The organism is Aminobacter niigataensis (genome assembly GCF_014200015.1).
GTDB lineage: Bacteria > Pseudomonadota > Alphaproteobacteria > Rhizobiales > Rhizobiaceae > Aminobacter > Aminobacter niigataensis.
Window position 1 is genome coordinate 1439719 of sequence record NZ_JACHOT010000001.1, and the last position, 110937, is coordinate 1550655.

At 63.0% G+C, this 110937-nt stretch carries 110 protein-coding genes, 3 tRNA genes and 1 pseudogene (1 of these 114 only partly in view); 58 read left to right on the forward strand and 56 right to left on the reverse strand.

The window, feature by feature from the left end; all coding sequences use genetic code 11:
• The 4 genes from GGQ99_RS07335 to GGQ99_RS07350 form a co-directional block, all read right to left on the reverse strand.
• Nucleotides 1-838 carry the 5' portion of an alpha/beta fold hydrolase gene (locus GGQ99_RS07335; RefSeq protein ID WP_183261687.1) on the reverse strand. The gene continues 95 nt to the left of window position 1, outside the view, so 838 of the gene's 933 nt are visible here — the first part of the coding sequence; the start codon lies at nucleotides 836-838; its stop codon lies off the left edge, out of view.
• Nucleotides 839-1138: 300 nt separating this feature from the next.
• On the reverse strand, nucleotides 1139-1609 hold the full coding sequence (locus tag GGQ99_RS07340; protein WP_183261690.1) for an SRPBCC family protein: 471 nt from the start codon (nucleotides 1607-1609) through the stop codon (nucleotides 1139-1141).
• An 86-nt stretch (nucleotides 1610-1695) separates the two neighbouring features.
• The gene (locus tag GGQ99_RS07345) at nucleotides 1696-1944 is read right to left on the reverse strand and encodes a ParB N-terminal domain-containing protein (RefSeq protein WP_108608392.1); all 249 of its coding nucleotides are present in this window, start codon (nucleotides 1942-1944) and stop codon (nucleotides 1696-1698) included.
• A gap of 101 nt (nucleotides 1945-2045) precedes the next feature.
• The gene (locus GGQ99_RS07350) at nucleotides 2046-2519 is read right to left on the reverse strand and encodes a hypothetical protein (protein WP_108608393.1); all 474 of its coding nucleotides are present in this window, start codon (nucleotides 2517-2519) and stop codon (nucleotides 2046-2048) included.
• A gap of 330 nt (nucleotides 2520-2849) precedes the next feature.
• Here GGQ99_RS07350 and GGQ99_RS07355 point away from each other — a divergent pair, with 330 nt between their 5' ends.
• Complete coding sequence (locus GGQ99_RS07355; RefSeq protein WP_183261692.1) at nucleotides 2850-3020, forward strand: hypothetical protein; 171 nt, start codon at nucleotides 2850-2852, stop codon at nucleotides 3018-3020.
• 66 nt (nucleotides 3021-3086) lie between these two features.
• Nucleotides 3087-4127, forward strand: a complete 1041-nt coding sequence (locus GGQ99_RS07360; protein WP_183261694.1) for a DUF1176 domain-containing protein — start codon at nucleotides 3087-3089, stop codon at nucleotides 4125-4127.
• A gap of 3 nt (nucleotides 4128-4130) precedes the next feature.
• On the opposite strand, the gene GGQ99_RS07365 is transcribed toward GGQ99_RS07360, so the two are convergent.
• From GGQ99_RS07365 to GGQ99_RS07395, 7 genes are read right to left on the reverse strand one after another with little or no spacing between them, the layout of a single operon-like run.
• On the reverse strand, nucleotides 4131-5156 hold the full coding sequence (locus GGQ99_RS07365) for an alpha/beta hydrolase family protein (RefSeq protein WP_425486779.1): 1026 nt from the start codon (nucleotides 5154-5156) through the stop codon (nucleotides 4131-4133).
• On the reverse strand, nucleotides 5153-6763 hold the full coding sequence (locus tag GGQ99_RS07370) for an NTP transferase domain-containing protein (RefSeq protein WP_183261697.1): 1611 nt from the start codon (nucleotides 6761-6763) through the stop codon (nucleotides 5153-5155). The genes GGQ99_RS07365 and GGQ99_RS07370 overlap by 4 nt, the downstream gene beginning before the upstream one ends.
• Entirely contained in the window at nucleotides 6760-7470 is a 711-nt protein-coding gene (locus tag GGQ99_RS07375) for an XdhC family protein (RefSeq protein ID WP_183261699.1), read from the reverse strand. Before GGQ99_RS07375 ends, GGQ99_RS07370 begins: the two co-directional genes overlap by 4 nt.
• 5 nt (nucleotides 7471-7475) lie before the next feature.
• Nucleotides 7476-7811, reverse strand: coding sequence for an XdhC family protein (locus GGQ99_RS07380; RefSeq protein WP_108608398.1), 336 nt, complete (start codon nucleotides 7809-7811; stop codon nucleotides 7476-7478).
• Nucleotides 7812-7829: 18 nt separating this feature from the next.
• Nucleotides 7830-9074 (reverse strand): vWA domain-containing protein, encoded by a 1245-nt coding sequence (locus tag GGQ99_RS07385; RefSeq protein WP_108608399.1) that lies wholly within the window; start codon nucleotides 9072-9074, stop codon nucleotides 7830-7832.
• 9 nt (nucleotides 9075-9083) lie between these two features.
• Nucleotides 9084-10013 (reverse strand): AAA family ATPase, encoded by a 930-nt coding sequence (locus GGQ99_RS07390; protein WP_183261702.1) that lies wholly within the window; start codon nucleotides 10011-10013, stop codon nucleotides 9084-9086.
• A gap of 20 nt (nucleotides 10014-10033) precedes the next feature.
• Nucleotides 10034-10528: a flavin reductase family protein gene (locus tag GGQ99_RS07395; RefSeq protein ID WP_108608401.1), complete on the reverse strand. Its 495-nt coding sequence runs from the start codon at nucleotides 10526-10528 to the stop codon at nucleotides 10034-10036.
• A gap of 153 nt (nucleotides 10529-10681) precedes the next feature.
• Here GGQ99_RS07395 and GGQ99_RS07400 point away from each other — a divergent pair, with 153 nt between their 5' ends.
• The 5 genes from GGQ99_RS07400 to purB all read left to right on the forward strand — a co-directional run bounded on the left by GGQ99_RS07400 (nucleotide 10682) and on the right by purB (nucleotide 15475).
• Nucleotides 10682-11755, forward strand: a complete 1074-nt coding sequence (locus GGQ99_RS07400) for a branched-chain amino acid ABC transporter substrate-binding protein (RefSeq protein ID WP_183261703.1) — start codon at nucleotides 10682-10684, stop codon at nucleotides 11753-11755.
• Nucleotides 11755-12765 (forward strand): P1 family peptidase, encoded by a 1011-nt coding sequence (locus GGQ99_RS07405; protein ID WP_183262382.1) that lies wholly within the window; start codon nucleotides 11755-11757, stop codon nucleotides 12763-12765. The genes GGQ99_RS07400 and GGQ99_RS07405 overlap by 1 nt, the downstream gene beginning before the upstream one ends.
• Nucleotides 12766-12846: 81 nt before the next feature.
• Nucleotides 12847-13563 (forward strand): DUF2259 domain-containing protein, encoded by a 717-nt coding sequence (locus tag GGQ99_RS07410; RefSeq protein WP_343061693.1) that lies wholly within the window; start codon nucleotides 12847-12849, stop codon nucleotides 13561-13563.
• Nucleotides 13564-13577: 14 nt separating this feature from the next.
• A complete protein-coding gene (locus GGQ99_RS07415; protein WP_183262383.1) occupies nucleotides 13578-14108 on the forward strand; it encodes a hypothetical protein in 531 nt (176 codons plus the stop codon).
• Nucleotides 14109-14167: 59 nt separating this feature from the next.
• Nucleotides 14168-15475 (forward strand): adenylosuccinate lyase, encoded by a 1308-nt coding sequence (gene purB / locus GGQ99_RS07420; protein ID WP_183261707.1) that lies wholly within the window; start codon nucleotides 14168-14170, stop codon nucleotides 15473-15475.
• Between the two features lie 209 nt (nucleotides 15476-15684).
• On the opposite strand, the gene rpsD is transcribed toward purB, so the two are convergent.
• From rpsD to GGQ99_RS07435, 3 genes are all read right to left on the reverse strand, one after another.
• Nucleotides 15685-16302: a 30S ribosomal protein S4 gene (rpsD, locus tag GGQ99_RS07425; RefSeq protein WP_055971213.1), complete on the reverse strand. Its 618-nt coding sequence runs from the start codon at nucleotides 16300-16302 to the stop codon at nucleotides 15685-15687.
• Nucleotides 16303-16524: 222 nt separating this feature from the next.
• Nucleotides 16525-17232: a 2OG-Fe(II) oxygenase gene (locus GGQ99_RS07430; protein ID WP_183261710.1), complete on the reverse strand. Its 708-nt coding sequence runs from the start codon at nucleotides 17230-17232 to the stop codon at nucleotides 16525-16527.
• Between the two features lie 75 nt (nucleotides 17233-17307).
• Nucleotides 17308-17718, reverse strand: a complete 411-nt coding sequence (locus tag GGQ99_RS07435; RefSeq protein WP_183261712.1) for a winged helix-turn-helix transcriptional regulator — start codon at nucleotides 17716-17718, stop codon at nucleotides 17308-17310.
• 149 nt (nucleotides 17719-17867) lie between these two features.
• Here GGQ99_RS07435 and GGQ99_RS07440 point away from each other — a divergent pair, with 149 nt between their 5' ends.
• Nucleotides 17868-18503, forward strand: a complete 636-nt coding sequence (locus GGQ99_RS07440; protein WP_183261714.1) for an NAD(P)-dependent oxidoreductase — start codon at nucleotides 17868-17870, stop codon at nucleotides 18501-18503.
• Nucleotides 18504-18523: 20 nt separating this feature from the next.
• Here the strand turns inward: GGQ99_RS07440 and GGQ99_RS07445 are convergent, their stop codons facing one another.
• The 3 genes from GGQ99_RS07445 to GGQ99_RS07455 are packed head-to-tail and all read right to left on the reverse strand — an operon-like array spanning nucleotide 18524 to nucleotide 20429.
• Entirely contained in the window at nucleotides 18524-18712 is a 189-nt protein-coding gene (locus GGQ99_RS07445; RefSeq protein WP_183261716.1) for a DUF3008 family protein, read from the reverse strand.
• 57 nt (nucleotides 18713-18769) lie between these two features.
• Nucleotides 18770-19555, reverse strand: coding sequence for a glutamate racemase (murI, locus tag GGQ99_RS07450; protein WP_183261719.1), 786 nt, complete (start codon nucleotides 19553-19555; stop codon nucleotides 18770-18772).
• Complete coding sequence (locus GGQ99_RS07455) at nucleotides 19548-20429, reverse strand: RNA methyltransferase (RefSeq protein WP_183261722.1); 882 nt, start codon at nucleotides 20427-20429, stop codon at nucleotides 19548-19550. Before GGQ99_RS07455 ends, murI begins: the two co-directional genes overlap by 8 nt.
• A gap of 328 nt (nucleotides 20430-20757) precedes the next feature.
• Between GGQ99_RS07455 and GGQ99_RS07460 the strand changes: the two genes are divergently transcribed.
• Nucleotides 20758-21969 carry an NADP-dependent isocitrate dehydrogenase gene (locus tag GGQ99_RS07460; protein WP_108608411.1) on the forward strand — a complete coding sequence of 404 codons (1212 nt, stop codon included), beginning with the start codon at nucleotides 20758-20760 and terminating at the stop codon, nucleotides 21967-21969.
• Between the two features lie 177 nt (nucleotides 21970-22146).
• Here the strand turns inward: GGQ99_RS07460 and GGQ99_RS07465 are convergent, their stop codons facing one another.
• The 3 genes from GGQ99_RS07465 to recA form a co-directional block, all read right to left on the reverse strand.
• Nucleotides 22147-22998, reverse strand: coding sequence for an AraC family transcriptional regulator (locus GGQ99_RS07465; protein WP_183261726.1), 852 nt, complete (start codon nucleotides 22996-22998; stop codon nucleotides 22147-22149).
• A gap of 137 nt (nucleotides 22999-23135) precedes the next feature.
• Entirely contained in the window at nucleotides 23136-25802 is a 2667-nt protein-coding gene (gene alaS, locus GGQ99_RS07470) for an alanine--tRNA ligase (RefSeq protein WP_183261730.1), read from the reverse strand.
• Nucleotides 25803-26039: 237 nt separating this feature from the next.
• Nucleotides 26040-27131, reverse strand: a complete 1092-nt coding sequence (gene recA, locus GGQ99_RS07475) for a recombinase RecA (protein ID WP_108608414.1) — start codon at nucleotides 27129-27131, stop codon at nucleotides 26040-26042.
• 281 nt (nucleotides 27132-27412) lie between these two features.
• Here recA and GGQ99_RS07480 point away from each other — a divergent pair, with 281 nt between their 5' ends.
• From GGQ99_RS07480 to GGQ99_RS07490, 3 genes are all read left to right on the forward strand, one after another.
• A complete protein-coding gene (locus tag GGQ99_RS07480; RefSeq protein WP_183261732.1) occupies nucleotides 27413-28354 on the forward strand; it encodes a carbohydrate kinase family protein in 942 nt (313 codons plus the stop codon).
• 20 nt (nucleotides 28355-28374) lie between these two features.
• Entirely contained in the window at nucleotides 28375-29298 is a 924-nt protein-coding gene (locus tag GGQ99_RS07485) for a pseudouridine-5'-phosphate glycosidase (protein ID WP_183262384.1), read from the forward strand.
• Between the two features lie 181 nt (nucleotides 29299-29479).
• Nucleotides 29480-29803: a hypothetical protein gene (locus tag GGQ99_RS07490; RefSeq protein ID WP_108608416.1), complete on the forward strand. Its 324-nt coding sequence runs from the start codon at nucleotides 29480-29482 to the stop codon at nucleotides 29801-29803.
• A gap of 2 nt (nucleotides 29804-29805) precedes the next feature.
• Here GGQ99_RS07490 and GGQ99_RS07495 read toward each other — a convergent pair whose 3' ends face one another.
• From GGQ99_RS07495 to GGQ99_RS07535, 9 genes are all read right to left on the reverse strand, one after another.
• Nucleotides 29806-30120 (reverse strand): TfoX/Sxy family protein, encoded by a 315-nt coding sequence (locus tag GGQ99_RS07495; protein ID WP_183262385.1) that lies wholly within the window; start codon nucleotides 30118-30120, stop codon nucleotides 29806-29808.
• Between the two features lie 15 nt (nucleotides 30121-30135).
• Nucleotides 30136-30516: a Fe-S cluster assembly scaffold SufA gene (sufA, locus tag GGQ99_RS07500; RefSeq protein ID WP_108608418.1), complete on the reverse strand. Its 381-nt coding sequence runs from the start codon at nucleotides 30514-30516 to the stop codon at nucleotides 30136-30138.
• 103 nt (nucleotides 30517-30619) lie between these two features.
• A complete protein-coding gene (locus GGQ99_RS07505; protein ID WP_108608419.1) occupies nucleotides 30620-31018 on the reverse strand; it encodes an SUF system Fe-S cluster assembly protein in 399 nt (132 codons plus the stop codon).
• Nucleotides 31019-31023: 5 nt separating this feature from the next.
• Entirely contained in the window at nucleotides 31024-32265 is a 1242-nt protein-coding gene (locus GGQ99_RS07510; RefSeq protein ID WP_183261735.1) for a cysteine desulfurase, read from the reverse strand.
• A gap of 190 nt (nucleotides 32266-32455) precedes the next feature.
• The gene (sufD, locus tag GGQ99_RS07515) at nucleotides 32456-33721 is read right to left on the reverse strand and encodes a Fe-S cluster assembly protein SufD (RefSeq protein ID WP_183261737.1); all 1266 of its coding nucleotides are present in this window, start codon (nucleotides 33719-33721) and stop codon (nucleotides 32456-32458) included.
• 10 nt (nucleotides 33722-33731) lie between these two features.
• Nucleotides 33732-34487 carry a Fe-S cluster assembly ATPase SufC gene (sufC, locus tag GGQ99_RS07520; protein ID WP_108608421.1) on the reverse strand — a complete coding sequence of 252 codons (756 nt, stop codon included), beginning with the start codon at nucleotides 34485-34487 and terminating at the stop codon, nucleotides 33732-33734.
• Nucleotides 34488-34569: 82 nt separating this feature from the next.
• The gene (locus tag GGQ99_RS07525; protein WP_159091663.1) at nucleotides 34570-34731 is read right to left on the reverse strand and encodes a hypothetical protein; all 162 of its coding nucleotides are present in this window, start codon (nucleotides 34729-34731) and stop codon (nucleotides 34570-34572) included.
• The gene (sufB, locus tag GGQ99_RS07530; RefSeq protein ID WP_108608422.1) at nucleotides 34731-36248 is read right to left on the reverse strand and encodes a Fe-S cluster assembly protein SufB; all 1518 of its coding nucleotides are present in this window, start codon (nucleotides 36246-36248) and stop codon (nucleotides 34731-34733) included. The genes GGQ99_RS07525 and sufB overlap by 1 nt, the downstream gene beginning before the upstream one ends.
• 169 nt (nucleotides 36249-36417) lie before the next feature.
• The gene (locus GGQ99_RS07535) at nucleotides 36418-37581 is read right to left on the reverse strand and encodes a cysteine desulfurase family protein (RefSeq protein WP_183261739.1); all 1164 of its coding nucleotides are present in this window, start codon (nucleotides 37579-37581) and stop codon (nucleotides 36418-36420) included.
• Nucleotides 37582-37799: 218 nt separating this feature from the next.
• Here GGQ99_RS07535 and GGQ99_RS07540 point away from each other — a divergent pair, with 218 nt between their 5' ends.
• Entirely contained in the window at nucleotides 37800-38474 is a 675-nt protein-coding gene (locus GGQ99_RS07540; RefSeq protein WP_108608424.1) for an alpha/beta hydrolase, read from the forward strand.
• A 14-nt stretch (nucleotides 38475-38488) separates the two neighbouring features.
• Nucleotides 38489-39139 carry an FMN-binding negative transcriptional regulator gene (locus GGQ99_RS07545; protein ID WP_183261741.1) on the forward strand — a complete coding sequence of 217 codons (651 nt, stop codon included), beginning with the start codon at nucleotides 38489-38491 and terminating at the stop codon, nucleotides 39137-39139.
• Nucleotides 39140-39178: 39 nt separating this feature from the next.
• On the opposite strand, the gene GGQ99_RS07550 is transcribed toward GGQ99_RS07545, so the two are convergent.
• The 3 genes from GGQ99_RS07550 to GGQ99_RS07560 form a co-directional block, all read right to left on the reverse strand.
• On the reverse strand, nucleotides 39179-40093 hold the full coding sequence (locus tag GGQ99_RS07550) for an HPP family protein (RefSeq protein ID WP_210307746.1): 915 nt from the start codon (nucleotides 40091-40093) through the stop codon (nucleotides 39179-39181).
• Between the two features lie 222 nt (nucleotides 40094-40315).
• On the reverse strand, nucleotides 40316-41674 hold the full coding sequence (locus GGQ99_RS07555) for an esterase-like activity of phytase family protein (RefSeq protein WP_183261745.1): 1359 nt from the start codon (nucleotides 41672-41674) through the stop codon (nucleotides 40316-40318).
• 95 nt (nucleotides 41675-41769) lie between these two features.
• Nucleotides 41770-42894 (reverse strand): anhydro-N-acetylmuramic acid kinase, encoded by a 1125-nt coding sequence (locus GGQ99_RS07560; protein ID WP_183261747.1) that lies wholly within the window; start codon nucleotides 42892-42894, stop codon nucleotides 41770-41772.
• A gap of 105 nt (nucleotides 42895-42999) precedes the next feature.
• Here GGQ99_RS07560 and tyrS point away from each other — a divergent pair, with 105 nt between their 5' ends.
• Complete coding sequence (gene tyrS, locus GGQ99_RS07565; protein ID WP_183261749.1) at nucleotides 43000-44253, forward strand: tyrosine--tRNA ligase; 1254 nt, start codon at nucleotides 43000-43002, stop codon at nucleotides 44251-44253.
• Between the two features lie 76 nt (nucleotides 44254-44329).
• Here tyrS and GGQ99_RS07570 read toward each other — a convergent pair whose 3' ends face one another.
• Complete coding sequence (locus GGQ99_RS07570; RefSeq protein WP_183262386.1) at nucleotides 44330-47734, reverse strand: YhdP family protein; 3405 nt, start codon at nucleotides 47732-47734, stop codon at nucleotides 44330-44332.
• A gap of 102 nt (nucleotides 47735-47836) precedes the next feature.
• Here GGQ99_RS07570 and bcp point away from each other — a divergent pair, with 102 nt between their 5' ends.
• Both bcp and GGQ99_RS26295 read left to right on the forward strand, forming a co-directional pair.
• Nucleotides 47837-48304 carry a thioredoxin-dependent thiol peroxidase gene (gene bcp, locus GGQ99_RS07575; RefSeq protein ID WP_108608431.1) on the forward strand — a complete coding sequence of 156 codons (468 nt, stop codon included), beginning with the start codon at nucleotides 47837-47839 and terminating at the stop codon, nucleotides 48302-48304.
• A 388-nt stretch (nucleotides 48305-48692) separates the two neighbouring features.
• Complete coding sequence (locus GGQ99_RS26295) at nucleotides 48693-49961, forward strand: peptidoglycan DD-metalloendopeptidase family protein (RefSeq protein ID WP_183261751.1); 1269 nt, start codon at nucleotides 48693-48695, stop codon at nucleotides 49959-49961.
• 297 nt (nucleotides 49962-50258) lie between these two features.
• On the opposite strand, the gene GGQ99_RS07585 is transcribed toward GGQ99_RS26295, so the two are convergent.
• A tRNA-Asp gene (locus GGQ99_RS07585) sits at nucleotides 50259-50335 on the reverse strand.
• 213 nt (nucleotides 50336-50548) lie between these two features.
• On the opposite strand from GGQ99_RS07585, the gene GGQ99_RS07590 reads away from it, so the two are divergent.
• Nucleotides 50549-50624: transfer RNA gene (locus tag GGQ99_RS07590), tRNA-Val, on the forward strand.
• A 325-nt stretch (nucleotides 50625-50949) separates the two neighbouring features.
• Here the strand turns inward: GGQ99_RS07590 and GGQ99_RS07595 are convergent.
• A complete protein-coding gene (locus GGQ99_RS07595) occupies nucleotides 50950-51309 on the reverse strand; it encodes a 6-pyruvoyl trahydropterin synthase family protein (protein WP_108608433.1) in 360 nt (119 codons plus the stop codon).
• Between the two features lie 198 nt (nucleotides 51310-51507).
• On the opposite strand from GGQ99_RS07595, the gene GGQ99_RS07600 reads away from it, so the two are divergent.
• From GGQ99_RS07600 to GGQ99_RS26350, 14 genes are all read left to right on the forward strand, one after another.
• Nucleotides 51508-52038: a putative pterin-binding protein gene (locus GGQ99_RS07600; RefSeq protein WP_108608434.1), complete on the forward strand. Its 531-nt coding sequence runs from the start codon at nucleotides 51508-51510 to the stop codon at nucleotides 52036-52038.
• A gap of 12 nt (nucleotides 52039-52050) precedes the next feature.
• Entirely contained in the window at nucleotides 52051-54468 is a 2418-nt protein-coding gene (locus GGQ99_RS07605) for a putative bifunctional diguanylate cyclase/phosphodiesterase (protein ID WP_183261753.1), read from the forward strand.
• A 194-nt stretch (nucleotides 54469-54662) separates the two neighbouring features.
• Nucleotides 54663-55472: a GGDEF domain-containing protein gene (locus GGQ99_RS07610; protein ID WP_183261755.1), complete on the forward strand. Its 810-nt coding sequence runs from the start codon at nucleotides 54663-54665 to the stop codon at nucleotides 55470-55472.
• A gap of 274 nt (nucleotides 55473-55746) precedes the next feature.
• The gene (locus tag GGQ99_RS07615) at nucleotides 55747-56691 is read left to right on the forward strand and encodes an NUDIX hydrolase (RefSeq protein ID WP_183261757.1); all 945 of its coding nucleotides are present in this window, start codon (nucleotides 55747-55749) and stop codon (nucleotides 56689-56691) included.
• 82 nt (nucleotides 56692-56773) lie between these two features.
• On the forward strand, nucleotides 56774-57748 hold the full coding sequence (gene nadA / locus GGQ99_RS07620) for a quinolinate synthase NadA (protein WP_183261759.1): 975 nt from the start codon (nucleotides 56774-56776) through the stop codon (nucleotides 57746-57748).
• Complete coding sequence (locus tag GGQ99_RS07625; protein ID WP_183261761.1) at nucleotides 57745-59289, forward strand: L-aspartate oxidase; 1545 nt, start codon at nucleotides 57745-57747, stop codon at nucleotides 59287-59289. Before nadA ends, GGQ99_RS07625 begins: the two co-directional genes overlap by 4 nt.
• Before the next feature lie 3 nt (nucleotides 59290-59292).
• Nucleotides 59293-60144: a carboxylating nicotinate-nucleotide diphosphorylase gene (gene nadC, locus GGQ99_RS07630; RefSeq protein ID WP_108608438.1), complete on the forward strand. Its 852-nt coding sequence runs from the start codon at nucleotides 59293-59295 to the stop codon at nucleotides 60142-60144.
• 62 nt (nucleotides 60145-60206) lie between these two features.
• Entirely contained in the window at nucleotides 60207-61205 is a 999-nt protein-coding gene (gene bioB, locus GGQ99_RS07635; protein WP_183261762.1) for a biotin synthase BioB, read from the forward strand.
• Entirely contained in the window at nucleotides 61202-62338 is a 1137-nt protein-coding gene (locus GGQ99_RS07640) for an aminotransferase class I/II-fold pyridoxal phosphate-dependent enzyme (protein WP_183261764.1), read from the forward strand. The genes bioB and GGQ99_RS07640 overlap by 4 nt, the downstream gene beginning before the upstream one ends.
• Nucleotides 62335-62973, forward strand: coding sequence for a dethiobiotin synthase (bioD, locus tag GGQ99_RS07645; RefSeq protein WP_183261766.1), 639 nt, complete (start codon nucleotides 62335-62337; stop codon nucleotides 62971-62973). The genes GGQ99_RS07640 and bioD overlap by 4 nt, the downstream gene beginning before the upstream one ends.
• The gene (locus GGQ99_RS07650; RefSeq protein ID WP_183261768.1) at nucleotides 62970-64235 is read left to right on the forward strand and encodes an adenosylmethionine--8-amino-7-oxononanoate transaminase; all 1266 of its coding nucleotides are present in this window, start codon (nucleotides 62970-62972) and stop codon (nucleotides 64233-64235) included. The genes bioD and GGQ99_RS07650 overlap by 4 nt, the downstream gene beginning before the upstream one ends.
• On the forward strand, nucleotides 64232-65215 hold the full coding sequence (locus tag GGQ99_RS07655) for a beta-ketoacyl-ACP synthase III (protein WP_183261770.1): 984 nt from the start codon (nucleotides 64232-64234) through the stop codon (nucleotides 65213-65215). Before GGQ99_RS07650 ends, GGQ99_RS07655 begins: the two co-directional genes overlap by 4 nt.
• 30 nt (nucleotides 65216-65245) lie before the next feature.
• Complete coding sequence (panD, locus tag GGQ99_RS07660; protein ID WP_183261773.1) at nucleotides 65246-65698, forward strand: aspartate 1-decarboxylase; 453 nt, start codon at nucleotides 65246-65248, stop codon at nucleotides 65696-65698.
• 126 nt (nucleotides 65699-65824) lie between these two features.
• Nucleotides 65825-66646, forward strand: a complete 822-nt coding sequence (locus tag GGQ99_RS26350) for a hypothetical protein (RefSeq protein WP_183261774.1) — start codon at nucleotides 65825-65827, stop codon at nucleotides 66644-66646.
• Between the two features lie 90 nt (nucleotides 66647-66736).
• On the opposite strand, the gene GGQ99_RS07670 is transcribed toward GGQ99_RS26350, so the two are convergent.
• From GGQ99_RS07670 to GGQ99_RS07690, 5 genes are read right to left on the reverse strand one after another with little or no spacing between them, the layout of a single operon-like run.
• Nucleotides 66737-67243: a GAF domain-containing protein gene (locus GGQ99_RS07670; protein ID WP_183261777.1), complete on the reverse strand. Its 507-nt coding sequence runs from the start codon at nucleotides 67241-67243 to the stop codon at nucleotides 66737-66739.
• Between the two features lie 14 nt (nucleotides 67244-67257).
• Complete coding sequence (locus tag GGQ99_RS07675) at nucleotides 67258-68001, reverse strand: ABC transporter ATP-binding protein (protein ID WP_183261778.1); 744 nt, start codon at nucleotides 67999-68001, stop codon at nucleotides 67258-67260.
• The gene (locus GGQ99_RS07680; RefSeq protein ID WP_183261780.1) at nucleotides 67998-68828 is read right to left on the reverse strand and encodes an ABC transporter ATP-binding protein; all 831 of its coding nucleotides are present in this window, start codon (nucleotides 68826-68828) and stop codon (nucleotides 67998-68000) included. Before GGQ99_RS07680 ends, GGQ99_RS07675 begins: the two co-directional genes overlap by 4 nt.
• Complete coding sequence (locus GGQ99_RS07685; protein WP_183261782.1) at nucleotides 68825-69730, reverse strand: ABC transporter permease; 906 nt, start codon at nucleotides 69728-69730, stop codon at nucleotides 68825-68827. Before GGQ99_RS07685 ends, GGQ99_RS07680 begins: the two co-directional genes overlap by 4 nt.
• The gene (locus tag GGQ99_RS07690; RefSeq protein ID WP_183262387.1) at nucleotides 69730-70722 is read right to left on the reverse strand and encodes an ABC transporter permease; all 993 of its coding nucleotides are present in this window, start codon (nucleotides 70720-70722) and stop codon (nucleotides 69730-69732) included. The genes GGQ99_RS07685 and GGQ99_RS07690 overlap by 1 nt, the downstream gene beginning before the upstream one ends.
• Nucleotides 70723-70951: 229 nt before the next feature.
• Here GGQ99_RS07690 and GGQ99_RS07695 point away from each other — a divergent pair, with 229 nt between their 5' ends.
• The 4 genes from GGQ99_RS07695 (at nucleotide 70952) to GGQ99_RS07710 (ending at nucleotide 74953) form a co-directional block, all read left to right on the forward strand.
• Nucleotides 70952-71605, forward strand: coding sequence for a helix-turn-helix domain-containing protein (locus GGQ99_RS07695; protein WP_404801198.1), 654 nt, complete (start codon nucleotides 70952-70954; stop codon nucleotides 71603-71605).
• Nucleotides 71605-73197, forward strand: coding sequence for an ABC transporter substrate-binding protein (locus tag GGQ99_RS07700; RefSeq protein WP_183262388.1), 1593 nt, complete (start codon nucleotides 71605-71607; stop codon nucleotides 73195-73197). Before GGQ99_RS07695 ends, GGQ99_RS07700 begins: the two co-directional genes overlap by 1 nt.
• 75 nt (nucleotides 73198-73272) lie before the next feature.
• Nucleotides 73273-74367, forward strand: coding sequence for a M24 family metallopeptidase (locus GGQ99_RS07705; RefSeq protein ID WP_183261786.1), 1095 nt, complete (start codon nucleotides 73273-73275; stop codon nucleotides 74365-74367).
• A 166-nt stretch (nucleotides 74368-74533) separates the two neighbouring features.
• Nucleotides 74534-74953, forward strand: a complete 420-nt coding sequence (locus tag GGQ99_RS07710) for a DUF6636 domain-containing protein (RefSeq protein ID WP_343061694.1) — start codon at nucleotides 74534-74536, stop codon at nucleotides 74951-74953.
• 73 nt (nucleotides 74954-75026) lie between these two features.
• Here GGQ99_RS07710 and GGQ99_RS07715 read toward each other — a convergent pair whose 3' ends face one another.
• From GGQ99_RS07715 to GGQ99_RS07730, 4 genes are all read right to left on the reverse strand, one after another.
• Nucleotides 75027-75299, reverse strand: coding sequence for an HU family DNA-binding protein (locus GGQ99_RS07715; RefSeq protein ID WP_055971339.1), 273 nt, complete (start codon nucleotides 75297-75299; stop codon nucleotides 75027-75029).
• A 183-nt stretch (nucleotides 75300-75482) separates the two neighbouring features.
• A complete protein-coding gene (gene lon, locus GGQ99_RS07720; RefSeq protein WP_108608453.1) occupies nucleotides 75483-77897 on the reverse strand; it encodes an endopeptidase La in 2415 nt (804 codons plus the stop codon).
• A gap of 271 nt (nucleotides 77898-78168) precedes the next feature.
• Entirely contained in the window at nucleotides 78169-79440 is a 1272-nt protein-coding gene (gene clpX / locus GGQ99_RS07725) for an ATP-dependent Clp protease ATP-binding subunit ClpX (protein WP_108608454.1), read from the reverse strand.
• A gap of 301 nt (nucleotides 79441-79741) precedes the next feature.
• On the reverse strand, nucleotides 79742-80374 hold the full coding sequence (locus GGQ99_RS07730; protein ID WP_183261788.1) for an ATP-dependent Clp protease proteolytic subunit: 633 nt from the start codon (nucleotides 80372-80374) through the stop codon (nucleotides 79742-79744).
• A 284-nt stretch (nucleotides 80375-80658) separates the two neighbouring features.
• On the opposite strand from GGQ99_RS07730, the gene GGQ99_RS07735 reads away from it, so the two are divergent.
• On the forward strand, nucleotides 80659-81261 hold the full coding sequence (locus GGQ99_RS07735; protein WP_183261790.1) for a methyltransferase domain-containing protein: 603 nt from the start codon (nucleotides 80659-80661) through the stop codon (nucleotides 81259-81261).
• 24 nt (nucleotides 81262-81285) lie between these two features.
• On the forward strand, nucleotides 81286-81942 hold the full coding sequence (locus tag GGQ99_RS07740) for a CatB-related O-acetyltransferase (protein ID WP_183261792.1): 657 nt from the start codon (nucleotides 81286-81288) through the stop codon (nucleotides 81940-81942).
• A gap of 4 nt (nucleotides 81943-81946) precedes the next feature.
• On the opposite strand, the gene GGQ99_RS07745 is transcribed toward GGQ99_RS07740, so the two are convergent.
• The 5 genes from GGQ99_RS07745 to GGQ99_RS07765 form a co-directional block, all read right to left on the reverse strand.
• On the reverse strand, nucleotides 81947-82291 hold the full coding sequence (locus tag GGQ99_RS07745; protein WP_210307749.1) for a cupin domain-containing protein: 345 nt from the start codon (nucleotides 82289-82291) through the stop codon (nucleotides 81947-81949).
• 60 nt (nucleotides 82292-82351) lie between these two features.
• Entirely contained in the window at nucleotides 82352-83635 is a 1284-nt protein-coding gene (locus GGQ99_RS07750) for an O-acetylhomoserine aminocarboxypropyltransferase (RefSeq protein ID WP_183261797.1), read from the reverse strand.
• Between the two features lie 144 nt (nucleotides 83636-83779).
• Entirely contained in the window at nucleotides 83780-84301 is a 522-nt protein-coding gene (locus GGQ99_RS07755; RefSeq protein WP_183261798.1) for a CoA-binding protein, read from the reverse strand.
• Between the two features lie 73 nt (nucleotides 84302-84374).
• A complete protein-coding gene (locus GGQ99_RS07760) occupies nucleotides 84375-84797 on the reverse strand; it encodes a VOC family protein (RefSeq protein WP_108608460.1) in 423 nt (140 codons plus the stop codon).
• Nucleotides 84798-84799: 2 nt separating this feature from the next.
• Nucleotides 84800-85621: an enoyl-CoA hydratase gene (locus GGQ99_RS07765; protein ID WP_108608461.1), complete on the reverse strand. Its 822-nt coding sequence runs from the start codon at nucleotides 85619-85621 to the stop codon at nucleotides 84800-84802.
• A 173-nt stretch (nucleotides 85622-85794) separates the two neighbouring features.
• On the opposite strand from GGQ99_RS07765, the gene GGQ99_RS07770 reads away from it, so the two are divergent.
• The 4 genes from GGQ99_RS07770 (at nucleotide 85795) to GGQ99_RS07785 (ending at nucleotide 87823) form a co-directional block, all read left to right on the forward strand.
• A complete protein-coding gene (locus GGQ99_RS07770; RefSeq protein WP_108608462.1) occupies nucleotides 85795-86259 on the forward strand; it encodes a PaaI family thioesterase in 465 nt (154 codons plus the stop codon).
• A 214-nt stretch (nucleotides 86260-86473) separates the two neighbouring features.
• A complete protein-coding gene (gene rplM, locus GGQ99_RS07775; RefSeq protein ID WP_108608463.1) occupies nucleotides 86474-86938 on the forward strand; it encodes a 50S ribosomal protein L13 in 465 nt (154 codons plus the stop codon).
• A 2-nt stretch (nucleotides 86939-86940) separates the two neighbouring features.
• Nucleotides 86941-87417 (forward strand): 30S ribosomal protein S9, encoded by a 477-nt coding sequence (gene rpsI, locus GGQ99_RS07780; RefSeq protein ID WP_108608464.1) that lies wholly within the window; start codon nucleotides 86941-86943, stop codon nucleotides 87415-87417.
• 124 nt (nucleotides 87418-87541) lie between these two features.
• The gene (locus GGQ99_RS07785) at nucleotides 87542-87823 is read left to right on the forward strand and encodes a hypothetical protein (RefSeq protein ID WP_183261800.1); all 282 of its coding nucleotides are present in this window, start codon (nucleotides 87542-87544) and stop codon (nucleotides 87821-87823) included.
• 32 nt (nucleotides 87824-87855) lie between these two features.
• Here GGQ99_RS07785 and GGQ99_RS07790 read toward each other — a convergent pair whose 3' ends face one another.
• Nucleotides 87856-88926: a glycerophosphodiester phosphodiesterase family protein gene (locus GGQ99_RS07790; RefSeq protein WP_183261801.1), complete on the reverse strand. Its 1071-nt coding sequence runs from the start codon at nucleotides 88924-88926 to the stop codon at nucleotides 87856-87858.
• A 207-nt stretch (nucleotides 88927-89133) separates the two neighbouring features.
• Between GGQ99_RS07790 and speB the strand changes: the two genes are divergently transcribed.
• The 3 genes from speB to GGQ99_RS07805 all read left to right on the forward strand — a co-directional run bounded on the left by speB (nucleotide 89134) and on the right by GGQ99_RS07805 (nucleotide 91959).
• Nucleotides 89134-90090, forward strand: coding sequence for an agmatinase (gene speB / locus GGQ99_RS07795; RefSeq protein ID WP_183261803.1), 957 nt, complete (start codon nucleotides 89134-89136; stop codon nucleotides 90088-90090).
• 86 nt (nucleotides 90091-90176) lie between these two features.
• Complete coding sequence (gene argC / locus GGQ99_RS07800) at nucleotides 90177-91115, forward strand: N-acetyl-gamma-glutamyl-phosphate reductase (protein WP_108608468.1); 939 nt, start codon at nucleotides 90177-90179, stop codon at nucleotides 91113-91115.
• A gap of 1 nt (nucleotide 91116) precedes the next feature.
• On the forward strand, nucleotides 91117-91959 hold the full coding sequence (locus GGQ99_RS07805) for an aminoglycoside phosphotransferase family protein (RefSeq protein ID WP_183261805.1): 843 nt from the start codon (nucleotides 91117-91119) through the stop codon (nucleotides 91957-91959).
• On the opposite strand, the gene GGQ99_RS07810 is transcribed toward GGQ99_RS07805, so the two are convergent.
• Entirely contained in the window at nucleotides 91949-93043 is a 1095-nt protein-coding gene (locus tag GGQ99_RS07810; protein ID WP_183261807.1) for a COX15/CtaA family protein, read from the reverse strand. The two genes, GGQ99_RS07805 and GGQ99_RS07810, sit on opposite strands and share 11 nt — an antisense overlap.
• 159 nt (nucleotides 93044-93202) lie before the next feature.
• Between GGQ99_RS07810 and GGQ99_RS07815 the strand changes: the two genes are divergently transcribed.
• The gene (locus tag GGQ99_RS07815; RefSeq protein WP_183261809.1) at nucleotides 93203-93421 is read left to right on the forward strand and encodes a DUF2842 domain-containing protein; all 219 of its coding nucleotides are present in this window, start codon (nucleotides 93203-93205) and stop codon (nucleotides 93419-93421) included.
• Nucleotides 93422-93424: 3 nt separating this feature from the next.
• Here GGQ99_RS07815 and GGQ99_RS07820 read toward each other — a convergent pair whose 3' ends face one another.
• Entirely contained in the window at nucleotides 93425-94474 is a 1050-nt protein-coding gene (locus GGQ99_RS07820; RefSeq protein WP_183261811.1) for a polysaccharide deacetylase family protein, read from the reverse strand.
• Between the two features lie 90 nt (nucleotides 94475-94564).
• On the opposite strand from GGQ99_RS07820, the gene GGQ99_RS07825 reads away from it, so the two are divergent.
• Entirely contained in the window at nucleotides 94565-95767 is a 1203-nt protein-coding gene (locus GGQ99_RS07825) for a GNAT family N-acetyltransferase (RefSeq protein WP_183261813.1), read from the forward strand.
• Here the strand turns inward: GGQ99_RS07825 and GGQ99_RS07830 are convergent.
• On the reverse strand, nucleotides 95764-97965 hold the full coding sequence (locus GGQ99_RS07830; RefSeq protein ID WP_183261814.1) for a GumC family protein: 2202 nt from the start codon (nucleotides 97963-97965) through the stop codon (nucleotides 95764-95766). The two genes, GGQ99_RS07825 and GGQ99_RS07830, sit on opposite strands and share 4 nt — an antisense overlap.
• Nucleotides 97966-98166: 201 nt before the next feature.
• Here GGQ99_RS07830 and GGQ99_RS07835 point away from each other — a divergent pair, with 201 nt between their 5' ends.
• From GGQ99_RS07835 to GGQ99_RS07870, 8 genes are all read left to right on the forward strand, one after another.
• Nucleotides 98167-98733, forward strand: coding sequence for a polysaccharide biosynthesis/export family protein (locus GGQ99_RS07835; RefSeq protein WP_183261816.1), 567 nt, complete (start codon nucleotides 98167-98169; stop codon nucleotides 98731-98733).
• Between the two features lie 18 nt (nucleotides 98734-98751).
• Nucleotides 98752-99885, forward strand: coding sequence for a glycosyltransferase (locus GGQ99_RS07840; protein WP_183261818.1), 1134 nt, complete (start codon nucleotides 98752-98754; stop codon nucleotides 99883-99885).
• 97 nt (nucleotides 99886-99982) lie between these two features.
• Entirely contained in the window at nucleotides 99983-101518 is a 1536-nt protein-coding gene (locus GGQ99_RS07845) for an undecaprenyl-phosphate glucose phosphotransferase (protein ID WP_108608475.1), read from the forward strand.
• Nucleotides 101515-102750 (forward strand): O-antigen ligase family protein, encoded by a 1236-nt coding sequence (locus tag GGQ99_RS07850; protein WP_183261820.1) that lies wholly within the window; start codon nucleotides 101515-101517, stop codon nucleotides 102748-102750. The genes GGQ99_RS07845 and GGQ99_RS07850 overlap by 4 nt, the downstream gene beginning before the upstream one ends.
• Before the next feature lie 212 nt (nucleotides 102751-102962).
• Complete coding sequence (locus GGQ99_RS07855; protein WP_108608477.1) at nucleotides 102963-103199, forward strand: DUF1344 domain-containing protein; 237 nt, start codon at nucleotides 102963-102965, stop codon at nucleotides 103197-103199.
• 775 nt (nucleotides 103200-103974) lie between these two features.
• On the forward strand, nucleotides 103975-104211 hold the full coding sequence (locus GGQ99_RS07860) for a DUF1344 domain-containing protein (RefSeq protein WP_183261822.1): 237 nt from the start codon (nucleotides 103975-103977) through the stop codon (nucleotides 104209-104211).
• Between the two features lie 94 nt (nucleotides 104212-104305).
• Entirely contained in the window at nucleotides 104306-104542 is a 237-nt protein-coding gene (locus tag GGQ99_RS07865; protein ID WP_183261823.1) for a DUF1344 domain-containing protein, read from the forward strand.
• Nucleotides 104543-104847: 305 nt separating this feature from the next.
• Entirely contained in the window at nucleotides 104848-105102 is a 255-nt protein-coding gene (locus GGQ99_RS07870; protein WP_183261825.1) for a DUF1344 domain-containing protein, read from the forward strand.
• 127 nt (nucleotides 105103-105229) lie between these two features.
• Here the strand turns inward: GGQ99_RS07870 and GGQ99_RS07875 are convergent.
• Together GGQ99_RS07875 and GGQ99_RS07880 are read right to left on the reverse strand one after the other, a co-directional pair.
• Nucleotides 105230-105306, reverse strand: a tRNA-Pro gene (locus GGQ99_RS07875).
• 393 nt (nucleotides 105307-105699) lie between these two features.
• On the reverse strand, nucleotides 105700-105924 hold the full coding sequence (locus GGQ99_RS07880) for a hypothetical protein (RefSeq protein WP_183261827.1): 225 nt from the start codon (nucleotides 105922-105924) through the stop codon (nucleotides 105700-105702).
• 386 nt (nucleotides 105925-106310) lie between these two features.
• Between GGQ99_RS07880 and GGQ99_RS07885 the strand changes: the two genes are divergently transcribed.
• Entirely contained in the window at nucleotides 106311-106988 is a 678-nt protein-coding gene (locus GGQ99_RS07885) for an outer membrane protein (RefSeq protein ID WP_183261829.1), read from the forward strand.
• Between the two features lie 122 nt (nucleotides 106989-107110).
• On the opposite strand, the pseudogene GGQ99_RS07890 reads toward GGQ99_RS07885, so the two are convergent.
• Nucleotides 107111-107810: pseudogene (locus tag GGQ99_RS07890) on the reverse strand (SOS response-associated peptidase).
• Between the two features lie 158 nt (nucleotides 107811-107968).
• Between GGQ99_RS07890 and GGQ99_RS07895 the strand changes: the two are divergent.
• Both GGQ99_RS07895 and GGQ99_RS07900 read left to right on the forward strand, forming a co-directional pair.
• Complete coding sequence (locus GGQ99_RS07895; protein WP_183261831.1) at nucleotides 107969-109105, forward strand: helix-turn-helix transcriptional regulator; 1137 nt, start codon at nucleotides 107969-107971, stop codon at nucleotides 109103-109105.
• A gap of 195 nt (nucleotides 109106-109300) precedes the next feature.
• A complete protein-coding gene (locus GGQ99_RS07900) occupies nucleotides 109301-110605 on the forward strand; it encodes a hypothetical protein (RefSeq protein ID WP_183261834.1) in 1305 nt (434 codons plus the stop codon).
• Nucleotides 110606-110937 lie beyond the last annotated feature (332 nt).

Here is a 110937-nt window from a genome sequence, read left to right on the forward strand (position 1 = left end):
AGACATCGTAGTGGGTCCGGTTGGGGATGATCGCCAGGCGGTTCTGCGACATGGTCTCGCGCATCCAGCCGGCATCCTTCAAGCCGCCGCCGAGGAGCTGGTAGAATTTCACGATGTGCTCGGGCCGGTACATGTCGCTGTCGCCATAGACCAGCATGACCGGCATCTTCAGTGTCTTGACGTCGTCGGCCCAGTCATAGGGCGTGCGCATCATCTCGCCCATTCTGTTGAGCAGCTTGGGGAAATCCTCGACCTTCGGCGCCACCGCCGCATAGGCCTGGTACATCGGCGTCGGCTTCATCATCTCGGCCATGCCGGCGCCGACCTGGGCCTGCATCGGCAGCATCTCGGGATAGAAGCCGTCCTGGGCAAAGCCCGCCGATACCAGCACAAGCCTGCGAACCGCGTCTGGATGCTGCACGGCAAGGCGGAAGGCCACACCGGCGCCCATCGAATAGCCCATGGCGTCGGTCTTGCCGTAGCCGAGCGTCTTCAGCAGGCCGGCCATGTCGTCGCCCATGTCGACAAGGCTCATCTTGCGCTCGGTAAGTGCGGTTCGGCCATGGCCGTAGAGGTCGACCGCGATCACCTGCCGGCCCTTCGACAACGCCGGCAGCACCGGTCCGAACATGTCGATCGAGCCTAGTCCGCCATGGAGCAGCAGTAACGGCTCGCCCTCGCCGCGGATCTCGTAATAGTATTTCACGCCGTTGATCTCGGCATGTCCGGTCTTGGCGCCGGCAGCCGTAGATTTAGTCGTCTCAGCCATGGCCGACCCTCCGGTTACAACCGCGAGTGCCGCCGCCGCCAGCATGGTGATGAAACTGCGCTTGTTCATGTCCTCGTCCCTTCTCCCGCCAGGTCTTGCGACCCGTTGCTCCTAGGACGAACGGGATGACGGGACGCCGACATTGGTAGAGAAATTCTCCACGGATGAGGACGCGCCTGACTTACCTGCCTTCCCCCTTGCGGGAGAAGGTGGCCGAGCGAAGCGAGGTCGGACGAGGGGTGTTGGAAGGAATGAGAGGCAGAAGGAAACTCTGGATGGTGAAAAATCTGAAACGCTGCACTCCGTCCAGAACCCCTCATCCGCCCCTTAGGGGCACCTTCTCCCACAGGGGAGAAGGAAAGGCACCTCTCAGAGCGTCTTCGCCAAAGCCTCGAGCTGGTCGGCGCACTGGCCCCAGCCCTCGTGAAAGCCCATCTTTTCATGAGCCTCGCGATCCTCGACCGTCCAATGCCTGGCAATGGCGGTGTATTTTGTCTTGCCGCTGCCGGCATCCTCGAAGGTCACGGTCGCCGCCATGAACGGCTTTTCCGACGGCAGCCAGGCTTCGGTGAAGGCATCGGTGAAGACCAGCTTCTCGTTCGGCACGACTTCGAGATAGACGCCGGAGCTGGGATAATCGACGCCCTCGGGGCTGCGCATGGTGATGGCGCTGGTGCCGCCGGCGCGCACGTCTAGCCTGGCACTGGCCGTCGTCCAGGGCAGCGGCGCAAACCATTTCGGCAGCAATTCGGCATCGGTCCAGCAGCGATAGAGCTTTTCGCGAGGGGCATCGATGATGCGGGTGAGCACCAGCTCGCGGTCGTTGGCACTAGCATTCATGTCGTCGTCTCCTGATGAATTTGGCTTTCGAAGCAAGGACGAAGCACAGCGGGCCGCACCGACAGTTCGATGCAAAAATTCGGCGGCTAGTGTTTGCGCGCCTGGACCAGATAGGAATCGATCGACGTCTCGCCCAGCCAGCGCGCCGCTTCGAGCCGGTGCAGGCCTTCGACCAGCACGTAACGCTTGCCGTCGTGGCGCACCTGTATCGGCGTCTTCATGCCGTTCTCGACGATGTCCTCGGCGAGATGCCGCACGGTTTCGGGATGCAGCGTCTTCTTGCGCGCGGCAGGCACATAGATGTCGTTGAGCGGTATCTTCTGGACTCTGAGCATGGTGGCTTCCGGCTGTGGAAGTACAGCTCCTCGTAGATAGGGTGTTTTGCTGAGCCGGCCAAGGCAGCCGCCGGCGGCCTCAAGCCGATCGCCCTGCGGCGTCAGCTCCTTTTCTTGGCGGTACGCCGCTTGGCGTCATCGATCATCATGTTGGCCAGTTGCATGCGCACCATGGCGCGCTGGCGCAGGTGCGGCGCCACCCGGTCGGGATGGTTGGCCAGCGCAAAGATGCGGCGCATCTTGGCGAGATCGGCGGGCTTGGCATCGGCCAGCCCCAATTCGGCGGCAATCACTTCTGGGTCGATCGACGGCGCCTCGGGCTCCTCGACCGCAACCGCCTTGGCCTTGACCATGTCGAGCAGCGACACGAACTCGTCTTCCAGCGCGGCCCCTGCTTCGCGGTACTCGGCGGCAACCGTCTCGCCGGCGACGCGGATGCGGCCCGAATGCAGCTCGTCGGCAACCGCAAGATAGTCGAAAGGGATCGTCGGCGCGGGCGCAATGTCGCCTGGCTCGGACGCAACAAACAGATCATCGAGCAACGAAGCAAAGTCCCGATTGATCCCGGTGCCCATGCAAGGCCCTCCGCACGAAAACAAATGATACGCAATATCCGGCAGAACCATAGGGGTGGCCGGTTAAAAATCGCTTCGATGCTTCGTCCGCATCTTAGGAATCGAACTGGAAAAAGCCGGGCCGCACGAGGACGACGGCCCGGAAACGCCCTACGGCGAGGAAAACCGGCAATCGCCGGCAATGCAGCTACGCTGGCGATGGGATTTTTGTTTCATCGCGACGAGATGAAAACGCCGGCACCCCGCATGGCAGCCATGTTTATGCTGCACTGCACAATCACAATGGAATCACCTATATGTGCAATGGGAGGACCAACAGGAGCCTGAAACATGGGTTTCTACACTGAACTGTTCGCCCGCCCGCGCCCCAAGGAACAGGCACGCTATCGCGCAGCGCTCGCGCTGCTCAATGCGATGAGCAATGCCGACCGCTCCGACATCGGCGTCAAGCCGGCCGATTTCCCGCGCATTGCCCGGGAAATGTCGACACGCCAGGCGTGATGGTCCCGCGCGTCACTGCGCTGCCGCAATCGATCATGCATCATTGCGGCAGGCAGGAGATTCGCGATGAAGATTTTTTCGACGCCCGCGGCCGCCACGCTGGCCCTTTCGGCACTATGGCCCGTCCAGGCATTCGCGGCCGAACTGCCTTATCTCGATGACCGATCCGACGCGGCCGCCGTCGTCCGCTCGCTCTATAATGCGGTGAGCCGCAAGGAATATGCCCGGGCCTGGGATTATTTCGGCGAAGCCAAGCCGGCCAAGGATTTCGAAACCTTCGCCAAGGGCTACGAGGCGACCGAGCGCGTCGACGTCGAAACCGGCGCGGTCAGCTCGGAAGGCGCTGCCGGCAGCATCTTCTACAACATCCCGGTCGCGATCCGCGCCGTCGACAAGGACGGCACCGAGAAGGTTTTCGCCGGCTGCTATACCGCTCGCCAGGTCAATGGCTCGATCCAGGAGCCGCCGTTCACTCCGATCCAACTCGACAAGGGCGCACTCAAGCCCGCCGAAGGCGAATTGGCCGGCGCGCTGCCCAAGCAATGCGGCGACGCCCCGCCCACCGAAACCGATGCCGTGCTCGACCAAGCAAAGAAGCTGTTTGCCAGTGACTACCAAGGCTCGTGCGACACCCGCTCGGAACGCGACGATGCCGCGCTGAGCTACACGATTTCCTATCACAACAAGACAGACGCGGCGGACGCCAAGCCGAGCGAGGCCAGGCTGTTCCGCTTCTACTGCACGATGGGCGCCTACAACGAGACCCACGTCTACTATTTCTGGAGCGAGCTTGCCGGGCTGAGGCAGCAACACTTCGCCACGCCCGAACTCGATATCCGCTACGAGAACGACGACAGCGAGGGCAAGGTCGAGAGCGTCAGCACCATCGGCTACCGCTCGGAAGGCGAGCTGGTCAATTCGTTCTACGACGTGAACACCAGGACAATCGCCTCGCACGCCAAATGGCGCGGCGTCGGCGACGCCTCGTCGGACGGCATCTGGATCTTCCGCGACGGCGCGTTCTCGCTGGTGAAATACGACGTTGATGCATCCTATGACGGCGAGATCAACCCGGAGACAGTGCTCGACTACAACACCGGGCCGTGACCGCTATCTTGCTGCCAGCATCCAGTTGAGCGTCTCGCGCCAGTCGGTCATGCGGATCGGCGTACCGTGGGTGCCGGTCTCGAAACGCACGAAACGCACGGGGTAACCCGGCTTCTTGGCAAGGATCGAGCGGAAGAACGCCTCCTGCTTTTCCACCGGGAAGACCGGGTCCTTGCTGCCCTGGGCGAAAAACACCGGCACCTTGGCCGCAAAAGCCGGAGACTTGAGAAAACCGTCCTCCCACAGCGAGCCAAGCAGCATCAGCCCGCTCAACTGCTTGGCCGCCCCGGCGTCACGGGCCAGTCCCCAGCACAGCGCCCCACCCATCGAGCCGCAGGCGACAACGACCTTTGCGCCAGGGGATTGGGCTGCGTAGTGCTCGATCAGGGCAGCTACCTCTGAAACACCCTTGTCGCCGAAGTCGGAAAAGTCAGGTGACAGATAGAGCCCGCCATTGGCGACCATCAGGTTCTTGATACGGTTGAAGTTGCCGCCGAAGGTGAAGTCGTCGACGCCCTGCTTGCGGCTGCCGCCCTGGCCGTGGAGGTAGAGCACGATGACCGACGCGCCCTCGGTCTTGCCCACTGCGACATGCCTGATTTCGCCGGCGTCGGTCCTTAACACCAGGTCCTGCTGCACCTTGCGCACGCCGGTCGAGACATACTTGCCCTGGACCCTGCGCTCAGGCACCTGGTCGCGCTCGTTGATGTCGCGCATCTCCTGGTAATCGACGACGCGGTAGGTATCGCCCTCGGAGGACAGGATCGCCGGATAGGCAAAGAGGTCGTCCTTGTAGGGCGCGAGGGTTTGGGCATGGGCGGGAGAGGCAACTGATGCGGCGAGAACAAGCGGCAGAACGAAGTGGCGTATGCTGACTTGCAGCCAAGCGCTACACGTTGCCCCCCTCTGTCCTGCCGGACTGTCCGGCAGGACAGAGGGGGGCGCGAAGGAATGCGACTTCGATTTGAAAGCGTTGAGAACCATCACCAAGGGTTGGCTGGCCAACAGGCCCTTTGTCAACACGCTCAATCCTGCAGCACCCCGCCCGCTCCTTCGAGCGCCTCGGGCGTGTCGACATCGACAGCCGCCCCTGCGCCGATCTCGACGTCGATCACATCGACACCCTCGGCCTCGACCAGATGCCGGGCGCCGGTGTCGCCTTCGAGGTGGGCGACCGCAGGGAACAAAGACCGGGGCAGGATGACCGGGTTGCCGCGCTTGCCGTCGTGGGTGGCGCGAACCACGGCGCGGCCCTCGGCGCGTTCGAAAGCCTCGATCAGCCGGTCGAGGTCGGCTGGCAGCACCTCGGGCATGTCGCCAAGCACGATCAGCGCGCCGGCGGCATCCTCGGGAAGTACCGCGACGCCCGCCTTGAGCGAACTGGCGAGACCGGAAACGAAATCGGCATTGTGCGCAACCGGAATGTCGAGGCCTGTAAGTGCCTCACGGATACGAGCCGCCTGATGGCCGGTCACCACGACAGTGCTTTCGGCCTTCGATGCGAGCACCCGCTCGGCCGTGCGGCGCACCAGCGGCTTGCCCTGGAACAGCGCCAGCAGCTTGTTGGGTCCGCCCATGCGATTGGAGCGGCCGGCAGCGAGCAGCACCGCATGGACTCTCCGCACCGGCGGAATGGCAGACAGATCGCGCGGCTGCGGACGCGTCTGGATTTCCATCAGCAAACCTCCGACGCCCATGCCGCCGATGTCGGCCGCAGTCACCTCAAGTCCTGAAATCAGCCGGTCAAGCACCCAGTCGAAGCCGTTTTCCTTGGGGCTGCGGGCGCAGCCGGGCGCGCCGATGACCGCCGTTGCTCCGATATGACCCAGCACCAGAAGATTGCCGGGATCGACCGGCATGCCGGAACGGACAACTGTGCCGCCGGCTGCCCGGATCGCAGCCGGGATGACATCATCGAAATCGCTCAGCGCCGAAGCGCCGAAGATCACGACCATGTCGTGCTCACGGGCCAGCGCCCTCGCCGCCTCGGCCACGGCCGAGGCTTCGTGGGGGGTACGGCGCTCGGCGGTCAGCCGGCTGCCCGAACGTGCCAGCCGCTGTTCGGTCAGGCGCGCGGTCTTGTCGAGCACGCTTGCCTTGACGCTCGGCAGCACCGTCTGGATGACGCCGACACGCTTCGGCACGAACGGATTGACGGCGAAGATCTCGCTTCGCTCGCAAAGCGCGGTTGCCTGCCGCACGAGATAACCGGCGACAGCGAAGGGAATGATCTTCACCGTCGCGACCATCTGGCCCTTTTCGACGGTGGCGTGCCGGGCGAGCGTGGCAACGGTGATCGACGGATCGATGGCGTTGATGGCGTCGACGAGGCCAGCGTCCACCGTGAAAACACCGGCTTCCCGCGCATGCAGATTGACCCGGCCCGTCGCCGCCGGCTTCACCTCGACATGACGATGCCGCATGCTTGCCGCGATAGTCTCGGCTGCAGCGTCCTCGCCGAGGTCGCCGGGCTCCAGCACCGCGACGACGATCTCGGTCAGGCCCGCAGCCGCCAGGATGGCGATGTCTGCGGCACCGAGCACATGAGCCTTGCGGTAGCGACGGTCCCCTGCACTGGTTGAATGAGCCAGGACCGCGCCCTCTGCCTGTTCGACTGAGATGGAGCCGAATTTCACGCCGCCTCGCTTTTTGCCTTGGCGCCAAGCCCGCGCGAACGGAATGCGGCGATGACCTGCGCCAGGACCGCGACAGCAATCTCGGCCGGGTTGGCCGCACCGATATCGATACCGATCGGCGCATTGATGCTTTCGATCTGGGTAGGTGTCGCCCCCATGCCGAGAAGGCGCTCGACGCGCTTGGCGTGGGTCTTGCGGCTGCCCAGGGCGCCAACATAGAAGCACTCGGCATCAAGGGCTGCCTTGAGCGCGAAATCGTCGATCTTGGGATCATGCGTCACCGCCGCCAGCGCGGCATAGCGGTCGAGCGGGCAATGTTTCAAGACGTCCTCGGGCCATTCGGCATGGAGGGTGACGTCGGGAAAGCGATCGTCGCTGGCAAAGGCCGTGCGCGGATCGATGATCTCCAACGGAAAACCAGCAATCTTGGCCATCGGCGCCAGCGCCTGGCTGATGTGCACGGCGCCGACGACCACCAGCCGCGGCTGCGGCAGATGCACGTTGAGGAAGAATTGGCGACCCTCGGCCTCGGCCGTGCCGGAAAGGCCGGTGCGGAAGGCCCTGGAGATCGCCTCGCCGAGATCGCCCGCGACGACATCGCCCTCCTTGACGACACGGTCGCGGCCGTCGCCCATGTCGGTGACCAGGATGGCCGCACGTCGCGCGCGGCGCTCGGCATTCAACGTCTTCAGTGCAAACGGATCCATCGCTCTCAGCCCAGCCGCTCGACATAGACCCGGATACGGCCGCCACAGGACAGGCCGACCTGCCATGCCGTCTCGTCGGCAACGCCGAATTCGAGCATCTTCGGCTGGCCGCTGCCGATCACGTCGAGCGCTTCGGAAATCACGGCACCCTCGACACAGCCGCCTGAGACCGAGCCGTGAAAGGTGCCTTCGGCGTCGATGACGAGATGGCTGCCAACGGGACGCGGCGCCGAACCCCAGGTCTCGACCACGGTGGCAATGGCGACGTCCTTGCCGTCCTTCATCCAGCCTTCGGCGATGATTAGAGGATCGCGGGCCTCATCGAGAAACTTGCTTGGCATGGAACCTCCTTCACGACCTTACGCCGCCCGGCGCTGGCCGTCGATGATCCACAATCTGGGGTCGCTTTGGCGCGATGCGGGCGCGCCGAGCGACGCGCAGAGATCGCCCAGTGCGTTCAGATTATGCACCGGACGGAACTCGTCGACATAAGGCAGCATGGCACGAACGCCGCGAGCGCGCGCCTCGAAACCATCGAAACGCAGCAGCGGATTGAGCCAGATCAGCCGGCGGCAGGATTTTTTCAGCCGCTCCATCTCTTCGGAGAGGCCCGCAACATCGTCGCGCTCGAGCCCGTCGGTGATGAGCAGGACGACCGCGCCCTGCCCGAGCACGCGACGCGACCACAGCCGGTTGAACTCGCCGAGCGTGTCGCCGATGCGGGTGCCGCCCGACCAGTCCTTGACCGCAGCGGAACAGTCGGCGAGCGCAGCATCGGGGTCGCGGTGGCGCATCTGGCGGGTCAGGTTGGTGAGCCTCGTGCCGAAGACGAAGGTGTGAACCCGCCGCCGCTTCTCCGTCAGCGCATGCAGGAAATGCAGGAAGATGCGCGTGTACTGGCTCATCGAACCGGAAATGTCGGCAAGCACCACCAAGGGCGGATGCACTTCGCGGACGGAACGGAATTTGGGCAGGATCAACTGGCCGCCGGTTCGAGCAGCCGCGCGCATCATGGCGCGCGGATCGACTTTGGCACCATGCGGGTCGGGCTTGAAGCGGCGGGTGCGCACGGTGTCGAAAGGCAGCCGAAGTGCTGCGATCTCGCGCCGCGCCTCTGACACCTCGCGGGCCGTCATCTGGGCGAAATCCTTGGCCCGTAGCATCTCGTTGCCCGACACGGTGAAACGGGCATCGACCTCGATCTCGGGAATTTCGCGCGGCGGCTGGTTTTTCTGGTGGCCTTCGAACATCGCCTGGCTGACGCGGTTTTCGGCGGCACGCGGCTTCTGCTTCTCGCGATTGTCGGGCGCGACGGGCGAAAACATCGCCAGCATCTTCTCGATCAGCTCACGCGATTTCCAGAACAGCCGGAAAGCCTCGTCGAAGGTCGGGTGATCCTCGTGGCGGGTGACCAGCACGGCATGCAGCGTCCAGTAGAAGTCGTCGCGCGAGCCGATGCCTGCGGCGAGCACGGCCTCGATGGCGTCCTTGACCGAGGCGGGGCCGACCCGCATGCCGGCCTTGCGCAGGGCGCGGGCGAAATAGACGATGTTGTCGGCGATGCGGCCGTCGGGCTTGGCGGTGTCGATCACGGACACGTCCATCACTGCACCCTACTCCGCCGCCGCCAGCTCCGCCTTCACCTCGTTGAGGATACGGCGGCCTTCGCCCTGCTCGATCCGGGCAATGTCGTCCTGGTACTTCAAGAGCACGCCTATCGTGTCCGAAATCGTCTCGGGATCGAGCGCGACCTTGTCGAGTTCGGTCAACGCACTTGCCCAGTCGATGGTTTCGGCGACGCCGGGCACCTTGAACAGCTCGATCTCGCGCAGCCGCTGGATGAAACGCACAACCTCGTGGGAAAGCCGCTGGTTGGCCTGGGGCACCTTGCGGCGGACGATCTCGAGCTCGCGCTCGGCATTGGGATAATCGACCCAATGGTAGAGGCAGCGGCGCTTGAGAGCGTCGTGGATCTCGCGGGTGCGGTTCGTGGTGATGATGACGATCGGCGGCTCTTCCGCCTTGATCGTGCCGAGCTCGGGCACCGTCACCTGGTAGTCGGAGAGGATTTCGAGCAGGAAGGCTTCGAAAGCCTCGTCGGTACGGTCGAGCTCGTCGATGAGGAACACCGGGGCAGCACCGGCCTTGCCGGTCAGCGCATCGAGCACCGGTCGGCGGATCAGATATTTCTCGGAAAAGACGTTCTTCTCCATGTCGGAGCGATCGACCTTGCCGACAGCCTCCTCCATGCGGATCTCGATCATCTGCGCCGCATAGTTCCACTCGTAGACGGCGGACGAGACGTCGAGCCCTTCATAGCATTGCAGCCGGATCAGCCGGCGGCCGAGCGCGCTCGCCAGCACCTTGGCGATCTCGGTCTTGCCGACACCCGCCTCGCCCTCGAGAAAGAGCGGCCGATTCATGCGCAGCGCCAGGAACAGCACCGTCGCCAAGGCCCGGTCGGCGACGTAGTCGGCGCCGGTCAACAGCTCGAGCGTCTCGTCGATCGTTTGCGGGATGGGACGAGGCGTACGGTCGGTCATGGCGCTTCCGGGGAGACGGCCTACAGCACGTGGTAGCTGCGGCCGTGATAGACGAGTGGGCGGAGGTTATCGCCGATGCGCAGGCCTGTCACCTTGCCAAACATGACGCGATGGGTGGCCAGTTCCTTGGTGTCGACCAGTTCGCAGTCGAACACCGCGACCGCGCCGATCAATGCAGGTGCCCCGGAGGCCAGGACCTCCCATTCGCCAAGCGCGAATCGCTGTTCCGGCGGCAGGCCGGTGACGCCGGAAAAGGCGACGGCGAGCGGCTCGTGCTTCGCGGCAAGCGTGTTGAGGGCAAAATTGCCGTTCTCGATGAAAGCATCGTTCTTGGGATTTTCGCGATTGACGCAGACCAGCACCATCGGCGGAGCGTCCGAAACCGAGCAGGCGGCGATGACGGTTGCGCCACGCTTGCCGGCCACACCATCGGTTGTCACCAGATGAACGGCGCCGGCAAAGTGGCTCATGGCGTCGCGGTAGGCCTGAGGCCCGACTTCAAACTTCTTCAGCAAGGCGTTTTCCTGCAATGATCCCTGAGGGCTATATATGCCCGCATCATTGGGCTCACAAGCAAGTGGGCACAAGCACATTGCGCTTATACGGGCCAGGCAGTAGGTCAAAGACATCGCGTAAACTTGCGCGCGCAGAGGATTTTATTGGACCGAATGCGATCCGCAACTGCCATCGCCACTGCCCTGGCCGCATCGTTGGTGACGCTGGCTGCCCAGGCCGAGCCGTTGAAGATCGGCGTGGCGGCGCCGCTTTCCGGCCCGTCGGGCATTCTCGGCGAGCAGATCAAGATCGGCGCGTCGCTCGCGGCCGCGCATGACGGGTTATCGCTCGAGATCGCCGACGACCAGTGCACGGCAGAAGGCGGGGCCAAGACGGCAAAGCGCTTTGTCGACGCCAAGGTGACCGTGGTCACGGGGTTTCTGTGCACCGAAGCGATAGAAGCAGCACTGCCGGTCCTCAAGGATGCGCAGATACCTGTCATCACCGTCGGCGTGCGCACCGACAGCCTGACCGACCGGCATGACAAGACCGGCTGGCAGGTGTTCCGGCTTGGACCGCGCGGCGACGGCGAGCGCGAGGCGGCGGCTTCGCTTCTGACGCGGCTGTGGACCGACGAACTGTTCGCCATCGTCGACGACGGCACCATCTATGGCCGCGAACTTGCCGAGAGCTTTCGGGCGAGTGCCGAACAGGCGGGGCTGAAACCGGTGTTCCTGGACACCTTCAGGCCGCAGCTCGACAACCAGGTCGCGCTGATCGGCCGGCTGCGCAAGGCGGGTGCGACGCATGTGTTCGTCGGCGGCGACGGTGAAGATGTCGCCGTGATGGGCCGCGATGCGGCATCGCTGGGCGCCGAAATCGTGTTTGCCGGCGGCGATACCCTGCGCGTGGCGGATCGGACAGTCCGTCCGGCCGAAGGCACGCTGATGATCGCGGCTCCGGAATGGTCCGACATGGCGAGCCCCGACGTGCTGGCGGCGTTCGAGACTGCAAAGGCGGTGACGGACGGCTACGCCCTGCCTGCCTATGCAGCGGTGGAAATCGCACGTGCGGCTGCAGATCTAGCCACGTCGTCGGGAAAACCGGTCGCGGGCGTGTTGGCCGGTACAGACTTCGATACGGCCATCGGAAAAATCCGGTTCGACGCCAAGGGCGACCTGAGCGAAAACCCGTTCCGCCTGTTCCGCTTCGACGGGACAAGCTACGTGCCTGCAGAGACCGAATGATGCTGAAAGCGGGACCGCTCAACCTGATCACCGACGTCGCTGGCCTGCGGGTCGGCAATACCGCCGATGAAAAGGCGAAGTCGGGCGTGACCGTGGTTTTGTGCGACACGCCGGCAACGGCGGCCGTGCAGGTGCTGGGCGGCGCACCGGGAACGCGCGAGACCGACCTTCTCGAGGCGCACAACACTGTCGAGACCGTCAATGCGATAACGCTTGCCGGCGGCTCCGCCTTCGGCCTCGACGCGGCATCGGGCGTGCAGGCTGCCCTTCGCGAAAAAGGCATCGGCTTTGCCATACGCGACCAGATCATCCCGATCGTGCCGGCGGCGATCCTGTTCGACATGCTGAACGGCGGCGACAAGGACTGGGGCCGCTACCCGCCCTATCGCGAGCTCGGCTATGACGCCGCGCAGTCCGCCGGCCGCGAATTCGCGCTCGGCACCACGGGCGCCGGCACCGGCGCGCTGACGGCGGGGCTCAAGGGCGGGCTGGGTTCTGCCTCGACCGTGCTGCCCAACGGCGTGACGGTCGGCGCGCTGGTTGCCGTGAACGCCACCGGCTCAGTGACGGTCGGACGCTCCAGGCACTTCTGGGCCGCACCTTTCGAACTGGACGGCGAGTTCGGCGGTCTGGGCTACCCCTCGCCGATGCCGGCGGACGCCGCCCGCGTGTTCAAGAAATACGAGAACGAAAACAGTGCCGTGGCCAACACCACCATCGCTGTGATCGCCACCGACGCGGTGCTGACCAAGGCCGCCGCCAAGCGGCTGGCGATTGCGGCGCATGACGGCTTCACCCGCGCCATCTGGCCGGTGCACACACCGTTCGACGGCGATCTGGTGTTTGCGCTGGCGACGGGCGCGAGCGGGATCGAGGTCGGGCAGGCCGACGTCGTCGACTTTTTCGCCGCAGCAGCCTCGACCATGGCGCGGGCGATCGCGCGCGGCGTGCATGCCGCATCCGCCGCGCCCGGCGACATAATGCCTGTGTGGTCGGCACGCACTGGATGACCTGAAGTCCTTTATTGACGGTATCTTAGCGCTTTCGCCTGAAAAATTGATTCAATCGGAAAGAGGGGCACGGCGATGAAAATGATGAAGCTTCTTTGCCTCGCAGGCCTGTCGTTGCTGGCCGCTTCACAGGCCGCGCACGCCGGCGACGCTGCCGAGCTCAACGTGCTTGGCTTCAGCGCCGATGGCAAGGTGTTCGCCTTCGAGGAATACGGCATCCAGGACGGCTCGGGCTTTGCCTACGCCCACCGCTTCTACATCGACACGGTAACCGACACGTTCCTGCCCAACACGCCGGTGCGGGTGCAGATGGAAGACGAGAGCGTCGGCCTGCAGGTGGCACGCGACGAGGCGCGCAAGCGTGGCGACAAGGTCATCGCCGAAGACGTGCTGGCCGCCAACCGTGGCCGTCTCGCCGGCTTCAACGCGGTGACAGAGACCAGTGCCGATCCGCTGCGCATGGTGGTCAATCCGCGGCCGGTGTTCCCGCCGATCGACGCGCCGCTCGAATTCCGCCTTGAAGAGATTTCGCTCGGCGAGATCGAACGCTGCCCCGGCATCGGTCCGGTCAAGGGCTTCAAGCTGGTGCAGGTCGGCGACGGCGGCAAGACGACAGTCATGCAAGAAGACAAGGACGTGCCGCTGAGCCGGGGCTGCCCGACCGGCTATCGCATCGGCGGCGTGCAGACCTTCTTCGGTGAAGGCGGCGCGATGACCTATGCGGTGCTGATCACCGTCATCCGTCATGGGTTCGAGGGCCCTGACCACCGCTGGATCGCGGTTACGGGACGGATGTGAGCGACACCACCACCATGGAAACCGGCGCCCAGATCGAGGGATCGCACGCCATACGTGCCGGCAGGAAACTGCGCCAAGCCCTGCCCTCGCTGCGCCTTGCGCTCGCCGGTTCTGCGCTGTGGGGCTTTGCGATGGGTGCCTCGGCGTTTTACTCGCTGCTTCTCGACCATTGGGAAACACCCCTTCGGGTCCGTGCCGTGGTCGTGCTTTTCGCGATCGGCGGGGCTGCGGCCTTCCCCATAGGCTGGATGCTGGCAAGATTGCTTTCGCATGGCCGTCGCGCCGAGACGGCCTTCGCCGCGGCTTTCGTTGCGCTGGCCGTGACGACGATCGGCCTGACCGCGCTGTTCTATGCGCTGCAGTATCGCAGCTATTATGCCGAGTGGCATGCCGAGCCCTTCACCGTGACCTGGGCGTTCCAGTTCGTCTTCACCGGGCTGGTGGCGCTCTACCAATTTGCGGTATTGGGCATCAGGCTGTATTTTCCGGGTGGATTTGCCGCCCTTTTCACTGCTGCAGCGTGGTTTGCCTACCGTTCGCGTTGAGCATTGGGCTCACCTCTGTTAGGGAGCGGCGACGAAACCTCAGCTGGACAAGCCCCACCATGATCCCTCGCTATTCCCGGCCCGAGATGGTCGACATCTGGTCTCCCGAAACCCGGTTCCGCATCTGGTTCGAGATCGAGGCCCATGCCTGCGACGCGCTGGCCGAAATCGGCGTCATCCCCAAGGAAGCAGCGAAGACGATCTGGGAAAAGGGCGGCGCTGCGAAGTTCGACGTCGAACGCATCGACGAGATCGAGCGCGTCACCAAGCATGACGTCATCGCGTTCCTGACGCACCTCGCCGAATTCGTGGGCCCGGATTCGCGCTTCATCCACCAGGGCATGACCTCTTCCGACGTGCTCGACACCTGCCTCAGCGTGCAGCTGGTGCGGGCGACCGACATCCTGCTCGCCGATCTCGACGCGCTGCTGGCCGCCCTCAAGCGCCGTGCCTTCGAGCACAAGGACACCGTCACCATCGGCCGTAGCCACGGCATCCATGCCGAGCCCACGACCTTCGGCGTCAAGCTGGCACTGGCATTTGCCGAGTTCACCCGCTGCCGCGAACGCCTGGTGCATGCCCGCGAGGACATCGCCACCTGCGCGATCTCGGGTGCTGTCGGCACCTTCGCCAACATCGACCCGCGCGTCGAGGAGCATGTCGCGGCCAAGCTCGGCCTCAAGCCCGAGCCGGTGTCGACGCAGGTCATCCCCCGCGACCGCCACGCCATGTTCTTCGCCACCCTCGGCGTCATCGCCTCGTCGATCGAGCGCGTGGCCACCGAAATCCGCCACCTGCAGCGCACCGAGGTGCTCGAGGCGGAAGAATACTTCTCGCCGGGCCAGAAGGGCTCGTCGGCGATGCCGCACAAGCGCAACCCGGTGCTGACCGAGAACCTGACCGGCCTCGCCCGCATGGTCCGCTCCTATGCGGCGCCTGCGATGGAAAACGTGGCGCTGTGGCATGAGCGCGATATCTCGCACTCGTCGGTCGAGCGCATGATCGGCCCGGATGCGACCGTCACCCTCGACTTCGCACTGGCGCGCCTGACCAACGTGATCGACAAGCTCGTCGTCTATCCCGACAACATGCTGAAGAACATGAACAAGTTCCGTGGGCTGGTTCATTCGCAACGCGTGCTGCTGGCACTGACCCAGGCAGGTGTTTCCCGCGAGGACGCCTACCGCCTGGTCCAGCGCAACGCCATGAAGGTGTGGGAAGAAGGCAAGGACTTCCTCGAGGAATTGCTCGCCGACAAGGAAGTGACGGCAGCCCTGCCCGAGAGCGAGATCCGCGAGAAGTTCGACCTCGGCTATCACACCAAGCATGTCGACACGATCTTCGCCCGCGTGTTCGGCGCAAGCTGAGCCTTAAGGCCTGAAACAGAAAGGCCCGCATTATCGCGGGCCTTCGGACTGCAGAAGCCCCGGCGCAAGCCGGGGTTTTTTCATGGGCGATGTCGCGAAATCGCTCGCGCCATCGTGACCAACACAAAACAACAAAAAACCCCGCCGAAAATCGACGGGGTCTTTGCATGCTTTGACAGCCGTTGCCGGCCGGCGCTCATCCGAAGGGATTAGCGCGAATAGAATTCGACGACGAGGTTCGGTTCCATCTGGACGGCGAACGGAACGTCCGACAGGCCAGGAACGCGAGCAAAGGTCGCAACCATCTTGTTGTGGTCGACTTCGATGTAGTCCGGCACGTCGCGCTCGGCGAGGGCAACAGCCTCAAGCACGATCACCAGCTGCTTCGACTTCTCGCGGACCTCGATGACGTCGCCGGCCTTGCAGCGATACGACGAGATGTTGGTACGCTTGCCGTTGACGTTGACGTGGCCGTGGTTGACGAACTGACGGGCAGCGAAAATGGTCGGCACGAACTTGGCGCGGTAGACGACCGCGTCGAGACGCGATTCGAGCAGACCGATCAGGTTCTCCGGCGTATCGCCCCTGCGGCGGTTGGCCTCTTCGTAGGTCTTGCGGAACTGCTTTTCCGAGATGTCGCCGTAGTGACCCTTCAGCTTCTGCTTGGCGCGCAGCTGCAGACCGAAGTCCGAGAGCTTGCCCTTGCGACGCTGGCCGTGCTGGCCGGGGCCGTATTCACGCTTGTTGACCGGGGACTTCGGACGGCCCCAGATGTTCTCGCCAAGACGGCGATCGATTTTGTATTTCGCGGATTCGCGCTTGCTCATCGCATTCCCTTTCAAAACGATACACCCGAAACCTCGTGTTTCGAGTGAAGGAAACGCGCCCTCCTCTGGCCCCCGTTTTCGGAGCCTGACAGGATCTTCCACGCACGCTTTGCGGAAAAGACCCACGGGACACGTCAAATGAAACACCGGGCGTTTCGGCCCGGCGTTGGCGGCTAACTAGGCGAAACGGGCTGCAATGTCAACGCGTCGCAGGGCGCCGGCTCACTTCGCATCATGGAAGATGATGCCGAGGGTGAGGCGCTCGCCGGAGCGGATGCGGCTGACGCCGTGGCGCATCTTTACCCGGTAATCGCCGCGCGAGCCAGCCTTCGGGCGGTCGTTGACGGCGAACAGCGCGCCATCGCCGATGCCGAGCGAAACAACCTCGGCCCGCGACTGCATGCGCGGACGCTGCTCGGTCATGACAAACTCGCCACCCTCGAACTCCGTTTTCGATTCGCTGAGCAAAATCACCAACTGCACTGGAAAGAGATGGGCGCCATAGACATCCTGATGCAGGCAGTTGTAGTCGCCCGCGCCGTACTTCAACAGAAGCGGCGTCGGCTTCGTCTGTCCGTCTCCGTGGCACTCGGCCAGGAAGGAGTCTAATTCTGGCGGATAACGCCGGTCGAGCCCCATGCGCTCGTTCCAGCCATTGGCGAAAGGAGCAAGGCGTTCGTAAAAGCCTTGGCGAAAGCCGGCGATCACATCGGGAAGCGGGTTGGAGAAATATTTGTATTCACCCGACCCGAAGCCGTGCCGCTGCATGACGATCCGGCTGCGGAAATGGGCGTCTTGATCGTAGAGCTTTCGCAACTCGAGACAGGTCTGGCTGTCGAGCAATTGGCCCACCGGTGCCACGCCAAACTCGTCGAGATCGCGGAGAACGACCTCCCAGTTCACTCTCGAAACAACATCCTGGACATTCATCACGGCGCTCCTTGTCGGGTTCGGCGCCGAATCTAGGCTGTCATGAAGAGTGCCGCATTCCGATTCCTGCGCTTGTCACGCCTGGGCGTCGAAACTGTCGCGTGAACAGCGCATGCGGTCGCGATTGGCCGCAGCCCAGTCGCCCAGGGCCGCGATCGGCACGGCAATAGACTGGCCGAGTTCCGTCAGCCCGTACTCGACCTCCGGCGGCGTGGTCGGTCGCACGGTGCGCGTGACCAGCCCATCGCGCTCAAGCGAACGCAAGGTGACCGTCAGCATGCGCTGGGAAATGCCTTCGATGGAGCGCTTCAGCGCGTTGAAGCGCACCGGCTGCTCCTGAAGGTTGATGACGACCAGGATGCTCCAGGTGTCGCCGACACGGTCGAGCACCTCGCGGATGGGACAGGTATCACGGCCGTCGGTCTCGAAGCCGGGGGTCGTGTGCAGCAGCGGTGCCGCTGCCGCTGCCTTCGCTGACGCGTTCATGCAGTTCTCCCGAGGTAACCTGGGCACGAAATCATGCGTTCTTTTCGCGTCCGGCCGGCCAAGCTATATGGTTATCGTTGGTAACCTGATTACAGATCATACCTGCTTTCGCCTGAATAGGCAAAACAGGCCGAACAAGGAGAACAGTCATGAAAATCGCTCTCATCGGCGCGTCCGGCTTCGTCGGCGGCGCAGTGCTCAAAGAAGCAACCTCTCGCGGCCACGAAGTTTCGGCCATCGTGCGCTCCCCCGAAAAGGTGGCTACTCACGACGGCGTCAACGCGGTCAAGGCCGACGTGACCGACGCCGGCGCACTGAAGGCCGCGATCTCGGACAGCGACATCGTCATCTCCGCCTTCAATGGCGGCTGGGGCGACCCCGACATCTACGCCAAGCACCTCGCCGGCTCCAAGGCGATCGCGGCCGCCGCCAAGGCGGCGGGCAAACGCGTGATCATCGTCGGCGGCGCCGGCAGCCTGGAGATCGACGGCAAGCAGCTCGTCGACGGCCCCGACTTCCCCGCAGCCTACAGGGACGGCGCCTTGGCTGCGCGCGACGCGCTCAGCGCGCTGCGCAACGAAAGCGGGCTCGACTGGTCGTTCGTATCGCCCGCGATTCACCTCGCACCGGGCGAGCGCACCGGCAAGTTCCGTGTCGGCGGCGACCAGCCGGTGTTCGACGCCAATGGCGAAAGCCGCATCTCGGTGGAAGACCTGGCTGTTGCCATCGTCGACGAAGCCGTTTCGCCCAAGCATATCGGCAAGCGCTTCACCGCCGGGTACTGATCGAGCCGCCTGTCCGGGGCTCAATGCTTTGTCTTGTGCTCCGGCAGGCCCTCATGTTTGGTCTCGGCAAACTCTTCGAGTTCCTTCTCGGTCATCGATTCGTACATTTCCTTCGATGCGCCGAAAAGTTCGCTCTTCTTGATCTCGCCGCGCTTGGCAGCCAGGGCCGCGCCGGCGGCCTTCTGCTGGGCTCTTGATGTGGCTGGCATATCGTTTCTCCTAACCGTTGCGGGTTTGGGAAACGCCTGCTGCCCTGTGATGTTCCCTCAAACCGTCAGCCCGAAGCCCTGCATCAGCCGGCGCGTGGCGAAATCCGACCGTTGCGAAGTGAAAACAGCAAGATCGGGCCCGGCCATGTCGCGCGTACCACGCGAGCCATTGAGCAGCGACAGCGCCCGGCGCGCGATGGCCTCGGCCGGATCGATCCAGTCGACCGGCCAGGGCGCCGTCTTGCGCATGCGATTGACCAGGAACGGATAATGCGTGCAGGCGAGAACGACGATATCGGTGCGGTGGCCATCCTGCTCGATGAAGCAAGGCGCGATCTCGTCCTTCACCGCCTGCTCGTCGACGAAGCCGTCGCGCATGTAGGTTTCGGCCATCTGAGCCAGCCTGTCGCTGCCGACCAGCCGGACATGGCATTTCGTCGCCCACTGGGTGATCAGGTCGCGGGTGTATTGCCGCTTGACCGTGCCTGGCGTGGCCAGCACCGACACCAGGCCGGAGCGGGTGCGTTCGGCTGCCGGCTTGATCGCCGGCACGGTGCCGACGAAAGGATGGCCGGGGAATGCATCGCGCAGGGCATCTATGACCAGCGTCGAGGCGGTGTTGCACGGGATGACCGAGATCTCGGGATCGAAACGCTCCAGCAGGCCGCCGAACAGGTCGAGGATGCGCGCCTTGAGCGCCGGCTCTTCCCAGGCGCCATAGGGAAAAGCGGCATCGTCGGCGACATAGACGAAGCGGCGCTCGGGCATCAGCACGCGTGCCTCGCGCAGCACGGTAAGTCCCCCGATGCCCGAATCGAACATCAGGATCGGACGGTCAGTCATTGTCGAGCCCCCGGCCGCCTATCGGCGGCATGTCGTCCTCATCGGCACTCCCGCTGCCTGAATGGGCGGCGTGATCGACCTTGGCCTTGCGGTCGGGGTAGCCGGCGCCACGCGGCTCCTTGGGCGAGAAATAGTCGAGCGAGGCGACGACGCCACGCAGAACCTTGAGCTCGGGGGCGAAGAAGCCGGGCCGCGTCAGCACCGAACGCAGATTGTCGACCATCTTGGGTTTCTTGGCGGCGGGGCGGAAATAGCCGCGCGCGTCGAGCGCTGCTTCCAGATGATTGAGCAGCCCGTGCAACTGATCCTTGGTCGCAGGCGCCATTTCGGGGCCGGTGAAATTGGTCTGGGTCTCGTCTTCCAGGCCGGACTTCATCCACTCATAGGACATCAACAGCACAGCCTGGGCGATGTTGAGCGAGGCGAACCTTGGATCGACCGGAAAGGTGACGATCTCGTCGGCAAGGCTCACTTCCTCGTTGTAGAGACCGAAGCGCTCGCGCCCGAACAGGATGCCGGTGCGAAGCCCCGAAACGGCGTGCCCCCGCAGCGTCCGCCCGGCTTCGACCGGACCGCGCACTTCCTTGAAGCCGTCACGCGCGCGCGCGGTGGTGGCAAAGACGAAATTGAGATCGGCAACGGCGGATGCGAGATCGGGGTAGACCACCACGCCGTCGATGACGTGATCGGCGTTGCTGGCCGCGGCCCTCGCCTTCTCGCTCGGCCAGCCGTCGCGCGGATTGACTAGGCGCAATTCGGCGAGGCCGAAATTGGCCATGGCGCGCGCCACCATGCCGATGTTCTCGCCGAGCTGAGGCTCGACAAGGACGATGACGGGTGCGGCGGACTGTGTGGAGCTTGGGCTGACTGACATTGCTGCGATTGAACCGAGAATTGCGCCTTTTGCGCGTCCCTGACATATTTGCGCGCGAAAATGAAGTTCCGGTAAGTGACAGCCATGGCGGACGTCCTCACGGAGCAGGAAGCCGCCGCCGAAGACACCTGCCGGCAAGAAGAAATGAGCCTGACATCTGCGACCGCTGAAGTCGCATGCGGGGTAGTTCATACAATGTCAGCAAACAAGCTGAAGGTCGCAATCGCAATCATTTGCGCCGTCCGATTCGCTTTGGTATAGGGGCCGCACTCCCAATCGTGAACCCTCCGGGACCGGCTGGTTCCAGGCAAGAAGAGGCATTTTCCAAATGGCGAAGATCAAGGTGGCAAAGCCCGTCGTCGAACTCGACGGCGACGAGATGACCCGCATCATCTGGCAGTTCATCAAGGACAAGCTGATCCACCCCTATCTCGATCTCGACCTGGAATATTACGACCTCGGCATCGAGCACCGCGACGCCACCAACGACCAGGTGACGATCGACGCCGCCAACGCCATCAACAAGCACGGCGTCGGCGTGAAGTGCGCCACCATCACCCCCGACGAGCAGCGCGTCGAAGAGTTCAAGCTCAAGAAGATGTGGAAGTCGCCCAACGGCACGATCCGCAACATCCTGGGCGGCACCATCTTCCGCGAGCCGATCATCATGAAGAACGTGCCGCGCCTGGTGCCGGGCTGGACCAAGCCGATCATCGTCGGCCGCCACGCCTTCGGCGACCAGTACAAGGCGACCGATTTCAAGTTCCCCGGCAAGGGCAAGCTCACGATCAAATTCGTCGGCGACGACGGCCAGGTGATCGAGCACGACGTGTTCGACGCGCCGGGCGCCGGCGTGGCGATGGCCATGTACAATCTCGACGAGTCGATCCGCGAATTCGCCCGCGCCTCGCTCAACTACGGCCTGCTGCGCAACTATCCGGTCTATCTGTCGACCAAGAACACCATCCTCAAGGCCTATGACGGCCGCTTCAAGGACATATTCCAGGACGTCTACGAGAAGGAATTCGAGGCCGAGTTCAAGGCACGCAAGCTCTGGTACGAACACCGCCTGATCGACGACATGGTGGCTTCGAGCCTGAAATGGTCGGGCGGTTATGTCTGGGCCTGCAAGAACTATGACGGCGACGTGCAGTCCGATACGGTCGCGCAGGGCTTCGGCTCGCTCGGCCTGATGACCTCGGTGCTGATGACGCCGGATGGCAAGACGGTGGAAGCGGAAGCCGCCCACGGCACCGTGACCCGCCACTATCGCCAGCACCAGAAGGGCGAGGAAACCTCGACCAACTCGATCGCCTCGATCTTCGCCTGGACCCGCGGCCTGGCGCACCGCGCCAAGCTCGACGACAACGCCGAGCTCAAGAAGTTCGCCGAGACGCTGGAGCGCGTCTGCATCCAGACCGTCGAGAGCGGCTACATGACCAAGGACCTGTCGCTGCTGATCGGTCCGGACCAGCCGTGGCTGTCGACCACCGGCTTCCTCGACAAGATCGACGAGAACCTGCAGAAGGCCGTGGGCTAAGCTCCTGGCCAAACGAAAAGCCCCGGATCGCTCCGGGGCTTTTTTCTTTTCAGAGCGCGCTATGCCAATGCGTCCTTCGAGGCCCGCTGCGCGGGCACCTAAGGATGAGGGAGGCTGGCGCGCCCGTGCTTCGAAGAAACCGGCGAGCCTATAGCAAAGCGGTAAGTCGAAGCGGCCTCAGACCAAAGGCAAGTGGATATCGGTCAGAAGCTCCGGCGGGGCCACGTCGCGCGGGTTGTTGACGTATTCCTCGAACATCACCGTGTCGCGCAACTCACGGCCCGATTTAGGCAACCACTCGGCATAGAGCCACTGGTAGGCCTTGTGCATCTCGGCATAAGGACCCTTGTGGCGCAGCACGGCATAGTCACCGCCGTCGACCGTCCGGCGTTCGAGCGGCGCCTCCGCAGGCGTTGTGGCATCGGCTGTGACGCAGGCATAGGAACGCAGCTTGTCGGCCGCGACGATGTCGGGATCGTCGAGATAGACACCGATCATGCGCATTTCGGGCCGGGCGCGGCCCCGGGCATAGAGCGTGCCGAACAGTTCCTCGAACGCCTTGCCGATCTGCATGTAGGAGCCGGTGTGAGCGACACCGACCAGGTGCACCTCGGGGATATTGCGAATTGCCACATCGAACATATGGGAAGCCTTTCCGTTTGATTGCGGGTCAAAGAGCGTGTGGCTTCCCTGTTTCCGATAGCGCGCCGGCGGCATGCCGTAGGCGGCTTTGAAGATGCGGTTGAACGACTGGACATTGGGATAGCCAGACCGCTTTGCAATTTCACCGACAGGCAGATCGCTACCGACGATGTCGCCGGCGGCACGGTGCAGCCGCAGTCTCTTGACCGTGGCGGCAAGCGTTTCGCCGTAGATGGCGCGATAGATCCGATGCCAGTGATAGCTCGACAGGCAGGCGATCTCGGCAAGCCGCTCCATATCCAGCTCCTCGTCGAGGTGCGCGTAGATATGGTTCGATACCCTTTTCAGGCGGGCTTCATAGACCGCCCATGCCGTCTCACCGTTCATGCCTAGCCTCATGCAAATCGATCGGTTGGAAAAAACCATAGATGGATTTGACAAATCCTGCTGACTTGCGACGGCGCGGCTGCAACAAAAAAGGCCCGCCGAAGCGGGCCTTTTTCATATCTTCTTTCGGCGGGCGGTCAGGCAGCGGCCATCGCCGCCTTGACCGCGGCGACGGCATCGGCTGCCTTGGTGGCGTCGGGGCCGCCGGCCTGGGCCATGTCGGCACGGCCGCCGCCACCCTGGCCGCCAAGGGCCGCGGAGGCGACGCGCACCAGCTCGACCGCGCTGAAACGCTTGGTCAGGTCGTCGGTGACCGCGACAACGACGCTTGCCTTGCCGTCGTCGCCCGCACCGACGAACACCACCACACCCGAACCGAGCGAGGCCTTGCCGGAATCGGCCAGCGGCTTGAGGTCCTTCGGCGACACGCCCGACACCACCTTGCCGAGGAAATTGACGCCGGCGACGCTCTCGCCTTCATCGGCGGCACCGCCACCATTGGAGCCGCCGAGCGCCAGTTTCTTGCGCGCCTCGGTAAGTTCGCGCTCCAGCTTCTTGCGTTCTTCGACAAGTGCTTCGACCCGCGCCAGCACGTCGGCGGGCGCAACCTTGAGCGATGCTGCAACAGCCTTCAGACGGCGATCCTGCTCGTCGAGATGGCGGCGGGCGGCTTCGCCGGTGAGTGCTTCGATGCGGCGGACGCCGGCAGCCACCGCGCTGTCGGAGACGATGCGCACGAGGCCTATGTCGCCGGTGGCGGACACATGCGTGCCGCCGCAGAGCTCGACCGAATAGGGCCGGTTGGCCTTGGCACCGTGCAGGCCGGTGCCCATCGAGACCACACGAACCTCGTCGCCGTACTTCTCGCCGAACAGCGCCATCGCGCCCTCGGCGATGGCGTCGTCGACACTCATCAGGCGGGTCGTAACCGGGCTGTTCTGGACAACGATCTCGTTCGACATGCGCTCGACCTGTTCGAGCTCTTCCGCCGAAATCGGCTTGTTGTGCGAGATGTCGAAGCGCAGGCGCTCCGGCGCGACCAGCGATCCCTTCTGCGCCACATGGGTGCCAAGCACCTCGCGCAGGGCCTCGTGGATGAGGTGGGTTGCCGAGTGGTTCGAGCGCAGGCGCGTGCGGCGCGCATGGTCAACCTTCAGCTCGACGACAGCACCTGACTTGAGCTTGCCGCTGGTCACCTTGCCGTAATGGACGAAGAGGCCGTCCGCCTTCTTCTGCGTGTCGGTCACCTCAATGACGAAACCTTCGCCCGACATCGTGCCGGTGTCGCCCATCTGGCCGCCAGATTCGCCATAGAAGGGCGTCTGGTTGACGATGATGGCGACGGTGTCCCCTGCCGCGGCATTTGCGACTTCGGCGCCGTCCTTGATGAGCGTCAGGACCACGCCTTCGGCCTGCTCTGTCTCGTAGCCGAGGAACTCGGTGGCGCCATTCCTGTCCTTGACGCCGAACCAGACCGTCTCGGTCGCAGCTTCGCCGGAACCGGCCCAATTGGCACGGGCCTCGGCCTTCTGGCGGGCCATGGCCGCGTTGAAGGCTTCGAGGTCGACCGAAATGTGGCGTTGGCGCAACGCGTCCTGGGTCAGGTCGAGCGGGAAGCCGTAGGTGTCGTAGAGCTTGAATGCGGTCTCGCCGTCGAGCATGTCACCGGAGCCGAGTGTCTCGGTGGCGTCAGCCAGCAAGCCGAGGCCGCGCGCCAGCGTCTTGCGGAAGCGGGTTTCCTCGAGCTTCAGAGTCTCGGTGATGAGCGCTTCGCCGCGTCCGAGCTCGGGATAGGCCTGGGCCATCTCGCGCACCAGCGCAGGCACCAGCTTCCACATCAGCGGTTCGTTGGCGCCGAGCAATTGCGCATGGCGCATGGCGCGGCGCATGATGCGGCGCAGCACATAGCCGCGTCCTTCGTTCGACGGCAGCACGCCGTCGGCCACGAGGAAGCAGGATGAGCGCAGGTGATCCGCGATCACGCGGTACGAGCCTACATTGCTCGCATCCGGCCCGCGACCGATCGCCGACGACGCCGCATCGATGAGATGGCGGAACAGGTCCGTCTCAAAGACCGTCTCGACACCCTGCAGGATCGAGGCCATGCGCTCAAGGCCCATGCCGGTGTCGATGGACGGCCGCGGCAGGTCGATGCGCTCCTCCTTCGTCACCTGCTCGTATTGCATGAAGACGAGGTTCCAGAATTCGAGGAAACGGTCGCCATCCTCCTCGGGGCTGCCGGGAGGTCCGCCCCAGATGTGGTCGCCGCGATCGATGAATATCTCGGAGCACGGTCCGCAAGGACCGGTATCGCCCATGGCCCAGAAATTGTCCGACGTGGCGATGCGGATGATGCGGTCATCGGAGAAGCCGGCGATCTTCTTCCAGTAGCCGGCCGCCTCGTCGTCGGTGTGATAGACAGTGACGAGCAGCTTGTCCTTGTTCAGCCCGTATTCCTTGGTGATCAGATTCCAGGCGAGCTCGATGGCGCGCTCCTTGAAATAGTCGCCAAACGAGAAATTGCCGAGCATTTCGAAGAAGGTGAGATGGCGGGCGGTGTAGCCGACATTGTCGAGATCGTTGTGCTTGCCGCCGGCGCGTACGCTCTTCTGGGCGGTCGCGGCACGCGAATAGGAACGCGTCTCGAGGCCCGTGAAGACGTTCTTGAACTGCACCATACCGGCATTGGTGAACATCAAGGTCGGGTCGTTGCGCGGAACGAGCGGACTTGAGGCCACCACCTCGTGCCCGTTCTTCTTGAAGTAGTCGAGAAATGTCGACCGGATCTCGTTCACGCCACTCATATTGCCGCCTTTGATCGCCGCCCTGGACAGATGCTTCCCACCCTTGCAGGCGGAAATTGGAACTGGCCTTTTAGCGGCCCACCTTAACACTGTCCAGAAACACCCGACCGGCAAAAGCCCGCAATTCCGCCGCCCGGATGGTCAAAGCCGGCTGCACAAACGCAAACCGCCGGCACAATGGCCGGCGGTCGCATGGATTGACTGTCCTGGACCTTATCGATCCAGCCCTGGGCGCTGTTACATCGCCCCGGCTTCGTCCTCGCCGTCATCCTCTTCGCGCGAGCCGTTCTCGAGGAACTTCTCGGCGATCAGCCCGGCATTCTGCCTGAGCAGCTGTTCGATTTCGCGCGCCGCGTCGGGATTGTTGCGCAGGAATAGCTTGGCGTTCTCACGTCCCTGCCCCAGACGCTGCGAATTGTAGGAGAACCAGGCGCCCGACTTCTCGACAACACCCGCCTTGACGCCGAGATCGACGAGTTCGCCGGTCTTGGAAACGCCCTCGCCGTACATGATATCGAACTCGACCTGCTTGAAGGGCGGCGCCAGCTTGTTCTTGACGACCTTGACGCGGGTCTGGTTGCCGACGACCTCGTCGCGGTCCTTGACCGAGCCGATGCGGCGGATGTCGAGACGGACGGAGGCGTAGAACTTGAGCGCGTTGCCGCCGGTCGTCGTCTCGGGAGAGCCATACATGACGCCGATCTTCATGCGGATCTGGTTGATGAAGATGACCATAGTGTTGGAACGCGAGATCGAAGCGGTCAGCTTGCGCAGCGCCTGGCTCATCAGGCGGGCCTGCAGGCCGGGCAAAGACTCGCCCATCTCGCCTTCGATTTCGGCGCGCGGCGTCAATGCCGCCACCGAGTCGACGACCAGCACGTCGATGGCGCCGGAGCGCACCAGCGTGTCGCAGATTTCCAGCGCCTGCTCGCCGGTGTCGGGCTGCGAGATCAGCAGGTTTTCCAGATCGACGCCAAGCTTGCGGGCATAGACCGGATCGAGCGCGTGCTCGGCATCGACAAAAGCGCAGATGCCGCCCTTTTTCTGGGCTTCAGCAACGGTGTGGAGAGCAAGCGTCGTCTTGCCCGAGCTTTCTGGACCATAGATTTCAACGATGCGTCCGCGCGGCAGGCCGCCGACACCGAGCGCGATGTCGAGACCGAGCGAGCCGGTGGAGACTGTAGCAATCTCGACAACCTGCTCATTGGCACCGAGACGCATGATCGAGCCCTTGCCGAAGGCGCGTTCGATCTGCGACAGCGCCGCGTCCAGAGCCTTGGATTTGTCCACCGAATTTTCCTCTACAAGCCGCAATGAATTCTGAGCCATGATACATCACCCCGTAGTCGTCAATGAAGGCCGGACTGTCCGATACCGATATAAATTTGTACCGGTTTTGTTCACATTTGGCAAGAGCGGCCAACCTGTTGAAATAAAATGACATTCATTGCCATGTTCTTTTTTTGTTTTTAAACTGTGTATAATCATATGCCGCATGGGCCAAACAGCCCGTTGCCCGGCAAAACCCGTCTTGGCGAATCGCGGACGGTTGCCGCCTCTCGCATGGAACACTAAGTTCGCCGCGTTAAACGCCCACCGGACAGCCAAGCATGAAGTCACCCAGAATCCTCGCCATCGGCGGCGCCCATGTCGACCGTCGCGGGCGGATGTCCGCTCCCTTCGTGCCGGGGGCCTCGATCCCCGGGGCGATGAGCGAGGAGGTCGGCGGCGGAGCCTTCAACGCGCTGCGCGGTGCGGTCCGGCGCGGCGCGGCTGGTTCGTTGATGTCGGTGCGCGGCGGCGATGCCGCCGGCGAGGCGGTGGCAGCGGAAATCGGGGCCAATGGCATCTCGGACCTGTCGTCGGTCTTTCTCGACCGCGCGACGCCGAGCTACACGGCATTGCTCGACCGTAACGGCGATGTCGTGGCAGCGCTTGCCGACATGGGACTGTACGAACTGGCCTTCCCCAAGCAGATGCGGCGCGCCAAGGTGCGGGAGGCCATCGCCGCCACCGATGCCGTGCTCTGCGACGCCAACCTGCCAGAGGCGGCACTTTGGCGCCTGGCAGAAGCGGCCGGCGCGGTGCCACTGTTTGCCATCGCCATATCGCCGGCGAAGGCGGTGCGGATGGTGCCGATCCTCGACAGGCTGTCGTGCCTGTTCATGAACCGGCGCGAGGCGGCGGTGCTTGCGGGAACCGATGCGGCTGCCGACGCAACCGAGATCGTTGAAGGGCTGCGCGCCGCGGGTCTCGGGCGCGGCGTCGTCACTGCCGGCGGCAGCGCGGTCTTTGCCTATGACGCCGAAGGGCTTTCGATGATCGCCCCGCCGGCGCCGCGCCAGGTCGTCGACGTCACCGGCGCCGGTGACGCGCTGGCGGGTACGACTACGGTCGCCTTGCTGCGCGGCGAAGGGCTGGCAAGCGCATTGAGACAAGGCATCGCCGCCGCCATACTGGCGATCGAGAGCCCATCTGCCGTACCGGAACTCGGCCAAGCAGCCTTCGACGAGGTGCTGGCCCTTGTGCCGCAAGCCCGGGAAATGGCATGACGCGGACCAAGGAGATCACCATGACGCCAGAAACCGCCCGCCCCTTCATCGATATCCACGTCCCCGTTGCAGCCGCGCTCGCCGCAGGCAAGCCGGTCGTGGCGCTCGAAAGCACCATCATCACCCACGGCATGCCCTATCCCGACAACAGCGCGATGGCGGCGAATGTAGAGAAGATCATCACCGACGAAGGTGCGGTGCCGGCAACCATCGCGGTGGTCAACGGCCGCATCAAGATCGGCCTGTCCGACGGCGAGCGCGAGTCGTTGGCGATGACCGGCGGCGCCATGAAGCTGTCGCGCGCCGACATGGCCTATGCGGTCGCCGAAGGCCGGACCGGCGGCACGACGGTGGCAGCGACGATGATTGCGGCGCATCTCGTCGGCATCAAGGTGTTCGCCACCGGCGGCATCGGCGGCGTGCACAAGGGCGCCGAAAAGAGCTTTGACATCTCCGCCGACCTCGACGAGTTGGCGCGCACGCCCGTCATAGTGGTCTCGGCCGGCGCCAAGGCCATCCTCGATATCGAAAAGACGCTTGAGGTGCTGGAGACGCGCGGCGTGCCGGTCGTCGCCTACGGTTCCGACATCGTGCCGGCGTTCTGGTCGCGCAAGTCGCCCTATGCGGCACCGCTGAGGCTCGACGCGGCGGAAAAGATCGCGCGCCTCTACCAGACGCGCGCAGCACTTGGCCTCGATGGTGGCCTGCTGGTCGCAAATCCCGTGCCCGAGAGCGACGAGATCCCGACCGAAAGGATGGCCGGCTATATCAAGGCCGCGCAAAAGGCGGCCGAGGCCCAGAACATCTCGGGCAAGGCGGTGACGCCGTTCCTGCTCGCCAAGATCCTGGAGCTGACCAACGGCGCCAGCCTCAAGACCAATATCGCGCTGGTGGAAAACAACGCGCGGCTGGCGGCCAAGATCGCGATTTCGCTGTCCCGCTAGGAGCAGACGGCCAGTACCACGCCTCCATCTAATTAGTATTAGCTAATATAAAAGCCGCGGCAGCCGTCATAGAATTGGTCGACCCGCAGAGACGGGTCGACTGATGGGGGGCGCGATGCCTTTCGGTCCCCACGCTTGCAGGCAGCGGGATCCGCCGCGATGGCGGTGCCAGAGATGCGCTTTGCTGATAATCGCCACTGTCGCCGGCACACTGCAGTCGGGCGCGCATCAAACAGCCTCGGGCTGGACCTACCCGCCGGCCTGCTGCCAAGGCGATGCCGTCGACGGCGACTGCCAGAGCATACCGGGAAGCGCCGTTCTGGAACGCGGCGGCGGCTGGACGGTCGTGCTCGATCCCGGCGATCATCGCAAGGTTACGCACCGAAACCGCTATTTCGTGCCCTACGGCTCGGAAATTCCGTCTCGGGACGGCCAGTTCCACATTTGCCTGCATCCGACGGAAGAGCATGAGAACTGCTTCTTCGTGCCGCCCGATGCGATGTAGCACTACTTCCTGGTACGGAGCGCCGCCTCATAGGCCTTGCGCGTCCAGGCGGCCAGTTCGTCGGGATCGTCGACAGCGCTGTCGGGAATGGTCCAGTAAGGCATGTTCACCGGCCTGCCGCCGGCATCGGTCCAGCGCTTCGCGCCGGCAGCCTCGAAGTCCGGCGCACTCACCGCGTCGGCCTTGAGCATTATCTCGCCGCGCACGTCGACGCCGACGATCAGACCGTCGCAATAGATGCCCTTGCCGCCGAACATTTTGCGGATCGTGAGGTCGCCAAGCCCTGCGAAAACCTCGCGAATGGCATCGTCGCTGATTGGTGAGCTCGTCTGTCAGACCTGCGCGCGCGCTTCGGCGAGCGCCTTGAGGTCGGCGGGCTTGAGTTCGACGGATTCGCCGCAGCCGCAGGCCGAGCTCTGGTTCGGATTGGAGAAGGTGAAGCCGGTGCGCAGCGTGGTGATCTCGAAATCCATCTCGGTGCCAAACAGGAACAATGCCGCCTCAGGCGCGACATAGACATGGGCGCCGTCGCGCTCGATGTGGTCGTCCTTGGGGTTCGGCTCGGTCACCAGGTCGACCGTGTATTCCATGCCGGCGCAGCCGCCCTTCTTGATGCCGAGGCGGATGCCCTGCGCGTTTTCGCGCGTGGCCATGATCTCGCGCACGCGGTCGGCGGCCCGGTCGGTCATTGAGATGACGGCGAAGCGTCCCATTCCAGTCTCCATTCGTCGCCGGGTTCAAGGCCCGGGGAATGACTCATTCCAGAGCTAAGATGGTGAAGATTGCATGTCCATGCAAGCACCACCGTCGCTTGGCTCAATACCACCCCACCGCGACCTGGGCCTCTTCCGACATACGGTCGGGGGTCCAGGGCGGGTCGAAGGTCATGGTGACCTCGACGCCGGATACGCCTTCGACGGCGCCGACGGCGTTCTGCACCCAGCCAGGCATTTCACCGGCCACTGGGCAGCCCGGGGCTGTCAGCGTCATGTCGATCTTGACCGTGCGATCGTCCTCGATGTCGATCTTGTAGATCAGGCCGAGTTCGTAGATGTCGGCCGGGATTTCCGGGTCGTAGACCGTCTTCAGCGCCGAAACGATGTCGTCGGTCAGCCGCGCCAGCTCGTCGGCTGGGATGGCCGAGGCCGAAACGATTCCCTTGCCCGCCGTTTCCGGCGCGGTGTCGTCAACTGTGGCGGCGATAGCGTCTTCCATGGTGCTCACCCGAAGAATTTACGCGCTTTTTCAAGCGCTTCGGCCAGGACGTCGATCTCGGCCTTCGTATTGTACATGGCGAAGGACGCCCTGCATGTGGAGGTTACGCCGAAGCGTTTCAACAGCGGCTGGGCGCAGTGCGTGCCGGCACGCACGGCGACGCCCTGGCGGTCGATGACCATCGACACGTCGTGGGCGTGGATGCCCTGCAGCTCGAAGGAGACGATGGCGCCCTTGCCGGGCGCATCGCCGAAGATGCGCAGCGAATTGATGGCGCGCAGCCGCTCATGGGCGTAGTCGCGCAGCATCGCCTCGTGCGCCGCGATGCGCTCGCGGCCGATACTGTCCATGTAGTCGAGCGCAGCGCCCAGGCCGATGGCCTGGACGATCGGCGGCGTGCCGGCCTCGAAGCGGTGCGGCGGCTCGTTGTAGGTGACGACGTCCTCTGTGACCTCGACGATCATCTCGCCGCCGCCCTGGAAGGGACGCATGCGCTCAAGCAGCTCGCGCTTGCCGTAGAGCACACCTATGCCTGAGGGACCGTAGAGCTTGTGGCCGGTCATGACGAAGAAGTCGCAGTCGAGATCCTGGACGTCGACCGGCATGTGCACCGCGCTCTGGCTGCCGTCGACCAGCACGGGGATGCCGCGCGCGTGCGCAATGCGGCAGATCTCCTTGATCGGCGTCACGGTGCCGAGCGCATTCGACATGTGCGTGACGGCGATCAGCCTGGTGCGGTCGGTCAGGCGCTTTTCGAATTCCTCGATGTGGAAGGCGCCGAGATCGTCGACCGGCACCCAGACCAGCTTGGCGCCCTGGCGCTCGCGGATGAAATGCCACGGCACGATGTTGGAGTGATGCTCCATGATCGACAGCACGATCTCGTCGCCTTCGCCGATATTGGGCATGCCGTAGCCATAGGCGACGGTGTTGATCGCCGAGGTGGCATTGGAGGTGAAGACGATCTGGTCGACGTTCGGCGCGTTGAGGAAGCGGCGAACGCTCTCGCGCGCCTTTTCGTAGGCGTCGGTCGCGGCATTGGACAGGAAATGCAGGCCGCGGTGGACGTTGGCGTATTCGTTGGAATAGGCGTTGGCGATGGTGTCGATCACCACCTGCGGCTTCTGGGCCGAGGCGCCGTTGTCGAGATAGACGAGCGGCTTGCCGTAGACCTCGCGCGACAGGATCGGGAAATCGCGGCGGATCGCCTCGACGTCGTAGGTGCTGTCTTCGACTTTCTTGTCCATCGCGTCTTCTCTTTCCAACGCCCCCTCACCCAGCCTCCGCTTCGCTTGGCCGACCTCTCCCCGAAGGGAGAGGAGATTGGAGACGTTTGCGCCAGTCAAAGGCGGTACTTCCGAGGTCTTGGCTCCCTCTTCTCCCCGGCGGGGAGAAGGTGGCCGCGTAAGCGGCCGGATGAGGGCCAATTGCCACTACTTACCCATGCGTCGCAAACCAGTTGCTCAGCAGCTCTTCCAGTGGCTCGACGACCGTTTCGTCTTCGAGTTCCTCGATGACCTCGGCCAGGAACGCCCGCACCAGAAGGCCGCGGGCGGTCTTTTCGTCGACACCGCGCGCCATCAGATAGAACAGGTGGTTGCGGTCGATCTCGGTGACGGTCGCGCCGTGGCCGCAGGCGACGTCGTCGGCGAAGATTTCGAGCTCGGGCTTGGTCGAGAACTCGCCGTCGTCGGAGAGCAGCAGCGTGTTGCAGGCCATGCGCGCGTCGGTCTTCTGGGCGATCTGGTGGACGTTGATGCGGCCCTGGAACACGCCCTTGGCCCGACCGGTGACGACATTGCGCACCACCTCGGTCGAACTTGTGTGCGGCACCGTGTGGTCGAGCACCATGGTCACGTCGACATGGCTTTCGCCGGAAAGCAGGTTGACGCCGCGCAACTTGAAATCGGCGCCCTCGCCGGCCGCCTTGACGATTACCTCCTGGCGAACCAGCTTGCCGCCGGCGTTCATGACGAACAGGGTGAGCTTGGCATTCTTGCCGAGCTCGGCCTTGAACTGGGCGAGATGAGTCGCCGTCTCCGGCTGGTCCTGGACGATCAGCCACAGCACCTCGGCGTCGTCGCCCAGCAGCAACTGGCTGACCGAACTGGCCAACCCTGCGCCCTCGCCAGTCTGGCGCTCGACGATGGTCGCCTTGGCGCCCGCGCCGACACGCACCGGCAGGCGCACATGGCTCTGGCCACCGGCCTGGACGTTCTGCAGCTCGATCGGCTTCTCAAGCTGAGTGCCCGCTTCGATGTCGACGAAATAGCCGTCGGCAACGAAGGCCGTGTTGAGTGCGCCGACAGCGTCGTCGCTGCCATAGGTCACCAGCGCCGGCGCGTAGCTGCCGTCGACGAGCTTGTCGCCGAGCCGCTGGAACGTGACACCATCAACGGAAGGCGTAGCCGCCGACACGCCGTTGACGATCGAAAGCAGTGTCGAACCTTCGAGCAGGGCCGCAATCGGCTTGGCTTCCGCGCTGGCGTCGAAGGCCGGCACGGAGGCCAGAAGACGACGCAGGTCGGTGTAGTGCCAGGATTCGACGCGGCGGGTCGGCAGGCCGGCCTTGATCTGCTCAATCGCATCGTCGCGCTTGACCATGACCGCGCCGTCGCCGGGCAGGAGCGAGAGCCGCTCGCCGAAGGCGTCGACGATCGCCGCCTCCGCCGGGGTACGCTGTATTTCAGCACGCATGTTCATCGTCGACACCTCAAGCCGCCTCTTCGATGATCCCGGCGTAGCCGTTCTCTTCGAGCTCGAGCGCCAGCGACTTGTCGCCCGACTTGATGACCTGGCCCTTGTAGAGCACGTGGACGGTATCCGGGACGATATGGTCGAGCAGGCGCTGGTAGTGGGTGATGACGATGATGGCGCGGTCAGGCGAACGCAGTGCGTTGACGCCGTCGGAGACGATCTTGAGCGCGTCGATGTCGAGGCCGGAATCGGTCTCGTCGAGGACGCAGAGCTTCGGCTCGAGCAACTTCATCTGCAGGATCTCGGCGCGCTTCTTTTCGCCGCCGGAAAAGCCGACATTGACCGGACGCTTGAGCATGTTGAAGTCCATCTCAAGCGTGCCCGCTGCTTCCTTCACGCGCTTGATGAAATCAGGAACCTTGAGCGGCTCCTCGCCGCGCGCCTTGCGCTGCGAGTTCATCGCGACCTTGAGGAACTCCATGGTGGCGACGCCGGGTATCTCCATCGGATACTGGAACGCCAGGAACAGGCCCTTGGCGGCGCGCTCGGCAGGATCCATCTCGAGGATCGACTCGCCGTTGTAAAGGATGTCGCCCTCGGTCACCTCGTAGTCGTCGCGACCGGCGAGGATGTAGGACAGCGTCGACTTGCCGGAGCCGTTGGGGCCCATGATGGCGGCGACTTCGCCTGCCTTCACGGTCAGGTTCAAGCCGCGGATGATCTCGGTGCCGCTCTCGGCGATACGGGCATGCAGGTTCTTGATCTCAAGCATTCTCTTCAGCTTTCTTCACATCTGGCGCCGAGGCGGGCGGCGCAATTCCTGTCAATGACGTTGCCGGCGCGGCGCGGGATTTTCAGATCCCGAACACACGGCGCAGCAGCGGCAAAAGGCTTGCGGCAACGATGCCGGTGATGGTTCCCACGACAAGCCGTGCGGCACGCGACTGAAACGACGGCGCCGCCGCCGCAAGTCCGCCGCAGACGACGGCGTAGAAGGCCATCGTGACCGGATCCATCAGCCGACGCTCCCCTCAAGGCTGATGCCGATGAGCTTCTGCGCCTCGACGGCGAATTCCATCGGCAGTTCCTGGATGACTTCCTTGACGAAGCCGTTGACGATCAGCGCGATCGCTTCCTCTTCGGGAATGCCGCGCTGCATGACGTAGAACTTCTGGTCGTCGGAAATCTTCGACGTCGTCGCCTCGTGCTCGAACTGGGCCGTTGCGTTCTTGGCCTCGATGTAGGGCACGGTATGCGCCCCGCACTGGTTGCCGATCAGCAAGCTGTCGCACTGGGTGAAGTTGCGCGCGTTGGTGGCCTTGCGATGGGCCGAGACCTGGCCGCGATAGGTGTTCTGCGAGAAGCCGGCGGCGATGCCCTTGGAGATGATGCGGCTCGACGTGTTCTTGCCGAGATGGATCATCTTGGTGCCGCTGTCGATCTGCTGGTAGCCGTTGGAAACGGCGATCGAGTAGAACTCGCCGCGAGAATCGTCGCCGCGGAGGATGCAGCTCGGATACTTCCAGGTGATCGCCGAACCGGTTTCGACCTGGGTCCACGAGATCTTCGAACGGTCGCCACGGCAGTCGCCGCGCTTGGTGACGAAGTTGTAGATGCCGCCCTTGCCCTGGGCGTCGCCCGGGTACCAGTTCTGAACGGTCGAGTACTTGATCTCGGCATCGTCGAGCGCGACCAGTTCGACCACGGCGGCGTGAAGCTGGTTCTCGTCGCGCTGGGGTGCGGTGCAGCCCTCGAGGTAGGAGACGTAGGCCCCCTCCTCGGCGATGATCAGCGTGCGCTCGAACTGACCGGTGTTCTTCTCGTTGATGCGGAAGTAGGTCGACAATTCCATCGGGCAGCGAACGCCCTTGGGCACGAAGACGAACGACCCGTCGGTGAAGACGGCCGAATTCAGCGTCGCGTAGTAGTTGTCGGTCGTCGGCACCACGGTGCCGAGATACTTCTTCACCAACTCGGGGTGCTCGCGGATGGCTTCCGAGATCGAACAGAAGATGACGCCGGCCTTGGCCAGCTCTTCCTTGAAGGTGGTGACCACCGACACAGAATCGAACACGGCATCGACGGCGACGCGGCCCGACTTGTAGACATTGTCGCCAACCTCTTCGAGGTCCGGATCAACGGTCTTTTCGACGCCGGCAAGGATTTCCTGCTCGCGGAGTGGAATGCCTAGCTTTTCATAGACCTTCAGGATCTCGGGATCGACTTCGTCGAGCGAGGTCGGTCCGGGCGTGCTCTTGGGAGCGGCGTAGTAGTAGATGTCCTGGAAGTCGATCTTGGGGTAGTCGACGCGCGCCCAGTTCGGCTCGTCAAGCGTCAGCCAGCGGCGATAGGCGCCGAGACGCCATTCGAGCATCCATTCCGGTTCGCCCTTCTTGGCCGAGATGAAGCGGACAATGTCTTCGCTCAAGCCCTTGGGGGCCTTGTCCATCTCGATGAACGATTCGAAGCCGTACTTGTATTGGTCCACGTCGATCTTGCGGACCTGCTCGATCGTTTCCTGCACAGCAGGCATAAGCGTTCTCCATCCACGCCGGGGTCAAGGCCCGACAGTTTTCAAACTATGGCACCGCTGGAGCGGCGTAAGTTCCATATAGTGCATTCTCTCCGGGAATTCACCCGGAAGGCCGCCTTGCGGCGACCCTGATACACCCGTTCACTGGCCCTTGGGCCAAATCTGCCGCCTAGGCGGCTTTCGTACGGTCCGTGCGGCGCGCCAGGAGCGCGGCAAGGGCCGTTTCGAATTTCTCCACGTCGGCCTCCGTCGTATCCCGGCCAATCGAGACACGCAGGGCACCGAGGTTGTCGGCATAACCCATCGCCTTCAGCACATGGCTGGGACCGACTTTGCCCGACGAACAGGCGGAACCGGCCGAGAGTGCGACGCCAGCGAGATCGAAGGCGATCTGCGCCGTCTCCGCCTTGACGCCCGGAATAGCGAAGAATGTCGTATTGGCAACCCGTTCGACGGCCTTTCCGAAGATTTCGGCATCGGGGGCAAGCCTGACGACCGTTGCCTCGACGCGATCGCGGAGAGCCCGTACCCGCTCCATCTCGGCGAGGCCCGCCAGGGCGTCGCGCGCAGCGGCACCAAATCCAGCGATCGCCTGCAGGTTCTCGGTGCCACCGCGATGGCCCTTTTCCTGGCCGCCGCCCGATACAAGCGGCGCGGGCATCATCAGGTCGGCAATGGCGACGATGGCGCCGGCGCCCTTGGGGCCGCCGATCTTGTGCGATGATAGAATCAGGTAATCGGCGCAACCCGCTGATATGTCGAGAGGAATGCGCCCGGCAGCCTGGACCGCGTCAAGCACGAGCACGCCGCCCGCCGCCTTGACCAGTTCGGCGATGGATGGGAAGGGCTGAATGACGCCGGTCTCATTGTTTGCGGCGTGAATCGCAACAAGCGGCAGGCCTTCAGACTTGTCGTGGGCGCCGAGTGCGGCCTGCAAGGCAATGAGATCGATGATGCCGTTGCTGTCGACGCCGAGCCGGGTGATCCGCTCGGCGGAGAAGCGCCCGCCGTTCAGCACGCAAGGGTGGTCGGCCTCGGTGATATAAAGCCGAGACATGCGGACCGCTGCGCTGCCCATGCGCCAGTCCGGCGAAAGCAGGGTGGTTGCGGCTTCCGTCGCGCCCGAGGTGAAGATGACGTGCTCGGCCTTTGCACCGACGAGGGCGGCGACATCACGCCTAGCATCCTCGACGATCTTGCGGGCAGCCCTGCCCTCGCTATGCACGGACGACGGATTGGCAGCGACATCCAGCGCGGCAACCACGGCCGCACGCGCTGCGGGCAGCAGCGGCGCACTGGCGTTGTGGTCGAGATAGGCGCGCGGTCCGGCCATTTCCGTTCAATCTGCCCTGTCAAATCACGTTTGGGTGTGGGGACGCGCAATTTCCTTGAAATTCCAAGGCGAGCCGTCCTATCTACCCGCTTTGCCAAACAGGTGGTCTCGCCACCCAGTTTTGAACAGTTCTAAACTAGCTTCTAAGAAGACGCGTCCCTCGCGTCAAGGCTGGCAACAGGATTGTTTCATCGGCTTTGCGTCAAGTGGAGTATTCTATGCCAGAGGTCATTTTCACCGGTCCGGCGGGTCGCCTGGAAGGTCGTTACCAGCCGTCCAAGGAAAAGAACGCGCCGATCGCCATCATCCTGCATCCGCACCCCCAGTTCGGCGGCACGATGAACAACAAGATCGTGTACGACCTCTTCTACATGTTCCAGAAGCGCGACTTTACCACGCTGCGCTTCAATTTCCGCGGCATCGGCCGCAGCCAGGGCGAATTCGACCATGGCACGGGCGAGCTTTCGGATGCGGCCGCAGCACTCGACTGGGTGCAGTCGCTGCATCCCGATTCCAAGAGCTGCTGGGTCGCGGGCTATTCCTTCGGCGCGTGGATCGGCATGCAGCTCTTGATGCGCCGGCCGGAGATCGAAGGTTTCATCTCGGTCGCGCCGCAGCCGAACACCTACGACTTCTCGTTCCTGGCGCCCTGCCCGTCGTCGGGCCTGATCATCCATGGTGACGCCGACAAAGTGGCCCCGCCCAAAGACGTGCAGGGCCTGGTCGACAAGCTGCACACGCAAAAGGGCATCACCATCACGCAGAAGACGCTGACGGGTGCCAACCACTTCTTCGGCAACGATCCGGAGATGGTGATCGACGAATGCGCCGAGTATCTCGACCGGCGTCTCGCCGGCGAGCTTTCGGACCCGCGTCCGAAGCGCCTGCGCTAGGAGGAGTTTCGCGCATGTATCAACCTCCGCTGTTTCGCGAGACACGGCTGGACGTTCTGCATGCGCTGATCCGCAGCCATCCGCTCGGCCTTCTGATCTGCAATGGAGCAGAAGGCCCGGTGGCCAATCCGCTGCCGTTCCTGCTCGACGCCGATGTCGGGCCGAACGGCAGGCTGCAGGTGCACCTGGCGCGCGCCAACCCGCAATGGCGGCTGTTGGCCGAAATGCCCGACGTGCCTGTGCTGGTGGTGTTCCAGGGCGTCGAAAGCTACATCACGCCATCCTGGTACGAGACCAAGCGCGAAACCGGCAAGGTGGTTCCTACCTGGAACTACGCAATGGTCCAGGTGCGCGGTACGGTCCGGGTGATCGAGGACAAGGACTGGCTCGCCGGCCAGGTCGCCAGGCTCACGGCTACGCACGAAGCCGGCCGGTCGGAACCGTGGCAGGTGACCGATGCACCCCAGGCCTACATCGACGCCCAGATCAAGGGCATTGTCGGGCTTGAGATCGACATTGCCAGCATCGACGGCAAATGGAAGGTCAGCCAGAACAGGCCGCTCGGCGACCGCGTCGGCGTTGCGGAAGGGATCGAGGCCGACCAGGGCGCCGTCGACGAGATGGCACAACTGGTCAGGCAATATGGCGGGCTGACGGACAGCTAAGCCCGGCGTCCGTTCGTCAGAGGCGCCAGAAGGCGCCAGTCAGGCCATGGCCGGAACCTGTGCCATCCGCTTCTTTTCATAAGTCTTGTACGCCAACACCAATGAGAAGAAGAACACGGATACGATTGCCGCGCCGAAGGGCAGTTGCGGGACGAATTCCGCCGGAAAGACAAATGGCAGGAACGGGAAGGCGTAGGCTGCAGGGATGCGCGCCTTGAAGAGATGCAGCAAGCCGTAGATCAGCGCCAGATCGATGGCGGCGACCACAAACCAGTTTTGAAGCGCCAGAAACAGCACCGTGCCGATCAATGCAGACAGTGTGAGCACAGCCACCTGCTTGAGCGCCATCTTGCGCATATACATCGGCATCTGCAGGGACTCGTAGACCACAACGGTGATCGGCGGAATGATGGCCATGTGCGGATAGCCGGCCAGAACGGTGATGGCGATCCACACCAGATGTATCGCCAGATAGACCAGCATGTATTGGTATTTCACCGGCGCTTCGCGGGGCACACCGCGATTGAGCTTGAACAGCATGACGCCCAGCATCAATGCGAAGGTGGTGACGAAGATGGCGATCAGGAAGGAGTAGTGCGTGGCGTTGGTGACGACAGGCAGGAACCCGGTCGCAAGTGCCGGCGCCAGATTGGTGCGGATGGCCCGCATGGCAACCAGCATCAGGCACAACACCAGCAGGATCTTCACGACGAAGGACTGATCCAGCAGGTTGACTGCAAATCCGATAGTTGCAGTGACGGACGGCACGATGAAGATCTTTTCGGGCTGCCTCAGCCACCCCTTCTCGCGCCAGGCCCAGAGCGCCACCGCCATTGCGGCGATTTCCGGCAGCACGATTTCGGAATCGCCGAAAAAGACAGCAGCAAGCACCATCAGCAGTATGAAACCGAACGCGGCGGCATAGGCGGCCAGCGGCTTGTTATCGTCAGTCATGGGCATGCTTCAGTCACTTCCAGCGCGTTGGTGATCTGCTCGCCTTCGCAAGCCAGATTGGCGCTATACGACCAGCACGCCCTGGAAGGTCAAAGGCGCGTTTTGTCGCTGCCCGCATAAATGTTTTCACCCGCATCCAAGAAAGGCTCCGGCCAAGCCGAAACCTTTCCCCTTGCCTCGATCGCGGACGGCCGGCGGCCGCCCTTCATTTCGATAGGCGCCTTACTTGGCCTTCAGGAACTCGCCGACCTCGAGCAGCACGAACTCGTTGTCGTCCGCCTTGTCGAGGGCGCGGCCGGCCGAGAACGGCAGGTTGTTGTCGTCGCCGACGACGATGTGGGTGTCATCGACCAGATCGACGTTCTCGATGGTGTTGAAAGGCATGTCGTAGAAACCCTCGCCGCCGCCCTGACGCTTCTTGTTGTCGGGATCGGCGATGTTCATCAGGTCGATATAGCCGATCTTGCGCACTGCGCCGCCGACATTGGCGTCCGACATCTCGATCTTGTAGATGCGCTTGAACAAAGCCGGATTGGCGAAGCAGTCCGGTTGCGGGTTCTTGGCGTCAGTGCAAGCCTTGGCGGCTGTGCCGGCACCCTGGTCGCGCTCGATGACGAGAGCGGTGGTGGCGTCGATCATGTTGAAGTCGCCAATGGCATCGCCGCCGGCGGAGAGCGGGTAGAGCCAGCTGCGGCCGGTCCATTCCTTCTTGGCAACGTCGAATTCGATGACGCGAAGCGCGCGGTTGCCTTCCGCCTGCTCCATGGTGCCGTCGTCCTTGAACAGCGCACCTTCCAGCAGGCCGTAGAGCTTGGAGCCGTCCTTCGACTGGGCAAGGCCCTCATAGCCGCCCGAGCGCTTGAGATTGAAGGCCGGCATCGGCAGCGTCGGGTTGGCCTGGACGGTCAGCGTCGGATGATCGGGCGACTTGACCGGCTTGCCATCGACCACGGTGCCGACGACGTCGGTCAGCTTGCCGTCGAGATCGAACTTGAGCAGGTAGGGGCCGAACTCCTCGCCGACCCAGAAGCCGTCGGCAACGGGCTGGATCGACTCGACGTCGAAGTCGCCACCGGTGAGGAAGCGCGTGTCGGAGCCTTCGAGCACGATCGGGAACGGCGCCTTGCGGTCGGGGTCGGTGAGGAACAGCGTCTTGATGCGGTTCATGGTGCCCTTGTCCCAGTCGAACGAGATGTGGTGCAGCATAAGCGCCGCGTCGGTCGAGTTGAGCTTGTTGCCGAAGCCATTATCCGACAGCGACCAGAACGTGCCGTCGCCGACCGCCTTGATGCCCGAGAAGCCCTGGACGGGCTGGCCGTCGAAGGGCAGCGATAGCCCGGTCAGGCGGACGCCATCCTTGCCGGGAACGGTGCCCAGGCCTTCGGCGCGCTGGCGGTCGGGGGTCGTGAACTTGCCCGAGGTGCGCAGGTGCTCGGGTGCATTTTCGGGCGCGGCGATGATGGTGTTGGCTGGCAGGATCGCGTGACCGGCGAGCGTCGCCTTGAATTCCGTCTCATCCGCGAAGGCGGAAGCGGTGGAGAGCGCGAGAACGGCCGCAGCAAGATAGAGAGAGCGTCGCATGGTGGACCCCGATTGGTTGAAGGAACGCCCTCCAGCTAGGTCCGTGCCATGTCGGGCGGGTGACGCCCCGATGAAACTTTGATGAAGTCTCCCGATCAGGGCTCGGCGCGCTGGCCGCCGGTCACAGGCTCGCGACATCCGGTCGTCGTCGGGAAGGTCAGCGGCTGGCCGAGCGCCGACCTGACCGCAAGATAGGCCCAGGCCTCGGCCTCGGTGGCGTCGCCATTGAGACCGGCGTCCTCGGCGACGATGACCTCTGCGCCCGCCTTTTCCGCGCCTGCCCTGAGGTCGCCGACGATGTGCGGGTTCTTGCGGCCGCCGCCACAGACGATCCAAAGTTTTGGCGGCGCGGGCAAATGCGCGACGGATTTCAGGATCGCCTCGGCCGAGACATGAGCCAGCGTGCGGGCGCCGTCGGACAGTTCGAGGCCTTCGGCGAGAGCAAGCGTGAAGTCGTTGCGGTCGAGGGATTTGGGCCCGGATTTTCCAAAGAACGGGTTGTCGAGATAGCGCGTGGCCACCTCGGTCACCACGCCGCCCTCGCTGGCGATGGTGCCGCCAGCATCGTAGGGAACGCCGCCCTCGCGGCTGACCCACTGGTCGATCAGCGTGTTTCCCGGGCCGGTGTCGAAGGCGACCGGGGCGCCTGCGTCCGGCACGTAGGTGATGTTGGAGATGCCGCCGACATTGACGAACACCGCGGGCTTCATTGCGGCATAGGGTTCGGACAGCGAGCGGGCGAGTGCGGCGTGGTAGGCCGGCACCAGCGGGGCGCCCTGCCCGCCATGCGCCATGTCATTGGCACGCATGTCGTAGATCACGGGAATGCCGGTTTCGTGGGCGAGCAGCGCGCCCGCGCCAAGCTGGACCGTCACGCCGAGATGTGGCCGGTGCAGCACCGTCTGGCCGTGGAAGCCGATCAGATCGGGCTTTTGCCACTCGGCCGGCAGGGAAAGCAGGAAGTCTGAGACCGCTCGTGCGTGGCGCATCGTGATCTCGCGCTCCATCTCGGCAAGGTCGCCGGGGCGGTCCTCGCGGCGGACGATCGCCTTTGCTGTTTCGAGCGAGGCCTCGATGCGGCGGCGAAACGCGGCATCATAGGCCACCGCCATCGACGGGCCGAATTCGATGACATTGGCGCCGTCGCTGCGCAGGATGGCGAGGTCGATGCCATCCATCGAGGTGCCGCTCATTAGTCCGATGGCTGTCAGAAACGCCATGAAGTCCGCCGTCCTTGTGATTCCAAGGCTTCAGATGCTAAAGCCCCAGCTTCGCCGATCCAATGCCGGATCGTCCGATCCAATCGTCCGCCAAGAGAAAGAACCATGTCCGGCTTCAAATCCGATTTCCTGCGCACCCTTTCCGAGCGCGGCTTCATCCACCAGACCTCCGATGACGCCGGCCTCGACGACCTCTTTTGCAAGGAAACCGTGTCTGCCTATATCGGCTTCGATCCGACCGCATCGAGCCTGCATGCCGGCGGCCTGATCCAGATCATGATGCTGTACTGGATGCAGAAAACCGGCCATCGCCCCGTCCCTCTGATGGGCGGCGGCACCGGCATGGTCGGCGACCCGTCCTTCAAGGACGAGGCACGCAAGCTGATGACGCCAGAAATGATCCAGTCGAACATCGACGGCATCAAGCAGGTGTTTTCCAACTACCTGACCTTCGGCGACGGCCCGCGCGATGCGATGATGGTCAACAATGCCGAGTGGCTGTTACCGCTCAACTACCTCGAATTCCTGCGCGACGTCGGCCAGCATTTCTCGGTCAACCGGATGCTGAGCTTCGATTCCGTCAAGCAGCGCCTCGACCGCGAGCAGTCGCTGTCGTTCCTCGAATTCAACTACATGATCCTGCAGGCCTACGACTTCGTCGAGCTCAACAAGCGCTACGGCCTGCGCCTGCAGATGGGCGGCTCCGACCAGTGGGGCAACATCGTCAACGGCATCGACCTCGGTCACCGCCTGGGCACGCCGCAGCTGTACGCGCTGACCTCGCCGCTGCTGACCACCTCGTCGGGCGCCAAGATGGGCAAGTCGATGAACGGTGCGGTGTGGCTCAACGCCGACATGCTGAGCCCATATGACTTCTGGCAGTACTGGCGCAACACCGAGGACGCCGATGTCGAGCGCTTCCTGAAGCTCTACACGGCGATGCCGCTCGACGAGATCGCACGGCTCGCTGCCCTCGGCGGTTCCGAGATCAACGACGCCAAGAAGGTGCTGGCGACCGAAGTGACGGCGATGCTGCATGGCCGCGCCGCCGCCGAGCAATCGGCTGAAACGGCGCGGAAAACCTTCGAGGAAGGCGCACTGGCCGAGACGCTGCCGTCGGTGGACGTTGCCGGTGACGAACTGAAGGCCGGCATCGGCCTGCTTGCGCTCGTCGTGCGCGCCGGGCTTGCCACCTCGAACGGCGAAGCGCGCCGACACGTCCAGGGCGGTGCCGTCAGGATCAACGACCAGGCGATCAATGACGAACGCCGCGCCGTTACCACGGCGGACCTGACGCCGGAAGGCGTGGTCAAGCTGTCACTCGGCAAGAAGAAGCATATCCTGGTGCGCCCGGCCTGATCGGGCCGCCCCGCTAGGATACAAAATGGCCGGCATTGCCGGCCATTTTCGTTTGTGGGATTGAAATGCCCGCGGCTCAGTACTCGAAAATGGCGCGGAAGATGCCGGGCGCGATCACCGACAATGGATTGACGTGCAGCTTGGGCGCATTGGCGTCGCCCGACAATTTGTAGGTCACGCCGATCAAGCCGCGGTCGCGGCCATTGCCCAGGATGACGCCGACCAGCGGCAGCTCGCCGAACAGGCGATTGAGGCCGTAGGCCGGCATGAAAGTGCCGGTCATGTTCATTTGCCCCTGCTGGTCATAGAGCACGCCCTGGAAGGTGGTGCCGATCAGCGGCCCGCGCAGCACGCCATTCTCCAGCGCCAGATATTTCTCCCGCTTGTCGATCTGGGCGAAGCCGCGCTCGAACTTGACGCGCGAGGTATCGATGTCCTTGCGCACCGCCTGGTTGAGGCTGCGATTGTCGCCGACAGGCTTGCTGGAAACGATGGAGGCGAGACGCGGTTCGTCAACGACCCAGAACTCGCGCACGTCAACCTGGCCCTTGAGCGGGCCATCGCCGGCCGATTCAAGCGCCAGTGCCAGGCTGCCGCCTTGCATGCGCGGATAGACATCGAGGAAGCGCAGGATGGCACCGGCATCGGCCGAGCGGACATCGAGCCGCCTGCCCTCGCCCTGCAGGACGTTGCTGACGGTTATCAGTCCGCCCGAGTTCGCCGTCGCATTGACCTTGAGCCCACCGACCTTCGACCCTGAACCGGAATATTCGAGCGTGACATTGGAAAGCTTCTCGCCGCTGAAACCGACAAGCGTCCCGACGTTGGCGGTGACCGACACGGCACCCGTCCCCGCTGATTTGGTAGCAGTGTCGACGTCGGACATGAACTGCTTGATCAGCGCCCGGGCGTCGAGCGAATTGCCCTTAACCTGAACCGCAAAACCCTTGCCGGATCGCTTGATGTTGACGTCGACGTCGTCGCCGCGGTTGAGCTGCACCTGGCCGAAGCGCGCGCTGGTCAGGCTGCCTTTGGCGAGCGAGACATCGCCGCTGATGTTGAAGGTCTTTCCCGTCAAACGGAAGTCGGACAGCGTCGAGCGCTCGCCGTCGACATCCATCGTGAACGAGACCTTGGCTGGAATGCCCGGCCCCTTGCTCCAGCCGACCCAGGGGAGATCGAGCCGCGCAGCGGTGAGGTCGGCATCGATGTTACGCCTGCCCTGTTCCAGTTGTTCGACGTCTACCTTGATGGTGCCCGAAAGCATGTCCGACAGGCCGGGAACGAGGGCATTGCGTGCCTTGTCGTCGAGCACGAACTGGACGTTGCGCTCCTTGGCGATATCCTTGTCGCGCAGGGGCTCGACGAGGTTCAGTTCGGCAGGAACGCCATTGAGCTTGCCGTTGGCGGCGATGACCGCCTTGTCGGGAGTGACAGTGATCGTGCCTTTCGCGTCCGACAGTTTTTGCCCGTCGAGCGGCTTGGCGACAGACAGGCCGTCATAATTCAACGCCACGGTCCAATCGAGGGTGTCCGTATCGATGCCGCGGGTCAGCGGTATGTCGGCCTTGACGTTGCCGATGACGTCGCCCGTCAATTCCTCCGGCAGGATGCCGACATGACGCATGGCGTTGATCGGCTCGTAGGAGGCAAGTTCGGCAACGGCGTCCGCGCTGCCGGTGACATCGATGTCGAGCGCGCCGATCACCGGCATGACGTTGGCCTTGGCGACCTTCAATTTGCCGTTGCTCGCCGCCACGGTGCGGCCGCTGGGCATGAAGACCGTGCCGGACGACAGCGCGACATCAACGTCGTTGCCATGAAACTCAACGATGCCCCTGGCGTCGCGGATGGGCGGAATGAGGCCAGCGGTATCGAAACGCGCACCGTCGATCTCGAAGCGGCCGAATACTTCCTGCGCGGTGAGCGGCACGCCGTTGCCGAGGCGGTCGGGCTTGACGTCGAACTGCACGTTGCCGTCGACCACACGTCCGCCGAACAGGTTCTGGAGCACCCAAAGCCGAGCGTTACGTGCCGAGAACCACGGCCAAAGCTGCTTCACATGCGCAACCGACATGTCGTGGACATTGAATGCCAGGAAGATCCCCGGCGCCTTGCCCTCGACGAACTGGACCGAAGCCTTGCCGAGCGCTTCACCGCCAGGGCCGGACTTGACGCCGATCTGCTCGGCAGCCAGCGTCCTGGTCACGATGTCATAGGTGCCGGCAACGCGGGCTAGAAAAGTCAAAGCCGGTTCCGGGGATTCCCCGGGCGCCAGGCGCGATTCGCGGCTCATCAGCTCAAAGCGATAGGCAGGGTTGTCGCCGGCGACGCCCGTGGCCGGCCGCGGGCCCAAGCCGCCGCTGAAATCGAACGTCGAACGGCCGGTGGTGACGAGCAATCGGCGGATATCGAGCTTCTCCAGACCGTCGGCCAGGCGCAGGTCGATGGCAATGTCGCCGACAAGCTGGCCGCGCTGTTCGAGATCGAGCGTCGACTGACCGATCGAGCCTTTGGCGATCAGTTCGGAACCTTCGCCGTTTGTTCCCTCGCGGCCGGTGATGACGAGGTCGGCAGAACCGATCCGGCTGGCCTTGGCGGCAGGTATGTCGGTCTTTCCCGCATAGGGATCGCTCATCGATACGGTGGCATCCAGCACAGCGATGCGATCGGTGCCGGCGGCGCGGGCGGCCGAGGCCGAAAGCGCGACACCGCGACCGTCGACGTCGAAATTGGCACCGATTCTCAGTTCGCCGGTTCGCGTCTTGGCCAGCGAGGCATCGACGACGCGAACGACATTGACCTCGCCACCCGACGGTAGCACGAAATCGACATTGGCCAGCACGATCTCGCGCATCGCGTCGTATTGAACCGCCTCGAAGCCGCGGTGAACGCCCCGGAACGTCTCGTTCAGCAGTTTCTGTGGATCGATCAGCCCGTCCGGATTGCGCAGCACCGCGCTCCAGTCGGTACCGCCGCCCTCCGGCATGGCGTCGACGACGATACGGGCCTCGGAAATCTTGGCGCCACCGAGGCGCACGTCGCCCGACAGCAACGGCAAGAGCCGGATGCCAAATCGCATCATACCGGCTTCAGCCATGGCCTTGCCGTCGGCTCGCTTCAGCCGAACATCGGGAACCTCGACGGCAATCAGCCTGAGCCCGTCGAGCGCCAGCCGTACCTGGCCCATCGAAACGTCGACATCGACACCGGCCAGGCCTTCGATCGCCCGTTCCGCCTCGGCCCGCATCCGGTCCTGGCCGACGCCGGAATAGCTGAGGGCTTCAATCGCAATGATGACGAGCAGGACCAGCGAACCAAGCACGGCGACGGCGGCAAGCACGCAATGGCCGGCGCGACGCCGCAACGAAGGGCGCTCGCGGACCAGCTCCTGGCCGGCAGCCGAAGGCATTGCGCCGAGATCGGTGATCTCGTCGCGCCTGAACCGGATTTTCTCGTGCCGGGGCACTTCCTGAACCACGCGATGTCCCGTAGTCGTTTCGGTCGTGGACGAATCCAAGTCCAGCATTATTAACCTGACATCCTTGCGAGCTCACTCGTAACTTCAAACAAGGGTATCGATATGTCTGATCTCGAGACCGGCCAAACCGCCCCGCAATTTGCTCTGCCGCGCGACGGTGGCGGTATTCTGACGCTTTCCGACTTCGCCGGCAAACCGGTTGTCCTCTATTTCTATCCCAAGGACGATACGAGCGGCTGCACGGCGCAGGCGATCGATTTCACCCAGCTCAAGCCGCAGTTCGAGAAGGCTGGAGCGGTGGTCATCGGCATGTCGCCCGACAGCGCCAAGAAACACGACAAATTCAAGGCCAAGTATGAAATTGGCATCGACCTTGTCGCCGACGAGGAGCGAAAGGCGCTCGAAGCCTATGGCGTGTGGACCGAAAAGAGCATGTATGGCCGCAAATATATGGGTGTCGAGCGTTCGACCTTCCTGATCGGCGCCGACGGCAAGATCGCGCGCATCTGGCGCAAGGTGAAGGTGCCGGGCCATGCCGCAGAGGTTCTCGAGGCTGTGAAGGCGCTGTAGCGAAAATCGCCGGCTGCGGAACCGATCCCTTCTCCCTGCGTTGCAGACAGGACGTAATCGACGGGAGAAACAAGATGTTCCGCAGCATCATTCTTTGGATGATCGGTATTCCGATCCCAATCATCATCCTGCTTTGGCTCTTCCTGCGCTGAAGTAAGTAATTCTCAGGCGCCAATGTTTTGCAAGCCTTTAGAAGGCCAGCATCACGGCATCTGAACCTACCTACTGTATTTTCAAATCTGACAATAAGCCCGCCCTGCTCATGCAGGCGGGCTTTCGTTTTCTTGAGCCGAAAACCCGGCCGGCCCGGCATCAGGCGCGCAAAGCTTTGTTAACCCTAATAATGTGTAATCGGATGGTCGCTGTCTCGTTATGAGAGTTCGGTCCGGTGAAACCAGAAAATCAGGCGGCCGTTTTCGGCAGGCGCAAAGAACCCCACACGGTCATCATCGCGCGCGGCAACGAGATCCGGCATTTTACCGTGCGCCCATGGGTCGCTGCCGCCGCAGGCTCGGCTTTGGCCGCTGTCGCGATCGGCTACCTCCTTGCGACCTCCTATCTTGTGCTGCGCGACGACCTCATCGGCGCCGCCACGGCCCGCCAGGCGCGCATGCAGCACGCCTATGAAGACAGGATCTCGGCGCTCCGCGCCCAGGTCGACCGCATCACCAGCCGGCAGTTGCTCGACCAGCAACTGATGGAGACGAAGGTCAGCGAGTTGCTGGCGCGGCAGTCGCAGCTCAGCGAACGAAACGGGCGCCTGGGGCCAGTCCTGGAACGGGCCACGGCAGTGGCGGAGCCAGCAGCGCCGGCCAAGACACCGGACAAACGCGCCAGCCTGACCGGCAAGACGATCGAAGCAGCCGGCGCGGTGACCCTTGCCGCCAGCAGCGACGCGATGCGTCCCTTCTCCTTCTGGTCGACCAGATCGATCACACCCGACAGCGAAAGCCGCGCCGACCGCGCAGACAAGCTGTTTGTCGCCATCAACAAGTCGCTACGCAGCATCGAGGACGAGCAAGTCGCGCGCATCGGTACGCTGGCAGAAAATGCCTATCAGACGGCCGACGCCATTTCCGAAGCGCTGGAGGGAGCCGGGCTGCCGGTCGATGCCGGTCTTGGACAGTCGGGCGTTGGCGGCCCGCTCGTCGCGCTCGACAATCCGATGGCATTCGACAGCAAGGTCAAGGAACTCGACGAAGCGCTCGATACGCTCGACCGAATCAAGACGCAGGCGCGCAAACTGCCACTCGCCAACCCTGCCCCCGGCCATTCGATCTCGAGCAGATTCGGCGTCCGCAAGGATCCACTGATCGGCATGCCGGCGCTGCATTCGGGCATGGACTTCCGCGCACCCTTCGGCTCTCCGGCGCGTGCAACGGCCGCCGGCGTCGTTACCAAGGCCGGCTGGAACGGCGGCTATGGCCGCATGGTCGAGATCGACCATGGCGGCGGCTTCGTTACGCGCTATGCACATCTGAGTAAGGTGCTGGTGGCACCCGACCAGAAGGTCGTGGCGGGCGACGAGGTCGGAGAGGTCGGCAGCAGCGGCCGCTCGACCGGGCCGCACCTGCACTACGAAGTACGCCGCGGCGGCGATGCCATCGATCCGCTACGCTTCATCAAGGCGGGCAAGAAGCTCGGCCAGTATCTCTGACGCGAGCGCGCGAATCAGAAGCGATTCTCGAAGCAGGCTAACCGTAGGGACAGCAAAGCTGCATCGTGCACGGCCCAGATTGGCGGCGCCCTCCCCCGACCAGATCGATGGTTTTTGGCAGCAGTGATTCGCAGTTGAAGCGCGAAAAGGCAGCAGCACATAGGCTTGCGTGCAACATCGACCCAGCACCACCGCAAAAAGGTCGGCCAGGAACACAACGAATACAGAAATTTGAAACGTGGCTGGGAGAAAGACTTGAAACTGGAGCAGTCTACAAGAGCTAAGCCCTTGAAAAACTGGCGCGAGTGACGGGGCTCGAACCCGCGACCTCCGGCGTGACAGGCCGGCACTCTAACCGACTGAGCTACACCCGCGCTCTGGACGTTGGCGCTGGGCGCCGCGTCGTTGGCGGTGAATTACGGCGTTCGTTGTTAGGTGTCAAGCGACATCGGAGAGATAATCGACAATCTTCGCCGTCTATTTTTCAAGGCACCGGAAACCCGGCTTCGGCGCACACTTGCCTGCCGTTGCGGCATGCATTTCAACTTGCAGATCAACAATGAACCGCTTATTGCTCCGCGCGGTTGGGGCGATTAGCTCAGTTGGTAGAGCGCTTCGTTTACACCGAAGATGTCGGCGGTTCGAGCCCGTCATCGCCCACCACTCCTCCTCTGAAATTGTCAGGCGTTTCGGCTCGTTCGGTCCGAATTGCGAAGTTCGCCAAGGTCCAGACCTGGATGGACGGCCGGATCATCGGCAAAAACCACACATGGCACGATCGGGGGCGGATCGGCTCGCATTCTATGCGGTCACGTCAAGGAAGCATGAATTCAATTTGCAGCCGCTGCTGCAGCAGCGCTGCATCTGGCGCCCACCGCCATACGTCCGCGGGAGATGCGACAGCAGGCCGACAAGAATCGGCCTGCTGGTTGCGCCCTAGCCAGCGCTGCCGTCGCCCGACGGCATTTTCGCGATATACGGGCCGATCCTAGTTCACCAGCCTGCCGCGATAGACGGTGCCTTCGGCCTGGCCGTCCGCGCCGCGCGCGACGGCAACACGATCGAGCTGCGGGAAGTGATCCTCCATCTGCTCCCAGATCCAGCGCGCTATGTTCTCGATCGACGGAACGGAAAGGCCCTCGATGTCGTTGAGATACGTGTGATCGAGAGTTTTGCGAACGATTTCGATTCGCTTCTCTACCTCGTAGAGGTTGGCCGGCCAGCCGAAAACGGGATCGGGAGCGCCAACCAAATGGACGCTGACCCGAAACGAATGACCGTGGAGCCCGGAAAATGGCGGCAATTGATGCGCTGCCTCGAAAGTAAACTCCTTGAACGTCTCAACCATTTGCAGTCGTATCCATCTGAATTCTATTTAAAGCTCGTGCGCAATCTGCCATCGGACGTCCAACGGGTCAAACCGGATAAAGCGCATGCGTCGACTTCCGGGCCGTGGCACATTAGGAAATTCGCATTCTATTAATACGTTGTTCAGCGAGCTCAGGCACCATCTGAAACAGCGCGACAGCACCAGGAGAGCACGCCAATGTACCACGTTCCGTCTTCAATCTTTCGCGCCCTGGCGGTGGCGTCGTCGATAGTGCTGATTGCGCTCTCCGCCGCCAATGCCGAAGAGGGAAAACTCGGGACTCCCAAGGGTACTCCGATCCTGACAATCGAAGGCAAAATTGGTGTCACCAATGCCGACGGTAAGGCGCAGTTCGATCGCGACATGCTCGAGGAGCTTGGCGTCACGTCATTCGAGACGATGACGCCGTGGTTTACCGGCAAGGTAAAATTCGAAGGCGTCCCGCTAGATAAGATCATGAAGCTCGTTGGCGCCGACGGCGACGAGGTCGTCGCGGTAGCGCTCAACGACTACAGCACGACGCTCCCGCTCAAGGATTTCGCAGAACATGGCGTGCTCCTGGCTCTCAAGCGTGACGGTCAGTACATGCCAGTCAGCGACAAAGGCCCGCTCTTCATCGTCTATCCCTACGACAGCGATCCCGCGCTACAGAGCCAACAGTTCTATTCGCGCTCGGTATGGCAGCTTGCCCGTCTGATCGTGCGGTAGGGAACCCATGTCATGGGTTCCTTGTTTGCGCCTGGTTCCCGCCGCGCGTTCGCATTCCACCTGCTCAAGACACTCCTGATCGGAACCATCGCCGCTTTCGCCGTTGCTGCAGCGTATCTGTCGTTCGTGATCTATGAGCGCCAGGCATCGATCGGCAAGATCTCCAGATATGACGTGGCGTGGAGCGCCAGCCAGGGCATGAACGAATATCTGCGGCTGTCGCAGCGCGTCACCGCGCTTGCGGCCTCCGGGAGCGAACCTCTCAAAGCCGAGGTGCAACTTCGATTCGACATCCTGAAAGGCCGGCTCAGCCTGTTCACAAGCGGTCAGTTCCAGACCTTCGTGAGCGAGGCGGCAGAGCGGGAGGAGACGATCCGCCGGCTGTCCGAGCTCATCGCGGAACTGGACGGCGTGATGAGCCGCATCGGCGAACCTGAAGTCGCCCGATCGGCGGTGCTATCGATGGCACCGCTGGAAACGGACCTCATCGGCCTCGCCTCGGAAGCCAATCAGTACAGCGCCATTCAGATGGCGAAGGTCGACAACGAGTTGCTGCGGCTGCACAGCAATTTCTCCGCCGTTGCGGTTGGTTTCTTCCTTTGCAGCCTGGCCTTTATCGGCTTGCTCGGATGGCACAATCGCCTGCTGACCCATACCTACGATGCGCTGAACACCGTGAACGCAGACCTGCGGCGCACCTCAAAAGATCTGGAGGGTGCGAACGCTGCCGTGCTTGAAGCCAATCATGCCCTGGCAACCCAGAACGGCCTTTTCGACGCGGCCTTGAGCAACATGTCGCATGGGCTTTGCATGTTCGATGCCGACGAGCGGCTGATCGTCAGCAATGGCAAGTTCGCCACCATGTACGGGGTCCCGCCGGAAAGCCTGCCGCCCGGGACAACGCCAGAACAGGTCAAGTTGAGCTCGATCAAGGCAGGGACTTCGACGCAGCAGAGCGCCGAGCTCGCCTATTGGAAACAGCAACAGCTGATCGACCACCGCAAGCCCGGCATCCTGCTGCAGAAGCTGACCGATGGCCGCATCATCTCCGTGAGCCACCAGCCGATGGAGCGAGGGGGCTGGGTCGCGACCTACGAGGACATCACCGAACGTCACCAGGCGGAAGAACGCATCGCCCATATGGCGCGGCATGACCCGCTGACCGGGCTTCCCAACCGCCTGCTGCTGCGCGAGCGCCTGGAACAAATTCTCATGCAAGGTCATGGCCACCAGAAGGACACTGCGGTCCTTTGCCTCGACCTGGACAATTTCAAGAACGTCAACGATACGCTCGGCCACCCTATCGGCGACGCATTGCTGCGCGAGGTCGCGTCCCGCATTTCAAGCCTCGTGCGCGATGACGACGTGGTGGCCCGACTTGGCGGTGATGAATTCCTCATCGTCCAGCCGGCAGTCGGACGCGACGAGGCGGGCCGCGTGGCGCGGCGCCTCATCGAAGCCCTCGAACAGCCGTATCAGCTTGATGGGCATCTGGTGGTCGTCGGCGCCAGCATCGGCATTGCGCTTGAATCGGAAACCAAGACCGGCCCCGACGACCTAGTGAAGAATGCGGATCTTGCGCTCTATCGGGCCAAAAGCGACGGGCGCGGGACCTATCAATTCTACAAGCCGGAAATGGATGACCGGCTGCAGCGTCGCCGCATGCTTGAACTCGACCTGAGAGCGGCCGATTTCGACAAGGAGTTCCAACTCGCCTTCCAGCCGATCATCAATCTTCAAAGCAAGGCAGTCACGACGGTGGAAGCCCTGCTGCGATGGCCCGGCTGCCAGCGTGGCCACGTTTCACCAGACGAGTTCATCCCCATCGCCGAAAGCACGGGCCTGATCGTGCAGTTAGGCGCCTGGGTCCTGGAAGGTGCCTGCCGAGAAGCCATGAGCCTGCCGGGCAATGTCAATGTCGCCGTCAATCTGTCGCCGAGCCAGTTCCGGAGAGGTAATATCGTCGAAACCGTTTCCGCCGTGCTGGCGATGACAGGCCTGCCAGCCGAGCGCCTCGAACTCGAGATCACGGAATCCCTCCTGCTCGACGACAGCAAGGAGACCTTGCATGCCCTGAACCGGCTCCATTCGCTGGGAGTCCTGATCTCGCTCGATGATTTTGGGACGGGCTATTCGTCGCTCAGCTACCTCAGGAACTTTCCGGTCGACAAGGTCAAGATCGACCGCTCGTTCATCGCGGAGATCGCCGGCAACAGGGATCACATGGCCATCGTCAGTGCGATCGTGAACCTGGCCCATGCACTGGAAATAACCACGATCGCCGAGGGCGTCGAAACCGAAGAACAGCTCCTGATCGTTCGGGCCACCGGATGTGATGCGGTTCAAGGACACTTCTTCAGTGCGCCGAAACCGGCTGCTCAACTCCGCAAATATCTCGAAAAGCCACACGACAGGCTGACCCTGGCCTAGACGTTGCGCATGCAGCGGGCGGTGGATGCTGCGCGTGGGACGGGTTCCCGGGAACCACCCTGCTGCCTCGATCATGGGGCTTGCTACGGCGATGCCAGAGGTTGAGAATTCAGCAATCGTTAACCTTACCGCTTCTTAGCTGTGATGCATGATCGATGCGCCTGTCTCTCAGTTGCCAGGTCGGATAAGCCGAAATGATCGGGCAGCAGAAGCTTGAGTCGCGGGGACGGATGTTCAGCAAGCTCAGTGCATTTTCAAACCGCAAGTGGTTTCAGGTTACACTCCTGACGGTAGCCGGCACTCTCGCATACATAGCTATTTCGTGGGCCCTGCAGGCCCTCGTTTTCGGCGGCGCCGACGCCGTTCGTCCGGGCCTCCTGACCGCCTTCATTCTCCCGGTCCTGTTCATCGCGCCGCTGCTTGCCTTCCTCGGCCTGAAACTGCACGAGAATGCGTCACTGAAGCAGCAATACGCGCAAGAGCTTGCGCATGACAGCCTGACCTCCTGTCTCAACGGAACGCTTTTCTCGGCAGCAATCGACGTTTTCGCGACGGGAACCGGCCGGCGAAAGGGCGCGCTCCTGATGGTCGACATCGACCATCTGAAGAGGATCAACGAGCACATCGGCTACAGCGCGGGAAACCAGGCGATCAGTGTCATTGCGGGCATCATCCGCAGCACGGTCCGGAGCGGCGATCTGGTCGGCCGCATCGGCGGCGACGAATTCGGCGTATACCTGCCCGGCGCCAGCAAGGAAAACGCCGAAAAGGTCGCGGAACGCATTCGTCATGCCGTGTCCGAAGTGCGCTTCGAACCCAGCGGGTCGAACTGGCCGCTGACGGTCAGCGTCGGCGCGGTGCTGTTCGAGACGGAGGCTACTGCCGACGACCTGCTTGTTGCTGCCGACCACCAGATCCGGATTGCCAAGGAAAAAGGCCGCAATCGCATCGAATCGACCCGCCTGCCGGACAGCCGTTCGTCGTCCCGGCCTTCGCTTCACTGACCATCTCCCCAAGGGGACGGATCCCTCCGCTGAGACACGAAGCGTATGCTCAGCGCGAAGGCCCCGGGAGCCGATGCCTCCGACGGTTCCGCAAAGCTGCGACGGCAAAGCATCCCTGCCCCAGCGTCATTCGCAAATCTCGTAGGTAGTGTGGATTTTCTTGCTCCTGCAGGCCAATAGCTGAGCATGACATTGCCTGCTGCAGGCGATTGGGTGTTGACCTTTGATCCATCTGGCCATCCGATCACGGCCAGCAGAATCCAACCAGGGCGAAATGCGGGATACTTCAGGGGTGACCAGGGAAAGTGCAGCAGAGCGTCACGCGATCAGTGCGGACCTGATCGCGGTGCTCGTCGCAGCCCCCAACGGCAACCCGGTGGTGCTGACCGTCAAGGATGGCTCCGCCCTGCCCTCCGGTCCGTTCGAACTTATCCACCGCTCGCTGCAATCGGGCCTGCGCAACTGGGTGGAGCAGCAGACCGGCCATCCGGTCGGCTATATCGAACAGCTCTATACCTTTGCCGACCGTGACCGCAGCAGCGACGAACCGGCCGGCCGGGTTATCTCGATCAGCTATCTTGGCCTGACGCGCGAAGAACCCTCGCACCGCACCCCGCCAGGAAGCTGGCGCAACTGGTACGAGTTCTTTCCATGGGAAGACCATCGTGAAGGCGCACCTGAAATCATCGGCGACATCATCGTGCCGCGCCTGCGCCAGTGGGCCGACGAGGCCGAGCAGCAGGACGAGCGGCAGAACCGCCTGCGTCGCGCCGCAGGCGCCTTCGGGTTCGACGATCGCCACTGGAACGAAGAAATGGTGCTGCAGCGCTACGAATTGCTCTACGAGGCAGGGTTGGTCGAAGAGGCGGTTCGCGCACGGGGCGCCAAGGTTGCAGCGACCGTTCCCGGCCGGGCCATGACCGGCGACCACAGGCGTATCCTGGCAACCGGGATCGGGCGCCTCAGGACCAAGATCAAATACCGTCCCGTGGTGTTCGAGCTGATGCAGCCATCCTTCACGCTGCTGCAACTGCAGCGCGCGGTCGAAGCGCTGGCCGGCGTGACGGTCCACAAGCAGAATTTCCGCCGTCTCATCGAACAGCAGGACCTCGTCGAGGAGACCGGCGAAATGAGCGCCGACACTGGCGGACGCCCGGCGAAACTGTTCCGCTTCCGTCACTCCGTGCTCGACGATCGCCCGGCCGCCGGAACCAAATAAGCAAATCACCGCTTGACAGGACTTATGCTCATGCTAAGCATATGTCCTTATTATACTCAACTAGAGCATAATAAGGATGACGATGTCTGGCATGACCCTTTCCGCCGCCTCGCTCTATGACCGCGTCCAGCGCGTCATTCCCGCCATCGAATGGCCGGTGTTTTCCGACGACATCGACGCCATTCTGAAGCTGAAGCGCGAGCGCAACGCCGTCATCCTGGCGCATAACTACCAGACGCCGGAAATCTTCCATTGCGTCGCCGACATCGTCGGCGACAGTCTGGCGCTCGCCCGCAAGGCGATGGAGGTCGAGGCCGACGTGATCGTGCTCGCCGGCGTTCATTTCATGGCCGAGACGGCAAAGCTGCTGAACCCGTCCAAGACGGTGCTGATCCCTGACATGCGCGCGGGCTGCTCGCTGGCCGATTCGATCACGCCCCAAGACATCCGTCTGCTGCGCCAGCGCTACCCCGGCGTGCCTGTCGTGACCTACGTCAACACCTCGGCCGCGGTGAAGGCCGAGTCGGACATCTGCTGCACCTCGGGCAATGCCAAGGCGGTCGTCGAGTCGCTGGGCGTGCCGCGCGTACTGATGCTGCCCGACGAGTACCTGGCGCAGAACATCGCAAAGCAGACCGATGTCGAGATCATCGCCTGGAAGGGCCATTGCGAGGTGCATGAGCGCTTCACCCCCGAAGACATCCGCGAGATGCGTGCCGCCCATCCCGGCGTCACCGTGCTGGCACACCCGGAATGCCCGCCGGAGGTTGTCGCCGAGGCCGATTTCGCCGGCTCGACCGCTGCGATGTCGGACTATGTCGGCAGGGAGAAGCCGGCAAGCGTCGTGCTGGTGACAGAATGCTCGATGAGCGACAACGTCGCGGTCGAGCACCCCGATGTCGAATTCATCCGGCCCTGCAATCTCTGCCCGCACATGAAGCGGATCACGCTCGGCAACATCCGCTCGGCATTGGAGCGCAACGAACATGCCGTGACCATAGACCCCACAGTTGCCGCCCGCGCCCGCCTGGCGGTCGAGCGGATGCTCGCCGTATGAGCTTCGATTTCCGCGCGCTTTCCGGTCGTCCCGTCATCATCGGCGGCGGTCTGGCCGGGCTGGTGACGGCGCTGGAGATGGCACCGGAGCCGGTCGTGCTGTTGTCAGCGGCACCGCTCGGCTACGAAGCGTCGAGCGCGCTGGCCCAAGGCGGGCTCGCCGCCAGCATCGGCAGCGACGACAGCCCTGCCTTGCATCTCGCCGACACACTGGCAGCCGGCGACGGGCTTTGCGACGAAGTCGTGGTCAGGCGCGTCGTCGAGGCGGCGCCTGCCGCAATCGCGAAGCTGGAACATTTCGGCGTCGCTTTCGACCGGGCAACGGGTCGTGGGCTGCATCTTGGGCTGGAGGCCGCGCATAGCCGCCGGCGTATCGTGCATGCAGCCGGCGCGGCGACCGGCAGCGAGTTGATGCGGGCGCTTGTCGCAGCCGTCAGGCGAACTGTATCAATCACGGTTGTCGAAGGTTTCGAAGCCCGGCAGCTGCTGGTCGAGGACGGCACAATCGCAGGCGTGAACGCTGCGGGCGCATTGGGCGACCTAGTGCTTGCAACCAGTCGCGTGGTGCTCGCCACCGGCGGTGTCGGCGGCTTGTTCCGTGACACCACCAATCCGCTCGGCTGCTTCGGCCAGGGACTGGCGCTTGCGGCACGTGCGGGAGCCGAACTCGCCGATCTCGAATTCGTACAGTTCCACCCGACCGCGCTCGACGGACCGCAGCGCCCGATGCGGCTGATCAGCGAGGCGGTGCGCGGCGAAGGCGCCATACTGATCGACGAGACGGGCCGGCGTTTTCTTGCCGACCTGCCGGGCGCGGAACTTGGTACACGTGATACCGTGGCGCGCGGCGTGCACCGACATCTGGCTCGTGGGCACCGGGTGTTTCTCGATACGCGCGCCTGCCTGGGCGCAAGCTTTGCCGGCCGCTTCCCGACCATTGCCAGTTACTGCAGCGAGGCTGGCATCGACCCCGCGGTCGATCCGATCCCGGTACGGCCGGCGGCGCATTACCACATGGGCGGCGTCGCCGTGAACGCAGAAGGCCGCAGCTCGGTGGCGGGCTTGTGGGCCTGTGGCGAGGTCGCCTCGACCGGCCTGCATGGCGCCAACCGGCTAGCCAGCAATTCGCTGACCGAAGCGGTGGTGATGGCGGGTTGGGTGGCCGAAAGCGTGGCCGCCTCGTCGAGCATGGAACGGAAGACCATCGCAATTCCTGCAGCAGCACCTGCACGCGCCGATCCCGCGCTGGTTCGCAGCATCGTCTCGCCCGCGCTGGGCGTGTTGCGCGACGGCGAAAGCCTGCGCGATGCGGCGTCGACGCTGCTGCCTCTTGCCAGGGGAAGCACTTCAGCCGCAGAGCCGGCGGCGGTGGCGCTGATGATGGTTGTCGCCGCCCTTCGGCGCGAGGAAAGCCGTGGCGCGCATTGCCGGGCCGACTTCCCGCTTCGCAGTGCTGTCGCACGCCGCTCGAAGATCACGTTGGTCGAGGCACTGGAGACAGCTGCAGCAATCGACGCCACGCCGCTTGCACGGAGCGCCTGACAGATGAACCTCTCGCCCCTGCCCCAGATCATGCTCGAGCCGCTGGTCCGCGCAGCACTTCTGGAAGACCTCGGCCGCGCCGGCGACATCACCACCGAGGCCGTCGTGCCCGCCGACCACCGGGCGACAGTCGTGCTCGCGGCGCGCCAGCCGGGCGTGGTCGCCGGGCTCGATCTGGCGGCACTCGCCTTTCGGCTCATCGACCCAGCCATCGATATCAAGGTCGCCAGACCGGACGGCAGCGTGCTCGTGGCCGGCGATGTCATCGCCACGCTCAGCGGACCAGCGCGCGGACTTCTGACCGCCGAGCGCGTCGCGCTCAACTTCCTTTGCCATCTCAGCGGCATCGCCACCGCCACCGCAGGCATCGTCGAGGCCGTGCGCAGCCACAAGGCAAGCATCGTCTGCACCCGGAAAACCACGCCGGGCCTGCGCGCGCTGGAAAAATACGCGGTGCGAGCAGGCGGCGGCTCCAACCACCGCTTCGGCCTCGACGACGCCGTACTGATCAAGGACAACCACATCGCCATCGCAGGCGGGGTGAAGCAGGCGATCGAGCGGGCCAAGGCCAATGTCGGGCATCTGGTGAAGATCGAGGTCGAAGTCGACACGCTCGAACAGCTGGATGAAGTGCTGGCGCTCGGCGTCGACGCGGTCCTCCTCGACAACATGACGCCCGAGACACTTGCCCGCGCTGTGAAAATGGTCGGCGGCCAAGCGATCACCGAAGCGTCGGGGCGGGTGAACCCGACGACGGCGCCTGATATTGCGGCTAGTGGCGTCGACCTCATTTCGGTCGGCTGGGTGACGCACAGCGCGCCGATCCTCGATATTGGACTGGACACGGCCCCTTGACGGGGGCAATGGTCCCGCCCCGGGTGGGCATGGCAAAGACACATCTTGGCAATGGAGAGCGCATGAACGCCGATTTGCACCTCAATGCAGCCGCGACTGAGATCAACGGGGCGCATCCCCAGTGGAGCCGCGCGGAAGCGCAGGCGATCTACGACCTGCCCTTCAACGACCTGCTGTTTCGCGCGCAGACGGTGCATCGTCAGAATTTCGACCCCAACCGGGTGCAGCTTTCGCGCCTGCTGTCGATCAAGACCGGCGGCTGCCCCGAGGATTGCGGCTATTGCAGCCAATCGTCACGTCACGAATCCGGCCTCAAGGCCTCCAAGCTGATGGAAGTGCAGCGCGTTCTCGCCGAAGCCAAGAAGGCGAAGGACGCCGGCGCGACGCGCTACTGCATGGGCGCTGCCTGGCGCAGCCCCAAGGAGCGCGACATGGATGCCGTCGTTGCCATGATCGAGGGCGTCAAGGAACTCGGCATGGAGAGCTGCATGACGCTCGGCATGCTCGATCTCGGCCAGGCGCAGCGCTTGAAAGAGGCCGGCCTCGACTATTACAACCACAACATCGACACCTCCGAACGCTACTACAACGAGATCATCACCACCCGCACCTTCGCCGACCGTCTGGACACCCTCGCCAATGTCCGCGACAGCGGCATCAAGGTCTGCTGCGGCGGCATCGTCGGCATGGGCGAGGAGAAGGCCGACCGCGTCGACATGCTGGTGACGCTGGCCAACCTGCCCGAGCATCCCGACAGCGTGCCGATCAACATGCTGATCCCGATCGAAGGCACGCCGCTGGGCGAAGCCGAGCCGATCGAGCCGATCGAGTTCGTGCGCACTATCGCACTCGCGCGCATCATGATGCCCAAGTCGCATGTCCGCCTGTCCGCCGGGCGCACGGCGATGAGCGACGAGATGCAGGCGCTGTGCTTCTTTGCCGGCGCCAACTCGATCTTCGTCGGCGACACGCTGCTGACCGCCGAGAACCCCGGGGAAGACAAGGACACAGCGCTGTTCCGCCGTCTCGGCATCCAGCCGATGGAGCGCGGCGCCCAGTGAATGGACGAGCCTTGCTCGACCGCTACGAGGCCAGCCTGCGCGGGCTGGCCCGCAAGAGCCGGCTGCGGGCGCTCAGCGGCCGCGCCGGGCTCGATTTCGCTTCCAACGACTATCTCGGGCTTGCCGGCTCGAAGCGTTTGACCGACTCGGTTGCCACCGCACTCGCCAACGGCACGCCTGTCGGCGCCACCGGCTCGCGGCTGCTGCGCGGCAACGACCCCGAGCACGAGGCGCTTGAGGCCAAGGCAGCCCGCTTCTTCGGCGCCGAGCGGGCGCTGTTCTTCGGCGGCGGCTATGTCGCCAATTTCGCCGTGCTGACGACCCTGCCGCAGAAGGGCGACCTGATCGTGCTCGACGAGCTGATCCACGCCAGTGCCCATGAAGGCGCACGCGCCGGCCGCGCCGAAGTGGTGGAAGCCAGCCACAACGATGCCAATGCGGTCGCTGACGCTATCAGTGCCTGGCGTACCAAGGGCGGCACCGGCCGGCCGTGGATCGTGGCCGAAAGCCTCTACAGCATGGATGGCGACCGCGCCCCGCTGGACGAACTGATGGCTGTGGCCGACCGGCACGACGCCTTCCTGTTCGTCGACGAAGCGCATGCCACCGGCGTCCATGGCCCTGATGGGCGCGGGCTGGCGCATCATCTCGAAGGCCGCGACAACGTCGTGGTGCTGCACACCTGCGGCAAGGCGCTGGGTGGTTCCGGCGCACTGATCACGGCGCCGGCAGTGCTGTGTGACTACATCGTCAACCGTTGCCGGCCCTTCATCTATGCCACGGCGCCCTCGCCGCTGATGGCGGTGGCGGCCATGGAAGCGCTCGATATCCTCGCCGACGAACCCGAACGCCGGGAGCAACTGGCCGGGCTTGTCGCGCTGGCAGGAAAACGGGCACAGGCACTGGGTTTCAAGCCAAGCGGCTCGCAGATATTGCCCATCATCGTCGGCGACAACGGCCGCGCCGTGGCGCTGGCCGAAGGCCTGCAGGCCCGCGGCTTCGACGTGCGTGGCATCCGCCCGCCGACCGTGCCGGAAGGCACGGCCCGGCTCAGGATCTCGCTGACGCTGAACATCGGCGAGGACGACGTTTCGGCGTTGTTCAACGCCCTTGCCGAGGAATGGGACCGATGAGCCAGGCGATCGTCGTGACAGGCACCGACACCGGGATCGGCAAGACCGTGTTCGCCGCAGGCCTCACCGACCTGCTCGACGGCACATACTGGAAGCCGGTGCAGTCGGGTATCGAGAAAGAGACCGACAGCCAGGTCGTTGCCCGGCTCGCCCAGCTTTCTCCGGATCGTGTGTTGCCGGAAGCTTGGCGGCTGAAGGAACCGCTGTCGCCGCACCGCGCCGCCGAACTCGACGGCGTGGAGATCGATGCCGATGCGCTCATCTTGCCCACAACCAACCGGCCACTCGTTGTCGAAGGCGCGGGCGGGCTGATGGTGCCGGTCAACCGGCGCACGTTCTACATCGACGTCTTCGCGCGCTGGCGCGCACCGGTGGTGCTGTGCGCCCGCACCGGGCTCGGCACGATCAACCACACGCTGCTGTCCATCGAGGCGTTGCGCAGCCACGCGATTCCGCTACTGGGAATAGCCTTCATCGGCGACGAGATGGCCGACACACAGCGAACCATCGCCGAAATGGGAAAGGTGCGCGTGCTTGGCCGCCTGCCCCGGCTCGACCAGCTGACGCCCGAAACACTGGCTGAAGCCATGCGCGCGAATTTCAAGACAGCCGACTTCCTGGAGGCCAGTCGATGAGCCGTTCAGCCGTCTGGCATCCCTTCACCCAGCACGCCACGGAACCTGTGCCGCCGACGATTGTCCGCACCGAGGGCGCTTATGTCGAGACATCAGATGGCAAGCGCATCCTCGACGCGATCTCGTCCTGGTGGGTCGTCACCCACGGCCACAGGCATCCGAAAATCGTCAGTGCGATCCGCAACGCCACCGAAACGCTCGACCAGGTCATCTTCGCCGGCCTGACCCACGAACCGGCGGAGCAATTGGCCTCGGCACTGGCCGACATGACGCCTGCCGGGCTCGACTGGGTGTTCTATTCCGACAGCGGCTCTACAAGCGTCGAGGTGGCGCTGAAGATGGCGCTGGGCTTCCACCGCAACAACGGTGACGCACGCACGCGCATCGTCGTCATGGAGCACAGCTATCACGGCGACACCATCGGCACGATGAGCGTCGGCGCGCGCGGCGTGTTCAACGCCGCCTACGACCCGCTGCTGTTCGAGGTCGACACCATCCCCTTCCCGGAGGCGGGACGCGAGCAGGAGACGCTCGACAGCTTCGAGGCGCTGAGCCGTGACGGCAAGGCGGCTGCCCTCATTCTGGAGCCACTGGTGCTAGGTGCCGGCGGCATGCTGATGTACCCGGCCCGGGTGCTGACCGAACTCAAGCGCATCGCCGAACGTTCCGGGACTCTGCTCATCGCCGACGAGGTGATGACCGGCTGGGGCCGGACCGGGACGATGTTCGCCTGCGAGCGGGCCAGTGTTTCGCCGGACATCCTCTGCACCTCCAAAGGGCTGACCGGCGGCTCGGTGCCGCTGGCGGCGACACTGGCGACCGAGGCAGTCTTTCGCGCGCATTTCTCCATCGACCGCGCCAAGACCTTCTTCCATTCCAGCTCCTACACGGCAAACCCGATCGCCTGTGCTGCCGCGCTCGCCAATGTCGCGATCTGGCGCGACGAGCCGGTGGCTGAGCGCGTGGTGGCATTGACCCGGATGCAGTCGGAAAAGGTCGCACGGTTCATAGGCGACCCACGCTTCGAGAACATACGGACTACGGGAACCATCGCCGCGCTCGACCTGCGCGTCGGAAAGGCCGGCTATCTGGCCGAAGTGGGCCCGAAGCTGCGGGCGTTCTTCCTCGAGCGCGGCCTTTTGGTCAGGCCGCTCGGCAACGTCATCTACGTGCTGCCGCCCTATTGCGTGACGTCAGGCGAACTCGACCGCCTCTATGGCGCCGTGGACGAGGCCGCAGATCTCGCGGGCCGCGCCGCGTGAACCGCTCGGCCCGTATCCTCGGCTTGGGCCACCATGTACCTGGCCGCAAGGTAGGCAACGCCGAGATCGAGGCCAGCCTCGGTCTCGATGCCGGCTGGATTGAGGGCCGCACCGGCATCCGCTCGCGTTTCTGGGCGGAACCCGGGGACACGTTGTCGGGACTGGCAGCCAAGGCCGGAGACATGGCGCTCGAAGCTGCCGGCATCAACCGAAGTGAGATCGGGCTACTGTTGCTCGCCACCTCGACGCCTGACCACTTGCTGCCGCCGAGCGCACCGCTGGTGGCGCACCGGCTCGGCCTTGCCAATGCCGGTGGCGTCGACCTCGCCGGCGCCTGCGCCGGATTCATCTACGCCATGACATTCGCCGACGGCTTCGTGCGGCTGCACAACAAGCCTGCGGTGGTGATTGCCGCCAATATTCTCAGCCGTCGCATCAACCCGGCAGAACGTGCGAGTGCCGTGCTGTTCGCCGATGCTGCCGGTGCCGTGGTGCTCGGCCCATCCGACGACCCCGGCCACGGCATCCTGGGTGCGTCGTTGGCAGCCGACGGCTCCGGCTATGGCCTGATCCAGATTCCCGCCGGTGGTAGCAACCGACCCTTCGCCGACGAACTCGACATTGCCGAGACGCGCATGACCATCGCCGACGGGCGCGCGGTCTTCGCCAAGGCTGTCGAGATGATGAGCCGCTGCTCGACGGACGCGCTCACAGCTGCGGGGCTGGACACTGCCGCCGTCAGCCGCTTCGTGCCGCATCAGGCCAATGCCCGCATCTTCAACGCGGTGGGCAAGTCGCTTGGCATCGCCGATGACAGGATCGTCAAGACCATCGCCGACTACGGCAATTCGTCGGCCGCGACGATCCCGCTGTCGCTGTCGCTGGCGCACCAGGCAGCGCCGTTCCAGCGAGGCGAAAAGCTGCTGCTTTCGGCAGCCGGCGCGGGCCTGACCGGCGGTGCGCTGGTGGTGGGCATGTAAGAAGCGAACGCTGGCTTAGCAGGAGGAAGAATGCGCAAGATCGTCGCCGGCAAGCTGCACGGCATCCACGTCACCGAAGCCAACCTCAACTATCACGGCTCGATCACCCTCGACCCCGACCATTGCGAGGAAGCCGGCATCCTGCCGATGGAGTTCGTCGAAATCTGGAACAAGAGTTCCGGTGCGCGGATTTCGACCTACGTGATCCTCGGCGAGCGCGGCTCGCGCTGCTGCATCCTCAATGGCGCTGCCGCCCGCACCTGCCAGGCCGGCGACCAGATCATCATCTGCAACTCGGTCTATGTGACGGAGAATGAGATCACCACGCTCAAGCCACGCGTGCTGACCTTCGACAAGGACAACCGCATCGCCGACCGGCTGACCTATTCGGTCGAGCGAGACCAGTTCGGCCGCTACAGCTTCTCGATCCTGGACGAGACCAGCGCGAGGCTTTCGATACCCGCGCTGGTGAGCAGCCACTAGAGCTTGCAGCAGACGCCGAGGCTCCAGGAGGACCATCGCCCACGGCGAGACGTTCTATTGCCCCGCGGCTGAATTTCCCGCAAGGATGCAACCAACGGCATGTGCGGGCGGTCGTGGGAACAACTCGTGCCCGTGAAGGCCTTCCAGTTCGGCCAGCTTGACCCCGACCAGCAAATGCAAGGCACCATGGGCGAAACCGTCAATTTCATCTGGATCGGCGAGAAGCTCGGTCCATTGCATGCCGCATGCATCCGCTCTTTTCGGCGACATGGACATCGTACGGTGCTGCACGCGTTCGACGCGCCCAAGGACACGCCCGATGGCGTCGAGATCTTCGACGCATCGCAGTTGCTGTCGCAGAGCGAGATCGTGGCCTACAAGCACGAGAAGAGCCTGGCGCTGACCGCAAACATCTACCGCTACAGGCTGCTTGAGGCAGGGCTCGGCATCTACGCCGACTGCGACGTCTACTGCGTTCGGCCGTTTCCCGAGCAACAATGGCTTTTCGGGTGGGAGAAGAAGGATGTCATCAATTGTGCGGTGCTGAAAGCACCAGCCGACAGCGATCTCGTCAAGAGCCTCGTCCAGTGCACCTCCGGCCGACATTTCATCGCCCCGTGGTGGTCGCCAATTAAGAAAGCGGCCTACAATCGCCTCATGAAATTAGGGGTTGGGCGTGACATCAGGCGGACCCGATGGGGGACGACTGGCCCCCAACTGCTCACCTTTCTCATCAAGAAATACGGGTTGGCAGACAAGGCGCTCCCGATGGACGCCTTTTATCCTGTCCATCAAGCGATGACCGACTTGCTCTTCGACGCTGAGCTGTCGATCAAGGACGTCACGACGCCACGGACCTACGCGATCCACCTGTACAACAACTCGATTGCGCCGACGTTCAACCCGCCACCCGGCAGCCCGCTCGCAGAAATCCTCGCGGGACCCTAGAGAGGGCTGCTCCTAGATCCTCTCGTGAAGTAGGCTGCCGGCGCGGGGAAGCGCCGACAATACACCGCGGTCATGACGGCATCGGAGGACCTAGCGGCGTTCCAGATGCTCGACGGCGAGGAAGGCAGCCTTGGCGGCCAGGGACAGCTGCTTGGCGGCCTCGACGCGCTGGGGCGTGTAGTAGTGCTCCTCGTGCAGCATGTTGACGGTGCCGAGCATGGTGTCGCCGACAAAGACCGGCCAGTTGAGCACCGAGCCGCAGCCGAGCGACCAGATCGTCTCGTGGTCGGGGAAGACGTCGGCGATGTCCTTGATGGTGTTGGCGACGAAGGGCTTGCGCTGGACGTGGATCGTGTCGAACCAGTGGGTGCGGTTCATCGGCTTGGTGCCGGAGACCGGATAGGTGTCCGGGTGGCTGGTGTAGGTGCGGCTCGAAAGCTCGCTGGCCCAGTCGAGCTTCATCACCGTGAAGAGCTTGGCGCCGACGACGACATCGGCCAGCGCCTGCAGGGCCTTCCACACGCCCTCGACTTCGGTCGTGGTCGCAATGGCGGCATCGAAGGCGACGAGCGCCTCGGCGAGTTTGGTCTCTGTCATGATGTACCTCTATTTCAAGTCTTGGGATGAGACGCGCTGAACCTGGTCAGTTCACGCGAATAGGGGTCCTGCAGTTCGCCACGCTTGAGCTGGTCAACGCTGGCGACCTCCACGACCCGGCCGTGGCGCATGACGGCAAGGCGATCGCACAGGAACGAAACGACGGGAAGATTGTGGGTGACCATCAGATAGGTCAGCCCCTGCTCGCGGCGCAAGCGCTTGAGCAGGTTGAGGATTTCTGCCTGCACCGACACGTCGAGCGCCGAAGTCGGCTCGTCGAGCAACAGCAGTTTGGGCTTGAGGATCAGGGCGCGGGCAATAGCGACGCGCTGGCGCTGGCCGCCCGAAAGCTGGTGCGGGAAGCGGAAGCGGAAACGCCGGTCGAGGCCGACCGACTGCATCACCTCGTCGACGCGCGCACCGCTGTCACCGACGCCGTGGATGGCCAGCGGCTCGCTCAGCGTCGCATCGACAGTCTTGCGCGGGTGCAGCGAGCCGTATGGATCCTGGAACACCATCTGGCACTGCCTGGCGAAACCGCGGTCGATGCCCGGCGTGCGGGCGTGGCCGAAGGCGGTGATGGAGCCGGTCCAGCTCCTGGCCATGCCGGCGATGGCCTTGAGCACGGTGGTCTTGCCCGAGCCGCTTTCGCCAACGAGCGCGAAGCTCTCGCCCTCGGCAACGTCGAAGCCGATGCCGTGAGTGACCTTCGAATCGCCGTAGGAGATGTCGAGGTTTTCGATCTTCAGCGCGCTCATGTCGAAGCCTCGTCGCGTTGCAGGACAGGCAGCTCTTCGCGATCCTCGTCGAGACGCGGGATCGAGGCGAGCAGGCCGCGCGTGTAGGGATGCTTGGCATTGCGGAGTTCGCCCGCGACGCATTCCTCCACCACCTCGCCGCCGCGCATCACCAGGATGCGGTCGCAATAGGCCGAGACCAGGTCAAGGTCGTGGCTGATCAGGATCAGGCCCATGCCCTTACGCTTGACCAGGTCGTCGATGATCTCGAGCACCTGGGCCTGGACAGAGACGTCGAGGGCCGATGTCGGCTCGTCGGCGATGAGCAGGTCCGGCTCGGGGATGAGCATCATGGCAATCATGACGCGCTGGCCCATGCCGCCCGACACTTCGTGCGGGTAGAGGCCGAGCACGCGCTCGGGGTCGTTGATGCGCACGGCTTCCAGCATGGCGAGCGTGCGGCCCCTGATATCGGCACGGCCGAGCTTCTGGTGGGTCAGCAGCGCCTCGGCGATCTGGTCGCCGATGGTCATGACAGGGTTCAGCGAGAATTTCGGGTCCTGCATGACCATGGAAATGCGAGCGCCGCGGATAGAGCGCATCTGCCGTTCCGATTGGGCGAGCAGGTCAATGCCGTCGAAGCGCAGCTTGTCGGCGGTGACCTTGCCGGGCGCACGGATCAGCCGCAGGATCGAGCGGCCGGTCATGGACTTGCCGGAGCCGCTTTCGCCGACGATGCCGAGGCGTTCGCGGCCGAGCGTGAGCGACAGGCCCTTGACCACGTCGATCGGACCCCGCGCGGTCGGGAAGGTGACCCGCAGGTTCTCGATTTCAAGCAAGGCGCTCATTGGCGGTCTCCATGCTTGGGGTCGAGCACATCGCGCAGGCCGTCTCCGAGGAAGCAGAAGCCGAGGCTGACGATGACAATGGCAAAGCCGGGCATGGTCGCCACCCACCACTGGTCGAGGATGAAGGAACGGCCGCGCGAGATCATCGCACCCCATTCGGGCAACGGCGGCTGCGCGCCGAGGCCAATGAAGCCGAGGCCGGCGGCGGTCAGGATGATGCCTGCCATATCGAGCGTGACGCGAATGATCATCGACGAGGTGCACAGCGGCAGGATGTGGTTGACGATGACGCGCAAGGACGAGGCACCCTGCAGCTCGACCGCGGCGACGAATTCCGAGTTGCGAATGGTCAACGTCTCGGCACGGGCGATGCGGGCATAGCCGGGCCAGGTGGCGATCGCGATGGCGATGATGGCGTTCTGGATGCCAGGCCCGAGGGCCGCGACGAAGGCCAGCGCCAGGATCAGTTTCGGCATCGACAGGAAGATATCGGTGATGCCCATCAGGATGCGGTCGGTCCAGCCGCCGAAATAGCCGGCGACGGCGCCGATGACGAGGCCGACGGGCGCGGCAAGAACGGCCACCAGCGCCACGATCATCAGGGTGATGCGCGCGCCATAAACGACGCGGCTCCAGATGTCCCGGCCGAGCTCATCAGTGCCCATCCAGTTTTCGGCGCTCGGCGGTTTGAGCCGGTTGGCAAGATCCTGGCCGATGGGCGAATGCGTGGCGATCCACGGCGCGAACAGCGCGACCAGGATCAGCGTCAGCACGATGATCGCGCCGACCATCGCCAACGGGTTGCGCGCCAGCGCGCGGCTCAGCCGGTAGCTGCGGCCGAGACGCGCCTGCAGGCGCGAGGACGGCGAATCGTCGAGAAGCCAGTCACGTGTCGTCGCCATCAGCGTGCCCTCGGGTCGAGGACGCGGTAGAGCACGTCCGAAATCTTGTTGATGCCGATGAAGACCGCGCCGATGACCAGCGTCGAGCCGAGCACGGCGTTCATGTCGGCGTTGAGCAGCGCCGTGGTCAGGTAATTGCCGATGCCGGGCCAGGAAAAGACGGTCTCGATCATCACCGACCCTTCGAGCAGACCGGCATAGGACAGGCCGATGACGGTGATCAGCGGCACAAGGATCGGACGGAAGGCATGGCGCCACAGCACCAGCCGCTCCGACACGCCCTTGACGCGGGCGGTGGTGACATATTCCTGCGCCAGCTGGTCGAGCATGAAGGAACGCGTCATGCGGGCGATGTATGCCAGGCTGAAGAAGCCGAGCACGGCTGCCGGCAATGCGATGTGCGAGAGCGCATTGAAGAAGATATCGGTCTCACCGGCAATCAGGCTGTCGATGAGGATCAGGCCCGTCACCGGGTCGACCATGCCGTCATAGAAGATGTCGAGCCGGCCGGGGCCACCGACCCATTGCAACTTGGCATAGAACAGCGCGAGACCGACAAGGCCGAGCCAGAAGGCCGGCACCGAATAGCCGAGCAAGCCGACGACTCGGATGACCTGATCGACGAGGCTGCCCTGGCGGCTGGCGGCATAGACACCCATCGGCACGCCCAAAAGCACGCCGATGATGATGCCGAGCGTGGCCATCTCGAGGGTCGCCGGGAAGACGCGGGCCAGGTCCTCGGCCACGGGCTTGCCTGTCGACACCGAAATACCGAGGTCGCCCGTCAGGACATTGCCGACATAGTGGAAGAACTGCACGATCAGCGGCTTGTCGAGGCCCATCTCGATGCGCGCGGCCTCATAGACGGCGCGCGGGGCCCTATCGCCGACGACGGCGAGCACCGGATCGATCGGCACGACGCGGCCGATGAAGAAGGTGATGGCCAGGAGGCCGAGGAAGGTGAATGCGACGGCGACGAGGACGCCAAGCACGCTCTTCAGCGTTTTCCAGGCATGCCGCGCATTGCGCGACGAGCCGCCGGGCCCTGTTGGAAGCGCCTGAGCGGCGGAGTCGATTTCTGATGCCACGCGGTGTCTGTTCCTACCACATTGGCCGCGCTGCGAATGCGGCACGGATGTTGTCTGTCGAGCAAAATTCCACTTGGACTATACAAATAATTTTGCTTAGATCAAAAAAATTTTGATGGGAGCAAAATTCAGCGTGTCCTCCGAGGCCAGCAAGAACGCGACGGCGAGCCAGCCAAAGGTGGGTGCGCTGATCCGTGCACGCCGTCGCCAGCTGTCGCTGACACTGCAGGAATTGTGCGATGCGGCGGGCATTTCCGTCGGTTATCTCAGCCAGGTCGAACGCGATCATGCTACCCCGTCGCTGGGCACCCTCGCCCAGCTCGCCCGCAGCCTCGACGTGGCTGTGGATTATTTCATCGCCACCCCCTCGATGGAGGACGGGCTGACCCGCGCCGACCAGCGCAACCGCTTCTCGGTCGACGGATCGTCGATCGTCTACGAGCGTATCGCCGCCGACTTTACCGGCAATGTGTTGTCCTCCTTCATCCTCAATGTTCCGCCAGGCTATCGCTCCGAGACGGTCAGCCACGAGGGCGAGGAAATCCTGTTCATCCTCGAAGGCTCGATCACTCAGCGCCTCGAGGACGACGAGATGGTGCTTACGGCCGGCGACAGCCTGCATTTCCGCGGCAATCGTCCGCATTCATGGTCCAACGACACGGACAAATTCGCGCGCATGCTCTGGACCGGCACCTTGCCGATGTTCAGGTCACGCACGGAGCATCCGGCCCTGCGCGGTTCACGGGCCGAGACAAAGAAACCGGGAACCAAAAAGGAGAGAAAATGATGAAACTGTTCAAAGCCGCGCTGCTTGCGGCGGCGCTGGCCATGCCGATGACGCCGGCAATCAGTCTGGCCGCTACGCCGGCCGACATTCTCGTGGTGGCGCAGAACATCGACGACATCGTCAGCATCGACCCGGCAGAGGCCTACGAGTTCTCGTCGGGCGAATATGTCGCCCAGACCTATGACCGTCTCGTCCAGTACGACGCCGCCGACACCAAGACGCTGGCCGCCGGCCTCGCCAAGGAATGGGCAGCCGACGACGCCTCCAAGACCATCACGTTCACGCTGCGCGACGGCGTCAAGTTCACCTCCGGCAATCCCCTGCGCGCCGAAGACGTGGTCTACTCGTGGAAGCGCGTCATCGTGCTCAACAAGGCGCCCGCCTTCATCCTGACCCAGCTCGGCTGGACGCCGGAAAACTTCGATTCCATGGTCAAGACCGACGGCAACAAGGTCGTGGTCAAGTATGAGGGCGATTTCGCATCGGCCTTCGTGCTCAACGTCCTCGCAGCCCGCCCCGCTTCGGTGGTCGACGCGGTCACGCTGCAGGCCAACGAGACCAATGGCGACATGGGCAATGGCTGGCTGAAGTCCAATTCGGCAGGATCTGGCCCGTTCGTGCTGAAGACCTTCCGTCCGGGCGAACTGATCAACTTGACGGCCAATGCCGAGTATTTCAACGGCGCACCCGCGATCAAGGGTGTCATCATCCGCCACGTCGCCGAAGCGGCGACCCAGCAGCTGCTGCTGGAATCGGGTGACGTAGACATGGCCAAGAACCTGACGTCGGACCAGATCGCGACAATCGCTGGCAAGGATACGCTGATCACCGAGACCTATCCGCAGGCGGCCGTGCACTTCCTGTCGTTCAACCAGAAGGACGAGGCCCTGCAGCCGGAAGCCGTGTGGGATGCCGCGCGCTACCTGGTCAACTACAAGGGCATGACCGATACCTTCCTGAAGGGCCAGATGCAGACCCACCAGGCCTTCTGGCCCTCGGGCTTCCCCGGCTCGCTCGACGAGACGCCCTACACCTACGATCCGGCCAAAGCCAAGCAGATCCTGGCCGATGCCGGCATCAAGACGCCGATCACCGTCACGCTCGACGTCATCAACTCGACGCCGTTTACCGACATGGCGCAGTCGCTGCAGGCAAGCTTCGCGGAAGCCGGCATCAACTTCGAGATCATCCCGGGCACCGGCTCGCAGGTGATCACCAAGTACCGCGCCCGCACCCACGAGGCGATGCTGCTGTACTGGGGCCCCGACTTCATGGACCCGCACTCCAACGCCAAGGCGTTCGCCTACAACGAGGACAACTCGGACGACCACTATCAGTCGACCACCACGTGGCGGAACGGCTGGGCTGTGCCGGAAGAGCTGAACAAGGCGACCAAGACAGCACTCGCCGAGCCTGACCAGGCCAAGCGCAGCGCGATGTATGTCGACTTGCAGAAGAAAGTGCAGGAGAAGTCGCCGATCGTCATCATGTTCCAGGCGGCGACCCAAGTGGCGCGTGCGAAGAACGTCGAAGGCTACGTCAACGGCGCAACCTCCGACTTCGTCTACTACCGCCTCGTCAAGAAGAACTGACCTGACGGCCTGAACTTCAGGGACCGCCCATCAAGGGCGGTCCCATCCCTCCCCCAATCCCAAAGGCAAAAGACAATGTACGAAGAGCGGATGGCGCGGTTGCGCGAACGCATGGCTGAAACCGGGACCGACCTTGTGATCGTCGGCCCCTCCTCGCACCTTGTCTGGCTCACCGGCATGTCGCCACATGGCGACGAACGCCCCGTGCTGCTGATCGTCTCCAGGGACCATGCTGGCTTCCTGATGCCGGCGCTCAATGTCGACAGCCAGCGCCCGTTCACCAAGCTGCCCTTCTATCCCTGGACCGATGCGGATGGTCCCGGTGCCGCGCTCGCCAAGCTTCTCAAGGATTGCGGCGCCAACCGCGACAGCCTCAAGATCGCACTCGACGAGACCATGCGCGCCGATTTCGCACTGCTGGTTATCGACGCCCTGCCCGGTGCTGCCCGCGGCTTCCTCACCGATACGGTAAGCTTCCTGCGCGGCCAGAAGGACGAGGCGGAATACGCGCTGCTGAAGATGAATGCCGTCCTCAATGACGGTGCCATGAAGGCCGGCTTCGCCGCGCTGAGAGAAGGCGTGACCGAGCTCGAAGTCGCCCGGGCGATCCGCGACTTCTACGCAGCAAACGGCGCCACGGGAGAATTCGTCAGCGTCTGCTTCGGCGAGAACGGCGCTTTCCCGCATCATCATACCGGCGATCGCAAGCTCAGGGCGAACGAGGCCGTGCTGATCGACATCGGCGGCCGCAAGGACGGATATCCCTCCGACATGACCCGCATCGGCGTGTTCGGCGACAAGCCCGAAGGTTTTGACGAAGTGCACGGCGTGCTCGAACGCGCAGTCCAGGCAGCGATCGCCGTCGCCAAGCCAGGCGTCGCCGCCAAGGAGGTCGACAAGGCCGCACGCGACGTCATTACCGCTGCCGGCTATGGCGATTTCTTCCTGCACCGGACCGGGCACGGCCTTGGCATCGACATTCACGAGCCGCCCTACATCACCGGCACGTCGGAAACGATCCTTCGCGAAGGCAACGTCTTCTCGATCGAACCCGGCATCTACCTGCAGGGCCGGTTCGGCCTTCGCCTCGAGGAGATCGTCATCCTGCGCGGCAATCGTGCCGAGGTGCTGTCCGACCTGCCGCGCGAGGCGTTCATGGTCAAGGCCTGAGCCTAACCTGCCTGGAGCATGACGAAAGGGCCGCTACAGCGGCCCTTTTTGTTGAGCTGCCCTGCCGCCCCCGCCAGCTTCAGACACCCGGCCGGCATACTTTTCAACCGCCGAGCGCGGATGATATCGTCTCAACCAGCAGCCTGAATTGGCGTTGGAGGGGACTGTGCGTTCTTTGCTCTTGGCGGTGGCCGCCTTGATCTCCGTCGATGCCAGTGCGGCGGAACAGTCTTTCCCGACCGATGGCGGAGTGATCTATTTCAACATGCCCTCAGGCAATGTCGGCTGCCAGTACACGCCGGCAGGCGGCTCAGACGTCTACATGCCCGAGGATGGCGGCCCCGAACTCGGCTGCGACCGCATTGAGCCGACCTATCAGCGTTTCATCCTCGGCAAGGCCGGCAAGGCCAAGCGCTACCAGAATGTCGGTGACACCGGCTGCTGCGACGGCTCGCACACGCTCGAATACGGCAACAGCTGGAAGAAGGGGCCATTCAGCTGCGAGGCGACCAAGGCCGGGCTGAGCTGCACCCGCAAGGACGGCCACGGCTTCTTCATCAGCCGGTCGAAGACCGAGATCTACTGATCGTCCGCACGCGCAGGCAAAAGAAAAGCCGGGCGAGCCCGGCTTTTCAGTCATTGCGTCGGCAAGAAAGCGATCAGTTGACCGCGTCCTTGAGGCCCTTGCCAGCCGAGAACTTCGGCACCGTACGGGCCGGAATCTTCACTTCCGCGCCGGTCTGCGGGTTGCGGCCGGTGGACTCCGCACGTTTTGACACGGTGAAATTTCCGAAACCGACAAGCCGGACATCGCCGCCACCCTTCAGTTCGCCGGTGATGACGGAGAACACTGCATCAACGGCGGACTGCGCATCGCCCTTGGACAGCTTGGCAGCCTCAGCGACGGCGGACACTAGTTCGTTCTTGTTCATTCAAATTCCCTTCCATGAGAAAACCGGGACATAGACTCAGCCGGTAGGACACGGACTTTAGAAAGAAGCTTTGGCACAACCAAGTCGAAAAGGCTCACAAAGCCCGGAATTCCGCGCTTTTTCACATGAAAAAGCCGGGCGCGAGCCCGGCTTTTTTGTTTTCTGTGCAACTTTAGATGCAGCTTAATGAGCAAAGCCCTTGCCGGCATCGTCGCCCGCATCCGTCTTGGCCGCGGGAACGTCGACTGGCTCGGTCCATTCGATCGGCTCCGGCTGGCGCACGAGGGCATGCTTGATCACCTCGCCCATGCGGCTGACCGGGATGATCTCCATGCCGCTCTTCACGTTTTCCGGAATGTCCGCCAAATCCTTGGCGTTCTCTTCCGGGATCAGCACCTTCTTGATGCCGCCGCGAAGCGCTGCAAGCAGCTTCTCCTTGAGGCCGCCGATCGGCAGCACGCGACCACGCAGCGTGATCTCACCAGTCATCGCCACATCCGCCTTGACCGGGATACCGGTCATTATCGACACGATAGCCGTCGCCATGCCAACGCCGGCCGAGGGGCCGTCCTTGGGCGTCGCACCTTCCGGCACGTGCACATGGATGTCGCGCTTGTCGAACAGCGGCGGCTCGATGCCGAAATCGATGGCCCGGCTGCGAACATAAGATGCCGCCGCCGAAATCGACTCCTTCATGACGTCGCGCAGATTGCCGGTAACGGTCATGCGCCCCTTGCCGGGCATCATCACGCCTTCGATCGTCAGCAATTCGCCACCGACCTCGGTCCAGGCCAGACCGGTGACGACGCCAACCTGATCGTCGGCCTCGACCTGTCCGAAGCGGTAGCGTGGCACGCCGAGATACTCGTCCAAGTTGGCGGCGGTGACCTTCACCGACTTCTTCTTGGTCTTGATGATCTCGGTAACCGCCTTGCGCCCGAGCTTCATCAGCTCGCGCTCGAGGCTGCGGACACCGGCTTCCCGCGTATAGGTCTGGATGATGCCGCGGATAGCATCCTCGGAAACCGAGAATTCCTTGGGCTGGAGCGCATGATCGCGAACCACCTTGGACATCAGGTGCCGCTTGGCGATCTCGACCTTCTCGTCCTCGGTGTAGCCGGCGATACGGATGATCTCCATGCGGTCCATCAGGGGCGCAGGAATGTTCAGCGTATTCGCCGTCGTCACGAACATCACACTCGAAAGGTCGTATTCGACCTCCAGATAATGGTCCATGAACGTTGCGTTCTGTTCCGGATCGAGGACCTCGAGCAGCGCCGACGAAGGATCGCCACGGAAGTCCTGGCCCATCTTGTCGATCTCGTCGAGCAGGAAGAGCGGGTTCGACTTCTTGGCCTTCTTCATCGACTGGATGACCTTGCCGGGCATCGAGCCGATATAGGTGCGGCGGTGACCGCGGATCTCGGCCTCGTCACGCACGCCGCCAAGCGCCATGCGCACGAACTCGCGGCCGGTCGCCTTGGCGATCGACTTGCCGAGCGAGGTCTTGCCGACGCCGGGAGGGCCGACGAGGCACAGGATCGGACCCTTCAGCTTCTTCTGGCGGCTCTGCACGGCGAGATACTCGACGATGCGGTCCTTGACCTTGTCGAGGCCGTAGTGGTCGGTGTCGAGCACCTCCTGGGAGAAGTTGAGGTCCTGTTTGACCTTGGAGTTCTTGCCCCACGGGATCGACAGGATCCAGTCGAGGTAGTTGCGCACGACGGTGGCTTCGGCCGACATCGGCGACATCGAACGCAGCTTCTTCAGCTCGGCCTCCGCCTTTTCGCGGGCCTCCTTGGTCAGCTTCGTCTTCTTGATGCGGGCCTCGATCTCGGCGGCCTCGTCGCGGCCGTCCTCGCCTTCGCCGAGTTCCTTCTGGATCGCCTTCATCTGCTCGTTGAGGTAGTACTCGCGCTGAGTCTTCTCCATCTGCCGCTTGACGCGGCTGCGGATGCGCTTCTCAACCTGCAGGACGGAGATCTCGGCTTCCATGAAGCCCATCGCCTTCTCGAGCCGCTCCTTGACGGACAGCGTGCCGAGCATTTCCTGCTTCTCGGTGATCTTGATGGCGAGATGCGAGGCCACCGTATCGGCGAGCTTGGAATAGTCCTCGATCTGGCTGGCAGCACCAACCACTTCGGGCGAAATCTTCTTGTTCAGCTTGACGTAGTTCTCGAAGTCGGAAACCACCGAGCGGGACAGCGCCTCGACCTCGACCTCTTCCTCTTCCGGCTCGCTCAGGATGAGAGCGTGGGCCTCGTGGAAATCGGGCTTGTCGGTGAAGGACTGGATCTTGGCGCGCGTCGTGCCTTCGACCAGCACCTTGACGGTGCCGTCCGGCAGCTTCAGCAGCTGCAGCACATTGGCGAGCGTGCCGATGTCGTAGATGGCATCAGGCTCGGGATCGTCGTCGGCGGCATTCATCTGGGTCGCAAGCAGGATCTGCTTTTCCTGACCCATTACCTCTTCCAGGGCCTTGATCGACTTTTCACGCCCCACGAAAAGCGGGACGATCATGTGCGGGAACACGACAATGTCGCGCAACGGCAGGACTGCGAAGGTTCCTTCGCTGGAAGAGCGGGAGATTTTGGCCATTGTCCAACCTTTCATATCGCGGCCGCGCAGGGCCAACCGCGAATCTCATATTAACGACCATGGACGGTTCCGCCTACCGCCGATTACCGCGCGGCATTACAGCACGAAAGCCAACCCATCGCCTCTTCTCCGTTAGTTGGAGTTTCGCCGGGTAAACATCAAGGCCAAACACGCTGCAGTGTAGGGGGCCGGGATCGGCGGAGTTCCAAATGCCGAACGGCGCCGCTGGGGCGCCGTTCGCTGGAGCGGTTGATAGGGAAACGGCCAAGCCTCAGGCGCTGACGTTGCCCTTCTTTTCCTTCTGCTCGGAATAGATGTAGAGCGGCCGGGCGCTGCCGGTCACCACCTCATCCGAAATCACCACTTCCTGGACGCCTTCGAGGGCCGGAAGTTCGAACATCGTGTCGAGCAGGATCGCTTCCATGATCGAACGCAGTCCGCGTGCGCCGGTCTTGCGCTCGATGGCGCGCTTGGCGATCGCCGACAGCGCGTTCTCGTGGAAGGTCAGGTCGACGTTTTCCATCTCGAACAGGCGCTGGTACTGCTTGACCAACGCGTTCTTCGGCTCGGTCAGGATCTGGATCAGCGCCGGCTCGTCGAGATCCTCAAGCGTCGCCAGAACCGGCAGACGGCCGACGAACTCGGGGATCAGGCCGAACTTCAGCAGATCCTCAGGCTCGACCTGGCGGAACAGGTCGCCGGTACGGCGATCTTCGGGCGAGGCAACCGTGGCGCTGAAGCCGATCGAGGTCTTGCGGCCACGATCCGAAATGATCCTGTCGAGGCCGGCAAAAGCGCCGCCGCAGATGAACAGGATGTTGGCGGTGTCGACCTGCAGGAACTCCTGCTGCGGGTGCTTGCGGCCACCTTGCGGCGGCACGGAAGCGACAGTGCCTTCCATGATCTTGAGCAGTGCCTGCTGCACGCCTTCGCCCGAGACGTCGCGGGTGATCGACGGGTTGTCGGACTTGCGCGAGATCTTGTCGATTTCGTCGATGTAGACGATGCCGCGCTGGGCGCGCTCAACATTGTAGTCGGCCGACTGCAGCAGCTTGAGGATGATGTTCTCGACGTCCTCGCCGACATAACCGGCCTCGGTCAGCGTCGTCGCATCGGCCATGGTGAACGGCACGTCGATGATGCGGGCCAGCGTCTGGGCGAGCAGGGTCTTGCCGCAGCCGGTCGGGCCGATCAGCAGGATGTTCGACTTCGCCAACTCGACGTCGTTGTTCTTGCCGGCATGCGCCAGGCGCTTGTAGTGGTTGTGGACGGCCACCGACAGCACGCGCTTGGCGTAGGGCTGACCGATGACGTAGTCGTCCAGAACCTTGAGGATTTCCTGCGGTGTCGGCACGCCCTCGCGCGACTTCACCATCGAGGTCTTGTTCTCCTCGCGGATGATGTCCATGCACAGTTCGACGCACTCGTCGCAGATGAAGACGGTCGGGCCGGCGATGAGTTTGCGTACCTCATGCTGGCTCTTGCCGCAGAACGAGCAATAGAGCGTGTTCTTGGAGTCGCCGCCGTTGCTGACCTTGCTCATCTTGTCCAAGTCCTTTCACTGCCGCCCGGCCGTTGGTCTGGCTGATGGGCGCATATGCAATCTAACGCCGGACACCGCCACCGCCAGTCCCTGGCCGCCGCAACGAGCTCCGTACAACTCACATTCCAGAAGTCGCTGCAACGAGTCGCGGCACCCTTGAACAACGCTAAGCCGTCGAAGCTCAACGCAGCCTTAACGTAGGCCGCCGCTTTCGCCGAGGGAACAGCAAAATGTGTCCGAAATGCCGCAGGGCATCTCAAAAATGCGAGATGTGACCTCGTAGGCAGGTCGCAGCGTCCAATCACGAAGCGGTGGCACCCTCAACGGCTTCACGGCTGTCGATGACCTTGTCGATCAGACCGAAGTCGCGTGCCTCGTCCGCAGTCATGAAATGGTCGCGGTCGAGCGTCTTTTCAATGGTCTCGTAGTCCTTGCCGGTGTGCTTGACATAGACCTCGTTGAGACGGCGCTTAAGCTTGATGATGTCCTGGGCGTGGCGCTCGATATCCGAGGCCTGGCCCTGGAAGCCACCCGAGGGCTGGTGCACCATGATGCGCGCGTTCGGTGTGGCAAAACGCATGTCCTTGTGGCCGGCGCAGAGCAGCAGCGAACCCATCGAGGCGGCCTGGCCGATGCACAGCGTCGAAACCGCGGGCCTGATGAACTGCATAGTGTCGTAGATCGCCATGCCCGAGGTCACCACACCGCCTGGCGAGTTGATGTAGAGACTGATCTCTTTCTTCGGGTTCTCGGCTTCGAGGAACAGCAACTGGGCGCAGACCAGCGTCGCCATGCCGTCTTCGACCGGGCCGGTGATGAAGATGATGCGCTCCTTGAGGAGCCGCGAGAAGATATCGTAGGCGCGCTCGCCCCGGTTGGTCTGCTCGACCACCATCGGAACGAGGTTCATGTATGTTTCGACGGGGTTCTTCATCGACTATCCCTTTATCGAGATGGGATTCCAGCGCCGGACGGGCAGAATCGGTTCAGAGGCTTTGCCCTGTAAATAGGATGCCGTGTCATCATTGCGCAAGGCCGGTGAAGGGGCTTGATTTCAGCTATCGCTAACTTTCGCTGCGACAGCTGGCTCAATGCTCGGCACTGGAACTTGCCGCAGCCACGGCGATATTGAAGCCACCAACCGATTTATGGCACTCGGTGCCCCTGCCCTGCGCCGGCGACATCAAGGCGCTGCACGCGTCTTGGAGAGCAACGCCCGTGACGGAAGCCAAGGACCACGAGACGATCAAGTTCTACGCGAACGAGGCGGAAGCTTATACGACGCGGGGCCAACCGGCGAGCGTGCACCACCTGCGCACCTTCATGGCGCGCCTGCCGAGGGGCGGCCGTGTGCTCGAACTCGGCTGCGGCGCTGGCCAGGACAGCGAAGCGATGCTGGGGGGCGGTTTCGACGTTGTACCGACCGACGGCACCCCCGAGATCGCCGCTGCTGCCGCGAAACGCCTCGGACGGCCGGTCAGAGTGCTGCTCTTCGAAGACATCGACGGCACTGAAAGCTACGATGGTATTTGGGCCGACGCCTGCCTGTTGCATGTGCCGCGCGCGCAATTGCCATCGATTGTTGGTCAAGTGCATGCCGCGCTCAAGCCGGGCGGCGTATTCTACGCCAGTTTCAAGGCCGGCGAAGCCGAAGGACGGGATCGCTTCGGCAGGTACTACAACTATCCGTCTGCCGAATGGCTGGAACAGGCCTATGGCGTCGACCACTGGAGCGCCCTGGAAATCGGCCAAGAAACCGGAGGCGGCTATGACGGCCTGCCGACGGACTGGCTTCATGTCACGGCCACGAAGGCCGGCTAATTCGAACCAAATGGAATGCACGCGATGAATGATCCCACCCAAACCAACAAACACTGGTCCAAGGTCGAGTACCTGCACGAGACCGTAAAGAATCCGAACATCCGCGTTCGCGGCACGCATAGCTATTACAGCAATGCCTGGACTGGATCGTTCGAAGAAAGCGTGGTGCGCTACCTCTATGGCGACGACTACAGCCTCAAGGCGTGGGAGCCTGCTTGGCCGATCGACCAGCTCGATATCGGCGACTATGTCTGCATCGGCGCAGAGGCGGTGATCCTGCTCGGCGGCAACCATACGCACCGGACGGACTGGTTCAGCCTCTATCCCTTCGCCGAATTCATTGTCGACGCCTATGCCGGAAAGGGTAACACCACCATCGGCGACGGCGCGTGGATCGGCATGCGTGCCATGATCATGCCCGGCATCACCATTGGCGAAGGCGCGATCGTCGCGTCAGGCGCCATCGTCACCAAGGACGTGGCGTCCTACACGATCGTCGCGGGCAATCCGGCTGTGCCTATCAAGACCCGTTTTCCGCAGGCCGTTGTCGACAGGCTGCTGGCACTGAAGGTCTACGCATGGCCGGCGGAGAAATTCGAGGCGTTGAAACCGCTGCTTTGCGCGAGCGAGATCGACGCACTCGCAAGTGCTTCGTCAAAGTTTGACGAAGGGCGGCCCTGACCGCTCAGACCCGGATCACATATTCCTTGCGAGTCGTTTCAAGCACTTCCCAGCTTCCCCTAAAGCCGGGCCTGAGCACGAAACTGTCGCCGGCGCGGACGGTGCGGGCCTCGCCGCCCTCCTCCGCGATCACCGAAACACCCGAAAGGATGTGGCAGAACTCCCATTCGTCATATTCGATGCGCCATTTTCCGGGGGTCGATTCCCAGATACCGGCGTAAAGGCCGCCTTCGGCCTCCTCGGCGTTCCAGGTACGGAATTTCGGGTCGCCAGCGATCAGCCGGCCCTCCGCCGGAGCACCGGCTTCCGGCTCGATGCCATCGGTCCCGATTTTCAGAAATCTCGGCAAGTCCACCCCCGAATGCAAAATGGCCCCGGCCTGAGGCCGGGGCCATTTTTGCACGGTCGATCAGGCCTTGGCCAGCGCCTGTTCGAGGTCGGCGATGATGTCGCTGACATCCTCGATGCCAACCGACAGGCGGACGACGTCAGGGCCGGCGCCCGCTGCCACCTTCTGCTCATCGGAGAGCTGACGGTGGGTGGTGGACGCCGGGTGGATGACCAGCGACTTGGTGTCGCCGATGTTGGCAAGGTGCGAGAACAGCTCGAGGCCCTCGACGAACTTGACGCCGGCCTCGTAGCCGCCCTTGAGGCCGAAAGTGAAGACGGCACCCGCGCCCTGCGGCGAGTACTTCTTCATCAGCGCGTGGTTCTTGTCGCTCTTGAGGCCGGGATAGGCCACCCACTCGACCTTGGGGTGGTCGGAGAGCCAGCCGGCGACCGTCAGCGCGTTGTCGCAATGGCGCTGCATGCGCAGCGGCAGGGTCTCGAGGCCGGTGAGGATCAGGAACGCGTTGAACGGCGAAATCGCCGGGCCGAGGTCTCGCAGGCCAAGCACGCGCGCGGCGATGGCGAAGGCGAAATTGCCGAAGGTCTCGTGCAGCACGACGCCGCCATATTCGGGGCGCGGCTCCGACAGCATCGGATACTTGCCCGACTTCGACCAGTCGAAGGTCCCGCCGTCGACGATGACGCCACCGATCGAATTGCCGTGGCCGCCGATGAACTTGGTCAGCGAATGCACGACGATGTCGGCGCCATGCTCGATCGGGCGGATCAGGTACGGGCTTGCCAGCGTGTTGTCGACGATCAGCGGCAAGCCGTGCTTGCGGGCAATATCCGCCACCTTCTCAATGTCGACGAAGGTGCCGCCGGGATTGGCAAGGCTCTCGATGAAGATCGCCTTGGTCTTGGCGTCGATCTGCTTCTCGAAGCCGGACAGATCATTGGTGTCGGCCCAACGGACTTCCCAGCCGAAATTCTTGAAGGCATGGCCGAACTGGTTGATCGAGCCGCCGTAAAGCTTGTTGGCAGCGACGAAATTGTCGCCCGGGCGCATCAGGTTGTGGAACACCAGCATCTGCGCCGCATGGCCCGAGGCGGTGGCGAGTGCGGCCGTGCCGCCCTCGAGAGCCGCGATACGCTCTTCGAGCACGGCCTGGGTCGGATTCATGATGCGGGTGTAGATGTTGCCGAAAGCCTTCAGGCCGAACAGCGAAGCGGCGTGGTCGGCATCATCGAAGACATAGGACGTGGTCTGGTAGATCGGCGTGGCGCGCGCGCCAGTGGCCGGATCGGGTTTCGCGCCGGCGTGGACGGCAAGCGTGTTGAAGCCCGGGGTACGCTGGGACATGGTTCTCTCCAAAGAATAGGTCCGTCAAATCGGCTGACATCTTTGGCGGAGCCGGCCACGGAATGCAAAGACGAAAATTTCCGACTAGCCGGCTGTCGCGGACGAAATTTCCAATCGGCGCTGCAAAGCAACGGCTTCGGCCATCTACTTTGCGCGGATGCCGAAACTCTGGAAGCCTTGCCGCATCACCGGCCGCTTGGACGAAATCACGCCGGAATTAACGCCGGTCCAGCCAATCTCGCCTGCCAGCCTGGCGTATTCGATCTTGGGGCAGCGGTTCATGACGATCTTGATGCCGGCAGCTTCGGCGCGCGCGGCGGCTTCGTCGTGGCGCACGGTCAATTGCATCCAGACAACCTTGGGCAGCGGATCGAGCTTGAGCACTTCGTCGACGATGGCAGGCACGGCGCTCGACGCCCGGAAGACGTCGACCATATCGACCGCAACGGGGATGTCGGCAAGGCTGGCATAGGTCATCCGACCGAGGATTTCCTTGCCGGCATGGCCCGGATTGACCGGGTAGACCTCGTAGCCCTTGGCGATAAGATATTTGGTGACGAAAAAGCTCGGTCGTACGTCGTTGGCCGAAGCACCGACGACGGCGATGGTCCTGACCGAATTCAGGATGCCGGCGATATAGGCATCATCGTAGGTGTCGTGGTTCATGGCCGTCCTCGTTCGACGGTTCCGGATACCGCCTTTCGGCAGTCGCCGCAAACCCGGTCGGCGATGTGGAGCCTCATGGCAGCGAGATGCTGCCATCCTCGGCGATGGGGAAGTCGGGATTGTGGGCGACTTCCCAGAGGTGGCCTTCGGTGTCGGCAAAATAGCCGTACCAGCCGCCCCAGAAGGCGCGTTGAGCCTGTTTGACGATGTGACCGCCGGCCCGCTCGGCAGCCGCGAGAATTTCATCCACTTCGGCTTCGGTGCGCGTGTTGTAGGCCAGCGAGACGCCGGAAAAGCCGCCCTTGCCGCCGGCAATGCCCGCATCGGACGAAAGGTGCTCGCGCCCCCAAAGGCCCAGCACCAGGCCACCCATCTGGAAGAAGGCGACGCCTTCGGTGATCGATTGATTGCGCTTGAGCCCCATCGCCTCATAGAAGCGCACGGCACGGTCGAGATCGTCGACCCCCAGGGTCACGAGAGAAATCCGCGGTTCCACGCCTATTCTCCCTTCCACTCCGGCTGGCGCTTGTCGAGGAACGCACCGATGCCCTCCTCGGCGTCGCTTGCCAGCATGTTCTCGACCATCACCCGTGCGGCATGATCATAGGCTTCGACCAGCCCCATCTCGGCCTGGGCGTAGAACGCCTCCTTGCCGATCTTCAGTGTCGAAGACGATTTCGAAACAATGGTTTGGGCGTACTTGCCGACAATATGATTCAGGTATTCGCGGGGCACGACGCGGTTGACCAGGCCGAAGTCGCGCGCGGTCGTGGCGTCGATCGTCTCGCCGGTCAGCAGCATCTCCATCGCCTGCTTGCGCGAGACGTTGCGCGACAGCGCCACCATCGGGGTGGAGCAGAACAGGCCGATATTGATGCCCGGCGTGCAGAAGGCAGCCTGATCGGTGGCGATAGCGAGGTCGCAGCTGGCGACCAGTTGCAGGCCGGCCGCGGTCGCCAGGCCATCGACTTCGGCGATGACAGGCTTGGGGTGGCGCACGATCGACTGCATCAGTGCCGAACAGCGCGACATGGTGAGCTCGAAGAAGGCACGGCCGCGGTCGGCATCGCTCCTGTGCGCCGTCATCTCCTTGAGGTCGTGACCAGCGCAGAAGACCTTGCCCTGCGCTGCAAGCAGAATGACGCGCACGGCCTTGTCGTCCCTCGCGCCGTCCAGTTGCGCCTGCAACGCGGCCATCGTCTCGATCGACAGGGCGTTGGCCGGCGGATTGGCGAGCACAATGCGCAGCACGCCTTTCTCGAGACTGGACCAAACCGGACCTTCCGGTGTGCTGCGCTTGATGGCGACGATTTCTGCCATAGTGTCCCCTGACTGATTCAATGCGGCGAAAGGAGAATCGCCAGCATCAAATTTGAGCCATATACGCTTGCACTCAAGTTTTAGTTCCCAACTATGTCTCGGTTTGGAACGCAAAGGTTCGCAAGTGGCGGATGATGCGGGGCACGGCTCCGGAAACCCAATGGGGAGAGTTAATGCCCGAGCAGCACGGATTGGCGCCGATCATGACGGCAAGCGAGGTCAACGGCCTGTTGAGACAGGTCTACCCGCAGCTGAACGAACACCACGATTTCTACCAGGTCACGGAGGTCTACCCAGGCGGTTGCACCGTGCGGCTCAACGCCGATGAGCGCCACCTCCGACCCGGTGGAACAGTGTCGGGGCCGTCGCTGTTCACGCTCGCCGACATCGGTGGCTATGTCTGCGTGCTCAGCCATGCCGGGCCGGACGCGCTGTCGGTAACGACCAATCTCAACATCAATTTCATGCGCAAGGCTGAAGCCGGCCCGATCGACGGCCACTGCCGCATCCTGAAGCTGGGCAAGAGCCTGATGGTGTTCGATATCGACATCGTCGCCGGCCCGGAACAGCACACCGTGGCGCACGCAACCGGCACCTATTCGATCCCGCCGAAGCGGCAAAATGGTGAGGTAAAATAATACCTCTACCTTATCTTATTGTTTTTGCTTCATTTTACAGGACAACACCCGGTCCGAAGCGCTTGACGGGCTAGCCGCCCTCGCCTATAAGCCCAACCAAAGCAGCGGCCCGCATCGGGTCGCCGTTTTGTTATTGGCGTCGGGCAGCGTCTCTCGCCAATGAAAGCAACAAGAAACGCCTTCTCCGGAAGGTCCCAAACGAAAGCATGTAACCATGGCAACCTTTTCGCAGAAGCCTGCGGACGTGGTGAAGAAGTGGGTGCTGATCGACGCCGAGGGTCTCGTCGTCGGCCGTCTCGCCACTATCGTCGCCAACATCCTCCGCGGCAAAAACAAGCCCACCTTCACGCCCCACGTCGACGACGGTGACAATGTCATCATCATCAACGCCGACAAGGTCGTGTTCACCGGCAAGAAGTTCACCGACAAGGTGTATTACTGGCACACCGGCCACCCCGGCGGCATCAAGGAGCGCACCGCGCGCCAGCTGCTCGAAGGCCGTTTCCCCGAGCGCGTTCTCGAGAAGGCAGTTGAGCGCATGATCCCGCGTGGTCCGCTCGGCCGTCGCCAGATGAAGAACCTTCGCGTCTATGCAGGCGCCGATCATCCGCATGTCGCTCAGCAGCCCGTGACGCTCGACGTCGGCGCGCTGAACGCCAAGAACAAGAAGGCGTCGTAATCATGGCTGATCTCAGCTCGCTCGCAGAACTCGGCACCGTCGCTGTCGCCGCACAGCCGGCAGCTCCGGTCCACGTCCAGAAGCTCGACAAGAGCGGCCGCGCCTATGCCACCGGCAAGCGCAAGGACGCCATCGCCCGCGTCTGGGTGAAGCCCGGCTCCGGCAAGATCGTCGTCAACGGCAAGGAATTCGCGGCCTACTTCGCCCGCCCCGTGCTGCAGATGATCCTGAACCAGCCGATCGTCGCGGCAAACCGCGTCGGTCAGTACGACATCATCGCCACCGTCGTCGGTGGCGGTCTGTCGGGCCAGGCCGGTGCCGTTCGTCACGGCATCTCCAAGGCGCTGACCTACTACGAGCCGACGCTGCGCGGCGTGCTCAAGAAGGGCGGCTTCCTGACCCGCGACAGCCGTATCGTCGAGCGTAAGAAGTACGGTAAGGCCAAGGCCCGTCGTAGCTTCCAGTTCTCGAAGCGCTAAGCGTCTCGAACCTGCAGTTTCGGAAAGGCCGCCTTCGGGCGGCCTTTTCTTTTTGCATGCCGTTGGGCCATTGCTGACGTATGATCCCTGCGTAGATGCCGACAGTCCGGCTGGAGAGATCTCAATGGTCCGCATGCTCGCATTGGCAATCGCAGTGACCTTCGCCGCCCCCGTCACAATGGTGGACGCCGCCACCAACAAGTTCCTGAAATGGTCGTCGCAGTTCGACACCTGCTGGATGCGGGCCAATGAAAAGGCGCTGGAGAAGGGCGCCGATGCAAGGAAGGCCGCCAAGAAGGCCGACAACCACTGCAAGAAGCTGGGCCGAAAGATGCTAAAGGAGGGCGGCTCGAAATATTCGCTCAAGGACCGGCGCAAGGCTCTCCGGAAGTCCAGCGAGTACTAGCTGGCGGTGCCCGTCGTCACCCATCGCTCCTATCAGTTGGTCGGCGCAGATACTTGCTCCTCGCCCATTGCAGCTGCCACCGATTCATCAGTATCGGCATAAGGCACGCGATAGCCGTTGGCCGACAGCCACTCGATCGCGGCACTTGGTTCGTCGGTCTGGATCATGGTGGCGCCGCGTTCGGCCCAGAAGCCGAACACCTCGTTGGGAAAACCTGCTGTCACAGCCAGTTCGTCACCGCGACCGCCGGAGAGAAAACCGCCGGGCTTGTTGACGATGGCATGGGTGTCGACCCAGATGTGCCAGTTGTCGCGGATGGCCGCGGCCTTCACCTTGGCCGAAAACAGCGGCCCGCCTGACGCTGTCATCTCTTCGGCTTCGCCGCGCCAGGTGATCATTTCCACCGCCCGCGCCGAGAATGCCCTCCCCGCCGCCGCGATGAAGCCGGCGTCGCGCACCGCATCGTCGGCGATGATCGGCATGAACTGGAACCCGCTGCCGACCTGACTCATGGTTTGCTTGACCGAAGTCACGCGTTCGGCGCTCCAGAGGTTTGCCTTGACCACGACCTGCTCTTCCATGCCCATGGCGCGCGCCAGCACCACCATATCGGCGAGGTCGGCAGTTTCCAGCTTGTTGTCGAGATTGACCAGGATCTTGCCCTTGGTCGCCGCAAGCATCTCCCGCAGTGTCGGCACCGGCTCGTCGGTCACAGTGCCAGTGCCTTCGACGACGAGCCGGCATTGGCTGAGTTCGTCCATCGTGCGGGCGATGACCTCGCCCTTGCAATTGGTGGTCCGGTCGAGCCAGCTGTCATGCATGACGATCAACTCGCCGTCCTTCGAACGGCGTATATCGATCTCGACCATTTCGGCGCCCGAGGAGATGACGCCGCGGATCGAAGCCATGGAGTTCTCGGGATAGCGCGTCTTGCCGGCCTCCAGCCCGCCGCCGCGATGGGCCACAACCATGACGTGGTCGCGCCAACGATTGGCGTTCTCGTAGCGTTCGAGGATCTGCTCGACGCGGGAGCCGGCATGACCCGCGGTGACAATGCCGAGTGTAACAAGCAGCGAGGCTGCGCCTGCCAGGACTGTCCGCATCGGAATCGCTCCAAGGCTAGAGGATGCGTGCAACGACCTACCCGGCTGCGATGACAGGGGCGTGTAAGGCAGATGACATTCAAATGACCCGAGAAAGCGCCGGCTGCGGCCCTGTCATACGCAGTGCGCTACGGGGCTGGCATCTTGCGCCCTGCTTCTGTAGTTCTTGCGCCTCGCATTCCGATAGACCGACTGAGGAGACTGCCCATGCCCGCTTCATCGATCGATCACGCCTTTACCGCGCGGACGAACACCGGCCGTTCGAGTGATCCGACCTATGCAGGGGCACTGTCTTTCATGCGCCGCAAATATTCGAAGAACGTCGCCGGCGCCGACGCTGTCGTCTGGGGTATTCCGTTCGATGCCGCCGTCACCAACCGGCCCGGCGCACGCTTCGGCCCGCAGGCGATTCGCCGCGCGTCGGCGATCTTCGACTGCGACCCGCAATATCCGTTCAACCGCGACCTGTTCGAGGATCTCTCGGTCGTCGACTATGGCGACTGCCTGCTCGACAGCGGCAATCACCAGAAGACGCCTGGGACGATCGAACGCGAGGCGGCCAAGATCCTCAAGTCCGGCGCCTTCCTGCTGACGCTCGGCGGTGACCATTACGTCACCTGGCCGGTGCTGAAGGCGCATGCCGCGATCCACGGTCCGATGGCGCTGGTGCAGTTCGATGCGCACCAGGACACCTGGCCAGACGACGGCAAGCGCATCGACCACGGCTCGTTCGTCGGGCGCGCGGTGCGTGACGGCATCATCGACCCCGACCGCTCGATCCAGATCGGCATACGGACGCACGCGCCGGAGGATTTTGGGATCAAGATCCTCTACGGCCACGAAGTGGAGGAAATGCGCGCCGCCGACATCGCCTATGCGATTGCCGAGCGTACCGGCGGCAAGAAGACCTATGTCACCTTCGACATCGACTGCCTCGACCCGGCCTATGCACCCGGAACGGGCACGCCTGTCGCAGGTGGCCCGTCATCGGCCAAGATCCTTTCGGTGCTGCGCCAGATGACCCAGATCGATATTGTCGGCGCCGATATCGTGGAGGTTGCACCGGCCTACGACCATGCCGATATTACGGCCATCGCCGGATCGACGGTCGCGATGCACTATCTCGGCCTGCTGGCTGAACGGAAGGCACGAGACAACGGCTGAGGCGATGATTCAACGGCTTGCCGGCTTGAGTCCGATTTTGGCCACAACCCACTGACACTGCTTAATTTTCGACGGAACGACAGACAATGAAACCGAAAATCTTCATCGACGGCGAGCACGGCACCACGGGCCTCCAGATCCGGACGCGACTTGCCGCCCGCGACGATCTTGCCGTCCTGTCGATTCCGGAGGCCGAGCGCCGCAACGTCGATCTCAGGGCCGAGCGGCTGCACGAGGCCGACGTCGCCATCCTGTGCCTGCCCGACGATGCATCCAAGGAGGCTGTGCGCATCCTTGAAGGCAACAATTCGACGCGCGTCATCGACACCTCGACGGCGCACCGCGTCCACCCCGACTGGGCCTATGGTTTCGCCGAAATGGACGCTGCCCAGCGCCAGCGCATCGCCGATGCACGGCTGGTCGCCAACCCGGGCTGCTATCCCACCGGCGCCATCTCGCTCATCCGCCCGCTGGTCGCGGCAGGCATCCTTCCCGCCGACTATCCGGTCAGCGTCAATGCCGTCTCCGGCTATACCGGCGGCGGCAAGCAGATGATCGCCCAAATGGAGGACCCCAGCCGGGAGGATCACATCGCCTCGCCGCATTTCCTCTACGGGCTGCCGCTGATGCACAAGCACGTTGCCGAGATGAAGCAGCACGGCCTGCTCGAGCGGCGGCCGATCTTTGCGCCGTCGGTTGGCCGCTTTGCCCAGGGCATGATCGTGCAAGTGCCGCTGCACCTCGCCGATCTCAACGGGGCGGTGTCGATCGCCGACATCCATGCGACGCTCGCTGCGCACTATGCCGGGCAGGACATCGTCGAAGTCGTGCCGCTGGCGACCAGCGCCAAGCTTGATCGCCTCGACCCGACCGAACTGGCCGACAGCGACCGCATGAAGCTCTACGCCTTCGGCACGGAAGGCCAGGGCCAGGTCAACCTGGTCGCCCTGCTCGACAATCTCGGCAAGGGCGCCTCGGGTGCAGCCGTGCAGAACATGGACCTGATGCTCGGGCTCAAGCACTAAGGTGGATCAGGCTGCCTTTCCAGCGCGCTGGAACGTCAGCGATCCGCAGCTCATCGCAGAGACATTCTCCAGCCGCATCTGGAAAGTGCGGCTGGCCGACGGCTATCCGGCCGTCATCAAAGCCCTCAAGCCGTTCGATGACGTCGCCGACGAGCTTCGCGGCGCGCATTATCTGTCGTGGCGCGATGGCGTGGGCGCGGTGCGGCTGCTTGGCTTCGAGGGGCACAGCATGCTTCTAGAATATGCCGGCGACCGGCTTCTGGCCGACGAGTTGAACGCGCATGGCGACCGCCACGCCACCGACATAGCCAACGAGGTGATGGCAAGGCTGTTGTCGCCGTCCGACATCCCTCCCCCCGCCGACCTGCAGCCGCTGAGAGAGCGGTTCGCCAGCCTGTTCAAGAAGGCCCGGATCGACCACCATGCCGGCGTGGAGAGCCCCTATGTCGAGACGGCCGCGGTTGCCGAGCGGCTACTGTCAAACCCGCACGAATTGCGCGTGCTGCATGGCGACCTGCATCACGACAACGTCCTGCTTGGCGAGCGTGGCTGGCTGGTGATCGATCCGAAGGGCATTCTTGGCGACCCCGGCTTCGACGCGGCGAATTTCTTCTACAATCCGCTGGACCGCCAGGGCGATCTTTGTCTCGATCCGGAGCGCATCGCGCATATGGCCGAGACCTTTGCCAGAACGCTTGGCCAGCGCCCAGACGCGATCCTCGACCATGCCATCGCCTGGGGCTGCCTGTCGGCTTCCTGGCACGCGGAAGACAACAACGACGAGGACGAACAGAGCGAACTCGGCGTGGTCGCTGCAATCCGCGACGTGCGCTCTAGCTTCTGACTTCCACGTCGTTCTCCAGGGCATAAGCGCCCTTGGTGCCGCGCCAATGGGCGGTGGCGAAGATCAGCACGACCAGCGCGAATCCCTGATGCAGCAGTGCCCAGTGCATATGCGCCTGCATAAGCAATGTGCCGACGCCGATCGCGCCCTGTCCCACGATCAGCAGCGCCAGCAGCCATGCCCGGCGCGCGTGCGTCGACCCGGGTGCTGCCCGCATGGTCGAAAATGCGTGCCACAGCGCCACCACCAGAACCGTATAAGCAAACATACGGTGGACGAACTGGACCGTCTTGGGGCTTTCGAAGAAGTTGCGCCATATCGGCTCGATGACGAGCAGATCACCGGGAACGATGGCGCCATCCATCAGCGGCCAGGTATTATAGGAGAGGCCGGCATGCAGGCCGGCGACCAGCGCGCCGAGATAGATCTGGAACATGACCAGCAGCACCATGATGCCCGAGAAGCGCTGGACGCGGCGATCGGCCGGTGTTTGCGAATAGGTCGCGAGGCCGCGCGCGATGTAGGTGACGGCCATGACGATGATGCAGGCGAAGGTCAGGTGGATCGCCAACCGGTACTGGCTGACCGAAACCCGCTCCGAAAGCCCCGAGGCGACCATCCACCAGCCGATGAAGCCCTGGAAGCCGCCGAGCGCCAAAAGTCCGACCAAGCGCGGCTTGAGGCGGCGTTCGAGGCGGCCGGAGAGCCAGAAGAAGGCAAGCGGAATTGCCACCAGGAAGCCGACGCCGCGGGCGAGCAGGCGATGCGCCCATTCCCACCAGAAGATGCCCTTGAACTCGTCAACGGTCATGCCCTTGTTGATCTGCTCGTATTGCGGGATCTGCTGGTATTTTTCGAACTCTTCCTGCCATTCGGCCTGATTGAGCGGCGGGATGACGCCGTGGATCGGTTTCCACTCGGTGATGGAAAGCCCCGAACCGGTCATGCGCGTGGCGCCGCCGACCATGACAAGAGCGAACAGGACCAGGAGCACGACATAGAGCCAGCCGCGCACGAGCGTGCGATTGCGCAGTTCGCGGTTTCGCTCGGCAAGCGGTGCGGCGGTGTTGGTCATGGCTGACATTGCAATCGTTCCCGGCTCGTTCGAAACCGCGGGACTGGTGGACCATAGCGGCCCCGCTGGCAAGTTCGGCCCACGCGACACGCAGTCGCGCCGCATGTCCTCACCGGTTGCGCCGGTTGGCCAGAGCGACTATGCGGAACCTGGACAAAGGATCAAGAAATGCCCGTGCGCGTCAAGAAGCTGATCGGAACCGTGCTGCTGGTGCTGCTGGTGATCGTCTACGCGCTGATCGCGACCATGGTGGCGGTGGCACAGCTGTCGCAGTCGGGCCCGGTCGTCCACCTCGCCTTCTTCTTCTTCAGCGGGCTGCTGTGGATCCTGCCGGCGATGTGGATCATCAAATGGATGCTCAAGCCGTCGAAGGCCGCCGGCCGCTAAACATCACACAGTGACGACCCGCCGGCCGCCGTTGGCCAGCAGCGTCGTCGTGCCCGACAGCATGGCCCGCACCGCCGCGAGATCCTGATACCTGCCGTTGACCGAAAGCCTGGGAAGGGCGTGCAGGTTACCAGCATGCTCGGGCCGCAGGATGCCGTGACGCGTGGTCACCGCCGAGAGATAGCCCGCCTCGCGCGCCAGTTCGGTCTCGCGCAAACCCGCCGCCGCCGGATAGCCGTAGGGATAGGCAAAATGGCGCGGTGCATAGCCAAGCTCGACTTCGATCATGCTGCGCGAGCGGTACATCTCGCGCAATGCGACTTCCCTGCTCAAACGCTTGAGGTTGTAGTGGTGCACGGTATGCGCGCCGATGGTGACCAGCGGGTTCGCGGCACAGCGCCTGATCTCGTCCCAGTTCATCAGCAGCTTGCGGTTGAGGGCCGAAGCGTCGACGCCGGCCATTTCGGCCCAACGGCGCAGAACAGCGCGCTGATCTTCCTCGCGCACGTCCGTGGTGATGTGGGCCGACAAGCGCCGGAACGCGTTCGATCGTCCTTCCGGCGTCGAGCAATCGAGATTCACCTCGCCCTCCGGCATGGCCACAGAAAGCGGCCTGCCTGCCTCGACGATGTCGTCGAGCACCTCCCACCAAAGATCGGCGTCGCCGCCAGTCAGGCCCGAGGCGACGTAGATGGTCATCGGGGCTGCGTGCTTTTCCAAAACAGGGAGCGCTTCGGTGAGGTTGTCGCGATAGGCATCGTCGGCAGTCAATGCTGCAAACCGGCCGCCCTTGTCGCCCAAGCGCAGGCGCGCCACGGCTTCGTCCATCGAGACGAAAGCATATCCCATGCGCTTCATCTCGCCGATCAGCGCGTCGAGGAAGTGCGGCGCGATGCTGAGATGGCGGTTGGGCCCGTCCGGTCGATCGAGGAAGGCAGTGACCCGATGCAGCATGAGAATAGCGCCGACGCTGCCGACGAGCGGCCTGGCCAGCGCACCCAGCCCTGCATATCCGATCAGCATGAGAGCCAGCTTACGGGCTGCGTCGATCATTCCTTCACCTTTGGTGCGTAGGCTTGGCCGCATCGAACACGCAGGGAAACGCGTTCCACATGCCGATGAATAGCCGGCAAGGATTGAAGTATGGTTGACGCTGCCGCCCCCCGCGAAAACAGCGCCTTGTTGCGCCAGGGCGCGAATGCTGGCGACATCCTGACCGCTGTCGCCATTCCAGCCACGCGCGAGGCAATCAAGGCCTATGGCAAATCGGCAGGAGTCTCGGCACCGGCACAGTGCCCGGGATGGGTGTCTACCTGGATCGAAACGAACAATGTCGATGCGGTGATTGCGACGCTGAACGCCAAGGGACGGCCGGTGCTGTCCGTTGCGCTTGAGGTCAGCCACGAAGGGCCGTTCCGCATTGCCCGATTTCTCAGCGGCAAGCACGCGAACGGCAATTTTCCTGCAGCTGACAGGAACTGGCTTGCAACGGCAAGCACTGCCGAGATTGAAAGCCTCATCGGCTCGATCCGCCGGGCACGTCCAGATATCGACGTGGTCGCGTTCGACCGCCTCATCACCGATCTCGACGGGCTGCCCAATCCGCTGCTCAAGCTCATTTCCACGCCTAGCCCCAACGTCGCCCTGGGGGTCGACCTGGTCGGCGGTTTCGAGGCTGTTCTGACGCGCACCAGCGGCAAGAAGAAACGCAAACGGCATCGCAGCCAGGAACGCAAGTACGACGCCGTGGGCGGTGCCCGCCGTATCGTTGCGACGACAGAAGCGGACGTCAACGCCATGCTGGACGCGTTCTTCGCGATGAAGGAACAGCGTTTTGGCGCTATGGGCATTACCGACGTCTTCGCCGATGCCGGCGTCCGTACATTCTTCCGCAAGCTGTTTGTCGATGCACTGCAGAAAGACCCGTCGCCCTTTATCCTTCACGGCCTGGACGTCGGCGGAAAATACCGCGCGGTCACCGGGTCGAGCCGCGCCGGCAACCGCATGGTCTGCGAATTCGGCGCCATCGCCGACGACGAACTGGGCTATGTCAGCCCGGGCGAATACCTGTTCTTCGACAACATCTCCGAGGCTTGCGACCAGGGCTTCGACATCTACGATTTCAGCGTCGGCGACGAGCCGTACAAACGGCAATGGTGCGATATCGAAATCCAGCACGCCGACGTTCTGGTGCCGATGACGGCAAAGGGCCGGCTCTATGCGCTCGGGCTGAAGTCGACCGCGCGGCTCAAGAGCGCGGTCAAAAACAACACCACGTTATGGGCCGTGGTAAAGCGTCTGCGTTCGGGCGTGCGCGGCAAGGCTTCGCCTGCAGGGGAAGACTAGGCCGCCGAGCGCGTCGGCTGTGGCGTCGTCGGCAAGTCATGGCCAACCGGAGTCACAAGGATGACATCCTCATAGCCGCCAGCACGCAGGCCATCGGCCACATCGGCGATCTCGTCGTCATGCTGAAGGAAGCTGACCAGCACCTCGGTACCGTCGCCGACCAGGCGCCTGATCTCGTCGGCATCGGCCGGGCCGCATTCGACGACCACCAGATCATAGGCCGTCGTCAACGATTCCATGATGATCGGCAACCGATCGGCGGCACGCATGGCGCGCGCCGGATCGGCGGTGCCCACCGGCATGACATCGCAGTCCGAATAGTGGTCGGCGCGGATGACATCGCTAAACTGGGCCTCCGAAGCCAGCAGGTTGGTGATGCCGGGATAGCGGCCACCATCGAGCATCGGCCGAGAGGCAGCACCTGAGGCGGTCAGATCGAGCAACAGCACGCGCAGGCCGGTGTCGGCCACTTCGCGGGCCACAAGTACCGCGGTCGCCGCCGCGTCATCACCTTCGGGCGAAATGAAGATTGCGCGCGCGGCACCGCCAGCGATGAGCTTTTCGGCTGCCGTCTCGATGCTGATGCCGGCATGGACGATCGGCGCGGCTGGCGTCGCGGCAACGAGCGGCTCTTCGTCGTCAAGCGGCTGAACTTCTGCCTGCGTGTCTTCGTATTCTACGGCGACGACCGGCTCTCCGGCATCATCCCACGACCGGGGCTCCGCTTCGTCGGGCAGGCTTGCCGCGCGGCGCACCGGCATGGGAACCTGTGTCACCGGTGACACGCGGGAACCGGCAGCCGGGCGCATCGCACGGCCGGAGAACAGCTCCCGCAGCAATGTGAAGATCGCCATCAACAGCAGCGAACCGACGAAAGCCGCACCGACGATCGGCATGACCTTGGGGAAATAGGATTCGGACGGCACGATGGCGCGCGAAAAGACGCGTGCGTCGACCGGAAGATAGTTGCGATCCTGACGCGAGGAGGCCTCGCGGTAGCGGGTCAGGTAGGATTCGAGAAGCGCGCGCTGGGCGGCTGCCTCGCGCTCGAGCGCCCGCAGCTCGACTTCTTCTTCCGACACGCGCCCGGATTCCACTTTCAGCCTGTTGAGGTCGGCAACCAGCTGCTTTTCGCGAAGATCGGCGCTCGCCGCCTCATTGACCAGGCCCGCAAGAACCTTTTCCGCCTGCGCACGTATCTGGACATCCAGGTCGGCAAGTTGGGAATTGAGCGCCTTGATGCGTGGATGATTGGGCAGCAGGGTCGTCGAAAGATCGGCAATGTCGGTCCGCAGTTGGATCTGCCGCTCGCGCAGGCGCTGGATAAGGCCCGAAGACAGAACCTCCGGCACCGCGTCGATCGAGCCGCCGTTCTTCAATGCCTGGCGCACGCTCTGGGCTGTCGCCTCGGCGGCCGAGCGGTTGGCACGAACGCGCGACAATTCGCTGGAGAGTTCGGAAAGCTGCTGGGTGGCAAGCGCAGAATTGTTCTGGCCGATCAACAGGTCGGACTGCGACCGGAAGCTGGCGACGCGCGCTTCGGCATCCTTGACGCGCTGGTTCAGGTCGGCGATTTCGGGCTTCAGCCAGTCGGTCGCCTCGGTGCTCGACTCGAGCTTGGACGTGCGCTGGAAGGCCAGATAGGCGTCGGCAATGGCGTTCGGCACTTCCGCGGCGAGCTTGGGATCCGATGACGAGAACTGGATGACGATGACGCGCGACTTCTCGACGCGATAGATGGTCAGCTGCTCGCGGAACGCCTTGAGTACACGTTCCTCCGGCGGCATTTCATTTGGATCGGCCTTGAGCCCGGCAATGACCAGAAAACGCGAAATCGTCGACATTTCTTCGGCCGCGTCGAATTCCGGCCGGCTTGCCAGATCGAGCTGCTTGGCAACCTGCTTGAGGATGTCGGTCGAACCGATGACCTCGACCTGACTGGTCACCCCCTCCTCGTCGAGCATGGGTCGTTCGTTCTCGCCGCTGCCGTCGGGTCGCGTGAAGACCGATTCCCGCGTTTCGATCAAAAGGCGCGTCTCGGCGCGGTAATGAGGCGTCGCCAGCGAAGCAAGCACAAAGGCCAGACCGGTGACGGCCAATGCAACCAACAGCAAGCGCAGCCAGTTTCTCGCAAGACTGGCGAAGAGATGGCCGAGATCAACATCGACATCACCGGCAGTGGATTGGACGCCAGACATGCATTCCTACTCCCGAGGCTAGGCAGGCTGCATGGTAAACAAACATGGTAACTCAGGCGTTAACATCGCCGAGCGGCATTCTCCTGCGCTCAATCAAGATCGGCCAGCCCTTTACCCGGCATTAACCCTAACAAGACGATAACGGACGCGAACCGATATCCCGCAGCGTGGCGGCAAGCAGTCGAAGGTGTGTCTGCCGAAATGAAAAGCTCCCTTCCCGTCAGCCACGCGCTTGTTGCCGTCATGCTCGCCCTCACCGGCTGCTCGAGCTACAAACCGGCACCGGCTGCTTTTCATGAGGTTCTCGACCAGCCCTACCGCCTCGGCGCAGGCGACCGCATCCGGGTCACCGTATTCGAGCAGGAAGGACTGACCAACACCTACAGCGTCGACCAGTCGGGCTACATCTCCTTCCCGCTCGTCGGCGGCGTTGCGGCGCGCGGCTACACCGCGCAGGAAGTCGAGAAGGCATTGGCAGCCAAGCTGCGCCAGGGTTATCTGCGCGATCCCGACGTTTCGGTCGAGGTCGACCGCTACCGGCCGATCTTCGTCATGGGCGAAGTCGGAGCCGCAGGCCAATATTCCTATGTTCCCGGGCTGACCGTGCAAAAGGCCGTGGCCATGGCCGGCGGCTACAGCGCCCGCGCCAACCAGGGCAATGTCGACATCACCCGCGACATCAACGGGAAGGTGATGACCGGTCGTGTATTGACCAGCGACCCGCTCCTGCCCGGTGATACGATCTACGTCCGCGAACGGCTGTTCTAAGTCGCCGTGCAGCAGACCGTGCCCCGCAAACTCCGGATCGTCCACTGCTTCAGGTCGCCGGTCGGCGGCATCTTCAGGCATGTGCGCGACCTGACCGAGGCGCAGGTGGCAGCCGGCCATCAGGTCGGCATCATCTGCGACTCGACGACCGGCGGCGAACACGAGGAGCGCCTGTTCGAGGCGATCCGGCCCATGCTCGCACTGGGCATCAAGCGCACATCAATGCAGCGCCACGTCGGCCCCGGCGACATTGCCGACGGCTGGCGCACCTACAAGATCATCAAGGAATTGCGGCCGGACGTGCTGCACGGGCACGGCGCCAAGGGTGGCGTCTATGCACGTGCGTTCGGCTCACTGTTGCGGGTTTCAAGGTATTGCGTGGCCCGCCTCTATTCGCCGCATGGCGGCAGTCTGCACTATGACGAGAGGACCGTCACCGGAAAGCTGTTCTTCGGCCTCGAACGCCTGATGGAACGCTTCACCGACCACCTCTTGTTCGTCTCCGACTACGAACGCCGCACCTTCATCCGCAAGGTCGGCGCGCCGCGCGTGCCGAACAGCCTGGTCTACAACGGGCTGAGAGACGAAGAATTCGAGCCAGTGCCCGCCGGCGGCGCCGACTTTCTCTATATCGGGATGATGCGCGACCTGAAGGGCCCAGACCTTTTCATCGATGCGCTGGGCAGACTGCGGCAAAATCTCGACCGCAAGGTCACTGCCGTGATGGTCGGCGACGGCGAGGATCTGCCGCGCTACCGTGCGCAGGTCGAAAGACTTGGCCTCGCCGACGACGTCCGCTTCATGCCGCCCATGCCGGCCCGGCAGGCATTCGCCCTTGCCGGCTGCGTCGTGGTGCCCTCGCGTGCCGAAGCCATGCCCTACATCGTGCTCGAGGCGTTGGCCGCGGGCAAGCCGATCATTGCGACTGCCGTCGGCGGCATTCCTGAAATCCTGGGAGCGAACTCCCCTGCCCTTGTCATGCCAAGTGCCGAGGAAATCAGCAAGAAGATGCGATTGGTGCTGGAAAGGCCCGATACATACGCAAAACTGATGCCTGGGGCTGTCGATCTGAAGTCCCGCTTCGGGGTGGCTGTGATGGCGAGCGATGTCGAGAAAGCATATTTCTCGGCCCTCTTGCCGCGCCGCGGCTGAATACCTTTAGAAGTCGCCCGACCCGCTCAAGAGTTTCTTAGCTCATCTTTGTTATGCCGATCTGGCAATCGGGCAGCCGACCAACAGATCGACGACAATGACCAACTCCGACCCCAAGCACCGCTTCAGCGCGGAAGCCGTCAAGGCGGCTAGCGGCGACGGCACGAAGTCCGATACCGCCAAGCTGAGCAGCGTCGCCCAGGAAGTGGCGGCCCAATACCGGCGCGACACCATGTCCCCGGTCATGGTCAGCGGCTGGCTGCGCCTCGCCGAGTTCGCTTTTCTTGTTGTGTCAGGACTGGCGCTCTATGCCTACCATGTCGGCTTCCTCAGCCATCTCAGCTGGCAATACCCGCTCGTCATCCTGGCTGGGTCCTTTGCAGCGGTCCTCTTCTTCGAAGTCATGGACTGCTACCAGTTGCAATCGCTGCTGCGGCCGAGCGGCTCGATCGGGCGGATCGCCCTGGGTTGGGCAACGACCTTTGCGCTGATGTCGCTTACGGCCTTCTTCATGAAGGTTTCGGCAGAATATTCCCGCCTGCTGTTCGGCAGCTGGTTCGTCCTTGGCCTGTCGTTGCTGATCGGGTTGCGCCTGGTCATGGCGCGCGTCATCCGCAAGTGGGCGCGCAACGGGCGGATGGAGCGGCGCGCCGTCATCGTCGGCGGCGGCAAGGCCGCCGAGGTGCTTATCCGATCGATCGAGCAGCAGCCCTACAACGACATCCGCATCTGCGGCATCTTCGACGACCGCGACGACAGGCGCTCGCCGCCGATCGTCGCCGGCTATCCGAAGCTGGGGACCGTCTCGGAACTGCTGGAGTTCGCGCGCATCGCCCGCATCGACATGCTGATCGTCTCGCTGCCGCTGACGGCGGAGACCAGGGTGCTGCAGCTGCTGAAGAAACTGTGGGTGCTTCCGGTCGACATCCGGCTGTCGGCGCATTCCAACCAGTTGCAGTTCCGGCCACGCGCCTATTCCTACATCGGCGCCGTGCCGATGCTCGACATCTTCGACAAGCCGATCAACGACTGGGATTCGGTTGCCAAACGCGCATTCGACATCGCATTCAGCCTGCTCGGCATCATCGTCTTTTCGCCTGTCATGATCGCCACCGCCATCGCCATCAAGCTCGACAGCAAGGGCCCGATTCTGTTCCAGCAGAAGCGCCACGGCTTCAACAACGAGGTGATCGAGGTCTACAAGTTCCGCTCGATGTATACGGACCAGTCGGACCCGTCGGCGCGCAAGAGCGTGACCAAGAACGACCCTCGCGTCACCCGTGTCGGCCGCTTCATCCGAAAGGCCTCGATCGACGAGCTGCCGCAGTTCTTCAATTCGCTGTTCGGAAGCCTGTCGCTCGTCGGTCCACGCCCGCACGCGATCGCGGCCCAATCGCACAACCTGCTCTATAATGAAGTGGTCGATGGCTACTTCGCCCGCCACAAGGTCAAACCCGGCGTCACCGGCTGGGCACAGATCAACGGCTGGCGCGGCGAGATGGACACCGATGAGAAGATCCGCAAGCGCACGGAATTCGATCTCTACTACATCGAGAACTGGTCTCTCTGGTTCGATATGAAGATCCTGTTCCTGACGCCGATCCGCCTGCTCGACACGGAAAACGCCTATTGAGCGCGATCACCTACGATCTGCCGCGGGCTGCGATCAATGCCAAGCTGATCGGGCTGATTTCCACCGGCGCCATTGCGCTGGGCGTGTTGCTGTCCGGGTTCGTCATCCGCGAGCCTGCCCCATACGAGCTCTACATGGCCGGGCTGATCGCCGTCTGGTCGCTCTTCGGGTTGCGCATCACGCGGGCCATCACGCCGCTGGTTGTCCTACTCGTGGTGTTCAACATCGGCGGCATGATTTCGATGACCCAGATGTCGAACCTGATGGGCACGCCGCTCTATCTCGCGGTGTCGCTGTTCCTGGCCTTCACCGCGATCTTCTTTGCCGCGGTGACCGAGACCGATCCGAAACTCTACCGGGTCATCTTCCTGTCCTGGGTGACGTCGGCCGTGGTCACCTCCGTGCTCGGCATTCTCGGATATTTCGGCGCCGTGCCAGGGGCCGAGATGTTCACAAAATTCGGCCGCGCCGCCGGCGCTTTCCAGGACCCCAACGTCTTCGGGCCGTTCCTGGCCCTGCCGGGCATCTACCTGCTCTACCGCGTCTTGACCGAACGTCCCGCCAGGATGGCGCTGCATGCGGTGCTGCTGCTGGTCGTCACCGGCGGAATCTTCCTGTCCTTCTCGCGCGGTGCCTGGGGCCTGTTTGGCGCGTCGGCAATCCTGCTCACCGGCTTCCTGTTCCTGCAGAGCAACAGCGGCCGTTTCCGGCTCAGGATCGCAGTCATGAGCATGGCCGTCGTGACATTGCTGGCTGCCGCACTGCTCGTTGCGCTCCAGATTCCCGGCATCGGCGAACTGTTCGCGACACGCGCCCAGCTCGTGCAGGATTATGATGGGGCGCGGCTCGGCCGCTTCGCCCGCTACGCCATCGGTTTCCTGCTGGCCACCGAAAAGCCGCTCGGCATCGGTCCGCTGGTCTTCGGCCAGATCTATGGCGAGGACACGCACAACATCTGGCTGAAGGCGCTGATGGACTATGGCTGGCTCGGCTTCGCCAGCTACCTGACGCTGATCGTGTGGACCGTAGCCGCTGGCTTCCGCATCCTCCTGCGCAACCGGCCGTGGCAGCCCTACCTGCTGTCTGCCTATGTCGTGTTCCTCGGCCACATCGCCCTTGGCACCGTCATCGACACCGACCACTGGCGCCATTTCTACCTGCTGCTCGGGCTGATCTGGGGCGCGATCGCGCTCGAGGCACGCCACCAGCGCGCCTTCGACGCCGCCAACTGACGCGGTCATTGCCGGCGATTGCGCCCATCATTCCGGCTTGGCGAACGTTGCGGCACCCATTTGCCGGCTCAAATTGCCGTGAGCGATTTGTGACACAGAGTTACCGCTCGGCCAGTGGCAATCAGACAGATAGGCGCCTATGTGTCTGTGGTAAGCGAAATGGCCGACAAAAAATTCCGGCCACGCTACCGAAAAGTGAAAGGAATAATACAATGAACAAGCTCATCCTCGCCGCTTCCGCATTTGCTCTTATGACCGGCGCTGCACTTGCTTCGTCCTCTGACGGTGTTGTTGCCAAGATCAATGCCGACGCTCGCGTCATTACTCTCGAGAGCGGCCAGAGCTACACCGTTCCGCGTGACGTTGCTCTGCCCGCGATCCAGGCCGGCGAAAAGATCTCGATCCAACTCAACGACGAAGGCGACCGCGTCCAGAGCGTTCTGCGCTAAGCCGCCACCAACGATGGCTTGATGCCCCAATCAAACTGTCGCGATTGCCAAAACAAAGCCATGGGTCCTCCCACCCATGGCTTTCTTTGCGTTTGGCGCCCGGGCAACCGGCAACATGCGATGGGCCAACAGCTAGAACCCAACGCATCCGCAAACGACTGCGCCTTGAGGCACCCGCATGCTCGGCGCCTCCCTTGCCTGGCTGGCTGAAGCCCCTCCTCCCTATCCCTCTCGTCCACGCCCCGCGACCGCAAGGCGACAAGGTCCAGCCATCCTCCACTGAGTGCGGCGGCCAGACCCCAATACTTGGTGCCCTGCATCAAGAGATAGCAGCCTGCGAAAGAAGGCCATCGGCCCTTCTTTGCGTTTGGACTTCCGGATAGCCACCGAGCAACCCGCTCTCTCGGCGCCCGCCGCACTCATCCGCCGGAAATCCCATCACCGCCTGCCGGCAGCCCCAAAGCCAGCGCCCCCGGCATCGCCTGCCCCTTTGTACCAGGCGCAGGCACCAATTCCGCACCGGCAGCGCCGGCCACCAGAGTTCGGGCATCCACCGCAACGAGTCACATCCGCAGCCGGCCATTGCACACACGGAGCCGCTTTTGTGAACAGTCCGGCACCATTTGCCGGCTCAACACGGCGTGACTGCTTTGTGAATCAGAGTGACCACCCGGCCCGTAGCAATCACAGAGATAGGCACCTATCTGATTGTGGTAAGCGAAATGACGAAATAAACGCCTCGTCCTCGCTACGAAAAAATGAAAGGAATACGAAAATGAGCAAGATCATCCTCGCCGCATCGGCACTTTCTATCATGGCAGGCGCTGCCTTTGCTTCGCCAGCTAACGGAATTGTTGGAAATATCAACACAGGCACCCGTGTCATTACTCTTGAAAGCGGCAAGAGCTTTACCATCCCGCACGACGTTGCCCTGCCTGCGATCCAGGCCGGCGACACCGTCTCGCTCCAACTGAACGATGAAGGCGACAAGGTCCAGGCCGTCCTCCGCTAAGTGCGGCGACTCCGAGACTTGGTGACCTGCAACAAGAAATAGCAGCCCGACAAAGATTTCGGCCTCGCTACGGACCTATGAAAGGAATACGAAAATGAAGACGATCATCCTCGCCGCCTCTGCACTTTCGATCATGACCGGCGCCGCATTTGCCTCGACTGCAAGTGGTGTCGTTGGCAACATCAATGCGGACACGCGCGTCATTACCCTGGAGAGCGGCAAGAGCTACACCGTTCCGCGTGACGTCGCCCTGCCCGTGATCCAGGCCGGCGAAACCGTCTCGATCCATTTCAACGACGAAGGCGACAAGGTCCGGGCGGTTCTCCGCTAAGTGAGGCCGCATCGAGAGGCCGATTTCCGTCGGCCTGTCAGACTCAGAAAAGCCATGGGCCCCCACCCGTGGCTTTTTCTTTTTCCACGATCAGCGCCATTGCTTCAACGCCGGCCCAGGCGTCGCGCGTGAACGATGACTTTCCATTCCGGTTTCAGCGCGCAGGGCAAGATCGCGTGATCAAAACGTGTCCCGAGTTTACCGCGGCGGCAGCAACAAGCGGACGCTGCCGGTCGTAGTTGTAGATGTCACCCGAGGTGCCCCAGGGCCCCGGACCTCAACAACCACCATAGGGAGTTACGATCATGAACAAGCTCATTCTTGCCGCCGCCGCGATAGCCCTTTTTTCAGGCTCGGCCCTCGCATCCGACGCCAGCGGCATCGTCGCCCGGTTCAATGCCGGCGCTCGCGTCATCACCCTGGATCATGGCGGCAGCTATACGATTCCGCGCGACGTTGCCTTGCCGTCGATCAAGGTGGGCGAGAAGGTGACGATCCTGCTCAACGACGAAGGCGACGTCGTCCGCAACGTCTTTGTCAGCCCGCAGTCGATGATGTGACTGCCGGTGCCGTCAGCGGCACGCTACGATCAACGCCATGGGCGCAAGCGTCCATGGCGTTCTTGCGGAACACCGTTGCGAGCCGTTGTGCTCGCAATGCAAATGGAAATCAGGGGAAGGGATATAATGGTCGGAGTGGCCGGATTCGAACCGACGACCCCTTGACCCCCAGTCAAGTGCGCTACCGGGCTGCGCTACACTCCGGACCGAGGGGAGCCATATATATTCAGGGTTTGCGGCGCAAGGCCTAAAACGCTCGCCGAGAACAGAAGCCGATCATTTCCGGCAATGTGGGATCAAGCCAGACGAAAAGTCCCACGAAAAGTCCCACAGTGTTCGCGGCCCGTTCTGTGGATATCTGGCGACTGCGAATCGCCCCCTGCCCCCGCTGGCGCGGTCAAAGAGTTGGTGATGGCGACAGCCTTGGAGGCCTACCGTCCGTATTCCCGAAAGAACCGCGGCAATTGCAGCGGGCCGCATCGTTCGACCAGCTTCCATTCGTCGCTCCGCAGCCAGGCGCCGTTGACGCGGCCGCCCTCTCGGTCCTTGGCAGGATCGAAATGCGTGCCCTCGAACTCAGCCGCAAAGACGTCAGCGTCAGCCTTGGTCGCGAAGCAAAGCCGAAAGTCCTCTTGCTTGCCGTTCGGCCATATTGCCCGTGACCTGCTGGGTCTTGGGGCGGGGTTCGAAGCGCCGGCAATACCGCTCAAGGAGATCGTAGTTCTCCATGCAGCACAGGTCGTTCGGCAGCGCGACCTGATGCGGTAAGTTCTGGCGGATGTACCAGCGCTTTGAATTCTCGCGCTTCTTGGAGGACGTCATTCTTCTTTCCACACAGGGATGCGCCTGATCTTGATCGCCACGAGTTTGCGGATCTTCAACCCGACAGCCTCGCCAGCAGTCGGCACTAACCGCGAGACGTCGAGATTGCCGCGCGTCCCAGTCGGCGTGTTCTCGCAAACCATCCGAAGGGCAAGGGAATCGACGTCCACGTCGCCGCAAGCGGATATGGCTCGGATCTGTTCGACTGCGGCATGAGAACGAAATAGGAACAAATGCCTTGCGAAGTCAACAGCCGCTAATATACCGTCCTCGGACGGAGTGTTGCAGCGCTACAACTGTGCATATTTTCACAACCGGGAAGGGAGACCGCAGGTTGCGCACGCATTTGGCGAGCGCTATAGAACCGTCAAATAATGAGGTGGGGCATGAAATCGATTCTATTGACCGCGACCTTCCTGTGCGCTGTCTCGGGCGCTGCGTTTGCAGCCGATACTGTGGAAGTTGCTCCTGTTTCCGCCGGTTTCATCTGGACCGGGGGATATGTTGGCCTTCAGGCTGCTTACGGCTGGGGCGATACACGATTTGACGACGGCGCCACCTCCAACTGGTTTGATGTGGACGGCTTTGCCGGCGGTCTTACAGCCGGTTACAACGTGCAGTTCGCAGGCAACTGGGTCGCCGGCATCGAGGCCGACCTCTCAATTTCCGGCGTTGACGGAGCCTTTGGCCCGGGCAACTTGGGTCAGCCGGACGGTAGCAGCTGGGGCTGCGGTTCCGACGCCTGTACGACCGACGTAGATTGGTATGCTACCGCCCGCGCTCGACTAGGCTATGCTTTTGACAATCTGTTGGTTTACGGAACTGGCGGTCTCGCTATTGGCCGGGTCAAGTCGCAGATCGTCGATGACTCGGCTTTCTACGTCTCCGACACGAACATTGGATGGTCTGCCGGTGCTGGCGTTGAATATGCGCTAAACCAAAACTGGTCCGTCAAAGCCGAGTATCTCCACGTCGATCTGGGGTGGACCGAACTCGCAAACGACTTTTTTAAATCGGAAACCAAATTCGACACTGTTCGCCTCGGGGTGAATTACAGGTTCTAAGATAGCCGACACGCAATCAAACCCCGGCTCCGGCCGGGGTTTTTGTATTCGGAGATTGCCATTCACATAGCGCGGACCTGCGCTGTCGTCATGCATCCGGTCTATTCGCCGGGCAGACGAGATCAATCCTCAATCGGGTCGAGAATGTCGGGCGTGTCATTTCGCGGTGATCCGACCTTCCGGCCGATCTTCCACATCGTCATCCGGTCCGACGGGAACGGCTTCATCAGGTCGGCAGGGTCCAATTCTGGCCCGATCCACCGGGCATAGTCGGAAGGTGCCAGGATGACCGGCATCCTGTCATGGATCGTCGCCATCAGTTCGTTCGGCGGACAGGTGACGACGCAGAAGGTCTGTACCAATTCGCCTGTGGCAGGGTTGCGCCAGATGTCGAGATGCCGGCCAGCGCGAAGGGGCGAGCCGTCCTTCATGGCGATGGCGTAGGGTTGCTTGTCCTTGCCCGTGCCATGGATGTCCCGCCATTCGAAATAGCCGTCGATCGGTATCAGGCACCGCCTGGAGGCGTAGGCGCGCTTGAACATGCCACTGGTAGCGTTGGTCCCGGAACGAGCATTGATCGACGGTGGCCTCCTCGAGCCCGCTTCCTTCTGCCAGGATGGGATCAACCCCCATTTGGCCGAGACGAACATCGCGCTGCCCTTCACCGCGTCATCCTGCACGATGATGGGATAGGTCAGGCTGGGGCGCGCCGTTGTAGCGCGGAAAGGCATTGTCGAGGCCACCAACGGCTGTTGGATCGGCGAAGCGAAAGCTACGCAGCATTTCGGCGAGGGTCGATTTGACAAAGACGCGGCCGCACATGGGCCAGCATACCCATCAATTCCACCGGAGCAATCGAGACGACAGGACTAGGGCCATCTTGCAGTTGGTGCGCCAAGTATCGAGCAGGCGGCGTCGTATTTGACGGAACGAAGTCGAATCCATATCACTCTCAATAGAGTGAGAGCGACGCGGCAAATATGTCTAGCATCACGTTGGAAGACTTCAATAATCTCGTCCATTCGGTCTATCAAGCAGGTTTGGACCCTCGGGAATGGTCGCTGTTCGTCGAGAATTTGGCGGGCTTTCTGGGTGGAACGATAGTCTGCTTGCAAGCGCATGACGCTGTCGCCAGCGCTGGCCTTGGATTGGTGTCGTCCAAAACAGATCCCGATTTCCTGAGCGCTTATGACGCGTATTATGCGGCCAAGAATGTCTGGGCACCAGGCTTGGCCAAAGCATCGACCGGGAAGGTCGTTCAGTCGGAACAGCTTTACGACAGAGATGAATTCTTCAGGACCGAATTCTACAATGATTATTTCAGCACTCAGGGGCTTGTGGCGGCCAGTGCCATCGTCCTGCACAACGCTCCAGACAGACTTCTGTTTCTATCAGGCAACATACGATGCAAGGAAGCCGAATGGGTGCGAGCACCATTGAGCCGGTTGCTCGACCTTCTTGGACCTCACATCTCGCGTTCATTCGACTTGCTGCGCCATGTCCCTACCTTGGTGAATGGTGAAGACTATCGCGCCACTGCCCAGCTTGCGGACGATGCGATGTTCTTTATCGACCGGTCGGGGCGGATCACTTACTCCAACCGGGCTGGCGATGCACTGCGTCGGGAAAATACGATAATCCGCGTCGATCGTGCGGGGTACATGCATTTGCTAGACTTGGAGGCCGATGCGGCGCTGCAAGCTGCTTTGGGCGCAATGGCCAGGGCAAATTACGCGCAATTGCAGCGGGACTTCGTAGTTCGATGTGCAACCGGCTCGCCTCTGCAAGCGATCCTCGCCCCGGTTCGTCACAATGCCAAGTCATTGATGTTCGATTGTCTATTCGAAGACCATCCGGTCGCAATGTTGGTTTTCCACCGCCAAACGGAATGCGCAAATTCGGATGTTCCATCACTCGACAGATACGGGATGACGCCGGCGGAGCTGGCGCTGGCCAAGGCTATAGCGGAGGGCATCTCCCCCCGCGAGTATGCCGACATCCGGTCGATCAGCATCAATACGGTAAGGACGCAGTTGAAGTCCATTTATGCGAAAACCGAAACCAGCAGGCAAAGCCAGCTCGCAGTGTTGATTGCACGCGAACACCCACGCCTTTGACAAAGTTGCGGTCGATGGATCGAGGTTTGGCAACGCTTGGCTCGGGTATTTTGCCAACACATGTCTTCTGGCCGGCCCGATCTAATATGATCACGGCACACGTAACCCACCTAGGTGATGCGAAGACCTTGTCCAAGCGCATAGGTTAGCGCATCGCGCGTTCAGGCCGATGTGACTGCTGGGCTGGGGATTAGAATGGAATTGAAGAAATTGGCTCTCGCAGCGTCGGCTGCGTGGCTAACAGGAACCTTTGCGGCCAGCGCCCAAGACACACACTCGGATGACAAGCGGAAATCGGTCCGAATAACGATCGACGGGCAGGTGTCCAACGATGAGTTCCAAGAGCGGCTCAGTGCACGAATCGTTGCTGCATTTGCCGATCTCCCAATCGCGTTCGGTGCGACCGCGGAGAAGGGGAATGGCCTTGAACGATTGATGCTCGGCAGCGCTGCAAATCTGAGCGAGGCATTGGGTTTTAGCATCACCGGTCAATTCGTTCGCGAAGATGCAGACAATGTCTTCGGATTGGCCACCGATCAAAACGTAGACACCTGGAGCATCGCGAGTTCCCTTGATCTGCGTCTCAACGGCTCATCAAAAATTTCCCTTGGCGTCGACGGCTGGAACAGTCCCTCAGTCCTGCTGGCGGATACGCCAATCTTCCAAACACGCTTCGACGGCGCCAGTGGAGCCCGCATTTCGGCTGGCCTGGAAACGTACCTCGACCCGACACTGAGGGTAGATGCAAAGCTAGGCTATGAACTGGCCGTTGAAAACGGCGACGATGGAATCTTTGCGAAGATCGACTTCAGCAAGGCCTTTGGAAAGCTTTCGGTCGAAGGCTCCGCTTGGACTTCGCCAAATTTCGGCGACGGCGGACAGATTGGGCTGGGCTATCGTTTCGACTCCGACCTGATTGCATCCGTCTATGCCGGCTATCGTGATGGCGCAACCGAAGGGGCCTATGCCGGTGCAAGGCTCTCCATGGAGTTCGGACCGAGCACATCCGAGGCCGACGGCGCACTGGCCGACCGCCTCGACCGGCAGATGCAATATGCCCAACTGACGATGCCTGGCGTTCCCAAGACGGCCCGCACCTCGACGGTCACCAAGGTCACCTTCCCCTTCGTGACCGCCTACGGTGACGTGTGCCAGACTGTCGAAGCGACACCCGGCTGTACGTTCTTCGGTGCCGACGGCACGCGCATCACTGTTGCCGAAGATCCTGACTACAACAAATTCGGAAATGGCGCCGACGACCTCTGGTATGTCAGGTTTGATATTTCGGGGCGCGGAGCAGTTTACAATCAGCTGGGGCAATTTCAGCGATATGAAGACGTTAGTGCGTTTTCTGGATATATGGGCGGAACGACGATAGGCGTTGGAAACACTGGGTTTTACTGGGAAAACGTAGTCAATGGGACATATTGGCTGGGCAAAAATAGTGTTCTCTATTCAGCCAATATGAGCGGATCCAACTTCGGACAGGCAATCAACTAGGTAATGCTACAGACAACGCCGAAGCCGACATCGATGTCCACACGACAACGGTCAGGCTGAATTACCGGCTTTGAGGGGTACACACTCCCCTAGCCCCGGCCTCGCGGGTTTTTGCTTGCACCTGAAATGCAATAGCCTCGCCGGCCGGAGCCCGCGGGCGAATGAGCGTCAGGCGCGTCGCAACGTGCGTGCTGCGCAAGAGCGTCCAGGAGCTGCTGGGCCATCGCGACGTCGCGACCACCACCAAATATGCCATGCGATGAAAGAAGACGTGCGTGCTGCGCTGGAAGCAACCAGCCCCACGAAAAGTCCCACAACGAGTGCAGCGACAG

What these genes read in the sequence shown, in the direction of transcription:
- GGQ99_RS07340 (WP_183261690.1), bottom strand. Translation starts at nt 1,609, where the DNA reads ATGAATGCTAGTGCCAACGACCGCGAGCTGGTGCTCACCCGCATCATC.
- GGQ99_RS07345 (WP_108608392.1), bottom strand. Translation starts at nt 1,944, where the DNA reads ATGCTCAGAGTCCAGAAGATACCGCTCAACGACATCTATGTGCCTGCC.
- GGQ99_RS07350 (WP_108608393.1), bottom strand. Translation starts at nt 2,519, where the DNA reads ATGGGCACCGGGATCAATCGGGACTTTGCTTCGTTGCTCGATGATCTG.
- GGQ99_RS07355 (WP_183261692.1), top strand. Translation starts at nt 2,850, where the DNA reads ATGGGTTTCTACACTGAACTGTTCGCCCGCCCGCGCCCCAAGGAACAG.
- GGQ99_RS07360 (WP_183261694.1), top strand. Translation starts at nt 3,087, where the DNA reads ATGAAGATTTTTTCGACGCCCGCGGCCGCCACGCTGGCCCTTTCGGCA.
- GGQ99_RS07375 (WP_183261699.1), bottom strand. Translation starts at nt 7,470, where the DNA reads ATGGATCCGTTTGCACTGAAGACGTTGAATGCCGAGCGCCGCGCGCGA.
- GGQ99_RS07380 (WP_108608398.1), bottom strand. Translation starts at nt 7,811, where the DNA reads ATGCCAAGCAAGTTTCTCGATGAGGCCCGCGATCCTCTAATCATCGCC.
- GGQ99_RS07385 (WP_108608399.1), bottom strand. Translation starts at nt 9,074, where the DNA reads ATGGACGTGTCCGTGATCGACACCGCCAAGCCCGACGGCCGCATCGCC.
- GGQ99_RS07390 (WP_183261702.1), bottom strand. Translation starts at nt 10,013, where the DNA reads ATGACCGACCGTACGCCTCGTCCCATCCCGCAAACGATCGACGAGACG.
- GGQ99_RS07400 (WP_183261703.1), top strand. Translation starts at nt 10,682, where the DNA reads ATGCGATCCGCAACTGCCATCGCCACTGCCCTGGCCGCATCGTTGGTG.
- GGQ99_RS07405 (WP_183262382.1), top strand. Translation starts at nt 11,755, where the DNA reads ATGCTGAAAGCGGGACCGCTCAACCTGATCACCGACGTCGCTGGCCTG.
- GGQ99_RS07410 (WP_343061693.1), top strand. Translation starts at nt 12,847, where the DNA reads ATGATGAAGCTTCTTTGCCTCGCAGGCCTGTCGTTGCTGGCCGCTTCA.
- GGQ99_RS07415 (WP_183262383.1), top strand. Translation starts at nt 13,578, where the DNA reads ATGGAAACCGGCGCCCAGATCGAGGGATCGCACGCCATACGTGCCGGC.
- purB (WP_183261707.1), top strand. Translation starts at nt 14,168, where the DNA reads ATGATCCCTCGCTATTCCCGGCCCGAGATGGTCGACATCTGGTCTCCC.
- rpsD (WP_055971213.1), bottom strand. Translation starts at nt 16,302, where the DNA reads ATGAGCAAGCGCGAATCCGCGAAATACAAAATCGATCGCCGTCTTGGC.
- GGQ99_RS07430 (WP_183261710.1), bottom strand. Translation starts at nt 17,232, where the DNA reads ATGAATGTCCAGGATGTTGTTTCGAGAGTGAACTGGGAGGTCGTTCTC.
- GGQ99_RS07435 (WP_183261712.1), bottom strand. Translation starts at nt 17,718, where the DNA reads ATGAACGCGTCAGCGAAGGCAGCGGCAGCGGCACCGCTGCTGCACACG.
- GGQ99_RS07440 (WP_183261714.1), top strand. Translation starts at nt 17,868, where the DNA reads ATGAAAATCGCTCTCATCGGCGCGTCCGGCTTCGTCGGCGGCGCAGTG.
- GGQ99_RS07445 (WP_183261716.1), bottom strand. Translation starts at nt 18,712, where the DNA reads ATGCCAGCCACATCAAGAGCCCAGCAGAAGGCCGCCGGCGCGGCCCTG.
- murI (WP_183261719.1), bottom strand. Translation starts at nt 19,555, where the DNA reads ATGACTGACCGTCCGATCCTGATGTTCGATTCGGGCATCGGGGGACTT.
- GGQ99_RS07455 (WP_183261722.1), bottom strand. Translation starts at nt 20,429, where the DNA reads ATGTCAGTCAGCCCAAGCTCCACACAGTCCGCCGCACCCGTCATCGTC.
- GGQ99_RS07460 (WP_108608411.1), top strand. Translation starts at nt 20,758, where the DNA reads ATGGCGAAGATCAAGGTGGCAAAGCCCGTCGTCGAACTCGACGGCGAC.
- GGQ99_RS07465 (WP_183261726.1), bottom strand. Translation starts at nt 22,998, where the DNA reads ATGAACGGTGAGACGGCATGGGCGGTCTATGAAGCCCGCCTGAAAAGG.
- alaS (WP_183261730.1), bottom strand. Translation starts at nt 25,802, where the DNA reads ATGAGTGGCGTGAACGAGATCCGGTCGACATTTCTCGACTACTTCAAG.
- recA (WP_108608414.1), bottom strand. Translation starts at nt 27,131, where the DNA reads ATGGCTCAGAATTCATTGCGGCTTGTAGAGGAAAATTCGGTGGACAAA.
- GGQ99_RS07480 (WP_183261732.1), top strand. Translation starts at nt 27,413, where the DNA reads ATGAAGTCACCCAGAATCCTCGCCATCGGCGGCGCCCATGTCGACCGT.
- GGQ99_RS07485 (WP_183262384.1), top strand. Translation starts at nt 28,375, where the DNA reads ATGACGCCAGAAACCGCCCGCCCCTTCATCGATATCCACGTCCCCGTT.
- sufA (WP_108608418.1), bottom strand. Translation starts at nt 30,516, where the DNA reads ATGGGACGCTTCGCCGTCATCTCAATGACCGACCGGGCCGCCGACCGC.
- GGQ99_RS07505 (WP_108608419.1), bottom strand. Translation starts at nt 31,018, where the DNA reads ATGGAAGACGCTATCGCCGCCACAGTTGACGACACCGCGCCGGAAACG.
- GGQ99_RS07510 (WP_183261735.1), bottom strand. Translation starts at nt 32,265, where the DNA reads ATGGACAAGAAAGTCGAAGACAGCACCTACGACGTCGAGGCGATCCGC.
- sufD (WP_183261737.1), bottom strand. Translation starts at nt 33,721, where the DNA reads ATGAACATGCGTGCTGAAATACAGCGTACCCCGGCGGAGGCGGCGATC.
- sufC (WP_108608421.1), bottom strand. Translation starts at nt 34,487, where the DNA reads ATGCTTGAGATCAAGAACCTGCATGCCCGTATCGCCGAGAGCGGCACC.
- GGQ99_RS07525 (WP_159091663.1), bottom strand. Translation starts at nt 34,731, where the DNA reads ATGGATCCGGTCACGATGGCCTTCTACGCCGTCGTCTGCGGCGGACTT.
- sufB (WP_108608422.1), bottom strand. Translation starts at nt 36,248, where the DNA reads ATGCCTGCTGTGCAGGAAACGATCGAGCAGGTCCGCAAGATCGACGTG.
- GGQ99_RS07535 (WP_183261739.1), bottom strand. Translation starts at nt 37,581, where the DNA reads ATGGCCGGACCGCGCGCCTATCTCGACCACAACGCCAGTGCGCCGCTG.
- GGQ99_RS07540 (WP_108608424.1), top strand. Translation starts at nt 37,800, where the DNA reads ATGCCAGAGGTCATTTTCACCGGTCCGGCGGGTCGCCTGGAAGGTCGT.
- GGQ99_RS07545 (WP_183261741.1), top strand. Translation starts at nt 38,489, where the DNA reads ATGTATCAACCTCCGCTGTTTCGCGAGACACGGCTGGACGTTCTGCAT.
- GGQ99_RS07550 (WP_210307746.1), bottom strand. Translation starts at nt 40,093, where the DNA reads ATGACTGACGATAACAAGCCGCTGGCCGCCTATGCCGCCGCGTTCGGT.
- GGQ99_RS07555 (WP_183261745.1), bottom strand. Translation starts at nt 41,674, where the DNA reads ATGCGACGCTCTCTCTATCTTGCTGCGGCCGTTCTCGCGCTCTCCACC.
- GGQ99_RS07560 (WP_183261747.1), bottom strand. Translation starts at nt 42,894, where the DNA reads ATGGCGTTTCTGACAGCCATCGGACTAATGAGCGGCACCTCGATGGAT.
- tyrS (WP_183261749.1), top strand. Translation starts at nt 43,000, where the DNA reads ATGTCCGGCTTCAAATCCGATTTCCTGCGCACCCTTTCCGAGCGCGGC.
- bcp (WP_108608431.1), top strand. Translation starts at nt 47,837, where the DNA reads ATGTCTGATCTCGAGACCGGCCAAACCGCCCCGCAATTTGCTCTGCCG.
- GGQ99_RS07595 (WP_108608433.1), bottom strand. Translation starts at nt 51,309, where the DNA reads ATGGTTGAGACGTTCAAGGAGTTTACTTTCGAGGCAGCGCATCAATTG.
- GGQ99_RS07600 (WP_108608434.1), top strand. Translation starts at nt 51,508, where the DNA reads ATGTACCACGTTCCGTCTTCAATCTTTCGCGCCCTGGCGGTGGCGTCG.
- GGQ99_RS07605 (WP_183261753.1), top strand. Translation starts at nt 52,051, where the DNA reads ATGGGTTCCTTGTTTGCGCCTGGTTCCCGCCGCGCGTTCGCATTCCAC.
- GGQ99_RS07610 (WP_183261755.1), top strand. Translation starts at nt 54,663, where the DNA reads ATGATCGGGCAGCAGAAGCTTGAGTCGCGGGGACGGATGTTCAGCAAG.
- GGQ99_RS07615 (WP_183261757.1), top strand. Translation starts at nt 55,747, where the DNA reads ATGCGGGATACTTCAGGGGTGACCAGGGAAAGTGCAGCAGAGCGTCAC.
- nadA (WP_183261759.1), top strand. Translation starts at nt 56,774, where the DNA reads ATGTCTGGCATGACCCTTTCCGCCGCCTCGCTCTATGACCGCGTCCAG.
- GGQ99_RS07625 (WP_183261761.1), top strand. Translation starts at nt 57,745, where the DNA reads ATGAGCTTCGATTTCCGCGCGCTTTCCGGTCGTCCCGTCATCATCGGC.
- nadC (WP_108608438.1), top strand. Translation starts at nt 59,293, where the DNA reads ATGAACCTCTCGCCCCTGCCCCAGATCATGCTCGAGCCGCTGGTCCGC.
- bioB (WP_183261762.1), top strand. Translation starts at nt 60,207, where the DNA reads ATGAACGCCGATTTGCACCTCAATGCAGCCGCGACTGAGATCAACGGG.
- bioD (WP_183261766.1), top strand. Translation starts at nt 62,335, where the DNA reads ATGAGCCAGGCGATCGTCGTGACAGGCACCGACACCGGGATCGGCAAG.
- GGQ99_RS07650 (WP_183261768.1), top strand. Translation starts at nt 62,970, where the DNA reads ATGAGCCGTTCAGCCGTCTGGCATCCCTTCACCCAGCACGCCACGGAA.
- panD (WP_183261773.1), top strand. Translation starts at nt 65,246, where the DNA reads ATGCGCAAGATCGTCGCCGGCAAGCTGCACGGCATCCACGTCACCGAA.
- GGQ99_RS07670 (WP_183261777.1), bottom strand. Translation starts at nt 67,243, where the DNA reads ATGACAGAGACCAAACTCGCCGAGGCGCTCGTCGCCTTCGATGCCGCC.
- GGQ99_RS07675 (WP_183261778.1), bottom strand. Translation starts at nt 68,001, where the DNA reads ATGAGCGCGCTGAAGATCGAAAACCTCGACATCTCCTACGGCGATTCG.
- GGQ99_RS07680 (WP_183261780.1), bottom strand. Translation starts at nt 68,828, where the DNA reads ATGAGCGCCTTGCTTGAAATCGAGAACCTGCGGGTCACCTTCCCGACC.
- GGQ99_RS07685 (WP_183261782.1), bottom strand. Translation starts at nt 69,730, where the DNA reads ATGGCGACGACACGTGACTGGCTTCTCGACGATTCGCCGTCCTCGCGC.
- GGQ99_RS07700 (WP_183262388.1), top strand. Translation starts at nt 71,605, where the DNA reads ATGAAACTGTTCAAAGCCGCGCTGCTTGCGGCGGCGCTGGCCATGCCG.
- GGQ99_RS07705 (WP_183261786.1), top strand. Translation starts at nt 73,273, where the DNA reads ATGTACGAAGAGCGGATGGCGCGGTTGCGCGAACGCATGGCTGAAACC.
- GGQ99_RS07715 (WP_055971339.1), bottom strand. Translation starts at nt 75,299, where the DNA reads ATGAACAAGAACGAACTAGTGTCCGCCGTCGCTGAGGCTGCCAAGCTG.
- lon (WP_108608453.1), bottom strand. Translation starts at nt 77,897, where the DNA reads ATGGCCAAAATCTCCCGCTCTTCCAGCGAAGGAACCTTCGCAGTCCTG.
- clpX (WP_108608454.1), bottom strand. Translation starts at nt 79,440, where the DNA reads ATGAGCAAGGTCAGCAACGGCGGCGACTCCAAGAACACGCTCTATTGC.
- GGQ99_RS07730 (WP_183261788.1), bottom strand. Translation starts at nt 80,374, where the DNA reads ATGAAGAACCCCGTCGAAACATACATGAACCTCGTTCCGATGGTGGTC.
- GGQ99_RS07740 (WP_183261792.1), top strand. Translation starts at nt 81,286, where the DNA reads ATGAATGATCCCACCCAAACCAACAAACACTGGTCCAAGGTCGAGTAC.
- GGQ99_RS07750 (WP_183261797.1), bottom strand. Translation starts at nt 83,635, where the DNA reads ATGTCCCAGCGTACCCCGGGCTTCAACACGCTTGCCGTCCACGCCGGC.
- GGQ99_RS07755 (WP_183261798.1), bottom strand. Translation starts at nt 84,301, where the DNA reads ATGAACCACGACACCTACGATGATGCCTATATCGCCGGCATCCTGAAT.
- GGQ99_RS07765 (WP_108608461.1), bottom strand. Translation starts at nt 85,621, where the DNA reads ATGGCAGAAATCGTCGCCATCAAGCGCAGCACACCGGAAGGTCCGGTT.
- GGQ99_RS07770 (WP_108608462.1), top strand. Translation starts at nt 85,795, where the DNA reads ATGCCCGAGCAGCACGGATTGGCGCCGATCATGACGGCAAGCGAGGTC.
- rplM (WP_108608463.1), top strand. Translation starts at nt 86,474, where the DNA reads ATGGCAACCTTTTCGCAGAAGCCTGCGGACGTGGTGAAGAAGTGGGTG.
- rpsI (WP_108608464.1), top strand. Translation starts at nt 86,941, where the DNA reads ATGGCTGATCTCAGCTCGCTCGCAGAACTCGGCACCGTCGCTGTCGCC.
- GGQ99_RS07785 (WP_183261800.1), top strand. Translation starts at nt 87,542, where the DNA reads ATGGTCCGCATGCTCGCATTGGCAATCGCAGTGACCTTCGCCGCCCCC.
- GGQ99_RS07790 (WP_183261801.1), bottom strand. Translation starts at nt 88,926, where the DNA reads ATGCGGACAGTCCTGGCAGGCGCAGCCTCGCTGCTTGTTACACTCGGC.
- speB (WP_183261803.1), top strand. Translation starts at nt 89,134, where the DNA reads ATGCCCGCTTCATCGATCGATCACGCCTTTACCGCGCGGACGAACACC.
- argC (WP_108608468.1), top strand. Translation starts at nt 90,177, where the DNA reads ATGAAACCGAAAATCTTCATCGACGGCGAGCACGGCACCACGGGCCTC.
- GGQ99_RS07810 (WP_183261807.1), bottom strand. Translation starts at nt 93,043, where the DNA reads ATGTCAGCCATGACCAACACCGCCGCACCGCTTGCCGAGCGAAACCGC.
- GGQ99_RS07815 (WP_183261809.1), top strand. Translation starts at nt 93,203, where the DNA reads ATGCCCGTGCGCGTCAAGAAGCTGATCGGAACCGTGCTGCTGGTGCTG.
- GGQ99_RS07820 (WP_183261811.1), bottom strand. Translation starts at nt 94,474, where the DNA reads ATGATCGACGCAGCCCGTAAGCTGGCTCTCATGCTGATCGGATATGCA.
- GGQ99_RS07825 (WP_183261813.1), top strand. Translation starts at nt 94,565, where the DNA reads ATGGTTGACGCTGCCGCCCCCCGCGAAAACAGCGCCTTGTTGCGCCAG.
- GGQ99_RS07830 (WP_183261814.1), bottom strand. Translation starts at nt 97,965, where the DNA reads ATGTCTGGCGTCCAATCCACTGCCGGTGATGTCGATGTTGATCTCGGC.
- GGQ99_RS07835 (WP_183261816.1), top strand. Translation starts at nt 98,167, where the DNA reads ATGAAAAGCTCCCTTCCCGTCAGCCACGCGCTTGTTGCCGTCATGCTC.
- GGQ99_RS07845 (WP_108608475.1), top strand. Translation starts at nt 99,983, where the DNA reads ATGACCAACTCCGACCCCAAGCACCGCTTCAGCGCGGAAGCCGTCAAG.
- GGQ99_RS07855 (WP_108608477.1), top strand. Translation starts at nt 102,963, where the DNA reads ATGAACAAGCTCATCCTCGCCGCTTCCGCATTTGCTCTTATGACCGGC.
- GGQ99_RS07860 (WP_183261822.1), top strand. Translation starts at nt 103,975, where the DNA reads ATGAGCAAGATCATCCTCGCCGCATCGGCACTTTCTATCATGGCAGGC.
- GGQ99_RS07865 (WP_183261823.1), top strand. Translation starts at nt 104,306, where the DNA reads ATGAAGACGATCATCCTCGCCGCCTCTGCACTTTCGATCATGACCGGC.
- GGQ99_RS07870 (WP_183261825.1), top strand. Translation starts at nt 104,848, where the DNA reads ATGAACAAGCTCATTCTTGCCGCCGCCGCGATAGCCCTTTTTTCAGGC.
- GGQ99_RS07880 (WP_183261827.1), bottom strand. Translation starts at nt 105,924, where the DNA reads ATGACGTCCTCCAAGAAGCGCGAGAATTCAAAGCGCTGGTACATCCGC.
- GGQ99_RS07885 (WP_183261829.1), top strand. Translation starts at nt 106,311, where the DNA reads ATGAAATCGATTCTATTGACCGCGACCTTCCTGTGCGCTGTCTCGGGC.
- GGQ99_RS07895 (WP_183261831.1), top strand. Translation starts at nt 107,969, where the DNA reads ATGTCTAGCATCACGTTGGAAGACTTCAATAATCTCGTCCATTCGGTC.
- GGQ99_RS07900 (WP_183261834.1), top strand. Translation starts at nt 109,301, where the DNA reads ATGGAATTGAAGAAATTGGCTCTCGCAGCGTCGGCTGCGTGGCTAACA.